Here is a 115,343-nt window from a genome sequence, read left to right as displayed (position 1 = left end):
CGAGCGGATGGGCCTCGCCGAGGAGATGCCTGCCGGTCGCTGGCGCCTGGAGGATGAGCTCGAAGCTACGCTACGCCGCATCGGCGCGCGCGGCGACATCGTCAAGACCATCCATCGCGAGCTGACGGGCAAGGGGCTCGTCCGCAGTGCCGCCGACCATCTTATCCACGATCGATGCGACGGGTCGGCTCAAACCGTGGTCGGACGTGTCGTCGGGCGCGGGCTGGCCGACGAAATCACTGACCGCCATTACCTCGTCGTCGACGGCGTGGACGGCAAAAGCCACTATTTTGATATCGGCAAAGGCGAGGCCACCCAACCGACACCAGAGGGCTGCATAGTGCGGGTCAGGCCGAGGGACACCGGGCCAAGAAAAGTCGACCGCACAATTGCCGGCATCGCCACGGTCAACGACGGGCGCTACAGCATCGATATCCATCTCAAGCATGACCCCTCGGCCACCGAACGCTTTGCCGAAACGCACGTGCGGCGACTGGAGGCGATCCGCCGTGCGACCGGTGGCGTCGAGCGCGAGCCGGACGGCACATGGACAGTCGCGCCCGACCATCTCAACCGCGTCGCGGATTACGAGCGTCAGCGAGCGAGGGCCCAGCCTGTTGTCGTCGACAAGCTCTCATCAATGCCGCTGGAGAGCCAAGTAGGCTTCGACGGCGCCACCTGGATCGACCAGGAGCTGGTATCAGCCCACCCTGAGTCCTTGCGCGACTCTGGCTTCGGTCGCGAAGTACGTCAGATCCAGGCCCGCCGACAGCAGTGGCTGATCGCGCAAGGTCTTGCCCATGATGCGCAGGATCGGGTCATCTATCGCGCCAACATGCTTTCAATGCTGCGCCAACGAGAGCTGAACCGTGTTGCCAGTCAGCTCTCGGACGAACTCGGGCTCTCGTATTCTGAAGCGCAGCATGGCAATCGAATAGACGGAACGCTGCGCTGCTGCGTCGAGCTCGCCGGCGGAAAATACGGTGTCATCGAGAAATCGCGCGAGTTCACGCTGGTGCCTTGGCGGCCGGTGCTTGAGCATCATATCGGCAAGGAGGTGTCTGGCGTGGTGCGCGCCGAGGGGATTTCCTGGACGATCGGACGCCAGAGGAGCGGGCCCGGCGTTTCGTGAACTGGCTATAATTTATTTGTCTGCGTTGAAACACATACTCAGCCCAGACGGAGTTCCTCCGCCTGCTGCTTGCTCGCAGCATTCATTTGGCGGAGAGTCAGTGTTCTGCATTTTGTAGTTCGCTCTGTCAAAAAGCGCTGGGAATATGCATCATGTTCTGCGTTGACACGGAAGGCGCGCCGACAGGTGCTGCGGATCGGCTCCCGATGCGCTGCCAGCTAGAAAGGTGGGCTGACTCGTGACAGCGCAAGGGGCTCTGGCGGCCGCGGTACGGCGACGCGAGTTCTGGCATCGAGGATGAAGCCGCACTTCCCTCATTCTACTCGCAGGACCGGCAGACGCGGCGGTCGCCCGTGCGAGCAACCATGCTGTTGGCCCTGGCGTGAATTGGCAGTCCGTCCCGGGGGACTTTGTAACGGAGAAAACTAGGCGGAAAGAGGCGCGCGGCCCGTCTCCCCAGCAACCCGCCTTGCGGATTCCTCCTCTGCCCGCTTCGCAGACGGGGATACCCTCCGCCCCCTTGCTATTCGTTGCCCGCCGCTATGCAAAGGACAGGCGACCTGAATCCGTGCTCAAGCCGGTCTGGCGGCAGAGAGGGGGGTCTCGGGCGGAACATGGGACCCGTGATGGACATAATTGCCACGCGAATCCTCATGCTCGCCTAACCGGCCGGAACGATTTGCAATCCGGGCAGGCTCAACAAATTAAGGAGTAGCTCGTTCCGTGTCCAAGCCCAGACAAGTTTTGGTTTTCTCACGGGCGCGATACAAAAGGCACAGGCTGGACTTGGCTGCCGGGGGCGGGGCTTGTCGACCGCTCGATTGAAAGTGAGATGCGAGGCGGAGAATCACCCATGTGCAGAGCGGCAAGGCGCTCGCCTATGTCCCTGTCATTCACCGTTAGTCGATGGTTTAGACGAAGATAGTCCGTCCATGTCGGCGTGCGGAATGTCTCGGTCCAAAGCGTCGACTTCTGAAGGTCGCGCTGGAGGGTCCAGTCCCGCGCACCGGCGCGGCTCTGAACGCGCCGCCTTTCGCGCATGCAGCTCAGAAATTCATCGATACTCTCCTCGAGTATCGAGTACTCCACCTTGATCACGATCGGACCGCTCCTGGGCTTCAAAGGGAGGGCCAGTTCTGGTGGCCTGAAGTCGACGGCCGCTTGATCCGATTCCTCCCATAGCCGCACCGGCAATAGCTTTCCCACAGCCGCGACCAGCAACAGTGCCGCTGCAGCACCTTCCAAAGCCCACGTCAGCGAATAGTACTGCGCGACAGCACCCCAGATCCAGCTACCCGCTGCCATGCCGCCGTAGGTCAGGGCGTAATAAATGGACAGGGTGCGACCAACGACCCACCTTGGGCTTGCCAACTGCACACACACGTCGGTTCCGGTCCAGGTGACAACCCAGCCAGCGCCACCGATTGCAAGCGCGATCGCCGCCACAGCCACCGACGATGTGAGGGCCATCAAAAGGCAGCACGTTGCGCAAGCAACGGATGCGAGCGTGATCAATCGGTTCTGGGACGTGATGCGTCTCAAGTAGCTGCTGCCAATGCCGGCGATGAAGGCGCCTGTGCCGAAGCCGGCCAATAGCACGCCGTACACAATTGGCCCTCCCGCCAGTTGGTCGCGAACCAGGAGGGGGAGCAAAGCAAGGATCGAGATGCTTGATAGCCCGAACAGGGTTGCACGCACGATCGCCACTCTGATCTCTGAGGATATCGCCGTGAATCGCATGCCATCATGAATGGCCGTAGTCATCCGCTCGCGCGGAAGAGGCGAAGAGCGAACTTGCCACTGTGAGCGCAAAACAGCGCTCAACGGGACCAGGTCACTTAGCGCAGCGAGGGCGAAAGCCGTAAGGGGGCCCAGCAAAGCTAAGATTACACCGCCCAGCGCCGGTCCTATGCTCCGAACCACGTTGTACCCCACCGACATCAGCGTCACTGCAGCGGGTATGTCGCGCTTTTCCAGGATATCGCCGACCGAGGCGTGCCAGGCTGGATCGTTCAAGGCAAAGCCGCATCCGGCCAAGAAACTCAGTCCCAGGATTAGCCATGGACTAGCAAAGCCCAGTCCCACAGAGAGTGCCAGCGCCGTGGATGCCAGTGCGATCAGGCAGTGTCCGGCAAGCATCACGCCACGGCGGCTGAAGCTGTCTGCAATGGCTCCAGCAAGGATCGACAAGAAGAACGCGGGCAGCGTCGATGCAGCCTGTACGAGCGCAACCATCAGATCGGAGGCTGAAATCGTGGCCATGAGCCAGCTTATAGCCACGCTCTGCACCAGCCAGCCAAGGCTGGATATCTGCGTGGCTGTCCAGATAGAACGAAAGACCGGGTTGTGAAGAGGGATCAGTGTGTTTGCCGCAAAGCGCGGAGGATCTTGACGCCGCATCACTTCTCACCTCCACTGGGTGTCGTTCTTCCGCTCATTTGCTTACAGCGCACTGACTGCGTCACAACGAAGTTCCGAGATCGCGCTCGCAAGGACAATGTGGCATCCACGGTGCTGATGCGCGTTGAGGTACCAACCTGGCCGTTAGCTGATGGGTCCCGCAGCCCGCTTGGTGCGGTCAGTTCTGCCCTGCGACTCTTGGCTTTGGACGGTGCTAGCGCCCCGATGGCCGGCTTGTCAAACTGCCGTAGTGCCAGCACATCCATCCCATCTGCTGACCGCGATCTCCGACGAGGTTGAGCATCAGCAGGTCAACGGCAAATCTGGGTATTTCCGCTTCCGGTCGGGCGCGTGGCCATCGTCCAGAAACCCGAAGACGTTCATCACCCATGCGACCACGCGCCCGAGACGATGCGACACGGCGGTAGCGGTTCACCAGAGGACGTGCGTTCTACTCAGCAGGAACATTGTTCTGCCGATCGTCGGCTGCGCCAGCCGCCACATAAAGCGGCGCCAGAGTCTTGCACCCGTCATTGGACTCCCGCTTTGCAGGTTTCGCCTAGGGCCTGCATCAGGTCATCGATAATGTCCTGAGGATGTTCAAGCCCTACAGAGATTCGCAGCAATCCGCCTGGCGCTTTGGACTTCGCACCTTCAACGGATGCGCGATGCTCTATCAGAGAATGCGTCCCGCCAAGGCTTGTCGCCCGGACAACAATCTTCAGGCGGCCGGCCACGGCCATTGCAGCATCGGCTCCGCCCTCGACGATAAAGGATAGCATCGCTCCGTAATGGCTCATTTGCCGCGTAGCAAGATCGTGTCCCGGATCAGTTTGCAGACCAGGAAAGAGCACTTTTTCGACGCGCGGATGAGACGCCAGGGCCTCGGCCACTTTCTGGGCGCCTTCGCAATGGGCGCGCATGCGGACCGGCAATGTCTGCAGGCCCCGCAACGCCAGCCAACAGTCGAAGGGCGCTGCGACGCTGCCCTTGTGTTTCTGGACCATCCGCAATGGGCGACCGAGGGGTGACGCGTTTGGGACAATGACGACACCGGCCATCAAATCCGAGTGGCCGCCAATGTACTTTGTCGCCGAGTGCATCACTGCGTCTGCCCCGATTTCGAGTGGCAGTTGAAGCACTGGTGTGGCCCACGTATTGTCCACCACCGCCAAGGCGTTTGCCTCGTGCGCGATTGCGCAGATGGCCGCAATGTCGACAACGCGGATCATCGGGTTTGACGGCGTCTCGATCCAGACGAGGCCAGTCCGCTTCGATGTCACCGCGGCGCGCAAAGCGTCCAAATCGCGCATGTCGACTGGGGCAAAGTCGAAGCGAGACCCAATGTCGGTCTCTTCGATCAGCGAACGAATGCCGAAATACATGTCATCCGGCAGAACGATCCGACCCGCCGACGGATGGCTCTCGAAAACTGCAGCGATTGCGGCCATGCCCGAAGCGAAGGCGATGCCGTCTTCCCCTCCCTCAAGCCTCGCCATGGCCGCCTCGAACGCATTGCGTGTAGGATTTCCATCCCTTGTGTATTCGAAGCCGGACGGAAATGACCCGTTGGCACCGCGTTCGAACGTCGTGCTGGTGTGCAGCGGCATGGATACGGCCCCCGTGGACGCGTCGACCCCTCGGCCGCAGTGGATCGCCTTCGTCTCAAAACGCATCGGTTATTTCCTTCCTAACGGGCAGTTGCAATTTCGCCCCGGTCATTATACTGACCGCAATAGGTGAGCCGAGGTCCTAAGTCAATATAATGACCGATGTTACGACAGCGATGGGTTCCGAGCAGGTGCTTGGCAAAGCGATAGCGGTTCGAATCCGAGACTTGAGGCGCGACCAAAACCTGACCCTGGATCGACTGGCTAAACTAAGCGGCCTGTCCAAGGGAACCGTGGTCGCGCTGGAGCAGGGTGGGGCGAACCCCAGTATCGGCATACTGTGTCGGCTGGCGGCGGCGTTTTCGCTCTCGGTGGCCGATTTGTTGAACGAGCACCCTTCCACGGTGTGCCTTCCCATCGAGCGGACAGAGACCAGGAGGCTTTGGACGAGCGCCAAGGGAAGCTCTGCACAACTGCATTCGTCGACCTCGGGACGCACGATGTTCGAATTGTGGAGCTGGGTCATGATGCCGGGCGACGTGTTTTCCGCGGATGCTCATAGTCCGGATACGCGCGAGTTGATCTCGGTCAGTCAGGGTGCCCTGAGCGTTGTGGTAGGTACCCATGTGGTCATTTTAAGCGAAGGCGAGAGTGCGCGGCTTGTCACTGACCAACCGCACTCATACGCGGCGGCATCTGATGTGCCCGCCCATTTCTCGATGGCGGTTCTTGAGCGTGGTGGACACCGAGATCCGGGGCACTCGTCGACGGCAGCGAAGATTCAGGAGCCCGTTCCGTAAGGCTCCGCCGATTACTAGCAACCGCACATTCGCGACAGGAGATAAACCGTTGTACGTTCCGCCTCATTTTGCCGTCCCTGATCAGAACGCCCTGTTCGAGCTTATCGAGAAACACCCGCTTGGTATCCTCGTCACCCAAAGCAAAGGCACACTGGACGCGAACCACCTCCCCTTCGAGCTTGACCGCTCGAAGGGAGACAAGGGCGTTCTCAATTGCCATGTCGCTCGCAAGAACCCAGTCTGGGAGGAAGTCGCCAATGGCGATGAGGTTCTCGTAATCTTCCGTGCGGCCGACGCTTACATCTCGCCGAACTGGTATCCAAGCAAGCACGAACTCCACAAGCAGGTGCCGACGTGGAACTATCTCGTCGTCCACGCCCACGGACGCATCACTGTCCGGGATGATGAGCGATATGTACGCCGTAACGTGGCGAAGCTCACTCATATGCAAGAAGCCTCGCAGCCTGCCCCGTGGAAGATGGGCGACGCGCCGAAGGACTTCATCGACACGATGGTTAAGGCAATCGTCGCCCTGGAGATCGAGATCACCGGCCTGGTTGGAAAATCAAAACTCAGCCAGAACAAAGACTTGCGCGACATTCAGAACCCTGGTGAAATGCTGCGTGCCCAAGGGGCCATTGCGATGGGAGAAGCGATGCTCGCGGCTGCGGCGGCCAAATCCCAATAGCATGGTCTTGTCCCGACAAAGCCGCTGGTGCCGGCCTCCGACGGGTCACCTAGCCCGCCTTGACGCACGGCAATAGCTTTTGACGGCCTGAAGCGACGCTGTGGTCACCGTTGTGATACTTTTCCACGCGCCTGGTCAGGCGGCAGGATTGCTCCGTCGTGGCCGACGGGTTCGTTTCAGTCGCCGGCGCCCCGTTGTATGTCGGCGACCACCCGCTACCGGTCTTGAATGAGGCGCAATCGCACGCATTTCGAAGCCACGTACCTTGGGCGGCAAGCTCGACCATGCACTCGACGCAGCTCCCAAGTGGCGGCGCCGTCAACGATCTCCTTGAACCTGCGGAACTTGCCCGAAAGCACTTCTCTTACGGGAGATGATTGGCTTTGTCGCCGAACCGACTGATGGTGGCGGCGCCGCCGTAGCGATCAGACCCGCCTTGCAGCGCAATGGCTACCCGGGCCCGACCGGGAGATGCGGGCGGGACTGTGAACTGCGGAGACGGAGCGGATCGGCATGGAGCCGTGACCGCTTGCGGTCTGGCTCTGGAACGAGTTAACGAAGCGCGGACTTCCGATCGTGTCAAGCGCCGCCCTCTCGATGATGCCGAACAAATCGGGCCCCGACGAGCGGCGGGCCTTGCCAGATCGGACGGACCGGATGGTTTAAGCAGGTTCGCACCAAGAGCCACGGCACCTGTGTCGTGCGGGTGCTGCTGTCGGCACGCGACCTTCTCGTCAGCCTAGTAGGCAAAATCGAGAACAGATGCCTGGGCTTCTTGAGGCCTTCGGCGTCATATTCGGCAAGAAGATCGATGCCCAGGTGATCCTACACATGCTCAGGATCCAGGCGACGCAGGTCTACCATGATCCGCTGCGAGCCGGCATCAACGACGTGCAGGAACTGTCGAAGACACATGAAGCGATCGCCAGGGCCAAGACCGAGATCCAGCACCGCATCCTGACAACTACCTGCCGCTGTATTTTCCCGAGATCGATCGCTTCCGGGGGAACAGCCGCAGCGATTGGTTCTTTGCCTTCCTCGATGCCTTTTCGACCCCAGCAAGCATCACGGCGCTGACGAAGGAGGAGTTTGTGGCAGCAGCTTGGGATGTCGTCCGCCGCAAGGTCAGCAAGACACAGATTCTGATGGATATTTTCGAGACGGCGCGCCCAGCGATCGGACTGCCACTGCCATTTGATGCGCCTGCCATTCGCATGTTCCGGATGGTCATTGACGAAGCACGCAGCCTGATCCGGCACCGCAATGAGATCGAAGCACAGGCCGACGATCTGCTGCGGCACAGCCAGGATTACCAGCTCCTGCGACAAATCCCGGGCATCGGACCGATCAAGGCATTGACCGTCATTGCCGAAGCCGGCGATCTTCGCCGCTTAGGTCATCATCGCCAGTTTCTAAAGTTCTGCGGGCTGGACCTCTCGACACAGAAGTCCGGTGAGGCCAGACCCGCCTTTCCAACCCAGGCACACGACCCATTCAATAGCATTCCTAAGCATACTGACCAGGGCGACCTCGACCCCCCTAATCACAGCGGTGAGCTCGCAGGCGGGGTCGATGAACACTATTGATTGGCCGAGCTTGAGCGGCATCTCTATCACATTGATAGCCTATTAGGCTGGTCCGGCGTTTTATCGGACCCATGATCCATCCGAGCAGCTTGTGAGGGATGCAGCCGAACCAGGCGCTGCTCCCACAGTCTTCGCAGGTCCTCCAGCAGAGCTTCATGCTCAGCCTTATCCGGCGCAATTATATTGAGGTGATCGCTTAACACGGCTTCGCCCTCAATCCGCATCAGCAGATTAAACAGGTCGTTTGAAATTCGCACACTGTCAATGCTGGAGTGGTTCGGAATAATCTCGCAGACAGTCTCCTGATGATCTCGCGCTGTGTAAGCACGGGTTTGATGGAGGGAGACTGAGGGAGGCAATGAAATCGCAAGCGCAGTCCAATCCTGCAGCGTTGCAGCCCGTTTTTTTACCAAGAAGGGCCCGACCACAAGTCCATCCAGCTCTGTCGTCAAAAATGTGGCAATCGCGTCTGCAACCGTATCCACGATCGGTTCAGCATTGTTGTTAAAGGACGTATTGAGCAGAATTGGAGTGCCTGTCCGCTTCTTGAACGCATTGATGACCTCCCAGTAAGCGGGGTTGGCATCGCGCGATACTGTTTGCAGCCGAGCCGTACCGTCGACGTGCGTAATGGCACCCAACAAGGCGCGCTTTGAGTCACGCACGCGAACGACGAAATTCATGAATGGAAATTCGTGCTTACCGTCCGGGAGGTCGAAAAATTCGCTCGCATCCTCTTCCAGCACAGATGGTGCGAAAGGCCTATAGCCTTCGCGCTTCTTGACCATGGCATTGATCCGGTCCTTGTTTGCAGCGGGCCGAGGGTCGGCAAGAATGCTGCGGTTGCCCAGCGCACGTGGCCCAAACTCCGAACGACCCTGCACCCAGCCGATCACGGCGCCGTTGGTGATCCAGTGGGCTGCACTGCTCGCTACGTCATAAGAGCGTTCAACCTCGAGATGTCCGGACCATGCATTCAGTTCCTGTTCCACGGCGCGGTCGCTCCCGAGATCAGGACCCCAATAGACCTCCTGCAGTCGCTCACGCGGCGCGGGGCGGCCCATCTCGTTAGAGACTATCAGCGCAGCTCCCAATGCGCAGCCAGCGTCGTGAGACGCGGGTTGCACGAAGATGTCTTCGAAAAGCCCTGAATACAGCAGCTTGCCGTTCATCGTGCAGTTGTGGGCTACCCCTCCCGCCAGACACAACCGCTTCATGCCGGTGGCCTCACGGTGGTGCCGGAGAATGTGGAACACGATCCGCTCAAGCGCTTCCTGCAGTGACGCACTCACATCTCGATGCTGCTGGGTGAAAGGCATTCCCTTTCGCCTGATCTCGATGTTGCGGAGCAACGCCGGACCGATGCGGTCGAGGTGAACACGGTAGCCACCGTTGGCGGAGAGCTCGTAGAACTGCTCGAAGAGCTCGCGATAGGGAGCGGGGTCGCCATAGGGCGCGAGTCCCATTACCTTATACTCGTCGAACATGCCGTAGCCGAGACAGCGGATCGTCTCGAGATAAAACAGCCCAAGAGAATTGTCCTCCGGGAAAGCCTCGATTTGCGTAATTTCTGTGCCAGACCCTACCGCCACAAGGCCCGACAGGAAATCACCACAGCCATCAATCGCTAGAATGAGACTTTGTTCGAAGCCCGACATTGCAAAGGCGCTCACGGCGTGCGCCTGATGATGACCTACGAATGAAATACGCGAACTGTCCAACTTAGTGCCGAACTCACGCGCTAACAGGTTCTGCACCAACATTTTAGCATCCAACGGAGTGGAGAGAATGTCCGGTTGGGAAGCGGACATACCTTCAAGCATGGCGTTGGCATAGGGCTCGCTGGCGTAGACCGCGACACGATCAATGTCGCTGAGCTGAACCCCGGCCGTCGAGAGACAGTATTGAATCGAACCACTTGGCAGCTTGTTCGAGTGCTTGATTCGATTGAGGCGTTCCTCTTCTACGGCGGCTATCACCTTTCCGTCTCGGACGAGCACCGCGGCGCCATCGTGCATAAAGGCGTTCGGACGCTCGAATCGGTTTTCATGGACTTGGTCAAGTCCGCCGCTGATTCCTAGGCACAGCATTTCTTTCTCCAAATAGTAACGGGAAGCCAAATTGGCTTACCTCGACTGTTTCCAACTAAATAGGCCGTGTTGTCGCCTGCAGCTGCGACCGCCCGTCAGGCATCAGCGGCATCGAAGAAAGCCTCATAAACGATCAATGAGATGCTTCGACTGTGACGCCTACAGTGCCATCACGCCGAGAGCTTGGCTGGATCATCCAATCCTGAGCGGCTGCTGACATGTATCCGGCGATGTCGTTTTCATCGGCAGAACCAACTTGCGATGCCGCCTGTTCTTGGGAAGGGCGGCCGTCGACGAATAACAGTACCGCCCCCGTGAACTGGCCCGATTTCATTCTCCGAAACGACCATGGTCGCACCGCCCGACTTTGTCGGCCAGTTGCAACTCACTTTCTCGGCACGACCTCCACTGCACGTCAGGGCGCATCGAAGATTTTCTCCTTTGGATTATTCCTAAGGCAGCTTTCGTCACGCGATAGAGCAGCGTGTGATTGGTGCGTGAGGCTCTTTTTTGTCCATGCACGATTCCGGAAGAGTGATGAAATCGATTGTTTTGATCAAAGTCATCCACGCTATGAATAACAGCCGCAGCACATGCGTTTTCAAAGCGCTTCAGGCTTCCCGGATGGCTACTCCGATGTGAAGCGCATGGCATTCCAAGCGCTCTGTCAACCAAACGATGAGTATCGGCGTCGACCCTCATTGCCTTCGTCTTCGCGACTCCGTGACAGCGGCTGGCATTGTGTTTGTAGGGCATCGGGCGAAGATCATGTCGATCGGCCATCTCGCCTGCCTATCGGCAAACCCTTGAACAATGATCCACGCACCAGCGCGATTGTGATCACGAGCGCCTCTGAGCTCGGGAGGTTCGGTTTTCTGAGGGTTCCTGGGTCTCCGAAGCGATGGAGGTAGCTAGCCTTCCTGGTGCTATACGGTTGTGCTCTTCAATGGAGTGGACGCATTTGCGTCTCGAAAGCGGTTCTTCAGTGGAACCGGCGCCAAGGCCCGTCTGTGGTCGTTCAGAACACGGGGTGCCGTCTCCAAACCGGCTATTGGAGCGGGCAGCCGCCGGAATTTGACCCATGGAAATGAGCGCCTGTCAGGAGGCGTTCGAAAACGGCGCGATCTTCATCGCGGCTGTTTCATGGTGTCATTCCTGACATGTTCTTTATAATCGGCAGCTTGCGGATAGTCTTGCCCGTCGCCGCCCGTAGCGCGTTGGCGACGGCCGGGCCGATCGGCGGCACACCTGGCTCACCAACTCCCGTGGGCGGCTCCTCGGACGGCACAATGTGCACCTCGACTCGCGGCATCTGCTCGATCCTGAGCGGTGTATAGGTATCGTAGTTCTCTTGGTCTACGACACCGCCCTTCAGGGTCAGCTCCTCCTGGAGGATCGCGCCTAGCCCGAATCCGATACCGCCCTCCATCTGAGCGCGAATCTGGTCAGGATTTATCGCGGTGCCGCAATCTACCGCGCAGACGACGCGGTCGACCTTGAAACCATTTTCATCGTTGAGGGTGATCTCCACCACATCGGCGACATAGGTCGAGAGGCTTTCATGCAGGGCCACGCCGCGGAAACGGCCTTCCGGCAGAGGCTTGTCCCAGCCTGCCTTCTCAGCAGCCACTTTAAGCACGGCGGCATGCCGTGGATGGTGACCGAGCATTGACAAGCGGAAGTCGACCGGATCACGGTTCGCAGCGGCGGCGAGCTCATCGATCAGGGTTTCCACCGCGTAAGCGGTGTGGGTGGAGCCTACCGAACGCCACCACAGCACCGGGATGTTCACGTCCGTGGTGGTCAGCTCGACCTTCAGGTTCGGGATCGCATAGGGCAGGTTGGTGGCGCCCTCTACGGAGGTTGGATCGATGCCGTTCTTGATCATCGCCGCAGAGGTCGAACCGCCCAAGACCGATTGGCCCACGATGTGGTCATGGAGAGCGACGACATTGCCTTTCTTGTCGAGCCCCGCCTTGACTGCGTGCACATAGGCCGGCCGGTACCGCCCACCCCGCATGTCATTCTCGCGGGTCCACTGCACCTTCACTGGCTTGCCGCGTCCCAGTGCACGCGCTGTGGAAACAGCTTCGATGATGACATCTGCATCCAAGACCGCGCGGCGGCCGAAACTGCCGCCGGTCTTCATCACGTGCAGCCTCACCTTGTCCGGCGTGGTGCCGCCTACCTGAGCGGCAGCCGCCTGATAAAGGTCGGGCATCTGGTGTCCGCCCCAGACGTCGATGGTGCCGTCTTCGTTGATTCGGGCGGCCGCGTTGAGTGGCTCGATCGAAGCATGGACAAGATAGGGGAATTCGTAGTGCCCCTCGATGATTTTCTCAGCACTGGCGAACGCTGCGGGAGTGTTACCGTCGTCGCGCGCGGTGGCCGCGCCCAGATCGTCTGCTGCCTTGTTGTATTCGGCCATGATCTCGGCCGTGCCGCGCTCTTCGGCCTTCTCCTCGTTCCAGGTCACCTCCACGAGGTCGCGGCCCTTCAGCGCCGTCCAGGTGTCCCTGCCAACCACGGCAATGCCTCGCGGCGTCTGGACGACATCGACAATGCCGTCGAGTGCCTTGGCCTTGGTTGCGTCGAAGCTCTCGATCTCGGCGCCGAACTTCGGCGGATGGATCATAACGGCCGTCTGGAGTCCCTCCATCATGAGGTCGATCGTGTAGGTCTGCGCGCCGTTGGTCTTGCCGGCGGAATCGTAGCGCTTGAGGCTGTCCGATCCGATCTGGGCCCACTTGTCGCGCGGCTTTAGCGGCACGTCGTCGGGAACCGGCATTCCCGCTGCGGCTTCAGCCAGGTCACCGTAGCGCGCCTGCATCCCTGAGGCGTGCGACACGACCCCGGAAGCGACTTTGATCTCGCCGGCTGGCACATCCCACCGCTGCGCCGCGGCCGCCACCAGCAAGGCCCGTGCGGCAGCACCCGCCTTGCGGTAGCGTTCCCACGACGAACTCATCGACGTGGAGCCACCAGTTACCTGTGCGGCCCCGCCCCAGGCGAGATTGCCGTAGAGCGCGGTATTGCCATATCCGCCGACCACGTCCACCTGCGCCCAGTCGCCGTCGAGCTCTTCCATAACCAGGGTGGCGATGCCGAAATAGGAGCCTTGTCCCATCTCGAACTGCGAGGAGTAGATGATGATCCGGTTCTCCTTTGTGATCTCGACATAGGTCTGGAAGGGGTTCGCCTGAACCTTTGCAGTAGTCGTTTGTGCGATGTCGGACGCCGCCAGCACTAGCCGGTAGCCCACGGCGAGGCCAGCGGTGGTGACGCCCGCGCCGACGAGGAACCGGCGGCGCGTGGGCCGCACGGAGTTATGCTTCGAGAGAAACTGCGACATGCCTCAAGTCTCCAGCCGGTTGGCGGTCTCGTGGATGGCCGCGCGGATGCGATGATAGGTGGCGCAGCGGCAGAGATTGCCGCTCATCGCCGAATCAATATCATCGTCCGTCGGCTTAGGCGTTTCTGTAAGGAGGGCCACGGCCGACATGATCTGGCCAGACTGGCAATAGCCGCATTGAGGTACGTCGAACTCGGCCCACACGGCCTGGACCGTTTCGCCTATCTTGCCCGACACACCCTCAATGGTGGTGATCGAGGCTCCTTCGATGTCGCCGACTGCGGTCTGGCACGAGCGCGTCGGCATGCCGTTAACGTGAACCGTGCAAGCGCCGCACTGGGCAAGCCCGCAACCGAATTTCGTTCCCGTGAGTCCGATGACGTCACGGACCGCCCAGAGCAGCGGCATCTCTGGATCGACGTCGAGTGTTCGCGCCTCGCCATTGAGGGTAAAAGCGACCATTGCTTGCTCTCCTTGTCCTGAGCTGGCTATCTCGTTGAGCCTCCGCCCGCCTGGCAACCAGCTCTTGTTGCTGAGGCCTAGCGACCACACCCTAGGAACGCGCAGCTCAAGCAACAAGCCGCTAGGTTGGCGAGTTACGAGATCGTGAAGTGGGTCGTGTCGAAAGGCTGGAGGCAACTGAATGTCATTTTTTGGGCGGACAGGCCGCTTTAGGCTGAGTTACACGAGACTGGACATTCGGGTCGTCGCGAACATCGACCGCTGGTCGGCCGCGTCCGGCAGGGCCCTGATTGGCTACACGAAATGAAATGGGACGACTATCGATGGGGGCCTACCTCGACCCGCAACCTCCACGACTGGACCCTCAGGTTTCCGACTATCGTCCCGGGCGGTGGCCGAGCTCGGCGCCTCGGACGCGATAATAGACGGTGAGGCGTTCGTCGTTGACCAGAAGGCTTGTCGCGCATTCCCAGTCTTCAGCGGGTTCTTGGCCGCGGCGGGAGACGTCAGGACCATGCTTGCCGGCTTCGACCTGCTCAAGATCGACGGCGAGGGTCTTCGCGATCGGCCACTCGTCGATCGGCGCAAAGCGCTAGTTAACCTGCTGAGACGCCGCCCAAACGGCATCGTTCTGAGCGACGAGATCAGCGGCGGCAGCGACATTCTCGCGCAAGTCTGCCAGTTCGGCCTCGACGGCATCGTCTCCAAGCTGCGTGTCAGTCCATATCGATCCGGCCGGCGCCAAGAATGGGTGAGACAAAATGCGTGCTGAGTGATGAGTTCATCGTCATCGGCTGCGAACCCGGCAACAGTTACGGCGGTCGGGAAGCGTGCTCTGGCGAATGTCGAGGACGGAAATCTGGTGTTCGCCGGCGGCATTGGCACCGGCTTCAATGCGCGCACCGGGCCGGAAGTAAAGCGCCGGCTCGATGCCATTCCAATGGATAAACCACCGATTCCTAGTTTGAAGGCGAACGGTGCGGCATGGGCGGAGTGCCCTGCGCAGTCTGTACCTCCGCAGTCGATTGTCGAGTTCGAAGGGGGTGTGATTGGCGTCGAGACCGCTCCAGCCATGGCTATCAGCACGCCGAGTGCGTTGTTTTCGATCAGTTCTCGAAATGAGCGGGTAAATACATGCACTTCCTTTCACTTGCCGAACGGGGTTTGCTGTTCACCGGCTGGCATCCGATGGCAAACCTTTCAACGCGGCGGCGATCTGGCGCTTCGCTGCTGGGGGCAGAGGCAGGATGGGACGCGGGGGTTCGGCACTGCAAATGTCGAGCAATTCAGCGAGTGCATAGACGACGCGAAGGCTCGAGAACTCCTTGAAGAGGCTCCAGATCGGGACCAGCGCGGCATTGATCCGTCGCGCTTCGGCCGCATCGCCCTGTTGCGCCGCTGTGACGATCGTCATGCAGACCTCGGGCAGGATGCCCGCGAGGACGCTGTACCATGTGTCGGCGCCGGCGATCATGGCCTCGGCGGCGTTCCAGTCGCCGCTGTAGCCAATCGAGAACCCTTCCGGCAGTGTGCGCCTCTGGGCGGTCAGATGGTTCTTGATCGCATCGCTTTTGTCTGTCGGATTCTTGATGGCGACAATCCCAGCCACCTTTGCCAGGCGGCTGACAAGGGGTGGACTGAAATGGAAATGCGTCGTTCCTGGATTGTCGTAGACGACGATCGGCAGGCCACTTTCGCGCGCCACAGTGGAGAAATGTTCGAACACCTCGTCATCAGTAAGCGGGGTGTAGGAGGCGGCGGCAAGCAAACCCGCAGCTGCTCCAAGGGCCTTGGCGTCTTGCGCGAGCCCCACGGCTTCATCGGTGCGCAGCGCGCCCACACCCACCACGACCGGCATTTGCCCCGCCGTTTGGTCCAAGGTCTCGGAGAGCGCCCGCCGCCGTTGCTCGCGCGACAGATAGATGTATGTGCCGGTGCTGCCGAGAAGACCGATGGAATCGACCTGAGCAATGCCAAGCCGAGCAATCAGCCTGCGCAGGGCAACGCTATCGACGCGGCCGTCACGATTGGTCGGGGTGATGGGGAACGCGGAAAGACCGCTCAGGAATGCCATGGCAAGGCTCCAGATCTATGTGTGAGCGCAGAGGTGGCCGCACGCCAGGTCATTACAAGACGTCCAAAGCCCGCCGCAGATCGGCGATCAGGTCATCAGCGTCTTCAAGCCCCACCGAGAGACGCATGAGATCCTCGCCGACTCCATCGGCCAAATGGGCATCCTTGCGGATCGGCTGCCGAGCACGGGTGAGGCTTGCTGGATGATAGATGAGGCTGTCGGCATCGCCGAGGCTGACGGCGCGAATGATCAGGTTGAGCCGGTCCATCATCCGGCGCGCTCCTTCGTATCCAGCGTGGAGGCCAAAGGCCAACATGCCCGATCCGTTGGACATCTGTTTTCGCGCCGTCACCTGATCAGGGTGCGAGTCGAGGAACGGATAACTCACAAATGCCACCGCCGGGTGCGCTTCCAGCGCCCGAGCCACCGCAAGGGCCGTGGCGCTGTGCCGTTCCATACGCAGCGTCAGCGTCTTGAGACCGCGCAGGATTAGGAAAGCTGACATGGGCGAGAGCGCTGCGCCGGTGATGTAGCGCAGGCCCGTTTCATGCAGCGTACGGAGCGTTTGGGCGTCGCCGAGAAGCGCCCCGCCAAGCGCATCGCCATGACCATTGATGTACTTGGTCAGCGAATGGAGCACGATGTCCGCCCCGTGCTCAAGCGGTCGCTGGAGCGCGGGCGAGGCGAAGGTGCTGTCGACTGCAACCCTTACACCGCGCGCGTGAGCGCGCTCGGCAATTGCCGCTATGTCGAGGATGCGGCTCAGCGGATTCACCGGCGTCTCGAAGAAAACCAGCCGCGTCCGCTCGGTGATCGCAGCATCGAGATTGTGGGGATTTGACAGATCGACCGCGACGACCTTGATGCCGAAGCGGGGGACCGCCTGTTCGACCATGGCAAGCGTGTTCGCATAAAGCGTCTTGTGGACGATGAGTTCATCGCCCTGGGACAGGAGCGACAGGATCAGAGTGCCGAAGGCCGCCATCCCCGAGGCAACAACCAGCCCCGCCTCGGCTCCTTCCAGATTCGCGAGCCGCTGCTCGAGGATCTCGGTCGTGGGATTGTATTCGCGCGCATAGAGCCGTCCACCAAGGGCGGCGGCGGCATCGTTTGCTGCCACGCTTTCGAACCCATAGGTTGACGTCAGGAACACTGGCGGCTGGACGGCATTGGAAAAGCCGGCCGGATCGTAGCCATGATGGATCGCCCGGGTGGCAAATCCGGGGCTGGTGCGGTTGAGCGACCCCGTGGGAGCATCGGTTTCGGATGGATGGGAGCTGGTCATTCGGCCTCTGCGATCTCTCTTGGGGTTCCGAAAGATTGACGGCAACCTGGCCAATGTGAAATATCCAGTTGGCGATGAAAGAGATGGTCCAGTCTTCAAGTGCCGGGTCTGCAGCGCGCTCGCACGCGATGGGTGCACGCCAGATATACGAAGCCCTTCGCGAGCAAATCCTCGGCGGCGTCTACGAAACCGGCAGTCAGTTGCCATCCTCCCGGGCCCTGGCAAATGACCTCGGCGTTTCGCGAACCACGGTGACGGTCGCCTATGAGCAACTGGCTGCGGAGGGTTTCATCGAAGTCCGTCAAGGCGCACGACCTCGCGTTGCGTCTTCGTTGATGGGCCATGGGACGGGGCGCACTCACGCGCAACGGGTCGGCCCGATCCACCTGTCCGCATATGGCGAGCGGCTGCGCGCGACGTCACCCTGGCCAGATTATCTGCCGACTGGGCTGAAGGTCGAGTTCCGCTATGGCGACCTGGCGCCGTCGGATTTCCCTTCATTGGTCTGGAAACGCGCGATGAACGAGGCGATGGGGCAGCGCCCGCTGCGTCTTGCCTATGACGATCCTCGCGGCTCGCGCCGGCTCCGCCAGGCGCTTCAGGGATATCTCTGGCGCGCCCGGACCCTGAGCTGCGACCTCGACCAGATCATCATCGTCAGCGGTTCGCAGCAGGGCCTTGATCTGTGCGCGCGCCTGCTTCTCGATCCCGCCGACCGCTTCATCATCGAGGATCCGTGCTACAGGATGGCGCGTCAGGTCTTTGCCAGTACGGGTGCTTCACCCATCCCGGTCATCGTCGACGAAGACGGGATGAGGACCGAGTTGCTGGCGGGGATCGGAGCACGACTGGCTTATGTGACGCCGTCGCATCAGTTTCCGCTGGGCGGCGTCATGCCGATCGCGCGCCGCCATCAGCTTCTGGAATGGGCGCGGCACAACAACGCCTATGTGATCGAGGACGACTACGACAGCGAATATCGCTACGACATCAATCCGGTCCCTCCGCTGCACAGTCTCGAGGACCACGGGGCTGTCATCTATCTCGGCACGATCTCCAAAACGCTCTCGCCGATGCTGCGCATCGGCTACCTCGTCCTCCCGCCCGAATTGCAGGAGGTCTTCGCAACCGCCAAACAATTCGCAGACCGGCATTCGCCGGTCGCTGAACAGGAAGCGCTGGCATCGTTGATCGAGAGCGGCGGCTACGAAAGCCATGTGCGCCGTGTGCGCAGGCTGAACGGCGAGCGTCGGGAAACGTTGTTGGGTGCCTTGCAGCACAGCTTCGGGGATCGCATCACTGTCCAGGGAGCTGATGCGGGACTGCACGTCGCCGTTTGGTTCAATGACCTGCCACGATCGCGGGAAACGGCCTTGGTCGAATCCGCCCGCGACGCTGGCCTGGGGCTACACTTGATCTCGCCGCTCTACGAACGGCCATCGGACGAAGGCCGCACCGATCGCGTGGGACTTGTCATGGGCTATGCCGCCTTGAGCATTCGGCAGATCGGGAAGGGCGTTGAGGTCCTGCGAGAGGTTGTCAAGCAGGTGCACGACGTGATGCCGGCGCGGAACAACTGAGACGGGGCGACGCCGAAAGCTGGCGCTGAAAACGGTCCGAGGGCCCCCCGTATTTCTTTCCAAACAGCCAACTGGACCGGGAAAATGCCATGCAACTGGCGCTGTTGATCAGGCCAGTTATGCAGCAGGTTTCCACGAGACGAATTTCCGAGAGCGATGATGACCTGGCGAGGAAAGCTGCTTCACGTCCATATCGCGCCTGCCGCCTCCTATGAAATGGAGGAGCTGGCGCAGGCGCAGCTTATTGCCGGCCAAGGCATTGTCGGAGACCGCTACTACCTGGGGACGGGGACCTATTCCGCGCGTCCTGACGTTCGCGAAGTGACGCTGATCGAAGCTGAAGTCTTGGACGCCATCGCGCAGGGCGAACCCAGAATTCCGGGCTTCAAGGCCAAGCTCGCACCCGAAGATCACCGGCGCAATCTGACGACACGAGGCGTTCCGCTTAGCCATCTTGTCGGCAAACGCTTCCGGGTCGGGGAAACGATTCTCAGGGCCGCCCGGATGAATGTGCCGTGCAAGTATATCGAGGAGTTGCTCGGGCTTCCGGGTCTCTACGAGGGGCTTCTGAACCGCTCCGGCCTGAACTGCACAATCGAGGTCGGGGGCGTGATCCGCCCCGGTGATCTGATCTTGCCCATCGACGAGTGAAACGCCATGGCCTCGCCGCGCATCATCATGAAGCTGACCGTGACCGCCGCCCGCAAGGAGCCGGGCGACGTGCTGGTCATCGACCTAAAACACCCACGCAAACCTGTGCTGCCGGCGTTCGAAGCGGGTTCTCACGTCGACGTCCATCTGCCTGAAGGGAAGGTGCGTCAGTATTCACTTTGCGGCGACCCGACCGAGCTTGGCCGCTACACCATCGCGGTGAAGCGCGAGAATGACGGCCGTGGCGGCTCGGCGTGGATCCACGAAACCATTGCCGTCGGCTCCACACTGCCTGTCTCCGCGCCACGCAACCATTTTGCGCTCAAGCCAGGCGAGGGGCCGACTTTGCTGCTGGCAGGGGGAATCGGGATCACCCCGATTCTGGCCATGGCGCGCGCGCTCACCCGGCAGGCCAAGCCCTTCGAGTTGCACTATTTCACCCGCAGCCGGGCGCTCACGCCACTCTTGGCGGCGATCGGGAGCGATCTTCCTGGCGGCAATGTGCGGATCCATTTCGACGACGAGCCTCAGACCCGGCAGAACATCGCCGCGCTGCTGGCGAACCGTTCGGACGACGCGCAGACATACTACTGCGGACCGCCTGGCTTCATGGCGGTTGTGGGGCGCGCGGCTCAACACTGGCCCAAGGGTACTGTTCATTTCGAAACTTTCCAGCCTCCCGAGTTTGATGGCGCGCCACCGGAACCATTCGTCATAGAACTGGCTGAGGGCAGGGTGGTTGAGGTTTCGGCTGAGACCACGGCACTGGCCGCCTTGCGTGCGGCCGGTGTGCCGTTGATGGCCTCGTGCGAGAACGGGGTGTGCGGGACCTGCGAATGCGCAATGCTGGCGGGACAGCCGATCCATCGGGATGCCGTCCTGTCCAAGGAGGCACGCGGCCACCGCTTCATCCCCTGCGTGTCGCGCGCGACAGGTGTGTTGAAACTCGATCTTTGACCATTTGGGCGGGGGTCCTGTGAGACCGGCAGCTGATTTGCGGGAAACTGAATGACGAGGAAACTGGAATATCTGCACGAGATCGAGCGCTGCGTCTCCTGGCTCGCAGCCTGGACGATCCACCACGCCAACCACGTCCGCGAGGGCGATGAGATCAAGGTCGGGGGGCATCAGGCCTCGTCCGCGTCGCTGAGTACCATCATGACCGCGCTCTACGGTTCGGTCCTGCGCCCGCAAGATCGGGTGGCGGTCAAACCCCATGCGGCGCCGATCTTCCATGCACTTCAGTATCTGGCGGGCAACCAGACCCACGAAAAGCTCATGAACTTCCGCGGCTACAAGGGCGCGCAGAGCTACCCTTCGCGGACGAAGGATGTCGACGATGTCGACTTCTCGACCGGGTCGGTGGGTCTCGGCGTTGCTCAGACGCTGTTCTCGTCGCTGGTGCAGGACTACGTCTCGGGTCACGGCTGGATGAAGGAGCGTGCCGAGGGCCGAATGGTCAGCCTGATCGGCGACGCCGAGATGGATGAGGGCAACATCTACGAGGCCCTGATCGAAGGCTGGAAGCACGGGCTCAGGAACTGCTGGTGGGTGGTCGACTACAATCGCCAGTCGCTCGACGCCGTGATCCGGGAGGGCCTCTGGCAGCGTTTCGAGCAGATTTTTCGCAACTTCGGCTGGGACGTGATGGTCCTGCGCCACGGGGCTCTGCAAGAGGCTGCCTTTGCCGAGCCGGGGGGCGAGAAGCTGCTCGAGTGGATAGAGCGCTGTCCGAACCAGCTCTATTCGGCGCTGACCTTCCAAGGGGGTGCTGCCTGGCGCAAGCGGCTGCTCGACGAGATCGGAGACCAAGGGCCGGTCACCACTCTGATCGAACGCCGCTCCGACGACGAGTTGCAGGCGTTGATGACGAACCTTGGCGGGCATGACATGCCGAGCCTCCTCGAAGCCTTCGAGGCGGCGTCCAGGCATGACCGTCCCGTCTGCTTCATCTGTTACACCATCAAGGGCTACGGTCTGCCGCTTGCCGGACACAAGGACAACCACGCGGGGCAGATGACGCCCACGCAGATGGAAGACTACCGCCTGCAAATGGGCGTAAAGCGGGGTGAGGAGTGGGACAAATGGGCGGCCGCCACCTTGCCGGAAGCGGAACTTGACGCCTTCTTCGCAAAGGCGCCGTTCTTCAGTGAGGGGCATAGGAGGCTGTCTGCGCCGTCGGTGCCGGTGCCTGAAACCCTTCCGTCACCGGGGCAGCCCGGCAAGCCGCTCTCGACCCAGATGGGGTTCGGCCAGATCCTGAACGACATCGCACGCGAGCGCAGTCTGCTTGCCGACCGCATTGTCACCACCTCGCCCGATGTGACGGTCTCGACCAATCTCGGTGGCTGGGTCAACCGGCGCGGCCTTTTCGCCCGGGAGACCATGGCGGACACCTTCAAGGCCGAACGCATTCCGTCGACCTTTACCTGGGAATTTGGGCCGAAGGGGCAGCACCTCGAGCTCGGGATCGCCGAGTCGAACCTGATGATCATGCTCGGGGCGCTCGGTCTCTCGCACTCGATCAATGGCGTGCGCCTGCTGCCGATCGGGACAGTCTATGATCCCTTCATCTACCGATCGGCCGACCAGCTAAACTACGCCTGCTATCAGGATGCGCGCTTCATGCTGGTCGCAACGCCCTCGGGCGTGACGCTAGCGCCCGAGGGCGGAGCACACCAGTCGATCGGCACCCCATTGATCGGCATGGCGCAGGATGGGCTTTGCGCCTTCGAACCGGCCTTCGTCGACGAACTGTCCGTGATCATGCGCTTTGCCTTCGATTACATGCAACGTAATGGCGAGGGGGATCCGGATGAGACGACGTGGCTGCGTGATCAGACCGGAGGATCGGTCTATCTTCGCCTGTCAACCCGGCCGCTCGAGCAGCCGCTGCGCGACATGAACCCGGCGCTCGCGCGGGACATCGTCAATGGCGCCTATTGGCTGCGTCCGCCTGGGCCCAACGCGAGTGTCGTCATTGCTTATCAAGGCGTCGTCGCGCCGGAGGCGATTGCCGCGACGGGTCTTCTGGCGGAGGACCGGCGCGATGTCGGGCTGCTCGCGATCACCTCCGCGGACCGGCTTAATGCGGGCTGGCAGGCGGCGGAACGTGCCCGGCAGCGTGGCGCGATCGGCGCCCTGAGTCATATCGAGCGGCTGCTCGCGCCGCTATCGCGTGACTGCGGCATCGTCACCGTGATCGACGGCCACCCGGCGACGCTCGCGTGGCTCGGTGGGGTTAACGGGCATCGCGTGAAGGCGCTCGGGGTCGAGCAGTTCGGCCAGACGGGGACTATTGCGGACCTATACCGTCACCACGGCCTGGACACCAACGCCATCGTACATGCGGCGCAGGCGGTCAGTGCGGGACCGGCTGTTCGCTACCGGAAGGCGCTGCCTTGACCATGAGCTACCGGATGCTCCGTGGCTGGTACGGATCGGCTGTTTCCACGGGCGTTCCGGTTCGCTTCAAAGCGGACAGGGGCCGGGACAATGTGGACGTTCTGATCGCGCTTGAGTAGCTTGTGCGACCCCGAGGGTCACCTGGAATACGCAGGGAGGCGGCTTTTATTTAGCCTTGCGTCCAATTACGAATTCGATTCAATCCAGTCCGGAGCAAAAGCTCCGCGTCCTCCCGATTTTCGGCTTCGACGTAGCACCGCATTTCCGGGGCATTTCCGGATGGTCGCAAATGCAAGACACGCTTATCCGCGAGAGTGATACGAAGTCCGTCAACATCGCTAACCTTGCTTACCACTCCAATCGACCCGACGAAGGCGGCGATGTTAGTTTCCGCTGTACGAAGGTATGTCATGAGGCGAGTGCTGCTTTCGACGGAAAAATTTTCCAAGCGATCCGCCGCCGCCGCCGGCAATTGAAAGGAACTGCCAATCTCCGACAGTGGCTGCCCACTTGTATTAACAAGGGAAAGTGCCGCCAGGATGGGGAGAAAACTGTCGCGTGTAGGTAGCGCTGGCAGTTTAGTTCCGTTCGGGTCAAAGTCCGTGCCGGTCAACAAACCACCGTTTGCTTCGAAACCAACCACGCGCTCGTGACCCGACGCAACCAAATCGAGCATGGCAGCAATAACAAATGGCGATCCAACCTTGGTACGCACGACTTTAAAAGAACCTGCGGTCTCGATACCAGAGTTTGATGTGACCGGCGTGACGACCGCCTTCGCTTGCAGGAAGTTCGCCGTAATCAGGCCTAACAAATCACCGCGAAGGGGGTCTCCGTGGTCGTCAGCTACCAGTGGGCGGTCGCCATCGCCATCTGCCGAGACGACCGCATCAAGCCGATGCTCTTTGGCCCAGAGCTTGAACTGTTGAGCAGTCTCGTCCGAGACCGCTTCAGTGTCGAGAGGAATGAAATCTTCCGAACGTCCCAGGGTTACGACCGTCGCACAGTGATATGAGAGAATGTCAACCAAGAGATCGCGCGCGACTGTGCTGTGCTGATATACGCCCACCGTTAAGCCCTTTAGAGCATTAATCTCCATAAGCTTTCGATTGCGCGCTATGAAAAAGGCCTTGCATTCGGCCTCCCGGTGCTGCCGACGTGCAACAGCACCTTCAAGGACGTATCCGCGCTTCTCCAACTGCAAGGCGATGCGCGTTATCTCCCGCTCATCACCCTTGTCGATCTCACCGTCGGGTCGATAGAATTTTATTCCATTACGGTCGGCCGGAATGTGCGAGCCTGTGATCATCAAACAACCACTCTTACGCGCCTGAGCATACAGTGCCAGGGCAGGGGTGGGGACTGCGCCGCAATCGACTACGATGAAGCCGAGCGCAGACAGTGCCGCCGCACAGACGGCGGCGATGGCCGGACTCGAGGCGCGAAAGTCGCGCCCTATGAGTATCTCGTCGCCAATTCTGGCCAGGCCGGATTCCAGCAGGAATGTCGCGAATGCCGTTGCATACAGGGCAGAGGCGGCTCCTGCCAATTCTGTCGCCAGGCCCCGTAATCCACTTGTTCCGAATTTCATACCAAATCCGACGTTGCTAACCGGGTTTTGAAGGTAACATGCTCAAACTTTGGCTCGTCCGGAATGCCCATCGACAGATCCCTCGGACGAGAACAAGAAGTACATTCGGTTACCGTAGACGCGTTCGGTTCTCGACGGTTACCCTTGTGAGGATTGACGCAGTCGGCGTCGGCGTGGGCAGCGCACCGTGACCTTCACGGCGACGAGGTTGGAGCGGATGGGGTCCGGGTCCGGCAGGGCTCCTCGCGGCTGGCTCACATGAGCGCTATCGCCATCGAGTGATTGTCTCAGTCTACATTAGCTCTGGGTCCCGAAAGCGCGTACAGGCCTGAGACGCAGCAAATCCTCTTATCTATCGCCGTTCGGTGTAGCTCCCGTTCAGAAATGCATGATAGACACTCTCGATGCCTTCCATGAGAGTGATCTTTGCTGCCCATCCCAAAGTGCGCAGCTTGTCGACGCTCATCAGCTTTCGCGGTGTACCGTCAGGTCTAGAGTGATCATGCGCGATCTCCCCGGTAAATCCGACTACACGGCAGATCATTCTAGTCAGCTCTAGGATCGTGATGTCCTGTCCGCAGCCGAGATTGACGTGATCATGGTCAGAGTAGTTCTTCAGAAGGAAGACTAATGCGTCGGCGCAGTCGTCGACGTGCATGAATTCCCGACGTGGTGTGCCCGTGCCCCAGATGGTGATTTGCTTATCACTTATGAGCTTAGCTTCATGCGCTTTCCGGATCAGCGCTGGGATGACGTGGCTTGACTGCAAGTCATAATTGTCGCCTGGCCCGTAGAGATTCGTCGGCATAGCGGAGATGTAGTCGCGGCCATATTGCTGGCGATAGGCTTGAGCCATTTTGATGCCGGTGATCTTGGCGACGGCGTAGCATTCGTTGGTGCGCTCTAGTGGCCCGGTCAAAAGCGCGCTTTCAGGAATGGGCTGTGGTGCCATCTTCGGATAGATGCAAGACGAGCCGAGGAAGAGGACGCGGTCGACATTGTTTTCGTGGGCTGCCGCGAAGATATTGGCCTCGATCATCAGATTGTCGTAAATAAAGTCGACCGGATAGGTGGCGTTCGCGAGAATACCACCTACCTTTGCCGCCGCCATAATGATAGCGTCCGGTTTCATCACTGCCACAAAGTTTTCAACCTCGGTCTGTCGCTTGAGGTCTAGCTCTCCCCGAGGGGCGGCCACAACTTTGCAGTCTTCAGACGCGAGTCGGCGTACAACAGCACTGCCCACCATACCTTTGTGGCCAGCGACCCACACGGTTTTTCCGTTCAGATCATACATTACGCTTCCTTCATGACTACAGATGTCTGCATGACCTTCAGGTCTTCGCGTACCATTTCCGCAGCAAGCTCGCGCACGGATGTCTCATGCACCCAGCCGAGCTTCTCCTTCGCCTTGGTAGCGTCACCCAGGAGAAGATCGACTTCCGTGGGGCGGAAGTAGCGTGGGTCCACTTGGACTAGGCATCTGCCGCTCGCTACATCATAGCCCTTTTCGCCGACACCCTTGCCACGCCATTCGATCTCGACGCCGATATCTTCGAAAGCCCATTCGACGAATTGGCGGACAGGAGTCGTTTTGCCCGTAGCCAGCACGTAATCATCCGGTTGATCCTGCTGTATCATCATCCACATACCTCGCACGTACTCACGCGCATGGCCCCAATCGCGTTGAGCATCGAGATTGCCGAGATAAAGCTTGTCCTGCTTGCCCAGGTAGATAGCAGCGGCAGCGCGGCTGATCTTGCGCGTCACAAAAGTTTCGCCACGAAGGGGGCTTTCGTGATTAAAAAGAATGCCGTTGGAAGCGTGCATACCATAGCCCTCACGATAATTGACGACCATCCAGTAGGCGTAGAGCTTGGCGGCGGCGTAAGGGCTGCGCGGATAAAAGGGCGTCGTTTCGTTCTGCGGTACGGACTGCACGAGGCCGTATAGCTCCGAAGTCGAGGCTTGATAGAAGCGGGTCTTGTCCGTCAGACCGAGGAGGCGAATCGCCTCAAGAAGTCGCAATGTACCGATACCGTCCGCGTTTGCTGTGTACTCAGGTGTTTCGAACGACACCTGCACATGGCTCTGAGCAGCCAAGTTGTAAATTTCGTCTGGCTGAGATTCCTGAACCACGCGGATGAGGTTAGTCGAATCAGTGAGGTCACCGTAATGCAAGATCAGGCGCGGATCGGATTCGTGCGGGTCTTGGTAGAGGTCTTCGATACGACCCGTGTTGAAGGAAGAGGAACGTCGCTTAATCCCATGAACGATGTAGCCTTTTTTGAGAAGAAGACGGGCAAGATAGGCACCATCCTGTCCAGTTATGCCCGTAATAAGAGCAACTTTCCTGCTATCGCCCATTCTATTCCTGCTCTATTAAAGTTTAAAGTTTCGGCTCCGGCTCGCCACGCCGACACAATGTGCGGCCAGCCCCGTGCGCTATGGAGCACTTCGACAGATGCGGCGCGAAGCTCGTCATTGACAGTCCGCCAGCCGAGCACACCTCTTGCTTGGAGTCACAGCAAAATAGAGTTGCGCCGCTAACCGTCGGCTTCGTACATGCGGTCTGAGTGCCGCTCAGCTCACGCCGTGAGCGACATGTACTCCCAGCACCTTGCAGCTGATTTGCTCATCCATCAGCGAGTGAGGACGCCTTTCTTTCTTGCTTCAGCGTCTTCTAATGGGAATTGTTTGGATCAGTGAAATCGATTGTTTGGATAAAGTGCATCCACAGAATGGATGGTCTGACCGAGCAGCGGGGGCGCATCGCCGGCCCGGAGTCGTAGGCGCGAGCTTCCGTTCGGGGCGAGGACAAAGTTCGTGGCCGCGAGCCCTCACCACAGCATCCGGCACAGGTCGTGCAGAACTTTGGGAGCAGACTGCGGATTCTGTCGATCAGCTGGTTCCAGGCGCGTCGAGCTGTCGACCTCATCTCGCCCGGTACGGTTGCTGTATGCAGCCTTGCACCCTTGGCGTATGGCGTCGACGGAACGATTTGCTCTGGCAGGGAGTGTCGCAGCGTTCCCGGGCTGTTTCGGCTCTATTGGCGGGCCCGCGTCAGCCGAGCCCCTTCATCATGGCATCCAACGCATGGATGGCCGGCATCCAATCAATAGATTTTACATATGCCGCGGAGGCCCAGTAGAGAAGGCTGAACCGGAAGCGAGGGCATCGGCTTCAAGCTGTGCGAGCGTCACGGGATTAGTGGGCAGTGCTGAGTGAGCTCTTCTGCCCTATGGCCCGGCCTCTGCCAAGCGCCCGGCGTCAGGGTCTACGTGTCGACTAAGGATTCCAAACCGGATGCAACCTCCTCTCTGAACGAGATTTCCGAAAATGTATCTTAGTGGAGTGGAAAAGCGCCGGTTCGTCGTCTCTCGGAGGCGTACGGGGTTCGGTGATTGTCTGTGGTCGTTGGCGGCCGCTTGGCGCTACGCGCAGCGGTCGGGACGAACTCTAGTCATCGACTGGCGGGGGGCCTGCTACCTCGACCAACCCTTCACAAATGCGTTTCCGGTGTTCTTCCAGCCGATCAATGACATCGCTGGCGTGCCGGCTATTTCCGACGACCGGATCAACGACGTTTCCTTCCCTGGTCCATTCTTCCCGGAGTGGTGGAACAGGCCGGCGATCGAGTGCCTTTACCGGCCAGATGAGCAGATTTTCCAAGAGCGCGATGAGTTGGGCGAGCTCTTTCAGGCCGAACACGATGTCGAAGCGAACACAGTAGTGTGTGACGCTTGTCTGATGTGGCGGTGCGATGAGGATGCAGAGCGGCAGGTGTTCCAGAGTGTCCAGCCTCGGCCAGAAATTCAAGCCCGCATAGATGCCATTTATCAGGAATGTTTTGAGGGGCACAGCATCATCGGGATTCATGTTCGGCACGGTAACGGTGAAGACATCATGGAGCATGCGCCCTACTGGGCCGATCCGGAGCTCGCCGTTCGGCAAGTGTGCGCTGCAATTGACAAGGCTAAGGCGTTACCGCACCCCAGGCCTGTGCGGCTGTTCTTATGCACGGACAGCGCGCGGATACTGGATCTTCTGGCGGCCAGGTTTCCCGATCTGCTCACTGTCCCGAAGCACTTCGGATCCAATCAAGGTGGCCCCTTACACACTGCAGCACTCGGGATTGACGGCGGAATTTCCGCCCTCGTTGAGATGTATCTTCTCGGGCGCTGCGATACCGTAATTCGGTTTCCCCCGACGAGCGCCTTTACACGATATGCACGTCTATTCGCACCACGGGTAATTGAATTCGATCTGAAGGAGCCAAGTCGTTTGACTTTGATAGAAGACAGCCAAGTCTCTGATCTCAGTTAAGACCCGCCACCTGCGCAATTCGGCAGAGGCAACCAACAGGCATCAGTGGAGGCGTCGTACATTACCGATAGCGTCGTCATCTGACGCCGCCTGCAACGCACCAGAACTTCGCTGTTACGCGCGGCCGCAGACAAGCCAGAGCGACGGCGATCGTGACGCTGACGCTCGAAACAACGCGGGCGATCACTCCAGAGACGAGATTGAGGTTGGTTATGAAAGTCATTCCCGTGATCATCAGCGGCGGAGCCGGATCGCGGCTATGGCCCGCCTCAAGGCAATCGCACCCCAAACCTTTCCTCAAAGTAGCGGATGGATATTCTCTCATTCAGCACACTGTGCTGCGCGTCGCTTCGATAGAAGGTGTCGTGGAACTCGTCGCTGTGACATCCGGGGAACACCTCTTCCTGACCAAGGACGAATTTGACGAACTGGATTCCGTGGTCCTGCCACGCACCTTTCTGCTCGAGCCCGAACCTCGGGATACGGCCGCCGCCGTGGCTGCAGCCGCGATCCATGCGAGGGCAACGCAAGGCCCTGACGCGATCCTGTGCGTCTTCCCGGCCGATCACCTGATTGGCAACCTGCCTGCGTTTCTAGACGTCATGGGCCTGGCCATGGAACATGCGAAGCTCGGGCGGATCGCCACATTGGGCATCACCCCAACCAGACCGGACACAGCATTCGGCTACATCGAAGCAGATGGTGAGAACGTCGTCCGTTTCGTTGAAAAACCGGATCTGGATACAGCCAAAGCCTATGTCGCGTCTCAACGCTTCTTCTGGAACGCCGGCATCTTCTGCTTCAGTGCGCAAACCATGCTCGACGAGATGGCTTTGCATTGTCCCGAGGTGCTCCAGGCCGTCGCCGACAGCTACGAGAACGGCCGCGCCAGTCAATGCCAAGGCTTTGCCAAAATCGAACTCGCGCCTGAGCATTTCGGTTCCGCGCCGCGAATCTCGCTCGACCACGCTGTCATGGAGAAGACTAACAGACTTGCCGTGATTCCCTGCGACATGGATTGGAACGACATCGGATCTTGGAACGCAATGGCCGATTTGATCGCCCCCGACGAAAGCGGGAACAGGATACGCGGCGATGTGCACATGGTCGACACGACCGGCACCTATGTGAGCTCCGACAAGCGCGTCATCGGCACGGTGGGCGTAAGCGATCTGGTGATCGTGGATTCCCCGGACGCTTTGCTTGTCACATCCCGCGACCGCGTTCAGGACGTTAAGAAGCTCTTCGAGGGCCTCAAGGCTTCGGGACATGAAGCTCATCTGGTCCATAGCACGGTACACCGGCCCTGGGGTACCTATACGGTTCTGGAGGAAGGCGAGCGCTTCAAGATCAAACGCATCGAGGTGAAGCCCGGTCGCCAGTTGAGCCTGCAGATGCACTATCATCGTTCGGAGCACTGGGTCGTGGTCAGCGGCTCCGCCAAAATCGTCAATGGCGAGCAGGAGTTGTTCCTGGGGACAAACGAATCTACTTACATCCCCTGCGGCCATAAGCATCGGCTCGAAAACCCAGGCAGAATTGACCTGGTTATCATTGAAGTGCAGAGCGGCGATTATCTCGCCGAGGATGATATCGTTCGCTTCGACGACGAATATGGTCGAACGTAGATAACAGTACAAAAAACGTTAACGGCGAGCCGTCGCTCAAGGATCTCTGTCGTGGGTGCTGGGCCTGACATTGGCAAGCAGCGGGCCGAGCGTGTCATAGTATCCGCCCCGCACTGTCATCAGGCACTCGATCGTGGTCGAAAACATCGGTGAGCGCTTGACAGCGCGCCGTCCGCGGTAACGAAAACTTCAGATCTTTCTTAGGCGGACCCATTGCTCAGCTGTTCAACGGCACAGCCGTATCTCAGCCTGTAGGCGGCAACGAAATCCTCATCGCTGCAGATGCAGCGGCCGCTGGAATCTTTGGCTTTCGGATCATGGAGGTAAGAACCAAGGGGGCGCGGTAGATTCACGCGAGTGCTGGTCGTCGGACTATCGGAAAACCCGCACTATGCTTGACCAGGTCTGCGGCAAGCATGATCCCGGCAAGCACTGATTGAAAGGCCATCGCAACCACGGTTCGAACGAGACGACTTCCATCGCTAAGCTGGAACACCAGACCGCCGCAGATAGCCTGCTGATAAAAGGCTGGCCAACAAACGCGGCGAGCGGCTCACCCTCGTCGAGCGACACAGCCGATTCACGATGCTTGTAAAGGTGGCGAGGAGGGACTCGGCCACCGTCGTGGCGGCCCTCGCCCAAACGATCGGCACATTGCCCGAAGAGTTGCGGCGCTCGCTAAGGGGGCCAGGGTAAGGAGATGGCTCGGCACAAGAGCTTCACCGTTGCAACCGATCTACAGGTCTACTTCTGCGATCCGCGAAGTCCCTGGCAGCGCGGCAGCAACGAAAATACCAACGGTCTGCTCAGGCAGTACTTCCCGAGAGACACCAACTCTCCCATGTCTCGCAGGCCCAACTCAACGCCGTCGCCCTGCGGCTCAATCAGCGACCCCCGAAAAACCCTGGACTTCGAAACGCCGGCCTATAGGCTACAGAAGGTGTTGCGATGACCGGTTGAACCCACCGCCCCATTCTGGTCGTTCAGCCATAAGCCGCAGGGCGCCAGAAGCGGACTCTATCAACGGCAAGGAGCCCGCAGAATCTGCGCAACTGTTCCTCTCAGAGACATCTCGGAACTTTCGGTTGATTGCGAAGCAAAATTGACCCCTGGCACCGAAGGTGGCGCATGCTTTCTGGGAGATGGCGAATGCGATACGTAGCGGGTGTCCGCCAGAAGTCGACAACGTATCTCAGAGGATTAGAGGCAAGCACGGTTCGAAGACTACCTGCCCTTCTGAACTCGGTCTTTGCCGGGCGCCTTGGTCCACATGTCATGACTACAACATGTCCATCTTTAGGCGGTTTCGGACCTCGGTCGTGCATGCTAGAGGCTGTGATGATTTGGGGGAATCATGGCGGCACCTGCGCACATCGGCTGGCTAAAGAAGACGGCGACCAATGTTGCCACGACCGAAGGCGTCGAGGTCGAGGTCTGGGATCTGGAACACCAGCCAGACGACGCAGTGCTATCGTCGTGGGCCAAGCATTTCAGGCAGCACTACTGCAAGGACGAAGAGTTACCGGACTTTATCGAGGGCACGGGGCACACGCCAGCCACCTATCTCGCGACAGTGAAGTTTCCAGACCCAGTCCATCCTCCTGGACCGGGTACACGCTCGGGTGACTTCGGCGAAATCCTGCTTGCCGACTTCGCGGAGTACATCTTGGGTTATTGGTGCCCCCGGGAGGGTAGATACGAGAACCGCGACAACCGGAACGTTCCGTCGAACGGCTGCGACGTGGTCGCATTTAAGTTCCATGGCGACGATCCTGTTCACCCGAAGGACGAGCTTCTTCTCATTGAGTCGAAGGCGGGCTTAAAGGCAAAGAAACAGAACCGGTTGCAGAACGCGGTTGAGGATTCCATCAAGGACATCACACGCGAGGCGATGTCCCTGAACGCCATCAAACAACGTCTCCTGCGCACCGACCGGCTGGCGGCCAAACGTGTGCAGCGCTTCCAGAACCAAAACGATCGCCCGTTCAAACGCGTGAACGCCGCCGGAGCCGTGCTCGATCAAGACGTATTCGACAGCGTCGATTTCACGACGACGCTCGCCAAGCATCATCCCAACTTCAAAAACCTGAAGCTTCTCATCATCCGGGGCACGTCGATGATGAACCTGGTACATGCCCTTTACGATCGAGCCGCTAATGAGGCCTAAGAACAACTCGATCCAACTGCTGGCTTCCGTCAGGTCCCGGGCCAAGATGCACGAGTTCAGGGCAGCGGAAGCCGACTACAACGAGTTCACGCGCGCGCCGGACTCGCTGGTGGTGCTAGCGATCGGAATATTGGGCGATTCCGCGGCGGCGCTTGCGGACCGGTTCATCACTTCCGACACAGAGAGCGCCATGCCAAGGTCCTGGGATGAACCGGATGGATCGATCCGGGACATGGTTCACTTCTCCGCCCGGTATTTCGACGCCTTCTTGGAATCAAGGCTGGACGAGGATCTGACCAACGAGTTCTCCCTGCTGTGCGCCACCTCCTACTATCTGTCCGACAGTATCGGCAGTGCGGCGGTCGTGATGAAGAGGACAGAATCTCCAGCCCTCGAGTTGGGGCATGGTCTCGCCTTTCTGGCCTATCGGATTCTGAAAGGGCTTTTCGCGCCGGTCGAGGAGTCGTTCGCGCACCATTTGTTCGCCAATAGAATGTTAGCCGCTCTCCGGGCGTTTTACGCCCTGCAGGGCGGAGCCGAGGAAATTCGTCTCCTCTGCGAGGAACTCAAGGCGCATGCTTATTTGGCCGGGTCGGCCCGGGAGCTGCTCTACGCCGACGTGGTGATAGCGCTTGTCTCCCGCAAACTGGACGGAGCGGCCAGGACGCTTCTGCCCCCGAGTTCGGGCCTTGATTTGGCCGATTGGGCACCGGCCTTGAGGAAAGGATCGTTCCCAACGGAGCTCTGGCCAGCCCAGAGACTGCTTTGCGAACAGGGAATTTTGAGCGGACGTTCCGCGGTGATCCAGATGCCAACGTCGGCCGGCAAAACCCGCGCCACCGAGTTCTTGATCCGCGCCCATTTCCTAGCACAGCGATCGTCCCTGGTCGTCATTGTGGGTCCATTCAGGTCACTGTGCCACGATATCCGTTCGGATCTGGTGCGCTCATTCGCCGGCGAAGATGTCCTGATTAACGAGATCTCGGATTCGTACCTTTTCGACATCGATCTCGCGGGAGCGCGAAGACAGAATTCGGTGTTCGTGGTGACACCCGAAAAGCTCCTTTACATGCTTCGGCGTAAGCCCGAATTCGCCGAAGAGGTCGGATTGGTCGTTTATGATGAAGGACATCAGTTCGACGGACTGACCCGTGGGCCAACATATGAACTTCTGCTAGCGTCCATGCGCATCTCGCTGCCTACGAACGCCCAGGTCGTATTGATCTCTGCCGTCATCGGGAACGCGGCCGAGATTGCCGGTTGGCTCGTCGGCGACGAGACCGCGGTGGTGTCGGGATCGGGATTGCTGCCGACGGCTAGGAACATCGCCTTCGCCAGCTGGCAGTTCGAGCGGGCCTGGTTGCGCTACGTCAGCCCGGCCGATCCGAACGCGGATGAATTCTTCGTGCCCCGCATCGTTGAGTCCAAAGTACTGGCCAAAAAGGGTCGCGAACTGAAGGTGAAACGTTTCCCCGAACGCGGCACCACCAGAAGCAACACCGACATAGGCCTCTTTCTCGGTCAGCATCTCGCCGCAAACGGCAGCGTGGCCATTTTCTGCGGGAAGAAGGAGAGCGTCGGCACGGTCTGCGACCGCGCCGTCGAAATTGCAGGGCGCGGCTTGGAGCTCGATTGGCCGGCGGCTTGCTCCGACGAAAACGAGATCCGCAAGATTGCCGATCTATGCCAAACTCACCTCGGAGATGGTCGAGTATCCAAAGCTGCGAAGCTCGGGATCCTGTCGCACCACGCCAACACGCCGCCGGGCCTGCGGCTGTCGATCGAACATGCTATGAAGGCGGGTCTGGCTCGTATGGTAGTCTGCACCTCCACCTTAGCGCAGGGCGTAAATTTCCCGATCCGCTACTTGGTGGTGACGTCCACCCAGCAGGGCAAAGAAGAGATAGCGGTGCGCGACTTCCACAACCTGATGGGTCGTGCGGGCCGGGCAGGCATGTATACCGAAGGCAACGTGATCTTTTCCGCGCCATCGCTCTACGACGATAAAAAGAAAGACGGCCGATGGCGTTGGTCGAAGACCACCAGGCTGCTGGATGCGGATAATTCGGAACCGTCGGCGAGCAGCATTCTCAAGCTTTTCGTCAGCTTCGAGCAGAAGGTAAAAGGAAAGCCGACCATCACATTGGATCTGCCGACGGAATGGCTCGATCTCACATTCGCTACCAAGCAGACCATCGCGGCGTATACCGCCGCCGCGGTGAGCGAGCGCCCCGGGCTAATAGGGAAGGACTTCAGCAGGTTTCTTTCCGACCGGGCGCGCGCGGTGCAAAGCATAGCATCGTATCTACTGTCCTACGTTGATTTCGAGAGTGACCTTGCCGAGGAGCGTGTGGAGGAACTGGCGCGGAGCACCCTAGCATATCATCTCTCCGACGACGATCTGAGGGTCAAGGTCCTGGCCGTTTTTCAGGCGGCCGCCAAAGCCGTCCAACAAGGGACGGACCTCAGCCTGATCAAACTGGTCCGAAAGTCGCCGCTACCGCCGGCGGACGTCAAGGCTTTGGCGCAATGGATCGACATGCATCTGGACCGGCTCGCGGCAATCGAAACCGAGGAAGAGCTGTTGACCGCGATTATGGAAAAGGCGGCACGGCACGCCCACGCACCGGTCTTGGCGGCGGTACCCGAGGCAATGCGGCCGGATTGCCTTGCCGACTGGATCGCCGGCAGGACCTACTACGAAATCCGAGCGCGGCTGACAGCCGCCCATGTCAAGTTCGGTAACGCGAGAGCGACTTCGGAGCACGTCGTCCACCTGTGCGAAAGCGGTTACGCGTACGACCTGTCGATGGTCGTTGCTGCATTGGCCGATCTCGTTGAGGAGCGATCCGAAGATCTGCATGCGCGGCTGGTGACCGTCCAGAAAAAGATCAAGTACGGTCTGTCCAGTGACGCGGCTATTGCGTTCCAAGAGGCTGGATTCGCCGACAGAGTGGTGGCCCAGGCCCTTGGCGACGCGTTCCCGGTCATCGATGGCTATCGCGACGTGGTCACAGCATGTCGGACGCAGCGAGAATTGGTACTGGCCACTATTGAACCGTTCCCAAGATACTTCGAGGAGGTCGCGCTCGAGCTCTCGTCCGGCTATGACTGAAACAGGCCTGCCAATCTACGGGATTGCGAGGAAAGTACCTCGAACAGCGGCAATGGGGTCGGTGGCCGAATGGCAGCTATCCGCTCGACGCGTATCAAGACCGGACAGTCCGGTCACGGCCCCAAAGCTGCCAGGCGGGAACGCGCCTGACTTCGGCCGTTGAGCCGGCCTTAAGGTTTGTCCCAAAGCCGCCGTTGAAGCTGATATTTTCGCTAGCGGTCGCTCCTGTTCGTCTGAACAAACCAAACCGTTGCCACCAGCGATCGAGGTGTGTCCCGATGAGTGGGACACTAGGTGGTAGCCGCAGTATAATATGCCTCGTCTTTTCCCGGTGGATGGTTTGCCACTGCTAGTGTCGCATTACGGCGCGTTCCCGTAGGATCGGTACATGTCCGCGAAACCTGAAGACGCCGAAATCACGTTGCCGCCGCAAACCGCACCGGCGGACCTTTCGTTCGCGATGCGGGCGTTCGCTGACATAGAGGACGCCAACCGCATCGCCCACAACCTCGCGAGCTACATCCGCTTCATAAGCTCGGTAATCAATTTAGAGCGGCTTGACGGCGTGACTGTCGCTTATGATTACGATGCCGCGCTCGCCGAACTCGACCGAGGCGTCGAAGGCTTACGAACGCTCGCCCGGTCTAACGATGACCAGCTTGTCGGCGTCGCAATGTCGCCGGCCGTCCTGCGCGACGGCAAGGTCAAGGTTCACCTCGTTTTCAGCGGCGCGTACATCGAGAGTATCGGTGCGACCCCCGAACAGGACGACGCGCGAGCTCAGTCGGGTATGCAACAGGCCATCTATCTGATCGCCCACGAATGCGCGCACGTGCAAGTGACGACCGAGAAGGATAAAGCATTTCCCGGCAATATCCTCCAGAAGCAGGTCAGCTCCTACGAGGAGCAGATATTCACCCAGATCAACGAGGCCTGCTGGGACGAATATGCGGCCTGCCGCTTGAGCGCGCCGTTCGGCTCGGGGCACCTGGCTTATTATGAAGAAGGGTTGCGCGGCGTGGCAGGCGTCGCTCGACAGAAGGCCGCTGCCGCGCGCGACGGTTTCTGGAAACATCGTGATCTCAACCGGATCGTCGGAGAACTTGGAGCGCCGATTTCGGAGCCTCTCCGAATGGCGGCCTACACGTTTGGGCATATTGACGGCAGCAATGGCGAGGCGGAGATCAGCGAGGAGACCCGACAGGCGATCGATGAGGCCGGCTACACCGAGGCAATCGAGGAACTGGTCGCTCAGCTCCGGAAACTCTGGAATGAGCGCGGCGAATGGATGTTTCCGAGCGAGTTCGACGTACTCGGCGATGTCGCCCGCGGCCTATTCTACGAGGAAGGACTCCTGATCACCCCGAACGGCGAGGGGGCAAACATTCAGGTGTGGGACCCTGCGATGTACGACGGTCCCGTCGCAGCCTAACGACGGGAGAAATTCCGCTCGCCTCCGGCGAGGGAGAAACTTGTTCCTCGTTTGCTCGTCATGGCTCCATCCTATTTGGAAGTTGGAGCCTCCGGCAAAACCGGCGCGGTCTACTAAGCCCTGCTCGACCGCCTTAACGTGGTGGGCAGCATGTCGTCGATTTCCTTGTCGGAGAACATGAGCTCCTCGTTATCCTTCAAGGAATCCTGTGCCTTCTTGTAGGCCTTCCCGTCCGTGAAGGGTGCCGCCCGATAGATTTCATGAAGGTTGGCCTGCAGCTCGTCGCGCTGCGTCCGAAGGCCGTCAATTGGCACTGCCGAATTGAGCGCGTCGGTTATCAGGCTGAGGTAAGATTCTCGTACATTCCATATGTCGGACGCAGTTTCCCTGTGTCGCTGCGCGAGAGCACCGGGGTCTAGGTCTTTCTGATAGGCGTTATAGATCAGGCTGAGAATGGCAAGAACGACGGTCGCGTATTCCGCATATTGCAAAAGCCCCGTCTCCGCCCTGAATACGGTCGTCACCGCGCCGCCGGCGATGAGCGCGGACAGGATGATGTTGAACCACTTCGCATACCATTGATGGTCGGCAAGCCGCTCCGCCATCTTCTCGTGAATCTTATGGGTGTAGGCGCAACGGCCGTAACACTCGCGCACTTGGCTCTCGATTTGGTACCGCGGGTCAGATTGGGAAGGTTGTGCCAAAGACGGTCCTCCATTTCGCGCGGCGCTGTGCGGCCTTGTCGTCGGTCTGCATGTTGCAGGCTTCGACGGCGATATTGTAATCCGTGAGCGCCTTCAACCAGAACACCCCCGTCTTATAGACGTAGGAACCGCTCCCCGGCATACGCCAGTAAGTTTTCTCTCGGTCGAGGTCGTAGAGATACTTTAGGAAATCCCGCGCCATGTAGTCATGATAGCCGTAGGATTTATCCCGATACTCCCACGTCTCGATGAACTGGTAGGCGAGCGCGTCGATGAGGGCTCCGGTCATCGGAACGCTATTTTGGTCTTTCCACACCCTCATCATGCGGCAGAGGGCTTTGAGGTTGCCATTAACGGCCGTATTGCGGGTCTGGACGGCAGTCATCTCTGCCCGGGGATTGCACTGCCGCCAGGTACCTCCCCCGTTAGAATCGGCAAAAGTCCAGGAACCGTCCGTGTTGTTGAAATAGGGAAGGATTTCGAACGTGATCCCGTCCGTGAAGGAGATGACGACAACCTGGCCGTCGCTGCCGACCTTGCTGGAGCCGTAGGTTTTGAGGAGGGAGTTTTTCACGGCCTGAAGAAGCGCGGACTGACCGTTGCCGTGATACGCGCTGTATTTGACGTATTCCGCATAGGGGAGCTGGAAGCCGATATCTAGGTCGCTGATTCCGCGCGCGGCTGTGTCGCGACCGTAAGAGCCAACATAGAGACTGTGGGCGGAGCTGGAATCGGTGTTCCAGAAGTCTGTATTAAGGCGCGTGGTGATACGCCTGTACCGTTGTCCAATCGAGCTGATCAGGTCGGTGCCGATATTATAGTTATTCCGGAAGTTGTAGAACTCGTCTGATACGCCCATCCCCATCCACCTAGCTGTAGCTTCGTCGGTAGATGGCAATTTTATGCTTTCAGCGCAATAGCGTCGGTGTGCGTTCAACGGGAATATTAAGCGGCCGACATGACCCTATGCTCGCGGGCTGCGGCGAGAGTTGATCTCATTTGCTGCCTTTGGGAAACCCATCACCTGGGACGCCGCCGAATTGTTTGGGTTTATTTCAACGAAAAAGGGCAATGTTTTCCAGCTGAAAACCGGCGAGCCTCGCTGGACGCTCGATCTTGTCCGCCAGTTGGCCCTTCAACACCCGCTTGCCGTCCAATGCCGGAACGAGCGCGGCATCAACATCCGCGATGATCGAGGAGATATTTCGGTGAACTCAGAAATACCGAGCTTCAACTTCGCTTGTGCGTTGGCTTTTAGACCGGCGACGCCGCCGAGGTTTGGTAAGTGATGTCAATTTTTTCATTATTGCTACCGACAATTGCCTGGATCTGTTTTGCCGTTGTGAGCGTCCGGCTTCGAGTTCGGCGAGAACCTCATCCACGTGCTCTGGGGAACTAGCCAAGTGGCCCATGGCGGTGGCGGACATGCGCGCTTCTACAAGCCGCGTCTTATGGTCCTTGAGAACGGTCGCTATCTTCATCAGGCTGAAAAGGTGCTGACGACTGTATCGCGACACCGAGATGGCCCATTTTCCGAACATTCGGTCGGGGATAAGAGCTGCAGCGATGTTCAGTTGATCGCCGAGATCGAAGGTTTCTTCCGTCGTTCTTCGGCCTAGCAGCATGATCTCGGCCTCACACTTTCTTATGGCTCTGAGCTCGGCAGACCCCAGCCCGAGTTCGGAATGGTCGAATGTCGGTACGTTCTTTCGCGGCGCTTTCTTCATCGTTGAACCTTCAGGCTTCGTCGAGCACCTCATGGCTAGCTTGCGGCCACAATCCTCATGCCGCCGGCTAGTTGCCGTGCGCTATGGCTATGGCGCCGCAACGGCGACGTCAAGCCGGCGCATGTAGCTAAGTCATTGTCAACAATATGCATTCTTCAGGTCCATCTGCTTGGACAATGTCAGGCTCTTCAGCAGCCGACTGTTGACACAGGATTCGAATCCTTGAGAGCCCCCGCCGCGTCAGGCTTCATAGGATTGGTCCGCGCGGGGGTGCCGGCGCAATACGCCGACGGATTCTTTGCCAATCGCGCACTTGAAGCCTATGCTCGCTGAATCGGCCGCCCCCTTCGGACGCAGCCGACAGTAAGAGGTACGTGCTCTTGCCCGTCAGGGAGAGAGCCATGCCCAAATCCCTTCTTCGCAACCATGTATTGAAAACCCTCTCCTCAGAGGATTTCGCGCGATTGCAGCCATCAATGCATCACGTCGAACTGGGCATCAAAGCCCAGCTTGAGGTCTCATATCAGCCGATCGAGCGTGTGTATTTTCCAGAGACGGGCATCGCGTCGGTGGTCGCCACGATGACCGGTGGTCGGCAAAGCGAAGCCGGCATCGTCGGCCGCGACGGCATGACAGGGGTTGCCGTCCTGCTCGGCCAGGACAAGTCTCCCAATGAAACCTATATCCAGGTTGCAGGTAATGGCTGGATCCTCCCGGTTGAAGCTCTTCGCTCGGCGATTGCGGCAAGCCAGTCCCTTCGCGAGTCACTGCTTCGCTATGCCCACGCGTTCCTTATCCACTCGTCCCGGACGGCACTGGTCAACGGCCATTCGAAAATCGAGGAGCGGTTGGCCCGCTGGTTGTTGATGGTGCAAGACCGTGTCGAAGGGAATAGGATTTACCTGACGCATGAATTCCCGGCCACCATGCTTGGCGCCCGACGCCCCGGTGTCACCACCGCCCTGCAAATGCTTGAATATCGAGGGCTGGTTCACGCCAGGCGCGGCGAGATCACAATTGTCGACCGCGTTGGAATGAAGCAACTCACCCATGGTGCTTACGGCGAGGAGGAGCAAAGTCATTTCGGTCTGGCATCCGCCTGATTGTCCGGGATCGGACAAACCCTTGAAGGCCACCGAATTCCTGCTGTAAATCGTGTTGGTCAGGATTTCGGGAGGAATTCTCGATGACCAACACTTTCCACACCGTTACGGTTGAAAGGGCCGCCGAAGCCTATGTTCTGTCCAGAAGCAGGTCCAACTTCCTCTCGATCGCACAGGCAATCCGCGCCATCCGAACACTCATGCCAGCATGCAGGGCTACCGACCGCGAGTTGGAGGAGTTGCTGGCAGCGGCATCCATCATTCACGGTGTGCCCGTAGCTTTCGATGCAAAAACAGCCGATGGCGTAGAACCACGGCTCCATTCGTAGGCCACATATGCCCGCGCTCGCGCTGGGGCCTACCTTGTCGGACGTTCGCCAAGCGATTGTCCGGCACTTGATCGGCAATGTCGGCAGGCCGTGCATTTCGATATCCGAGGTTAGCCACGCTGTAAGGGGAACATTTCCGGTTTGCGAACTCACGGATTGGGAACTTGGCGATCTCATTGCGCGAAGCGCGATCGACGCGGGATTTGCGATTGAGTTCGATGCGGCGGATCCCTAGGACGCCTGTCGAGGCTCAATAGCGGAACAGCCACTTTAGCCATGTGGCTCCCAATCACGGACGGTCAGGTTGCAGTCCGATGATGCCCGTCAGCAATGCGCCAAACCGAAGACTCGGCTTATGCCTACTCTCCGCGTCGTAGAGGTGAAAGCCCTCTACCTCTATTAGCACATCGTCCGATTGACTCGCCTGCGCGATATAAGTGGGCGTAAATCTTGTGACCACCGGCTTCGACGAGGAAATCGCTAGGTTGCTGATCTCTACGTTGAGGTCCTGGACTGTCTGCAGGCCTTCCTGAACATCGCCGTGAATCCATCGCTGGTTCTGGTTCACTAGGACACGCAGATCATCAAAGGCTTTCCGTTGCTGCGCGTCGAGCTGACCAAACGTCTTGTCGAGAGAATCGGCGAATTGAGCGACAAGGTCGCTGATTAGGGCCTGGGAAGAGAGGCGCGGGCCGTCTCTCCTCGGCAAGCCGCCGCAGGCGGGTTCCCTCATTCTTTGCTTTGCTTTGCTTTGTGTTGGTCGCCGCCGAATGGGCACTAGTGACCCCTGGGCCTCAACTTGGCAGGGTGTGGTTCTCAATCAGCAGCTAGAATAATTTTGTCTCACCAATATTATCTGTGGAAAGTCTAGTTGTACCATTTCATCTTCGTAGTAGGCGTGATCCCTGTGGAGGTGGGAAGATGGGGGAAATCATGAAAGTTTTCGTTCGGGGCTCGCTAGGAGTTTGCGTTGCTCTTTCGAGTTGCGCCAGCGTTCCGAAGTTGCCAACCGAAGTCGGTCTACTTCGCATCTCAGACATTGTCGACAACATCCGGTGCGACCTGAAAGACGGACGCGACGGGCGGCCCAAGGCAAAGCCTCCAATCGGGCCTGCTACCTTCCTGACCGACTAGGGAAAGTGGAATGCGGCAGTTGAACTGTCGCTGAATGTCGTAGCGACGGGCGGCGGAGACGGCAGTGCCGGAAACGAGGTACCCTACATTCCGCAGACAGGCACGTTTGCATTGGCGACAAACGCCACCGGAACCGCAGACAGGATGGTGGGCTACAAGTTCACCATAGGCTTGGGTCAAAAGGACGATATCAAGTGCGACACACCAACCGTCAACGAAAGGCGCGCGCACGGTTCTCGGCTTACCGGAAACCTGGGAATCGCGAACTGGCTTGCACAGGTCCAGGATTCTTACGCGGATACAAAGACGCCGCCAGATTCAGTTTCGTACGTGATGGGTTTTACGCTGGACGAAGGCGCGTCGGCGAGCGTGAAGATCATCACGATACCATTCGACACAGGGCAGGCCAGCCTGGGCATCGGCTGGAAAACTACGTGGAAGGACGTCAATAAAATCTCTATCGTGTTCGCTCCCAAGCCCGAAGAGAAGCCTAAAGCCGCGCCGGCGCCCGCGCGCGCGACCAAGCTGCCTGAAGGCCAGCACGAGAAGAATCCTCCTGCTCCGCCGCCGGTCGATCCTGCTGCCAAGGAGAAACTGCTAAACGACCTGAACTTGCTTCTGCTCCAGAAAAGCTTGGGTCAATAGGTGGGGCATTCGGGCTGAGGAACTGCAAAATTTACCCTCTAAGCTGCCGGTCCGCCGATTTGGGCACCGACCGGTGTCGGGCCGGCGTCCCACATTGGGCCGCATGGCTCGCAGTATCTGCAATAAGCCAAAGGATGAGAAACCCTCAGGTAGTTCCTATATCGGGATCACGAAGCGGTGCAGTCAGCGAGCAGGGGAAGGCGGCAATTCGTGCTTCTGCGGCGGTATGTTTCAAGGTAAGTAACGCTTGTACCTCAATTCCTTAGGGGGCGGGTTCTCGCGATCACACGCACATTTGCAGAGGAAACGATGGCTAAAGACGATCATCCGAAATTTTCCATCAATATCGATGGCGTACATTTTGAGGCGGCCAGTGAAAGCATGACCGGGGCTGAACTGAAACAGCTTGCCGGAAAAGATCAGCAATATCAGTTGTTCCTTGAGGGGCACGGCCATGACGCCGACCGGCAGATCGGCGACGGCGAGGGAGTCGCGCTGAAGAACGGCATGCACTTCTATACGGTTCCGCCTGCGACGTTTGGCTGATGTCCATCCTCGCCCGTCATTTCGAAGACTTCAATAAAAGATACCCCAATGCGACCCTTGAGGAGCAAGCGGGTGGGACGGCGGTCGTCAGTTTGCCGGCGGTGCGCCTTCCACCGGGGTGGAACAAGGCCGCGGTCGATGTGAAGTTCGTGGTTCCCGGCGGATATCCGCAGGCGGCACCTGACTGTTTTTGGACGGAGCCGGCTCTCGCGCTCGCTCACGGTGGAGCTCCGCAAAATACCGGCCAGCAGGCTACTCCAGGAATACCGTCAGAGTGGCTCTGGTTTTCCTGGCATCCTTCCACGTGGCAACCCAACAGCGATAACCTGCACACCTATTTGAACGTGATCCGGCGGCGACTCGGCGAGGCCAAATGAATCGGCTGGTCTTTGCCGCAGGCGGGTGGTCGGCGCTTCGCGACGACCTTCTTGCGCATTCCCCGATTGAGACAGCGGCTGCGCTGATCGTCGCGGGTGGCCGCTTCGATGGCGGCATGCGACTGGTTGTCCGGGACGTCATCCTCCCCGGCCCGGACGACTATATGACCCGTAGTTCGGTCGAGGCGACTTTGACGCCCGCGTTTCTTGCCAGTGTGCTCAAACGGGGGCGCCAGGACCGTGTCGGCGTTATTCTGGCTCATTCGCATCCGATGCAAGAGGAACTCGCCTTCTCGCGGGTCGACGATGCGTCGCAGAAGATTTTGGCGCCCGTCCAGCATTTTCGATGCCCATCCGGGCCGCATGGTTTCCTCGTCGCCGGGCCGACAGGGTTCCGGGGAAGATTATTTGATGCCGAGGGGGAAACCCTATTTACGATCGACCGCATCCAAGAAGTCGACCGCGATGTCCGCACATACGAAAGGGAATCCGGTATTCGCAATCAGGCGCCCCTGTCGGACGTGTTCGACCGCAATGTTCGGGCCTTCGGCCTTGAGGGTCAACGGATACTCAACGGCCTTACTGTCGCCATCGTCGGCGTCGGCGGCACCGGATCCGTGGTGGTTGAAGAACTCGCGCGGCTGGGTGTTGGCCGCTTCCTCCTGATAGACCCGGAGGAGGTGGAACCGACCAATCTCAACCGTCTGCTCGGAGCCACGCCGGGCGATGTTGGCCAGCCGAAGGTCTTGATAGCGCGCGCTGCCGTGCAACGTGCGCAAGGCGAGATGGCCGTTGAGGCGATCGCAGATACGGTCATAGATGAACCCGTAGCAAGAGCTTTGCTCGATAGCGATTTCGTGATGTGCTGCACAGACTCCCATGGCAGCCGGGCTGTCCTGAACCAAATGGCCTACCAATATCGCCTTCCTATGATCGATGTCGGCGTACGTATCGACGCCCGCGATGAGATCGTCACGGCAATGTCGACTCGCGTGCAGATGCTCGCCGAGCCGCTCGCCTGCCTCAACTGCCATCCTCTTCTCAATCCCGTTTCCGTGCGCCGCGACCTTCTGACTGACGTTCGGTCTGATCCGTATTTTGTCGGCCATTTTGAACCGCAACCGGCCGTAATCTCTCTCAATGCCGCAACGTCTTCGATGGCTGTCTCAATGTTCCTATCGGCGGTCACCGGCTTTCCTGGCTCGGCACGCCACCTAGTCGGACGACCCATCGATGGATCGGTGCGGCCCGTCAGTTCGGTACCGGACCCGAACTGCATCGTTTGTTCCCGGGGCAACGCGCTGGCCAAAGGAGATAGTTGGCCCATGATCTGGCGTCGTCATGAAGGCTGAGGAGCGCACAATGGTCCTGGTCGATGGCGGAACGGTCGACAGGCGGCCCTTTGACAGCCGACAACTCGCGCTCAAGAAGCTACAATCGCCCGCGGATCTTACCGACGGCAGCGCCCGTGCATTAATCGTGCTCGCCGGTGCGTTATCGTCGCAGACGGATCGACAAGATCTTGTTAAGCGCTTGCGTCTTCTCGCCGCTCCTGCCGCAGCGCGGGGCGTTTTCATCGTTGTCGTGGCGAAGTCGGGCGACGAGGCGAGCGCAATGGCTGTCGCGAGGTCAGGTGCAGGTCAGCTGGCGCAGTGGGCCCAGCCTCCCGGAGTCGTGTTGCAGCAACTGGTCGTGCTTGCGGATTCTCATGGGGATCGGATCGCGGAACTCTGTGCTCGCTGCCGTTGCGGGCCGTCGAGCAATGACAGTCTTGCGATCCGCAGCAAGAACGGTGCCCCGCTACTAGAACCATTGTCGCTCGAGCTCGAGTTGCTATTCCGACGTGCTTTTCACGACTACCCGGCGATACACATTTCTAAGGAGAATGGCGGCAAATCCTCAGCGTCCGTGTGGAAGGTCGAAACACAGGGTCTGGAGCAGCACACGCCATTCATCGTCAAATCGGGCGGCGCAGCGGAGATGGAGGAGCATATCAAGACCTACAGGGATGTCGTCGCCGACCGAATTCCCTTTCGAGGATGCGCCCCTTTATGCCTGGAGCGATGCGTGTTGGGGGCCAGTTCACAGTTGGCTGTGTCCCGCTTCGTCGAACACGCTGTGCGCCTAGACCATGTCGTGCCGGAAAGGGACGTCAACGCCGTCGTCCAGGCAATCTATCAAACAGTGTTGGGCCGGTGGCGAGACCGGCCCGAAAAGAAGAAGCTCGATTTGCTTCCGGAGTTCCTGCCCGTGATAAGGCAGGAGCAATACCTGAAGGGCCTCGAACGCACCTACAAAGACCTCAGCCATGCCGGTTACGGAGGCCCTTCGCCGCATGATTTGTTTGACCGCCTCGCCAACTTGCCGGTAGAGGACCACTTGATGTGCCGGGCCCATGACGATCTCAATCTGCGCAACGTGTTCGTATGCGGCCAGGACGCCGAGGCGGTTCTGATCGATTTCACACGAGCGGCCAAGCGCCCGCTTTCGCACGACGTTGCGCGCTTGGAGTTGGGCCTTGGCTTCGATCCCGACCTGCAGGCAACTCAACGGATTCCGACCGATGTGCTCGAAGATTTCTATAGCGGTAACCTGTTCGCTGTCTCGCTCGAACATCTTCTCAAGGGCAAGGCCGCATCCCATCGGCTCAATGCGATCACGGCCTTGCGCTCGACAATCCTCGATGAGGGGCAGGTCCACTCCGTCGACCTGCGACGGGAATATACAATAGCGATCTGCGTAGGGCTGCTTTATTATGCGAAAGCCAAGAACGGGGACGCCAGCACTGCCTACCAGTGCGCCGGCAACCTTCTCGAACGTGTAACAAACCCCTCGCTTTGGTAAGGGTCTGGAGTTCCATTGTTGCTCAGGAAATCGTACGCGGTCCATTTCAAAGGCTCGGTTGAACGCCAGTCTGAGGCCATCAACTTGGTCGAACGGCCGGGCGACGTCGTGCTGGTGGAACGTGGCGTCCCGCGTGCCTTCGTAATGAAGTGCCCTGATGGTTGCGGAGACGTGTTAACAGTCAATCTCGATCGTCGTGCCGGGCCTGCTTGGCGTTTCTACCGGCGCGAAGATGGCTTGACTTTGTTCCCCTCGGTCTGGAGGGACACCGGCTGCGGCGCCCATTTCATCGTCTGGGACGACACTATACACTGGACCAACGACAAATGGTCTCTTCGGCGCAATCCATCCCTTGAAGCCGTCGTGGAAGCTGTCCTGACCAACGAGTTGGTGAGCTTCGTCGACATAGCTGCAGTGCTCGACGAAGTGCCTTGGTCGGTTCTTGATGCGTGCCGGTCGCTTGTGGATGCTGGCAAAGCGATCGAAGAAACCAAGCAGAGGCAGGCAAGCTTCCGGCGGGCACCCGCGACGGCAGGCTGACGGACCATGGCCGACCAAGAGCCGACTGCTGTCGAAGATAAAAAGCCTGTGCAGGTGGCGCCCAAGCGCCGGGAAGCCGCTGAGACCGAGAGCAACGGCCACGCGGAGAGCACTGTATCAGAAGGGTTCATCACGGTCGCCGACCTGGCGCGCGGCCTCTACGACCATGAGGGGCACGAATCCTTGCGAGACCGTGGGCGGCGGCGGTATCACCCGTTTGCCTATGATTTCGACTCCACTCCGTTGAGTCTCGACGATCCGAGCGAGCACTGGGAGGAGAAAGTGAAGGCGCTCCATATCGAGAACCGCAACAAGGCGATTAAGAGGCTCAAGGCTGAGTACGGCGAACGCCGCCATGCGCAAGTGATCCAGGACACTAAGGACCTTGGCGCAAAGGCGTTCTCCATCGTCAGTTATCATAACCTGATGCATGAACAGGCGCGCCGCGCCTTTGTATCAGGGCTCTACTTCCCAGCCTTGGTCGCTGCGTGCGCCCTCGGCGAGCGCATCCTGAACCACCTCATCCTGGACCTTCGGGATTACTACAAAGCGTCGCCGCACTACCGCCGTGTCTATCGCAGCGAGTCTTTCGATGACTGGCGGTTCGCCGTACGCGTGCTGGAAGACTGGGGCGTGCTCTTGCCTGATGTGGGGATAGCTTTCATGGAGCTCGCGACGCTGCGCAACCGCTCGGTCCACTTTAATCCCGCGACCTACTCCACAATGCGGGAGGACGCTCTATCGGCATTGATAACGCTCGGCCGCATCATCCAACTGCAGTTTGGCGGGTTCGGCCGGCAACCATGGTTTATCGAAAACACGCCCGGCGCGCAGTTCATCAAGCGGACATACGAGGACGTTCCCTTCGTAAGGAGTTATATCGTGCCCTTGAGCGGATTTGTCGGCGTAGAGTACGGCATGGACCTCACGGAACAGGGTTGGCGTCATCTCGACTACCATGACTATGGCCCGGGTGATGTCGACGACTCCGAGTATGCGTGTCTCTACCGTGAGCGGGATCACAACAAAGTGGTTACGCGCGAGATGGTGGAGCGCGCTGCACGGGCGCAGACAACGGCCGCGGCCGAGGAAGGGGCGTAAAGCGCTCGTCCCGAAGGCTGCCGCGCCCGAGGTATAATCTCCACAGTGTCGGTTCCGCCGCGATTTGGCGCCTCGGAGTGGAGCCCGAAATCGCTGCGAATGCGCAGCGAAGCGAATTGATATTATTATGGGCAATGACCGTTATCGGGGTTTCGCTATTTACGAGCGGCCGAAAGGGCGTCGGTTCCTTATAGGCAGCTTTCTATCCAATCGCGGCCGAAACCGGACGGACCGCAGTCGGCCTAATACAAGTCATTCGCTCGTGCCTCCGCGATGACATTTCTTGGCGCCCCCAATCTTCTAAGCCTGCAACGTTCACTGCATCGCACGGGCGCGTATATTGGGTATCTTCAATATTCTGAAACGTCACGCCATCCTGCTTCCGTTTAACAAAACTCGGAGGCTGCGCCCATGACACCGACGAAGCTCCTTGTCGGTCAGATAGTCGTTGTGTTCGCCATCGTCATTCTCGGCGTATGGACAGCGACTCAATGGTGCGCCCAAACTTTAGATTATCAGCCGCAACTCGGACCCCCATGGTTTGTCGCAGCCGGATGGCCGATCTACAAGCCGTGGCAACTGTTCGAGTGGTGGTTCCATTTCGACGCATACGCGCCCGAGGTCTTCGACACGGCCGGGATGCTCGCGGCCACCACAGGCTTCATGGGCTGCGCGGCCGCCATCGCTGGCTCCCTCTGGCGTGCGCGGCAGAGGGGGCTGGTCACCACCTATGGTTCCTCACGATGGGCCGCGGTTCGGGAAATCGAGAAGGCAGGCCTGTTTCAGCCGACCGGCGTTTTCCTTGGCAAACTGAAGGATCACTATCTGCGCCATGACGGGCCGGAACACGTCATGGCCTTTGCGCCGACACGTTCGGGCAAGGGCGTCGGATTGGTCGTTCCAACTCTTCTTTCCTGGACCGGCTCGGCCGTCATTCACGACATCAAGGGCGAGAACTGGCAGCTGACCTCCGGCTGGCGGTCGATGTTCTCGTACTCCCTTTTGTTCAACCCGACTGATCCAAGGTCGGCGCGGTACAACCCGCTGCTGGAAGTGCGCAGGGGCTCAGATGAGGTCCGCGACGTTCAGAACATCGCCGACATTCTCGTCGATCCGGAAGGCGCGCTGGAGCGGCGGAATCATTGGGAGAAGACTAGTCATTCACTCTTGGTCGGGGCCATCTTGCACGTGCTCTACGCCGAAGAAGAAAAGACGCTCGCCCGCGTCGCCACTTTCCTGTCGGATCCGCAACGCTCGTTTGCCACGACACTGCTGCGGATGATGACCACCAACCACCTCGGCACGGCGGACAAACCTCGGGTCCATCCCGTCGTGGCCTCGGCGGCTCGCGAGGTGCTTAACAAATCAGAGAACGAGCGCTCAGGCGTTCTCTCGACCGCCATGTCGTTTCTCGGTCTCTATCGTGATCCGACCGTGGCCGCGGCAACATCGGCCTGCGACTGGCGCATTGCCGACCTCATGGATGCGGAACGACCGATGTCGCTCTATCTAGTGGTGCCGCCATCGGATATCTCGCGCACCAAGCCACTGGTGCGACTGGTGCTCAATCAGATCGGCAGGCGACTGACGGAGCGGCTGGAAGGTGACCCGAAGAAGAGCCGCAAGTACCAACTGCTAATGATGCTGGACGAATTTCCGGCTCTTGGCCGCCTCGACTTCTTCGAGACCGCGCTCGCCTTCATGGCGGGTTACGGCATCCGCGCCTATCTGATCGCGCAATCCTTGAACCAGATCTCCAAAGCCTATGGCGAGAACAACGCCATTCTCGACAATTGCCATGTGCGCATTGCCTTTTCCTCCAACGACGAGCGCACGGCCAAACGCATCTCGGATGCGCTCGGTACGGCGACGGAACTCAGGTCCATGCGCAACTACGCCGGCCACCGGCTGGCGCCCTGGCTCTCGCACGTCATGGTCAGTCGCCAGGAGACCGCTCGCCCGCTGCTGACGCCTGGCGAGGTGCTGCAGTTGCCGCAAGCTGACGAATTAATCCTTGTTTCGGGGTTGCCGCCGATCCGCGCCCAGAAGTTGCGTTATTATCAGGATCCGAATTTCACCGAACGGGTGCTGCCGGCGCCGGTGTTGCGCGACGGTCTGTACGCGGACTGTCCTGCGTCGCGCCCCGACGATTGGAGCGGACTAGTCCGCAGTGTTGACCGCCGTCTCGCTGCCGATGACGAAAACGCCGGCGAGGCAATCGAAGAAGAGGGCGGCGTGCAACAGCAGCGTCATCCAGGCCTGCCTGAAGAACACGTCGTCGTCTCTCAGGAGCCTGATCAAGACGACCTCTTCAATCTGGCGGACGATGACGCCGAGGCACTCGCAGACAAGCGCGTCATGGACCGGGTTTCCACCGCAGCCAGCGCCTACGGTATCAACGAGGGAAGGGGCGACGACAAGGACATCATCCCCGGCTTCTAAGCGCTTTCGCAGCTCAGGCGTAGCTCAGCGTAGATAACGCCCATAAGCGATTTTGCGGATCTCGACGATGTTCGTTGCCGCCGCCGGCGCATCAGGCCGGCCAGTCGGAACGAGCCCCATGAAGCCGCATCGCATTCGCCACCAGTTTCTGCTCGAACCCGCGTTAAGCGCGAAGCTGGAAACCCTCAGTAGCAACCCGTCGACCACAAAATCGGCGATCGTCGCGAAAGCGGTCGAGGCCTTCATCGAACGGCGTGGTGAAAACGAGCTCGACCAGCGCTACGGCAAGCGGCTGGACCGTCTTTCCCGCGATCTCGACCATGTCAGGCGCGACGCCGAAATAACTCTGGAGAGCCTGGCGCTCTTAATCCGCTTTTCAATCACGCTTCATGCGCACACGCCAATTCCGGATCGGGCGACACAGGCGATCGCCCAAGAGCGCTTTGACAAATTCGTCGAGCAGGTCGGTCGCCAGATAGCCTCCGGGAAGCGCTCGCTTGGTTACGGCAATGGCAACGGAGGCGAAGGATGAACTCTCATCCCGCAGCGGACCACCGCCGCCGAGCCATGCTGCGCACAGCCATGGGCGCCGCGATCACCGAGGCCCTTGCCGATCCGACCGTCATCGAGGTGATGGTCAACCCCGACGGCGCGCTGAGGCTCGACCGGTTGGGAGAAGGCCGGGTCGATACAGGCGTGCATATGCATCCTGCCGAGGCGGAACGCATCATCCGGCTCGTCGCCTCCCATGTACGCGCCGAGGCGCATGCAGATAGTCCGATTGTCAGTGCCGAATTGCCATCAGGCGAGCGCTTCGAGGGTCTGCTACCGCCGGTCGTGCTGGCGCCATGCTTCGCCATCCGCAAACCGGCGGCAAAACTCTACACGCTGGCCAACTACGTCGCCGATCGCGTCATGCTCCCGCTGCAGGCTGATGCCCTGAGGAAGGCAGTGCGCGAGCGGCGCAACATCCTGGTCGCCGGCGGCACATCGTCGGGCAAAACGACACTTACCAATGCTCTACTGGCAGAAGTCGCCGAATGCGATGAGCGGGTGATCCTGATTGAGGACACCCGCGAGCTGCAATGCGCGGCCAAGGACTGCGTTGCCATGAGGACGAGGCGGGGCTCCATCACACTCGCCGATCTCGTACGCTCGACCTTACGGCTGAGGCCCGACCGCATCATCGTCGGCGAAGTCAGAGGCGCGGAAGCGCTCGATTTGCTGAAGGCATGGAACACCGGACATCCCGGCGGCATTGCCACGGTTCACGCCAATTCGGCACGCTCCGCACTCTATCGTATTGAGCAGCTCGCCCAGGAAGCCGTTGTCACCGTTCCCCGCCGGCTGATCGCCGATGCCGTCGACTTGGTCATCTTTATTGCCGGAAGAGGACCCGCGCGCCGCGTTGACGCGATCGCCGAGGTCACGGGTCTCGACGGCAGCGGCGATTACGCCGTCACCCCGCTCACACTTCCGCAACTCCAGCAGCTCTGAAAGGTCACCTCATGCGCAAGAAGCTTCGCTTTCTTTCGTTCGCCGCCGTCGCGCTTCTTCTCACGGCCCAGGCCCACGCTGCCGGCTCCGGCATGCCGTGGGAACAGCCGCTGCAGCAGATTCTGGAATCGGTGCAGGGGCCGGTCGCCAAGATCCTCGCGGTGATCATCATCATCACCACCGGTCTGACCCTTGCCTTCGGCGACACGGCGGGCGGTTTCCGCCGGCTGATCCAGATCGTCTTCGGCCTGTCGATCGCCTTCGCGGCCTCGAGCTTCTTTCTTTCCTTCTTCTCCTTTGGCGGCGGGGCAGTCGTCTGATGAGCACCGAAGAGCAGCATATCGAAGGCTTCGAGGTTCTGGTCCATCGGGCGCTCACCGAGCCGATCCTGCTCGGCGGCGCGCCGCGGGCGGTGGCGATCCTCAATGGCACGGTGGCCGCGGCCATCGGCCTAGGCCTGCAGCAGTGGATTGCCGGTCTGATCCTCTGGATCGCCGGCCACACGCTCGCGGTCTTTGCCGCACGGCGTGATCCGGATTTTGCCAGCGTGCTTGTCCGTCATCTTCGTCAAAAGGGCTGGCTTGCATGCTGAAGCTTTCCGAATACCGCGGCAAAGCCGACCGGCTTGCCGACCATCTGCCCTGGGCAGCACTCGTCGCGCCCGGCATCGTGCTCAACAAGGATGGCAGCTTCCAACGGACATTGCGGTTTCGTGGCCCCGACCTTGAAAGCGCGACGGAGGCCGAACTCATCGGCATATGCGCGCGGGCAAACAATGCGCTGAGAAGGCTCGGCTCTGGCTGGGCATTATTCTTCGAGGCCGAGCGCATCGAAGCGCTGGGCTATGCGAGCTCGGCCCTTCCCGATGCTGCCTCATGGCTGATCGATGAGGAACGGCGCGCGGCCTTCGAGGGCAAGGTCGCGCATTTCGAGAGCATCTATCATCTGACCTTGGTCTTCATGCCTGGGCCCGATGGCCAAGCGCGCGCGGAAAGTGCTCTCGTCGACTCGCATGACTTGGGAGGGGAAAGAGACTGGCGCCAGGAGCTTGCCCGGTTCCGAGACGAGACTGACCGCGTTCTCGATCTTCTTTCGGGCTTCGTGCCCGAGGTGCGCGCGCTCGACGATGCCGACACCCTGACGTACCTGCACGGCACGATCTCGACACGCCGTCATCCGGTCGCCGTGCCGGAAACGCCAATGTATCTCGACGGCGTCCTGGTTGACGCGCCGCTGACCGGCGGCCTAGAGCCGATGCTGGGCGAGCAGCATCTGCGCACGCTCACAGTTCTCGGCTTTCCGAACGTCACCCGGCCAGGAATCCTTGATGCGCTCAATAACCAGGATTTCGCCTATCGCTGGGTGACGCGCTTCATTCCACTCGACAAGGCGGAAGCCACGAAGACGCTGACTCGGCTCCGGCGGCAGTGGTTTGCCAAGCGCAAATCGATCGCGGCTATTCTGCGCGAGGTGGTGACCAACGAACCGGTGCCTCTCGTCGACAGCGACGCCGACAACAAGGCGCTCGATGCCGATGCAGCACTGCAGGCATTGGGCGGCGATCATGTCGGCTTCGGCTATCTCACCACAACGGTGACGGTGTGGGATCAGAACCGTAAAGCCGCCGCGGAAAAGCTTCGCGCCGTCGAGCGGATCGTCAACGGGCTCGGCTTCACCACCATTCGCGAAAGCATCAATGCCGTCGAAGCGTGGCTTGGTTCATTGCCGGGTCATGTCTACGCCAACGTTCGCCAGCCGCTCGTTCACACGCTTAACCTTGCCCATCTCGTGCCGCTGTCGTCCGTGTGGGCAGGTCCAGCGGAGAACGAGCACCTTGCCGAGGTCACCGGCGATCACGCTCCGCCGCTTCTTTTCGCCGAAACCAGCGGCTCGACGCCGTTTCGGCTTTCGACCCATATCGGCGATGTCGGCCACATGCTGATTGTCGGGCCGACCGGTGCCGGCAAGTCGGTTCTGCTTGCCCTGATCGCTTTGCAGTTCCGGCGCTACGCTGGCGCGCAAATCTATGTCTTCGACAAAGGCAATTCGGCCCGCGCCGCCGCGCTTGCCATGGGCGGCGACCACCATGCGTTGGGTGCGAATGGTGCGCTTGGTTTCCAGCCGCTGCGCCACATCGACGACCCGGCCACACAGAGCTGGGCGGCCGAATGGATCGCCGGCCTCATTGCCCACGAGAATGTCACCGTCACCCCGGAGGTGAAGGAGGCAATCTGGTCGGCGCTCACCAGCCTCGCCACCGCGCCGGCGCAGGAACGCACGCTGACTGGCCTGTCGGTCCTGCTTCAGTCCAATGCGCTCAAATCGGCATTGATGCCCTACACGCTCGACGGACCATTCGGCCGACTGCTCGATGCCGATGACGACCGGCTGGCCATCTCGGATGTGCAGTGTTTCGAAACCCAGGAGCTGATGCACAGCCAAGGCGCTGTGCTGCCTGTGCTCACCTATCTGTTCCATCGTCTTGAGGACCGGTTTGACGGGCGGCCGACGCTGCTCATGCTCGACGAGGCCTGGGTCTATCTCGACAACCCGCTCTTTGCCGCCCGCATCCGCGAATGGCTTAAGGTGCTGCGTAAGAAAAACGTCTCCGTCATCTTCGCGACGCAGTCGCTTGCCGACATCGCCGGCTCTTCTATCGCACCCGCAATCATCGAGAGCTGCCCGCAGCGCATTTTTCTCCCCAATGATCGTGCGGTGGAGCCGCAGGCACGGGCAGCCTATGAGCGCTTCGGTCTTAATGAGCGACAGATCGAATTGGTCGCCCGCGCCACGCCGAAGCGCCACTACTATCTGCAGTCGCGCCGCGGCAATCGCCTCTTCGAGCTCGGGCTAGGCCCGATCGCTCTTGCGCTTTGCGGCGCCTCCGACCCGGCCGCGCAGACCCTGATCGACAATATTCTTTCCGAAGAAGGGCAGGGCAGCTTTGCCGCCCGTTTCTTCAGTGCGCGCGGCCTGGATTGGGCTGCCGAGCTTCTCCAGCAATTTCCTCAACCTAACAAGGAGCAATCGTCATGATCGGACGCCGCCTTTTTACTAGCCTGGTCACCGTTTCCCTGATTGCCAAACCGATGGCTGACTACGTCCAGCCGGCCTATGCGCTCATCGTGTTTGACCCGTCCAACTATACGCAGAATGTGCTGTCGGCAGCACGCGCATTGGAGCAGATCAACAACCAAATCCAGTCGCTTCAGAACCAGGCGACCATGCTGCAGAACATGGCGCGCAACCTTCAGCGCCTGGATTTCTCTTCCGTGGGCCAGCTTACCGGCTCGCTCCAACGGATTGACGGTCTGATGACCCAGGCGAGCGGCCTGAGCTTCGATCTCGACAAGCTGCAGGACCAGTGGCGCCAGCAATATCCGGAAAGCTACGACGCCACCATCAAGGTCAGCGATGTGGCGAGCGCCGCGCGCGAGCGCTGGCAGAGCGCCATGCAGGCGTTCCGCCAGACCATGAGCGCGCAGTCGCAGATCGTCGAGAACGTGCAGGCCGATGGCGACCTGCTTACCGATCTCGTCAATCGCAGTCAGGGCGCGGCAGGTGCCCTCGAGGCAAGCCAGGCTACCAATCAGCTGATCGCGCTTTCGACCAAGCAGCAGATGCAGATCCAGACGCTGCTTGCGACCCAGTTCCGGGCCGAAGCCGAGGATGCGGCGCGCAAAGCGCAGTCTGAGGAAGCCGCTCGCGAGACGACGAAGCGTTTCCTGGGCACCGGCACGGCTTATCCCGGCAACTGAGCGGCAGTTCTTCAAGACAACGAGGAAGGCGGCGACATGAACGACCTCGGAGTCATCGATCGCTTCATGGAGACCTTTACCCGCTACATTGACAGTGGGTTCGGTCTGCTTTCGGGCGACGTCGCCTTTCTCACCACCATTCTGATCGGCATTGACATCACGCTCGCGGGCTTGGTCTGGGCGTTCGGCGGCGAGCCCAACATTCTCGGCCGGCTTGTTCGCAAAGTGCTCTATGTCGGCGCCTTCGCCTTCGTCCTGAACAATTTCAAGAACCTCGCCGACATAATTTGCCGCTCCTTTGCCGGTCTCGGCATCAACGCATCGGCCGGCAACCTGTCCGCCGACAGTCTCCTGCGGCCAGGCCGCATTGCCGCGGCCGGCTTCGAGGGCGCCTGGCCGCTCCTCAATCAAGCGAGCCAGCTAGTAGGCTTCCCCGAGATCTTCGGTAACGCGCTCACCATCTTCGTGCTGCTTCTGGCCTGGTTCCTGGTCCTCATCGCCTTCTTCATTCTTTCCATCCAGCTCTTCATCACCATCCTCGAGTTCAAGCTCACCACGCTGGCCGGCTTCGTCCTGGTGCCCTTCGCGCTCTGGAACCGTTCGGCGTTTCTGGCCGAGCGCGTGCTCGGCAATGTGATTTCGTCGGGCATCAAGGTGATGGTGCTTGCCGTCATCGTCGGCATCGGCTCCACGCTCTTTGGCGAGTTCGCTTCCGCCCTGCAGGGCCAGGAGCCGGACCTGGCGGCGGCCATGTCTCAGGTGCTGGGTGCGCTGGCGCTGCTTGGGCTCGGCATTTTCGGCCCCGGGATTGCCTCGGGTCTCGTTTCCGGCGCGCCGCAGCTTGGCGCCGGCGCGGCACTTGGAACAACGGCGGCCGCAGCTGGATCAACGCTCGTTGCCGGAGGCGCTGCGTTTGCCGGCGCGCGCATGGCAACAGGCGGCGGCCTCGCCGCAGTCCGTGCCGGCGCCGCCATGGGGTCCGCTGCCACCGTCGCCTGGCAAACGGGGCGCGCGACATCGCCCGAGTCCGGGCTGTCCGGGGTAGCTGCTGGGCTGCAGGGGGTTGCGAGTGCCGCTAGCGGCGCCGCGATGCGGGGAATGCGATCCGCAGCAGAACCATTCCGCCGTAGTGCCGACGCCGGTCGCGATGCCGGCTGGATGACCGGCGGCATGCCGACCAGCTCGATGAGCGGAAGCTCTCCAGTTGTAGCTCCCGCGGCCGCGCCTGCCTGGGCAAGGCGTCTGCGTTCCGAACAGACCGCACGCGCCCATCGCAATGCTGCCACGCAGGCGGTGCGCGATGGAGATCGGGGCGGAAGCGGCGCCAATCCCTCCCTCAATGACAAGGAAGACTAGATGCTCTTCAAGCGACCCGTTCAGCGTTATGGAAAGACGCCCGAACCCGTAACACCCTACCAGAAGGCCAGCCAACTCTGGGATGAGCGCATCGGCACGGCGCGCGTCCAGGCCAAGAACTGGCGCTTCATGGCCTTTGGCTGCCTGGCTCTGACGACGGGGCTTTCCGGTGGGCTTCTGTGGCAGTCGATGCAGGGCCGCGTCGTGCCTTATGTCGTCGAGGTCGACCGCTTTGGCGAGGCGCACGCGGTCGGGCCGGCAGTCCAAAACTACCAGCCCGACGATGCCCAGATCGCCTGGCATCTCAGCCGCTTCATCCAGAATGTTCGTTCGGTTTCCACCGATGCGGTTCTGGTGCGGCAGAATTGGCTGTCGGCCTACGACTTTGCCACCGACCGAGCGGCGCTCTTCCTCAACGAATATGCCAAGGCGAACGACCCTTTCGGCCAAATCGGCACGCGCAGCGTGTCAGTACAGGTGACCAGCGTGGTCAGGGCTTCCGACAGCTCGTTCCAGGTCAAATGGACCGAGCAGGTGTTCGAGCGCGGCAGCCTCGCCAGCACGACGCGCTGGATCGGGATCCTCACCATCCTCATCCGCCCGCCTAGGACAACCGAGCAGCTGCGCAAGAACCCGCTCGGCGTCTTCATCAACGCCATCGACTGGTCGCGCGAGCTCGACAGCGCCGCGCCAACCCCCGTTTCCCCTAAGGAGCCCGCCGATGACAAATAGAGCCCCATTGCTTCGTGCTGCCTTGATCCTGTCGGCGTCTGTTGCGGTTCTTTCGGCCTGTGCCTCGAAGCCAGTGCCGCCGCCTCAGATTTCCTATGACCACGAGGACTTCAAACCAGCCGCGATCGAGAAGGCGCCGGAGAAGCCGGTCAAGGTCGTGGAAGTGCCGAAACCGTTACCGTTGCCTGGTCAGTTGATGCCCGCACCCGGCAAGCCCGCCCCAGATAAGCGCTCGCCGGAAGAACAGGTCGCCGATGCCAACAAGGCGGCGACGCAACAACCCACCAAGTTTGGCTATGTCAATGCGGTGCAGGTTTACCCCTTTGCCGACGGCGCGCTCTACCAGCTCTACGCCGCGCCGGAGCGCGTCACCGATATCTCATTGCAGCGGGGCGAGAAGCTGACCTCGGTCTCAGCCGGCGATACGGTCCGTTGGGTGATCGGTGACACCGTTAGTGGCTCAGGCGATGACCAGCGCACTCATGTGCTGGTGAAGCCATTCGCGCCGGGGCTTGCCACCAATCTGGTCATCACGACGGACAGGCGATCCTATCACCTGCAGCTTCAAAGCACTGAGAAAACTGCCATGGCGGCGCTCTCCTGGATTTACAGCGAAGACCAACTCGTGGCGCTTCGGCGGCGCAACGCTCAGGCAGAGGCTGAAATGCCCGCGGCCTCGAACGTAGCACTCGAAAACATCCGCTTCCGCTATTCGATCACCGGCGACACGCCGCCGTGGAGACCGACGCGCGCCTTCGATGATGGCAGCAAGGTCTACATAGAGTTCCCGAAGCGCATTGATCAGGGCGAGGCGCCACCGCTCTTCATCGTCGGTGCTGACGGGGACAACCAGCTCGTCAACTATCGGATGCACGGCAACTACTACATCGTCGAGCGCCTCTTTGCCGCGGCTGAACTCCGTCTCGGCGCCAAGCAGCAGCAGGTGGTGCGCATCACCAGGACCGACGGACGGCAACTGCCGCGGCGGATATCGCTCTTTTCGCGTTTTGGCAGGTGAGGGGAGGCTCATGACCGACACGTCCCGCCCCAATGTTCCGCCCAAACTCGATCCCGAACAGCTGCAGCTGCGGGCCTCACCGCGCCGGGCCGTGCGCTTCAAGCGCGGCATAATCGTCGCGATCGCAGCTGTTGGCTCCGCCACCATCTTTGGCGTCACGATGATGGCGCTGCAGGGGCCGGCACTGCGCCTGAAGCAGCAGGCTGAAGAGCTTTACAGCACCGACCGCAACCCGACCGCCGAGGGACTTGAATCGCTGCCCAAGGACTATTCCGGGAGCAAGCCGAAGGCTCCGGTGCTTGGACCGCCGCTGCCCGGGGATCTCGGCCGTCCTATTCTCGAGCACCAGCGCCAGCTTGGCATCGCACCTGGGCAAGACGTTTCCGCCGAGGCGCAGCGGCTTGCACAACAAGCGATTGAGGCGCGCGAGTCGCAAGTCCTCTTCCGCATCGAAAACCGGCCCCAGCAGACGGAAGCTTTTGGCAATGGGCAGGGCGGACGTTCGCCTTTCGAGACGGCGTCTCCGCAGCCAGATACCGAAGGCCAGCGAGCTTCCGTCGCGCCGGCCGAGGGCGACCAGAACAATCAACAGCGCAAGCTCGATTTCATCGATCAACGGAACACCGGCGGGATCTACAACCCGCATGCACTGCAGACGCCGGCTTCGCCCTATCAGATCATGGCCGGTAGCGTGATCGCTGCAAGCCTGATCACCGGCATCAATTCCGATCTGCCCGGCCTTGTCGTCGCCCAGATCACCGAGAATGTGCACGACAGCGTCACCGGCAGCATCCTGCTCATCCCGCAGGGCTCACGGCTGATCGGCACCTACGACAGCGTTGTAGCCTTTGGGCAAAGGCGCGCTCTGTTGGTGTGGCAACGCATCGTGATGCCGGACGGCTCCTCTACCGAAATCGACAATCTGCCCGTGACCGACGCGGCCGGCTATGCCGGGCTCGAGGACAAGGTGGATTTCCATACTTGGCAGTTGATCAAGGGCGTCGCGGTAGCCACATTGCTGGGGGTTGGTACCGAGTTGAGCTTTGGGGAAAATGAAAGCGACTTGGTCAAGGCAATTCGTGAATCCACCCAGCAGAACGTCAGTCAAGCGGGCCAACGGATCACTGAAAAGAACCTGAACGTCCAACCCACGATCACCGTGCGCCCTGGTTGGCCGTTGCGCGTCATCGTGCACAAGGACCTCGTGTTGCGGCCATACACGGGGTGAACAGGAGGACTTCATGGCTAACCTGAAACTCGGAAAACTTCCGGACCGGACACCTTCGAAGATCACCATCACCGTTGGCGCCGACTTGAGCCAAGCACTCAACGACTATGCCGCACTTTACCGTGAGACCTATGGCGAGTCCGAAACGGTGGCGGAACTGATCCCCTTTATGCTGGTCGGGTTCCTGGAAGGCGACCGGGCGTTTGCCAAGGCCAGAAAGGAAGGTCTGCCGGGCGCCGGCGCGTCGGAGAAACCACGAAGGCAATCATCTTCCACACTGGACAACGGTTAGCGCTTGGTGTCGTTTTGGAGCACGCTAGGTTCTTGATCCTGACCGCGTTGCCGCCGGTCCGTACTCCACCAGTTCGAGTGCCTCCTCCTTTGTGCAGGAATTCGCCTGAGCGAGTTCGAGCGCCTCTTCAAGGAAGCGATGATTGCGCTCCTGTACATCGAGGTGAGCCGGCGTCGGAAAGCACGCGACAATCCATTGCCACACGCGGTGTTGAAACGAGCCTGAAGGCATGTCTAATTCCCAGCGGCTACCTTGAGAAGACACTGAGTCTGAGGGAGATTCAAGTTTCAGGGGAACAACTAAGCCTGCTAGACAATAAGTGCATAAAAGCCGTGGCTTTATCTTGCGGCCGGCCTCGTTCTCTTCGGACAAAAATCGATCTTGTCACGATGCCGCCAGACCGGATGCTGAATGACAGCTTCTCGCCAACAGTAATTGAATAGCGGACCAGACCGCTCCCGGCCCCGACAAGTTGTTGAGTTCTCGACCAGCGGTCATTCTCGATGGTACCGTGGCGAAAGGTCGATCGCACATTGTTGCGTGGCGCAATGATTTTATATAGGTTGGTATATGAAGGTTGCCGATATGTGAGCCTATATAGCGTTAAATTGATATAGTAACGTATATTGACACCCGTCATATATGAGCCTATATCAGGCTAGCTCATACAGAAATCGTATACGCCATGAAGATCAGAACAGCTCGCGACATTGGAATCCTGATCAAGGAGGCCCGCACCCGGCGCGGCCTGTCACAGGCTGCCTTGGCCAAAATGATCACCACGACGCAGACGTGGGTGTCGTGGATCGAGAACGGCAAGCCCAGCGCCGAGATCGGCAACGTGCTGCTGGCGCTGACCACGCTTGGTGTGGAGATGGACTTTCAGATCCCGCCGGCGCCGACGTCGGCTGATCATCATCATAATGCCGATGAACGGCATGTCGACGATGACGACGACGAGATTCCCTACAAGCTCTAGATGACGATGATCATGATGAACCCGATCGACACCCTCGACGTCTATATCGCTGGCAGACCGGTTGGGGGGCTCCACCACCTGCAGGGCGGCAAGCTTTCGTTCTCCTATCACGAGGCATGGATGGAAGGCCCGGTGGCGATCCCGCTCTCCCTGTCCATGCCGACGATCACCAGGACCTACGAGGGCAAGGTCGTCGAGGCATTCCTCTGGGGCCTACTGCCGGATAATGAGCAGACCCTCGCCAGATGGGCGCAGAGGTTCCAGGTCTCCGCCCGAAACCCGTTTGCCCTGCTCAAGAATGTCGGCCGCGACTGCGCCGGCGCCGTCCAGTTCCTTTCGCGTGGCGACCAGATTTCCCGCGGCGAGAACGTGGAGTTGCTCACCGAGGCGCAGATCGGCGACCGCCTGCGCGATCTGCGCAAAGATGGTGCAGCGACCCGGCGAATCGGCGATCCTGGTCAGTTCAGTCTCGCTGGTGCGCAGGCAAAGACGGCGTTCCATTTCGATAAGGGCAGCAATCGCTGGGGGATCCCTCTAGGCGACACGCCCACGACACACATCTTCAAGCCGCCTTTGCCGCACTTGCACGGGCATACCGAGAACGAGCATTTCTGCCTGCAGCTTGCATCCAAGCTCGGCATGGACGCTGCACATAGCCAGGTTCTCGACTTCGCAGGCGAAAAGGCAATCGTTATCGAGCGCTACGACCGCCGCAACAACGAGGGCAAGACCATCCGCATCCATCAGGAGGACATGTGCCAGGCCCTGTCGGTGATGCCGACGCTCAAGTACGAGAACCAGGGTGGGCCAGGTATCACGACGATCTCCAGAAAGGTGCTGTCGGCCTCCCTCGACCCCGTCCAAGACCGTCAGATCTTCATGGCCGCGAACGTTTTCAACTGGATCATCGCCGGCACGGACGCGCATGCAAAGAACTACTCGATGCTGCTCGGAGCCCAGGGCGAGGCCCGCCTAGCTCCGCTCTACGACATCTCCTCCATTCTGCCGCACCTCGGGGGAGAGATCCAATCTGAGATGCGCGACCTTAAACTGGCGATGAAGATCGACAGAGTCTATCCCATCGAGGAGATCATGCCGCGCCACTGGGGGCGCTGTGCGTCCTCAGCAAAGGTTGGCGGCGAGTACACGATGCGGACGATCCGCCATCAGCTCGCAGTGATACCGGACATGTCATCGGAATGCGCGCAAGAGCTTCGCCAGGAGGGGATCATCCATGAGATCGTTGCTCGCCTCGTCGACGCGATCACGACGCGCATCAAGGGCTTGTCCCGGATCTATGGAGAGGAAGGTTGTGGAGGTTAAAGTCGGGCGGGGATAGCAGATCCACGGACTAATGCCGGCGAAACGGACGGACCGCACACTGCCCACGGGATTCTCGCTCTAATAGCGCGCGGCCCCGGGCCGGGTAGATGGCCGGTTTCGGAACCGGCCATCGGCAGCTTGAATGACGGAAATGGGGTCGGCTGCAGAACGGCAGCTTCCCGCCGAACGCGGTCAACTTTCTCTCCGGAAAATCTGACAATGCGGGCCTACGATTTGGCGTCGAGTTGTGGCGTTTTTCGACGGTCAGTATGATTTCCGGCGGTTGGAGATTTGTATCGGCGTTTGATGAACGGCCGCTGTTGGTTTCAAAGTGGATGGTCGCGTTGGTGTGTGGACAGCAGGCTTGCGGCGTTCCTCGATTGAGATCACCCGCAGGTTTTTGCTCTTGAGTTCATCCAGATAATCGGCCCACCACTGCATCATCTCGACGCGCTCGTCCCAGTGCTCTGCCCGGGCGTAGGCGCGCCGAACGTCGTTGTTCTCAATGTGGGCCAGCTGCCGCTCTATCGCGTCCGGATGCCACTTGCCGCATTCGTTCAGCAGAGTTGATGCCGTTGCTCGAAAACCATGCGCGGTAGCTTCTTCCTTGCTGTAACCCATACGACGCAGTGCGGCGTTAAGGGTATTGTCGGAAATCGGACGCGAAGCCGATCGAACACTAGGAAACAGCAGCGATCCATCACCAGAGATTTCTCTCAGTGAAGTCAGGACGCTGATCGCTTGCTTTGATAGGGGTATGCGGTGCGGCCGTCGCATTTTCATGCGTGCTTCAGGGATCGTCCACACCGAGCTTTCAAAATCGAACTCTTCCCATTCAGCGGCGCGAAGCTCGCCTGGGCGGGGAAACAGCAGCGCTATCAGCTTCAGACCGGCTCGCGTTGTAGGCTGTCCGTCAAATGCATGGATCGCCCTCAGCAAACCGCCCAAGGCCTTCGGATCGGTAATCGCGGCGCGAGACGTTACCTTCGGAGTGATGAGTGCGCCTCTGAGGGCGAAGGTCGGATCTGTCTCGGCGCGTGCGGTCGCGATCGCGTATCGAAACACGCTGCCGATGGTGGAGCGCAGTCGCCTGGCCGACTCATATCGACCGCGAACCTCCACGCGACGGAGGGCGGTAAGGATGCTGGCCGGCTCGATCTCCCGAATGCACTTGTCGCCGATTATCGGATAGGCAAAGTCGAGCAGCCATTTGACCTTGCTGATCGTCCGGTCGGCACGTCCCTCCTTCTTCAGCTTGTCAACATATTCGTCCGCGATTGAGCGAAAGGAGTCCTTTGCCGAATCGGCCTTCCGCAAGCTGCGTTCCTTTCCAGGGTCGACGCCAGCTAGCAGGAGCCTTTTAGCATCATCGCGCGCCTCCCGTGCCTCGGCGAGAGAGATAAGGGGATAGCTGCCCAGCGCGAGCAGTTTCTGCTTGCCGTCAAAGCGGTAGGCGAGCCGCCAGAGGCGAGAGCCCGTGGGCTGTACCCATAGCTGCAGCCCGCCCCCGTCAGACAATTTCGCGAGTTTGGAAGCAGGGCGGGCGTTTCGACATTTCACGTCGGATAGGGCCATTCGTCAGGTCTCCCTTGGCTGTTTCGATACCATCAGGATGTCGAATACCAACGGAAATACCATCCCCCCGCCTCGTTGGATCAAATGCGCCCGAAGCGCTCTCTGTCACGCCTAATTGCGCAATGCGACAGCAAAAGATCAATAATTCCAGTCGCTTGCAGAAGCTGCAGCGTAGACGGTTCGGCTAAACGGAGTGTCGGGAGAAGAGGGGATGGTGCCCAGAGGCGGATTCGAACCACCGACACGCGGATTTTCAGTCCGCTGCTCTACCAACTGAGCTATCTGGGCCTGTTCCGGCAAACGAAAACTCGCGGACCGGATTTCATGAAGGCGCCGTGGACGCCCCTTGAAAGCGCGTGGGTTATAGCACGGGAATCCGGCCTGTCCAGCGCCCAGATAGCGAATTCCGGCAGGAAAAGAGATGCCACGCCGCAGGCGCTTTTCCAGGCGGCTTCCTGCGCCAGAATGGCGCGGGGCCCACCCTTTCGGCGTCCCGGCTGACGCCGCCGTGCCGCGCTGGAGCGATCCGCCTTTAGCCGGCGATCAAGCGCGGCAATGCATTCTGCGTCACCGTGGAAGCGCCGCCGGTCGGCGCGGATTACTTGGCGCCAGCCAGGCCCTTGCGAAAATCGGAGGGCGTCATGCCGGCGAGCTTGCGGAACGATTTGTTGAAGGCGCTGAGCGAGCCGAAGCCCGAATCCATGGCGACGCGCAGCACATTGGCGTCCTGGTGCATCAAAAGCGCCTGCGCGTAGCTCAGCCGCAAGAGGTTGACATATTCGTTGAGCGTCATGCCGGTCGATTTCTTGAACAGGCTCATGGCGTATTTGGGATGGATATCAGCCGCCGCAGCTATGTTCATGCAATCGATCTCGTAGAGAAAATTCTCGGCGATGAAATCGCACATACGCCCGACATTGCGTGACGATTGCTGGTCGAAGGGGCTGCCGGCCTCCTGCCCGGCCGTGGTTCCGGGCACCAGCCGGTATGGCTCGAACCGTATCCGTTCCAGCCGCAGCAGCAATTCGCTGACGGCGTGCTCGGTCCTGGCCGCGTCGCCCGAGCGGGCATAGCGGTTCCAGCGGGCGAAATTGTCGTTGTCGGACTGGTCGGTGGAGCTGGTCACCAGTGTCGCGCCGGTCATCAGCCGGTGGCGTATGTCCGCCGGCAGATGCAGCCGGAAGAAATGCACCAGCGGCAGATGCGCGCCGGCATAGACTGCATCATCCGTCAGATCGTCCATCTGGTGCGGCAGTCCGCCCCAGAACAGGCACATCTCGCCGGCCGAAAGCCAGATCTCGTGCTCGTTCATGCGGTAATGCACGCTGCCGCTGACGATGAAATTGACCTCGACCTGGGCATGCCAATGCGGCTTGAGCATCACCAACGGGTGGTTGTGGAACATTTGCAGCGCCAACGGGAAGCCCTCGACGCTGCTGGCACCGGGTTGGTAAAACGGCCGTTCCGTCATCTTACTTTCCGCCAATTCCTTATTCCCTTTGTCGGCGACAAGCCGTCCGCGCTGCATAGTCTAGCCAGGCTCGCAGAGAGAGCAAATGAAATGGGAGGATTTCAATGCGCATCACACTGACCTGCGCCGCGCTGGCGCTTGCCTTGGGCTCAGCCCCGGCCTTCGCGCAATCCGGCGAAATCACGATCTGGAGCTGGAACATCGCTGCTTCATCGCTGAAGGCGACCATTGCCGGCTTCAACAAGCTGCATCCCGACATCAAGGTCACGGTCCAGGATCTCGGCAACCAGCCGACCTATGACAAGTCGATCGCCGGCTGCGCCGCCGGCGGCGTCGGCCTGCCCGACATCGTCACCATCGAGAACGGCGAGGCAGAGAACTACTGGAGCCAGTTCCCCGACTGCTTCGTCGACCTGCATACGCTGGGCTACACCGCCGAGGACCAGGCGAAATTCCCCGATTTCAAACGTACCGAGCTCGAAGTCGGCGACAAGGCCTATTCGATGCCGTGGGATTCCGGTCCGGTCGCGGCCTTCTACCGCCGCGACTTCTACGAGAAGGCCCGCGTCGATCCGGCGTCGATCAAGACCTGGGACGATTTCATCGCCGCCGGCAAGAAGATCCAGGCCGCCAATCCGGGCGTCTCGATGACAAACGCCGATTTCAACGGCGATACCGAATTCTTCCGCATGATCTCCAACGAGCAGGGCTGTTCCTATTTTGCCGAGGATGGCCAGTCCATCACGGTGAACCAGCCCAAATGCGTCGACGCCATGACCAAGCTCAAGGAGATGAAGGACGCCGGCATCATCTCCTCGGCGGACTGGGGCACCAAGATCACCAACAACACGGCGGGCACCGTCGCCACCCAGGTCTATGGCGGCTGGTACGAAGGCACCATTCGCACCGAATCGGCCGGTGAAAACGGCAAGTGGGGCGTGTATTTGATGCCGAGCCTCACCGCCGACGGCCCGCGCGCCGCCAATCTCGGTGGCTCTTCACTGGCCATCACATCGGCCTCGAAGAACAAGGAAGCGGCCTACGAGTACCTGAAATACACGCTCGGGACCAACGAGGGCCAGATAACGATGCTCAGGGAATTCGGCCTCGTACCCTCGCTGGTGTCGGCGCTGAACGATCCCTTCGTCTCGCAAGGCCTGCCCTACTGGGGTGGCCAGGCGGTGTGGAAGGATATTCTCGGCACCTTGCCCAAGGTCGTCCCCAGCCGTGGCACGCAGTTCCAGAGCGATGCCGAGATCATCGTCCGTGCGGTGCAGACCAAGTACCTGGCCGGCGGTTATGCCGATGCCAAGGCAGCGCTCGACGATGCCGCCAGCCAGATCGCCGCGGCGACTGGATTGCCGGTCAAGTCGTAACCTCCCGAGCCGGGTCCGGGACCGACACGTGTGTCGCCCGGACCCGACCATGTCCCGCGAGTTTCTCCTCGCGGGGCGTGCGACGGCTTGCAATCCCGACAGATCGGTTCCCGCTGCCGCGGGAACCGCTTGAAACACCGGCAAGAGAAGGAGGAGCAAGATGCGCAACCGCAACGCCACGGCCTATCGCTTTCTCACGCCCTACCTCCTGATCTTCGCGATCTTCTGGGTGTGGCCGATCATCAGCTCGTTCCTGATTTCGTTCCAGGCGACGCGCACCGTGCCCTGGCGGTTCGCGCCCGGCTTCAACTGGGGCCGGCTGATCGGCGATCCGGCCTTCTTCAACGCGCTGAAGAACACGCTGCTCATCCTCGTCATCCAGGTTCCGGTGATGATCACGCTGGCCATGGTGATGGCGGTGCTTCTGAATTCGCCGCTGCTGAAGGCGAGGGGGCTCTACCGCTTCGCTTTCTTCGCCCCGGTCGTGGTCGGCGAGGTCGCCTATTCGGCGGTGTTCCGGCTGATGTTCAATCTCAATTTTGGCATCATCAACAAATTGCTGAACAGCGTCGGCCTGCCCAGCATCGACTGGTTCTCCAACGTCACGCCGGCAATGGCGCTGATCATGATCGCGGTTACCTGGCGCTGGGCCGGCTACAACGCCATCATCCTTCTGGCCGGCATGCAATCCATTCCCGAAGACGTCTACGAGGCGGCGACGCTGGACCGGGTCAGCAAGCTCAAGCAATTCTTCTTCATCACCTTGCCGCTGTTGAAGCCGGTCATCGTGTTCTGCATGGTGCTGTCGATCATCGGCACCATGCAGCTGTTCACCGAGCCGTTCCTGATCACCGAGCGCGGCGGACCGGGCGGCGGCACCGAGACGCTCGGCCTGCTGCTCTATCGCCAGGGCTTCCGGTCCCTGAATTTCGGCTATGCCTCGGCCGTCGCCTACACCATGGCCGGGCTGGCGATCGCGATCACGCTGGTGCAGCTGTGGCTGACGAGGGAAAAGCAATGAGCTCGCTCTCCGCCGCCAGGCTGAGGCGCAGCATCGCGCTGCATCTCTTCCTCACGCCGCTGGCGCTGATCTGGCTGTTTCCGCTGTGGATGATGGTGGTGTTCTCGACCATGCCCGACAACGGCATTTTCAGCCCCGGCATAGAGTTGCTGCCGCACGGCAACTTCGTGGATAATTTCAACAATCTGCAACGCGACACCAACTTCGTCGGCGCCATCGGCATCTCCGTCTCCGTGGCGGTGACCTACACCTTCCTGTCGGTGCTGCTGACCTCGATGGCGGGCTGGGCACTGGCTCGCTACCAGTTCTTCGGCAAGGGCGTGGTCGTCGCCATCATCCTCGGCACCATCACGCTGCCCTATGCGGTGGTGCTGATCCCGCAATTCATCATGGTGGCGCGCGACTTCAAGCTTGCCAACACCTGGGTGGCGCTGATCGTGCCGCCGCTGTTCAATTCGCTCGGCGTACTGTTCATGCGGCAGAGCTTCTCGATGATGCCGGACGATCTGTTCGACGCGGCGCGCGTCGAAGGCGTGAAGGAATGGCGCATCTTCGTCTTCGTCGCGCTGCCCCTGGCGCGGCCGATGCTGGCGGCACTCGCGATCATCCTGTTTCTCGCCTCCTGGAACAATTATCTGTGGCCGCTGCTGATCAACAGCCAGCCGGGCTCGATGACGGCGCCGGTGGCGCTCGGCACGCTGATCGGTCTCACCAAAGTGTCGTGGGGCGGCATCATGGCCGGTGCCGTGATGCTGACCGTGCCGATGCTCGTCGTCTTCGTGCTTTTGCAGCGTCATTTCATCGCCGGCATAGCCGCCGGCGCGGTCAAATAAAGGAGCAGCATGGCGACCGTCACGCTCAACAACGTCGTCAAGCGCTTCGGTGTCTTCGAAGTCGTCCATGGCGCCAACATAGACGTCAAGCACGGCGAGTTCGTCGTCTTCGTCGGCCCGTCCGGCTGCGGCAAGTCCACGCTGCTCAGGATGATCGCCGGGCTCGAGGACATCAGTGCCGGCGAGATCGCCATCGGCGGCAAGCTGGTCAACGATGTCGAGCCGGCCGACCGCGGCATCGCCATGGTGTTCCAGTCCTACGCGCTCTACCCGCATATGAGCGTCGAACAGAACCTCTCCTTCGGGTTGCGCATGACCGGCAATCCGAAGGCCGACACAGACCGGCGGGTGAAGCGGGCGGCCGAGATCCTGCGCATCAGCGAATTGATGGAGCGGCGCCCGAAAAAGCTCTCCGGCGGCCAGCGCCAGCGCGTCGCGATCGGCCGCGCCATCGTGCGCGAGCCGCAGGTGTTCCTGTTCGACGAGCCGCTCTCCAATCTCGATGCCGAATTGCGCGTCCAGATGCGGGTCGAGATCTCGCGACTGCACAAGGAACTCGGCGCCACCATGATCTACGTCACGCACGACCAGACCGAGGCGATGACGCTGGCCGACCGGATCGTCGTGATGCGCGCCGGCCATATCGAGCAGATCGGCCGCCCGCTCGATCTCTATGACGATCCCGACAATCAGTTCGTGGCCGGTTTTGTCGGCTCGCCGAAGATGAACTTCATCAAGGGCCGCATTGTCGGGCACGATGCGCGCGGCGTCGTGGTCGAGTTGGCGGCTCAGGAGAAGACCCGCATCACGCAACCGCTGACAGGCGCCGCACCCGAAACGGGCAGCAAGGTCATCGTCGGCGTGCGGCCTGAACATTTCGGCGGCCAGGGCGAAGGCGACACCGACCTTGCCGTCGCCATCGACGTGGTCGAGCACCTGGGCGGCACGAGCTTTATCTATGCCCGGACCGCCCATGGCGAAGACGTGGTGATCCAGCGCGACGCGGCAAGGGTTCCCGACACGTCCGAGATCACCGTTTCTATCCGCAAATCCTACCTGTTCGACGAAAATGGGCTGCGGCTGCGCTGACCCTTCCAGCCTTCAAGGAGAATGACAATGACCGCAACCACGCCCATTCGCTGGGGTATTCTCGGCCCGGGCAGCATCGCCCAGGCCTTTGCCGGCGGCGTGGCCGCTTCGCGCACCGGCACGATTGTCGCACTCGGCGCGCGCAATCCCGCCAAGCCGGGCCTCGCCGGAAAGTTTCCCGGCGCCCGCATCCTTGACGGCTACGATGCCTTGCTCGCCGATCCGCAGGTCGATGCCGTCTATATCGCGATACCGCATCCCGGCCACGCGCAATGGGCGATCAAGGCCGCCGAGGCTGGAAAGCATGTGCTGTGCGAAAAGCCGCTCGGGCTGACCGCCTTCGAGGCCGACGCGATGATCCATGCCGCGCGCAAGGCCGGCACCTTTCTCGGCGAGGCCTTCATGTACCGGCTGCACCCGCAGACGCTGAAGCTGGTCGAACTGATCAAGTCGGGTATTATCGGCGATATCAGGATGATCAAATCGAGCTTCGGCTTCGCCATGCCGGGCTTCATGCCGCAGCACCGGCTCTATGCCAACGAGTCCGCCGGCGGCGGCATATTGGACGTCGGCGGCTATCCGGTATCGATGGCCCGGCTGATCGCCGGGGCGGCATCCGGACAGGCTTTCGCGGAGCCTGACAAGGTGGTCGGCGTTGCCCATCTCGGCCAGTCCGGTGTCGATGAATGGGCCTCGGCGCTGCTGCACTTTGCCGGCGGCATCGTCGCCGAGGTGTCCTGCAGCATCTCGCTCAACCAGGACAATGTCTTGCGCATCTTCGGCACCAAGGGCCGCATCGAAGTACCAGACTTCTGGTTCGCCGGCGGCAATCGCGATGTCGGCCTCGGCCAGATCGACGTGATCGGAGCCGACGGCGCGCGCGAGACGATCAGCGTCAACGAACAGCGCCATGTCTATTCGTTCGAGGTCGACGCCGCCGGCGAGGCCATACTCGCCGGGCGCCAGGAATTCGCCTGGCCGGGCATGGCCTGGGCCGACAGCCTCGGCACTTTGCGCGTGCTCGACAGATGGCGCGCCGCCGTTGGTCTGGAATACGAGATCGAAAAGGCAGCGCTGCGCACCGACACCATCTCCGGCCGGCCCTTGCGATCCGGCGGCACCGCGATCGCCAAGCGCGCCATCCCTGGCCTGCCGAAACCGGTTTCGGTTGTGGCGCTCGGTTTCGAGGATTTCCGCACCTTCTCCTCGGGTTCGATCCTGCTCGATGCCTTTTTCGAGGCCGGCGGCAATCTCTTCGATACCGGCTTTGTCTATGGCGGCGGCTACACCGAGACCTTGCTTGGCCAGTGGCTGAAGAACCGTGGCGTGCGCGAGCAATCGGTGGTCATCGCCAAGGGCGCGCATTCGCCGCTCTGCTACCCCGACGTGATCGGCAAGCAACTCGCCCAGTCGCTCGATCGTTTGCAGACCGATCATGTCGACATCTATTTCATGCACCGCGACAATCCGGACGTGCCGGTCGGCGAATTCGTCGACGCCATGGACCGCGAGGTCAAGGCGGGCCGCATCCGTGGCCCGTTCGGCGGCTCGAACTGGACGATGGGGCGCATGGACGAGGCGATTGCCTATGCCGAGCGCACCGGCAAGCAGAAGCCCGGCGCGCTGTCCAACAACTTCTCGCTGGCCGAGATGCTGGAGCCGATCTGGGCTGGTTGCGTCACCTCCTCGACCGACCGATGGAAGGCTTGGCTGGCCGCGCGGCAGATGCCGAATTTCGCCTGGTCAAGCCAGGGCCGCGGCTTCTTCACCGACCGTGCCGGGCGCGACAGGCTCGACAGCGAGGAACTGGTGCGGGTCTGGTACTCGGAGCGCAATTTCGGCCGCCGCGACCGGGCGATCGAGCTCGCCGCAAGGCTGGGCAAGAGTCCGATCCATATAGCACTGGCCTATGTGCTCAATCAGCCGTTCCCATCCGTTCCGCTGATCGGGCCACGCACGCTGGGCGAACTGGACGACAGCCTGCGCGCCCTCGACATCGCGCTTTCCCCGGCCGATCTCGAATGGCTGGATGGCGGCAGCCGTCACGCCGCCTGATGGATGTCACCTGAAGCGCGCAGCGGTTTGGGATAATCACATGCATAAAACAGGGATTTCAAATCGGCGTCAGGCTTCGTCATCCGACGGCCTGGCGCCGTGCCTGGCCGGGATCCTCAAACTGGCGTACATGCCGGTGGTGCGGAACTGGCTGGGCGTGATGCCGTAGCAGCGGCGGAACACCTTCGAAAAATAATTCGCGTCCTCGAAGCCGCACAACATGGCGACTTCCTTGACCGGCAGGAAGTCCACCTTGGTCAAGAGCTTCGCCGCGCGTTGCAGGCGCTGCTGCAGTACGAATTCGGCGGGCGGCAGGCCTTCGCTCTCGGCGAAGCAGCGCGAGAAATGAGCCCGGCTAAGGCCACTGATGTGGACAAGGTCTGCCACCGGCAGCGGCCCGTCGAGATTGGCGTTGATGTGATCGATGACCGGCTGCATGGCGCTTTGTTTCTCGGCGAAGGCGTGCGAGCCGAAAACGTCGTCATAGAGCGCCATCGCGGCCTCGTATGCGACGGCGGATGCGGCACCCGGCGAAGCGGCACCCTTGATGAGACGCAGGCTGCAATCGGCCAGATGGTCGATCGTCGCCGGCTGCAGCCGGAACACCGGGCCCGACGTGCCGAGAATGGATTTGTGGATGCGCAGCGCCTCTTCGCCGTTCATCGAGATCCAGAAATATTCCCAGCGCTCGTCCCTGGCCAGCCAGTAGCGATGGTTGTGCGGCACCAGCACCAGCAATGTGTCGTTCTTCTGCAGGCGGTAGTCGCGGTTTTCGTAGCGCAGCCGGCCAGTGCCGCTGATCGTGTGCTGGAGCACGGTGAACGGCGTCTGGCCGCGCCGGCGCCCGTCCCAGTCGTAGGTTTCATTCTCGCGCACTTCATAGCCCGTGCTTGTCGGCATGGCATGCAGGCGCTGGCGTCCGCGCGGTAGCGAGATCGTGCGCATCGACTGTCCGTTGGCGATCAAATCCCGTAGCACAAAATTACCCCTGAAAGCATAATCCTTCTCTGGTCGCGCTCGCGAATAAGGGCATAATCCCTCCTCGAAGAACGGAAGAACCCGCGGTCGAGGAGCGGGCGGGAGGAGAAAAAGCCGGATTCCGGCTTGAATGGCATGCGCGCCCTGGCGCGTCGTCATATCCTCCCTTGGTTGCTCCTTGCCTAGCATTCGATCGGATCGAGGTGAAGGTGATGAGTTTCAAAATCGCTATTATCGGCGCCGGCAGCGTCGGCTTCACCAAAAAACTGTTCACCGACATACTATGCGTGCCCGAATTCAAGGACATCGAATTCGCGCTGACCGATGTCAGCGAGCACAATCTGCAGATGATCAAGGCGATCCTCGACAGGATCGTCGAGGCAAACAAATTGCCGACCAGGGTGACGGCGACCACGAACCGCCGCAAGGCGCTCGAAGGCGCGCGCTACATCATCAGCTGCGTACGGGTCGGCGGCCTCGAAGCCTATGCCGACGATATCCGCATCCCGCTGAAATATGGCATCGACCAGTGCGTCGGCGACACGATCTGCGCCGGCGGCATTCTCTACGGCCAGCGCAACATTCCGGTGATCCTGGATTTCTGCAAGGACATAGGCGAGGTCGCCGAGACCAACGCCAAATTCCTCAACTACGCCAACCCGATGGCGATGAACACCTGGGCGGCGATCGAATACGGCAAGGTCGACACGGTCGGCCTCTGCCACGGTGTCCAGCACGGTGCCGAGCAGATCGCCGAGGTGCTGGGCGCGAAGTCGACTGGGGAACTAGATTATGTCTGTTCCGGCATCAACCATCAGACCTGGTTCATCGATTTGCGCCTCAACGGCCGCAAGATCGGCAAGGACGAACTTGTCGCCGCCTTCGAGGCGCATCCGGTCTATTCCAGGCAGGAAAAGCTGCGCATCGACGTCTTGAAGCGCTTCGGCGTCTATTCGACCGAAAGCAACGGCCACCTGTCCGAATACCTGCCCTGGTACCGCAAACGCCCCGAGGAGATCACGCGCTGGATCGACATGTCCGACTGGATCCATGGCGAGACGGGCGGCTACCTCCGGTACTCCACGGAAACCCGCAACTGGTTCGAGACGGAATATCCGCAGTTCCTCGAAGCGGCGTCGAAGCCGATCGACGCTTCCAGGCGCTCCAACGAGCATGCCAGCCACATATTGGAGGCGCTGGAGACCAACCGCGTCTATCGCGGCCACTTCAACGTCAAGAACAATGGCGTCATCACCAATCTGCCGCGGGACGCCATCATCGAGTCGCCCGGTTTCGTCGACCGCTTCGGCATCAACATGGTTTCGGGTATTACGCTGCCGGAAGCTTGCGCCGCCACCTGCATCGCCTCGATCAACGTGCAGCGCATGTCGGTGCATGCCGCGATATCGGGCGACATCGACCTGCTCAAGCTTGCGGTGCTGCATGACCCGCTGGTCGGCGCGGTGTCTACGCCTGAGGAGGTCTGGCAGATGGTCGACGAAATGGTGGTCGCCCAGGCCGCCTGGCTGCCGCAATATGCCCACGCGGTTCCGGCCGCCAGGGAGCGGCTGTCGAAGTCGCAGGTCAAGACCCGTGAATGGGCGGGCGCCGCGCGGCGAAGCGTCCGCTCGATCGAGGAGTTGCGGGCGGAAAAGGCAGCACTCAAACAGGCCGGCTGAAACCCGGGCGGCGGCGGGCCCGCGGGAGGCGGTCCGTCGCAATCAGCCGTCCAGGCCGAAGAAAAAGCAGCAAACATCTGAACACCGAGGGAGGAGAAAAAATGACGAATCTACGCAGAATTGGAATTGCCGCCGGTTTGGCGCTGAGCGTCTCCATTCCGGCACTCAACGCGTTCGCTTCCGAACCGACGGTGCCGCCGGAGCCGGCAGCGTTCCCGGCCGAGGGCAAGATCAAATACGTCGCGCGCGACTCCATTGTGGAGTTCAAGGCGCTGCCGGATTATCACGAGCCGGACTGGGTCACCGAGAAATACGTCAAGACCGGCAAGCTGCCGCCGGTGAAGGACAGGCTGCCGAAGGAGCCGATGGTCTTCAAGACCGCCAACATGCCTGACGGCATCGGCACCTATGGCGACACGATGCGCCATGTCATCGGCGGAAGGCCGGAAGGCTGGAACTATGGCGCCGGCCAGACGCAAGGCTGGGGCGGCATCGATATCGGGCTCTCCGAGTGCCTGACACGCACCGCGCCGCTGTTCCAGGTCGAGGCCAAGGATACCGAGCCGCTGCCCAACCTCGCCAAAAGCTGGGACTGGTCGGCGGATGGCCACAAGCTGACCATGCATCTGGTCGAGGGCGCGAAATGGTCCGACGGCGCGCCCTTCAATGCCGACGATGTCATGTTCTACTGGGACGACGAGGTCGTCGACCCGAACGTCTCGCCGCTCAATGGCGCGACCCAGGAAACCTTCGGCGTCGGCACCACGCTCAAGAAGATCGACGACTACACCGTCGAGTGGACCTTCAAGGACGCCTTCCCGAAGCAATATCTCTATGCCATGGCCTACGGCACCTTCTGCCCCGGCCCGTCGCATATACTGAAGCCGCAGCATCCGAAATATTCGAAGAACACCTACGACCAGTTCAAGAACGCCTTCCCGCCGGAATACATGAACATGCCTGTGATGGGCGCCTGGGTGCCGGTCGAATACCGGCCGGACGACATCATCGTCATGCGCCGCAACCCTTACTATTGGAAGGTCGACGAGAAGGGCAACCAGCTGCCCTACCTCAACGAGCTGCAATACAAGCTGTCGACCTGGGCCGACCGCGACGTCCAGGCCGTGGCCGGCTCGGGCGACTTCTCCAACCTCGAGCAGCCGGAAAACTTCGTCGCCTCGCTGAAGCGCGCGGCGGAAGCGAATGCGCCGGCCCGGCTCGCCTTCGGCCCGCGCCTCATCGGCTACAATCTGCGCCTGAACTTTTCCGCCAATGGCTGGGGCAACCCGGACGAGCGCGGCCAGGCGATCCGCGAGTTGAACCGCAACGAGGATTTCCGCAAGGGCGTCACCATGGCGCTTAACCGCAAGGCCCTCGGCGAGTCCCTCGTAAAGGGGCCCTTCACCGCGATCTACCCCGGCGGCTTCTCCTCGGGCACCAGCTTCTATGACCGCAAGTCGACGGTCTACTATCCCTTCGATCTCGAGGGCGCCAAGGCCGAGCTCGCCAAGGCCGGCCTCAAGGATACCGACGGCGACGGCTTCGTGAACTTCCCGGCCGGGACCGCCGGCGGCAAGAACGTCGAGATCGTGATGCTGGTCAACAACGACTACGGCACCGACAAGAGCCTCGCCGAAGGCGTCGTCGGCCAAATGGAAAAGCTTGGCATCAGGGTCGTTCTCAACGGCCTCAACGGCACCCAGCGCGATGCCTCGCAATATTCCGGCCGCTTCGACTGGCTGATCAGGCGCAACGAGCAGGAGCTGACCTCCGTCGTGCAGAACACCGTGCAACTCGCGCCCGTCGGCCCCAAGACCAGCTGGGATCACCGCGCGCCTGAAAGCGGCGTGGTCGACCTGATGCCTTTCGAAAAGGACCTTGTCGACATCGTCAACAAGTTCGTCTCCTCGTCGGACAATGACGAGCGCGCCAGCCTGATGAAGCAATTCCAGAAGATCTCGACCGAACACGTCTACAATATCGGCCTGACGGAATACCCCGGTGCGTTGATCGTCAACAAGCGCTTTTCCAACATTCCGCAGGGCACGCCGATCTTCATGTTCAACTGGGCCGAGGATTCGATCGTCCGCGAACGGGTCTTCGTCGCGGCCGACAAGCAGGCGAAATATGAATTGTTCCCTGAAGAACTTCCCGGCAAGCCTGGAGACAAGGGCCCGATGGACTAAGGTTTACCTCCCCTGACTGAGAGAACTCCGGCCCCGGGGGGGGGGGGGGCGGGGGCACAACACCCCCCAACCCCACCCCCCCCCCCCCTCCCACCCCCGCCCCTTATACAACCCGTACACCCCCCCCCCATCACCACCCCCCGCCCCCCGCGGGGGGGGGCCCCCCACAAAACCAACCTCCGGAAGCCCAGGCGCGACCGGCGAAAATGTGGAAGCGGACCGCCCGATGTTGCGATTCCTGTTCATGCGCATAGCGTCCGCAATTCCGGTCCTCGCCATCCTCAGCATCGTCACCTTTGCCATTATCCAGGCGCCGCCAGGCGACTATGCCGACTACATCCGCTCGCAGCTGATCAACCAGGGCGGAGCTTCCTTCGCCCAAGCCGATGCGCAGGCGCAGGCCTACCGCGTCGAACATGGCCTCGATGAGCCGCTGCCCGTGCAATATCTCAACTGGATCGGCGGCATCGTCACCCGCGGCGATTTCGGCTACAGCCTCTATTACAACAAACCGGTGGCCGATGTGGTCGGCGAGCGCCTGCCGCGGACGCTGCTGCTGGCGCTGGTCTGCCATTTGCTCGCCTCGGTGCTGGGCATCACCTTCGGCATCTGGGCGGCGACCCGGCAATACACCTGGATCGACTCGATCCTGTCGGCAATCTCCTTCCTCGGCATGACGGTGCCGCGCTTCCTGATGGCGCTGATCATCGTCTATCTCCTGGTCTTCCAGTTCAACGTGTCGGAGATCGGCAGCTTCTTCTCGCCGCAATATGGCGGTGCGCCATGGTCGTGGGCGAAGTTCGTCGACCTGGTCAAGCATGTCTGGCCGGTCGTGGCGATCGCCACCTTCGGCGGCCTCGCCTACAATATGCGCGTCATGCGCGGCAATCTGCTCGACACGCTCAATGCGCAATATGTCGAGACGGCGAAGGCCAAGGGGCTGACCGGCGGCGCCGTCGTCATGCGCCACGCCGTGCCCAACGCGCTGCACCCGCTGGTCATGTATCAGGGCGTGGTGCTGCCCTACATGCTGACCGGCGAGATCGAGACGGCGATCATCTTCGCGCTGCCCACCGTCGGTCCGGCGATCGTCGGCTCGATGGCGGTCGGCGACGTCTATGTCACCGCCACTTTCATGATGGTGCTGTCGGCGACACTGATCGTCGGCAACATCGTCGCCGACATGTTGCTGGTCCTGCTCGATCCGCGCGTGCGCCAGTTCGGAGAGAACTGATGCTTGCCCGCGATACATCGCCACCCCCACTGCCGGCCGAAGGACCTGTCGAGAGACCCGCGCGCGGCAACGAGAGCTATACCGCGCTCGTCTGGCGCCGGTTGAAGCGTTCCTGGACCGGCATGGCCGGGTTCTGGCTCGTCGTGCTGCTGATCCTTATGGCCGTGTTCGCCGAGTTCCTGGCGCCGATGGACCCGAAGGTCACGGATGTCGGCTTCGCTCCGCCGCAAGTGCCTGTCTTCCGTGACAAGGACGGCAATTTCGTCGCGCGGCCGAGGGTCTACGCGCTGGCCGATTCGGCGGACCTCGATCCGGTCACCTTCCAGCCCGTCGTCGGCCCCGACTACGACCATCCGAGGCTGCTTGGGTTCTTCGTCCAGGGCGCGCCCTACAAGCTCCTCGGGCTCCTCCCGGCAAACCGGCATTTCTTTGCCTCGACGGACGGCCAGCCCGTGCATTTCCTCGGCACCGACAAGTTCGGCCGCGACGTGCTGTCGCGCGCCATCCATGGCTCGCGTGTCTCGCTGATGATCGCGCTGACGGTCGTCTTCATCATCACCGTCATCGGCACCACCGTCGGCACGGGCTCCGGTTATTTCGGCGGCCGGTTCGATGTCTGGATGCAGCGCTTCGTCGACCTGGTGCTCGCCTTCCCGCAACTGCCGCTCTATCTGGCGCTGACGACGCTGATCCCGGTCACCGCTCCGACCAACGTCTTCCTCGCTTTCGTCATCATCGTCATGTCGGCGTTGGGCTGGGCGCAGATGTCGCGCGAGGTGCGCGGCAAGACGCTGGCGCTGGCGCGGATCGAATATGTCCGCGCCGCCATGGCGGTGGGGGCGACCGACCGGCGCATCATCATGCAGCACATCTTCCCCAATGTGATGAGCCATGTGATCGTCGCGGTAACGCTGGCGATCCCGACCGTGGTGCTGCTGGAATCCTTCCTCGGTTTCCTCGGTTTCGCCGTCAAGCCGCCGCTGATCTCGTGGGGCCTGATGCTGCAGGACACCGCGACCTATTCGGTCATCGGCACCTATCCCTGGATCCTGTCGCCGGTCGGTTTCGTGCTCGTCACCGTCTTCGCCTTCAACGCGCTGGGCGACGGCCTGCGCGACGCCGTAGACCCTTATTGAGGTGGCAGGAATGACCGTTGCGCTCGCCACATCCTTGGCCCCAGCCGTCCGCCACGACCATGGCGCACGCCAGGACCAGCCCGTCATCGACGCTCGCAACATCGAGGTCGCCTTCAAGGTCGAGCACGGCGTCGTCGAAGCGGTCAAGGACATCTCGTTCCAGCTCTATCGCGGCGAGACGATCGCCATCGTCGGCGAATCCGGTTCCGGCAAGTCGGTGACGGCGCGCACCGTCATGGGGCTGCTGTCGCGGCGGGCCACGGTATCGCCGAAATCGAGCATCGAATATGACGGCCAGGACATCCTGAAATTCCCCGAGCGCGACCGGCGCAAGCTGCGCGGCAACCGCATCTCGATGATCTTCCAGGAGCCGATGAGCTCGCTCAACCCGATCTATACGGTCGGCAGCCAGATCGTCGAGGCGATCAGGGTGCACCGCAAGGTCGGTCGGCGGCAAGCCTGGGCACGGGCGCTCGAACTCCTGCAGCATGTCCAGATCCCGGATCCGGTCGCGCGCCTCAAGCAATATCCGCACCAGCTCTCGGGCGGACAGCGCCAGCGGGTGATGATCGCCATGGCGCTGGCCAACAATCCCGACGTGCTGATCGCCGATGAGCCGACCACCGCCCTCGACGTCACCGTCCAGGCCCAGATCCTGAACCTGATCCGCAATCTGCAGAAAGAGCTGCGGATGGCGGTGATCCTGATCACCCACGATCTCACCGTGGTGCGCAAGTTCTCCGATTACGTCTACGTCATGCAGCATGGCGAAATGTGCGAGCACAACGTCACCGAGCGGCTCTTCGCCGACCCGCAGCATCCCTACACAAGGCGGCTGCTTGCCTCCGAGCCGCGCGGCCGGCCGCAACCGCTCCCAGAGGGCTGCGGCACCATTCTGGAGGCGAGCGGCGTGCGCGTCTGCTTCATGCTGCGCCACGGCACCTTCCTGAAGCCGGACTGGCGCGAGCTGGTCGCCGTCGACGACCTCGACTTGACGCTCAGCCGCCACGAAACGCTCGGGCTTGTCGGCGAATCCGGCTCCGGCAAGACCACTTTCGGCCAGGCCCTGCTCCGGCTGACCGACGCCAAACGCGGCGAGATCCGCTTCGAGGGCAAGCCGATCCAGGGCCTGTCGCGGGCCGAGATGCGGCCGCTGCGCTCGCGCATGCAAATCGTCTTCCAGGATCCGTTCTCCTCGCTCAATCCACGCATGACGATCGGGCAGATCATCGAGGAAGGACTGGTCGTCAACAGCATCGGGGCGACGCGGCGCGAGCGGGTCGACCGGGTGCGCGAGGCGCTGACCAGCGCCGGCATGCCGGGCGACATCCTCTCGCGGTTCCCGCACGAATTCTCCGGCGGCCAGCGGCAACGCATCGCGATCGCCCGCGCCATCGCGCTGGAACCCGAATTCATCCTGCTCGACGAGCCGACATCGGCGCTCGACCTCTCCGTCCAGGCGCAGATCATCGATCTCCTGCGCAAGCTGCAGGACGAACGCGGCTTGAGCTATCTGTTCATCTCGCACGACCTCAAGGTGGTGCGCGCGCTGTGCCATCGCGTCATCGTCATGCAGCACGGCAAGATCGTCGAACAGGGACCTGTCGACGAGGTCCTGTCCAATCCCAAGACCGCCTACACCGAACGGCTCGTCAGGGCCGCTTTCGACGTGGCCTGAACACATGCCGGAGGTTAGCGTGACAAGAAATCCCAGGATCACTTTCATTGGCGCCGGCTCGACGGTGTTCATGAAGAACATCGTCGGCGACGTGCTGCAGCGCCCGTCGCTGTCGGGCGCGACGATCGCGCTGATGGACATCAATCCGCAGCGCCTGGAAGAGAGCGCCGTCGTCGTCAACAAGCTGATCGCGACGTTGCGCGCCAAGGCGAAGGTCGAGATCCATTCGGACCAGCGCAAGGCGCTGGCCGGCGCCGACTTCGTCGTCGTCGCCTTCCAGATCGGCGGCTATGAGCCCTGCACGGTCACCGATTTCGAAGTGCCGAAGAAATACGGCCTGCGCCAGACCATCGCCGATACGCTGGGCGTTGGCGGCATCATGCGGGGCCTGCGGACCGTGCCGCATCTGTGGAAGATCTGCGAGGACATGCTCGCCGTCTGCCCGCGGGCGATCATGCTGCAATACGTCAACCCGATGGCGATCAACACCTGGGCGATATCAGAGAAATATCCCGATATCCGGCAGGTCGGGCTCTGTCATTCGGTGCAAGGCACGGCGATGGAACTCGCGCATGATCTCGACCTTCCCTATGACGAGATCCGCTACCGCTCGGCCGGCATCAACCACATGGCGTTCTACCTGAATTTCGAGCATCGCCAGCCGGACGGCTCCTACCGCGACCTCTATCCCGATCTCGTGCGCGCCTATCGCGAAGGCCGCGCTCCCAAGCCCGGCTGGAACCCACGCTGCCCCAACAAGGTGCGCTACGAGATGCTGACGCGGCTTGGCTATTTCGTCACCGAAAGCTCCGAGCATTTCGCCGAATACACGCCCTATTTCATCAAGGAAGGCCGCCCCGACCTGATCGAGAAATACGGCATTCCGCTGGATGAATATCCCAAGCGCTGCATCGAACAGATCGAGCGCTGGAAAGAACAGGCAGAGGCCTATCGCTCGGCCGAGCGCATCGAGGTCGAGCAATCGAAGGAATACGCCTCCTCGATCATGAATTCGGTCTGGACCGGCGAGCCGTCGGTGATCTACGGCAATGTCCGCAACAATGGCTGCATCACTTCGCTGCCTCGCGATTGCGCCGCCGAGGTGCCGTGCCTTGTCGATGCCTCCGGCATCCAGCCGACCTATATCGGCGAGTTGCCGCCGCAATTGACGGCGTTGATCCGCACCAACATCAACGTGCAGGAGTTGACGGTGCGGGCGCTGATGACGGAGAACCGCGAGCACATCTACCACGCGGCGATGATGGACCCGCACACATCAGCCGAGCTCGACCTCGACCAGATCTGGTCGCTGGTCGACGAGCTGCTCGCCGCACATGGCGACTGGCTGCCGGCCTGGGCACGCGTGAACCGCAAGAACGAAGCTGCCTGACCGGGCGGCCCTATTTCGGCTCGTCGGGGTCGGTCTCTTCCTCGTCGTCGCGGGCCTTGATGACATAGGCCCCCTTCAGCCAGCGGTTGAGATCGATGTCCTTGCAGCGCTTCGAGCAGAACGGATAGGTCTCGCGCGCCGACGGCTTGCCGCATTCGGGGCAAGGGCGTTTTGGCCGTAGCGGCGTCACCTTGTCGTCAACACTCATGGCCGCGCGGAGAACCAACTTTGATGGATCTTGAAGCCTTCGCCGGACAGCAGCGCCACCGTCTCATAGAGCGGCAGGCCGACGACGTTGGTGTAGGAACCGACGAGCTTGACGACGAACGAGCCGGCTAAACCCTGGACGGCGTAGCCGCCGGCCTTGCCGCGCCATTCGCCCGAGGCGACGTAGGCGTCGATCTCCTCGCGCGGCAGCCGCTTGAAACGCACCCGCGTCTCGACCAGCCGCTGGCGTAGCTTGCCGCCCGGCGTGATCAGGCAGATGCCGGAATAAACCCGGTGCGAACGGCCGGACAACAGCCCGAGGCAGTTGGCGGCGTCGTCGAGGGTCTCGGCCTTGGGCAGGATCCGCCGCCCGACCGCGACCACCGTATCGGCGGCCAGCACGAAGCCCGGCGCATAGTCGTCCTCGGCCTTCAGCGACGCGAACGCTTTCTCGGCCTTTTCCTTCGACAGCCGCTTGGCCAGCGAGCGCGGATGCTCGGCGCGCAGCGGCGTCTCGTCGACATCGGCCGGCAGCACACGGTCCGGCTCGATGCCGGCCTGCTGCAAGAGTTCGATGCGGCGCGGCGAACCCGAGGCAAGCACCAGCTGCTGCAAAATGCTCATCGCGTTTCGGTCGAGCCTTGATCTTATTTGAAACGGTAGGTGATGCGACCCTTGGTCAGGTCGTATGGCGTCATCTCGACCAGAACCTTATCGCCGGTCAGCACGCGGATGCGGTTCTTGCGCATGCGGCCGGCCGTATGGGCGATGATCTCGTGTTCGTTTTCGAGCTTTACCCGGAACATCGCGTTGGGCAACAATTCCGTCACGACACCCGGAAACTCGAGGACTTCTTCCTTCGGCATTCTATACCTTTGCTTGGATGGCGGTTCCGGCTCCCCGGCCGGAATTTCGGCGGAACCTATATGATAATCGTGCGCTTGTGAACACGCTTACTCCGTCGCGTTTTTTTCTTCCGGAAGCAAAACACGTCGGCCTATGCGCAACTTCAGCCGCTCGCGAACGTCGCGGTAAGCCGCCATGATCTGTTCGCGCGTGCCGCCGGCATCGGTCGGGTCCGGCGTCGGCCAGTATTCGACCTCGACGGCGAGCGAGCGGGTGAGTTCGAGCGCGGCATGATGCGCCTCCGGCGCCAGTGTGACGATGAGGTCGAAATAGTCGTCCTCGAGATCGTGCAGCGTCCTCGGGTGGCGCTCGCCCAGCGACAGGCCTTCCTCGCCAAGCACCGCATCGACGAACGGATCGCGCTCGCCCGGGCGCACGCCGGCCGAGGCGACGAAGACGGTGGCCGGCAGCATCCGGCGCGCCAGCTGCTCGGCGATCGGCGAGCGCACGGCGTTCATGCCGCACAGGAACAGGATCGAGCGGGGCAGGGCGCCGGGTACCAGGACTAGCCCCGCCAGTGCAGCACGCAGACCAGCGTGAACAGCCGTCGCGCCGTGTCGAAGTCGATATCGATCTTACCGGAGAGCCGGTCCATCAGCGTCTGCGAGCCCTCATTGTGCAAGCCGCGGCGGCCCATGTCGATCGCCTCGATATGGCTCGGCGTCGAGGAGCGGATGGCGTCGTAATAGCTTTCGCAGATCATGTAGTAGTCCTTGACGATGCGCCTGAGCGGCGTCAGCGACAGGATGTGGGTGACGACCGCGCTGCCGTCCTCGCGCGCCACGGCAAACACCAGGCGCTGCTCGGCCAGCGAGAGTTTCAGCCGGTAGGGGCCGGCGCCGCTGTCGTTGACGGGTTGAAAGCTGTTCTCCTCGATCAGGTCGAAGATCGCCACCGCGCGTTCATGCTCGACATCGGGGGTCGAACGGCCGATCGATTCATCGAGTTCGATATCGATCAGCTTTGCGCGGGTTTGATCGGAGCCCGTCATGCCGGCCTACATGTTCAGCCGTATGGAGACGGAGCGGCCGTGCGCGTCCAGACCTTCCGCCTTGGCGAGCGTGATCGCCGCCGGCGCCAGCGCGCGCAACTGCTCCGGTCCGAGCTTGAGGATCGAGGTGCGCTTGACGAAGTCGAGCACCGACAGGCCGGACGAGAAGCGCGCCGAGCGGGCTGTCGGCAGCACATGGTTGGAGCCGCCGACATAATCGCCGATGGCTTCCGGCGTATGGCGGCCGAGAAAGACGGCGCCCGCATTGCGCATCCGCGACAGGAAATCCTCGTCGTCGTCGATGGCCAATTCGACATGCTCGGCGGCAATGCGGTCGACCAGCGGCAGCGCTGCTTCGATGGTCGGCACCAGGATGACGGCGCCGAAGTCGCGCCAGCTCGCAGACGCCGTGTCGGCCCTCGGCAGGCTCTTCAACTGGCGTTCGACCGCCGCTTCGACCGCTTTGCCAAAGGCTGGATCATTGGTGATCAGGATCGACTGCGCCGACGCATCGTGCTCGGCCTGGGCCAGCAGGTCGGCGGCGATCCAGTCCGGATCGTTGTTGCCGTCGGCCACGACAAGCACTTCCGACGGGCCCGCGATCATGTCGATGCCGACCGTGCCGAACACCTGCCGCTTGGCCGCCGCGACATAGGCATTGCCGGGGCCGACGATCTTGGCGACAGGCTTTATCGTTTCGGTGCCATGGGCCAGGGCGGCGATCGCCTGGGCACCGCCGACGCGGTAGATTTCGGATACGCCCGCTATGTCGGCCGCCACCAGCACCAACGGATTGATGACGCCGCCCGGCGCCGGCACCATCATGACGATGCGCTCGACACCGGCCACCCTGGCCGGCATGGCGTTCATCAGCACGGAGCTTGGGTAGCTCGCCGTGCCGCCCGGGACATAGAGTCCGACCGCCTCGATCGCCGTCCAGCGCCAGCCGAGCTCGACGCCGGTGCCATCCGTGTAGCGATCGTCCCTCGGCCGCTGCCGATCGTGATACGAGCGGATGCGGTCGCGGGCGAATTCAAGCGCCTCGATCGTCAGCGGATCGGCGGCTTGGTAGGCCCGGGCGATGTCGTCCGTCGATACGGCGATGCCGAGGCTTTTCAGGTCGGCCCGATCGAATTTCAGCGAGTAGTCGATCAGCGCCGCGTCGCCCTCGGCGCGCACGCGCCCGATGATCTCGCGCACCGCGGCGTCGACATCGGCCGACACCTCCCGCTTGGTGGTGAGGAAGGCGGCGAAACGCGGCTCGAAATCGGCATCGGAGTGACGGAGCGTGATGGCCATTTTGACGCTCAAGCCCTGTGTACGGGACGCGACGTGGCTTCCCAGGCGCCGCCTATGTCGGCAAGGCGGGCCTCGATGCATTCGACGTCGAGCATGATGGCGCCGCCGCCCGAAAAGATCAGCTCGACGATGCCGGCCGGCTTGCTGATCTCGATGAAGCTGATCGCCAGCAGCGACAAGACCTCGGCCGGCTTGTCGCGGGCAATGCCGCTGGTCTTGGCGCCCAACACCCGGTCGAAATGCAGCACCGCCTGCCGCCGCTCATTGTGCTGGCGAAAGATGCCGGATTTGGCCTCCCAGACGAAGCGGTTCATTGTCAGCAAGAAACGCTTGGCCGATGGCAGGTATTCGAGATCCGAAACCTTCATCACGGCATCCTGTACATGGGCCGAGACGATGCTCAGATCCTGATCGTCGAGCGCGATAAGCTTGAGGGCATTCATGCGGATTTCGCACCTGGAGGTTGATGACTAGAGCTTTGTTTTTCACGCAATTCCGGACGGAAACCGTTTCACACTTTTCCTGGAATTGCTCTAGACTTCTGTTAGGCGGTCTTTCCGGCCGGTGCAACCGTGACACGGATACTGGCCGGGGCAATTGCCGGAGGCTTGCGCAGCCCTCACCGCCCTGCCGGGCGCTTTTTCCCGTATCGAGACGGGGAGAAGGATGCCCTCGCGAAGTATTCGCCATCGCTGCAGGAATGGCGTCAGCGCCGAAACTGCCCCTTCTCCCGCCACTATACGGGGAGAAGAAATCGACAGTCGCCGCGCCGAAGCGCCTAAGCCGAAATCCGCTCGATCACCGCGCCGCAGTTGGAGAGCTTTTCTTCCAGCCGTTCGAAGCCGCGGTCGAGATGATAGACGCGGTTGACGGTTGTCTCGCCTTCGGCTGCCAGACCTGCGATGACCAGCGAAACGGAAGCGCGAAGATCGGTCGCCATGACCGGCGCGCCCTTCAGCTTCGGCACGCCCTCGACGATCGCCGTCTGGCCGGAAAGCGTGATATGGGCGCCGAGCCGGGCCAATTCCTGCACATGCATGAAACGGTTTTCGAAGATCGTCTCGGTGATGCGCGACTTGCCCTTGGCCATCGTCATCAGGCCCATGAACTGAGCCTGCAAATCGGTCGGGAAGGCCGGGAAAGGCGCCGTCGTCACGTCGACCGGCGAAATGCCGGCGCCGTTGCGCTTCACCCGGATGCCGGAATTTGTCTGCGTGATCTCAGCGCCCGTCTGCGCGATCACGTCGAGCGCAGTCTGCAACAGCTCCGGCCGAGCGCCCTCGAGCACGACGTCGCCGCCGGTCATCGCCACCGCCATGGCATAGGTGCCGGTCTCGATGCGGTCGGGGATGACGCGCACGCGCGCGCCCGACAGCGCTTCGACGCCGTCGATGGTGATGGTCGGCGTGCCGGCGCCGGAAATCCTGGCGCCCATCGCGTTGAGGCATTCGGCGAGGTTGACGATCTCCGGCTCGCAGGCGGCGTTTTCGAGCACCGTTTCGCCCTTGGCCAGCGCAGCCGCCATCATCAGCACGTGGGTGGCGCCGACCGACACTTTCGGAAAGATGTAGCGGTTGCCGACAAGCCGGCCGTTCCTGGTCTTGGCGATGACGTAGCCGGTGTCGACATCGATGTCGGCGCCCAGCGCCTGCAGGCCTTCGAGGAACAGGTCGACCGGGCGGGTGCCGATGGCGCAGCCGCCGGGCAGCGACACCTTGGCTTCGCCCATGCGGGCAAGCAGCGGGCCGATGACCCAGAAGGAAGCGCGCATCTTCGACACCAACTCGTAAGGAGCCGTGGTGTCGACGATGTTGCGGGCGGAGAAATTGATGGTGCGCGAATAGCCTTCATTCTGCTTTTCGCGGCGGCCGTTGACCGAATAATCGACGCCGTGATTGCCCAGGATGCGGATCAGCTGTTCGACATCGGCCAGATGCGGCACGTTTTCCAGCGTCAGCGTGTCGTCGGTCAGGAGCGAGGCGATCATCAGCGGCAGGGCGGCGTTTTTCGCGCCCGAGATCGGAATGCTTCCGGCGAGCTTGTTGCCGCCGACAATTCTGATGCGATCCATGGAAGAACGTCCCTCTCGGCCGAAAAAGGCCGGTTCAATCGTTTGAGTATCGGCCCGTCTAGACCATTGGCCGGCATGGTTCAAGAAATAGGATTTCGCCAAACCCAGGCCAAGAATGGTCGATTCGAGTTAATCTTTCTGCATTTCCTTGCCCGCGCCCAGCCCGTCCGGCCGCTGGTCGGCGTCGCCGGTGCGCCGCGAGCGCGACTGCGCCTTGCGTTTCTGCAGATTGGCGCGCAACTGCTCGGCGAGCCGGCCCTTGCGGTCCGCACCGCCTTTTTTCGCTGGATTTGTCTTGCCGTCCATCGTCCCGTCCCGGCCCGCCGGCCAATCTGCCGTTCACGCATAGCCAACATTGTGGCACCGCCATGTCATCGAAGCCATCCGGCACAGGCTTTCACAGAAGCGTTGCTCTTGGCCTTGCGCTTACCAGTTCGATATGGCAGAAGCCCCGCCATCAGCGGCTGCGGTAGCTCAGTGGTAGAGCACTCCCTTGGTAAGGGAGAGGTCGAGAGTTCAATCCTCTCTCGCAGCACCATTCCAAGGCTTTCCGCAAAAGCTTCTATGCTGCTGTGCACAGCCGCGCAGGGCGCCGGATTGTGGCACAAAATCCGGCACAGCATGACCTGTTGGGGAACTATCCTCCCAGCTTCCGCAGCATTCTGCATGCTCTCTTCCTGCCCTCGCTGCAATTCTGCCGACAGCGCTCTATGTTGCCGTCACGGCATCGGCCCTCAAAGATCGTTGTGGTCGTCGGCGGTTTTGATACGCTCGACCGCTTAGGTGCTAGTGCCGGAGCAACGACAGGTTTCGTCTTCTTAGTGGACGTTTGGGGAGCTTTCGTTTTGGGAGCTTTGGGTTTCTTAAGGTTCGAGATCCGGTCCTTGGCAATCTCGCTAAAGGTGCCCGCCGGGAACGCTGCCAAGTAGGCACGGAACATCTTTATCTCTGAAGTATCCTTGATCGAGCGCCAAAATTCGAGGTCAGCCGCATTGGATTCGATGGGCGGTTTGGAGTTCTGAATTGTCGATTTCTCTTGCTCTGGGTCCGGGCGGAATGCAAATCCTGGCTCAATCAGCGACGAGTTGCTCCAAGGCACCTGCTGCTGTTCGGTCGCCTCCATAACGTCCGCTCGAACCCGCCGCATTAAAATCTCAATATCGATTTGCGACGTTGCGATATGCCTTAAGAGCGCGGCAGCAAAAGGGCTGTGGTCGCCATCTCCGTCGAGCGCGACATTGCCCGGTTGCGTTGCAAAACCAATATACACCCCTCTTCCTGCATCGACTGGCGCAAGACCGAGCCCGAAATTGATGGCGCGGCTCTTTTTTGCGAGCGACAGAGTTTGGGTGAAAGGATTGTTGCGGCAGGCGTCCAGGAGAAGAATTGCCGTGTTGTTTTCAACGGTCATGGCGTCGATGACATCGTCGAGACGCTGTCCTTCAATGGCTAGATCCGACGGGCGTTTTAGGGCCGCGTCCACCGGGATGAGATAGTTTGTGCCATTCGCCTGCAGGCCATGACCGGCATAGTAGAACAGCGACACATCACCCGGCCGCAAGCTACGGCTGAACTGCTCGACAGCCTCGCGCATTGCCTCATGGTTGACATTGAGGCTGAGCGAAACGCCAAAGCCTAGATTTTGCAGCGCCGTAGCAATGGCAGCGGCGTCTTTCTTCCCATTAGGAAGTGAAGGGGCATGCTGATAGTCCGAGTTGCCGATGACGAGCGCAAACCTGCCGGCAGACCGAATTGCCACTGTTTGTCGTGCGGCCAGGTCGTCCGCGATTGTCTGCTGACCATTGGCCTGCCCCCACAGGCTAGCCAGCGCAAGCAACAAAAACGCGCAGAAGATGCGAAGCTTGAACAAGTCCGCTCGCCTTCCTTTCAGCAGCTTGCAGACTAACTTTTTCGCTGCTGCTTGGAAAGAGACGGCATTGACCGTTGGTACGGACCCGAACTATCGCTCCCCTGCAGCGCTGCCCGAGCGTTCGAAGAAGCCAGAAAAGCCAAAGCACAAGCTGGTTGGCCGGAAGTGGTTGGATGCCTTTATGGCAGAGGCGGACAAGGGCAAGCTTCCGCACCCGCCTGCGCTGTGACACCGTTGCCCCTGTAGAACCGTCGGGCCGGGCGCTGCCCTCGTTCAGGACAGCCTACGCGGCGTGCCGACCGATCTGGGCGCTGCCGATGCGTCAATATCGGCATTTGCGCCGGCGGCCCGCTCGTGATCCAAGACGACGAGAAATCTTGAGGCAGTCGTCGTTGCCGTTGGAGCGTTGAATGACCGTGCTGACACGCCGCGGGCTTTTGAAATCGGCCGCGGTTGCCGGCGCGGGCGGGATCGGGCTTTCGGCCATGGGCAGGCTTGGCGGCTGGGCCGCTGCCAAGCCCGAGCCCGTGGTGCTGCAGACGGCCAAAATCCAGGCGAAGCTGATGGATGTCGGCCAGACCAGGGATGTGCTGACCTATGGCAATGCAGGCATGCCGCCGGTGCTCAGGATGAAGAAAGGCGAGCCGTTCGCCGCGCGGCTCGTCAACGCCATCGACGATCCGACGACGATCCACTGGCACGGCGTTCGGGTCCCCAACAAAATGGACGGCGTTCCGTTTCTGGTCCAACCCTATGTCTATACAGGCGATCATTTCGATTACGCCTTCACGCCGCCCGACGCCGGCACCTTCTGGTACCACCCGCATTGCAACACGCTAACCCAGATGGGCCACGGCCTGACCGGGGTGATCGTGGTGGAGAATCCGAGCGATCCGAAATTCGATGCCGAAATGGTCCTCAATCTGCGCGACTGGCGTCTCGGCGATGATGGCCAGTTCATCGACCAGTTCCGGCCCCGCGATGCCGCGAGAACCGGCACCTATGGCACGGTGCGCACCGCCAACTGGCTCGATCAGCCGCAATATGATGCACCGGCCGGCGGGCTGGCGCGGTTGCGCGTCGCCATCACCGATGTCACTCGCATCTATGCCTTTCGTGTCGATGGCGCCGACGCGACAGTCATCGCACTGGACGGCAATCCGGTGCCGCGGCGTTTCTCCCCCGACGCCTTGCTGCTTGGACCGGGCCAGCGCATGGAACTCGCCATTCGCATGCCGGACGAGGAGGGCGCGATCGTCAGCTTGCGGGACGTCAGGGGCACCAAGCCCAAGGTGCTGGCGACCTTGCGTGCGACGGGAGGTTCCCTCAAGCGCGATGTTCGCGATCTTGCTCCCCTGGAGGCCAATCCGGTGGCGGAGGTGGATATCACCAGCGCCCAGCATATCTCGCTGGCGCTGAGCGCCACGGCCGAAAATGTCCCGAGCGACGGCATCTGCGGTTCGCTCGGCTATAGTTTCTGGGCCATCAACAAGGTTCCGTGGCCGGGCGATACGTCGGATCCAACCGCACCGCTGGCCGAACTGAAGCTCGGCAAGAGCTATGTCATCGACATGGAAAACCTGACGCCGCAATCGCATCCGATGCATCTGCACGGCATGAGCTTCAAGGTGCTGTCGTCGTCGACGCGCCAGGTGCAGCCTCTGATCTCCGACACTTATCTCATCGAGCCCAATGAGAAGGTCAGCCTGGGCTTCGTCGCCGACAATCCTGGCGACTGGCTGCTGCACTGCCACATCATAGAGCACCAGAAATCGGGAATGACCAGCTACGTCAGAGTGGTTTGAAGCCGAGCTGTCGTCGAGGCCGTGCAACCGCTCGCGATCGTCACTTGCGCATCATAACGTCAATTGACAACCCTTTGAGCCAATCCAGGACGAGATGCTCGAGGTCGCTGGCGTTGTCATGACAGGTGCACTATATTGTAGTGACAGAGACGCTGAGGATCGGCCAATGAATCTCCAGATCAGGGATCCGCGTGCGCGTGACCTGGCACGACGTCTTGCGGCGAAACGCAAGATTTCCATGACCGAAGCGGTTATCGAAGCGCTTGAATCTGAATTGAAGCGGGAAAGCGGACGCGTTCCCTTGGCGGAGCGGCTAGCTGCTATCGCCGGTGACTTTAAAGCCAAGGCTGGCCAGGGGGGGCGGCCAGTGACCAAGGACGAGATCGACGACATGTGGGGACATCCCTGATGTTCGTCGACACATCCGTCGTTGTCGCAATTCTTTCGGAAGAGGAAGATGCCGGCGAGTGGAGTAACCGCATCGAAGCAGCACCTCACAGGATTACCTCCGCTCTGGTGGTGCTTGAGGCGGCGATGCGGCTTTCCACTATGCTTGCCGTCGAACCTGTGGTTGCGGAAACGGCGATAGAGGCTTTTCTGCGCGAGGCTGAGATCGAAATCGTGCCGATCCACGCAGGCGACGCCAAACTCGCGATCCGGGCGTTTTCAGACTATGGAAAAGGGCGCGGGCATCCCGCCCAGCTCAACCTTGCGGATTGCCTATCCTACGCCTGTGCCAAGAGCCGCGGCTCAATTCTGCTCTACAAAGGCAACGACTTCTCGCATACGGATCTCGCCTAGCGACGTCTACTTTCCCAGCTCGATAGATCGCAGCCGCGCCGCTTCCACGGCCTGGGTGACGAGATTGGTCAGCCGGTCCTCGCCCATCAGTACGGCAAGGGCGGCTGCCGTGGTGCCGTTGGGGCTGGTCACCTGCTGGCGCAGGATGCCGGGCTCTTCGCCGCTTTCGGCGGCGAGCGAGGCAGCGCCGTAGACGGTCTGCATGGCGAGCAGCTTGGCGGTCGCTGCCGGCAGGCCTGCCTTCTCCGCAGCCACGGTCAGTGCTTCGATGAAATGGAAGATATAGGCCGGTCCAGATCCGGACACGGCGGTCACCGCATCCATCAGGCTCTCATCGTCGATGGTGGTCACTTCGCCGCTCGCCGAGAGCAGGTCGGCGACGAAGCGCTTGGTATCGTCGGACACCAGGTGATTGGAAAACACCACCATCATGCCCTTGCCGATGGCGGCAGGCGTGTTGGGCATGCAGCGCACAACAGGCGCGCGGTTGCCGAGGATTTCCTCGAAGGTCGCGGCAGGCGTGCCCGCCGCGATGCTGACGAAAGCCGTGCGGCCGTCGCCGAAGCGCTTGTAGGCGGCGGTGACGTCGCGGATCACCTGCGGCTTCACCGCGATGACGACGAGATCAGGCACGGCATCGGCCGGAATATCGCCGGCATCCGCGGCGGTGCCGCAGCCCAACGCTGCCGCGCGCTGGCGCAGGTCGGCATTGGGCTCTACCACGAAGACCGCCGAAGGCGCGAGTTTGCCGGATTTCAGCCAGCCCGAGAGCATGGCGTAACCCATATTGCCGCAGCCGGCGAGAACAAGCCTGATCGTCATCGAGAGCCTCCGAAAGGTCTTCCCATAGACGCTCGCGCTCCGGTGGGGAAGCCCTGTCAGGGGCGGCCGGAAAATCCCGCACCGCGATCGGGATTGCGCACCGGGATCGGCCGCAGCGACACTTGCCTCAGGCCAAACACGCCGAGCACGAAGAACAGCCAGACCTGATCGCCGCGATGGAAGAAGAAGCTTTCGAGGAAAGCGTTGAGCGCCGCGAACAGCACCACCATCATGAAGAAGTCGCCGAGATAGATATTCTCCTTGCGCAAGGGAATGCGCATGTAGTCGCGCATCGGCGCGATGAGGAAGGTGTGGACCGCCACGCAAAGGGCGGGAATGCCCATCAGCACGGCAATGTCGAGGTAGCCGTCATGGCCATGCACGATGGTCCGGATGTCCCAGGCCCGATCGAAGGGCTGATCCTGGTTGAGCAGCAGCGGCGTGCCCCAGAAGCTTTCATAGCCGTAGCCGGTCCACGGCTTTTTCGCCAGCATGCTGCCCGCGAACTCCCACAGCGTTGCGCGCCCGGTATAGGTGAGATCGGGGAAATAGATCGCCGCCAGATGTTTGACCGGCGGCAGGAAGACGATGCCCAGCGTGCCGACCGCGGTAGCGATAATCGCCAGCGCAAACAGGATCGGCGTGCCGAGCCGCATGCCCATCAGGCTCGGAAACATCACGATCAGGATCGAGAAAGGCACCAGGCCGGCCGTGGTCTTGGAGCCGGTGTGCAGCATGAAGATCATCGCCGCGCCGAAGATCCCGGCACCCCAGAACCGTTGTCCACGCCGGTAGAGATAAAGGCCCGCGAAACTGAAGCAGGCCATGATCGGGCCGGCGATGTTCTTGTGGGTGAACACGCCGCGCCACAGGCCGGCATGTTCGGGTTCCTGTGAATCGGCCGTGTGCATCGCCTCGTGCGGAAAGACGATGAGGCCGAGATAGGAAAGGCCCATCACCACGATTGCCGTGAAGATGATCACCTTGGAAATGGCCTCGGCATCGCGTGGCAGCACCAGGATCGTTGCCATGGTCAGAATCCCGATCATGGTGAAGAAGGCGGCGCGCATGGCCGCGGGCGGATCGGTCGCCAGCACCACGGACAGGAAAAAGAAACCCAGCATCAGCATCCAGGACGGGCTCAGCAGCGAGCGCACGATGCGCGGATCGGCAAAGGCCATCAGCGAGAAGACCGACATGGCGCCGAGCGAGCCGAAGCCAAGCTGGTTGACGATATCGCCGCCGTCGCCGGTGAGTTCCGCGCCGGCCGGCTGGAACGGGCGGAAGGACACCATGATGACGGTGAACAGCAGCGCCGCGATCGCCGTCGCCACGCCTTCGCGCGTGAACGCGGCGCTGAGCGGCGCGCGCTCAGTTTTTCTCAGGCTGGCGGTATTGCTCATTGGCATATCCGAATTCGGCCAGCACGCGACCAAGCGCGACATGGATGGGATAGATGGCGATCGCCGGCGATCCTGTCCGCGCCAGCCGCATCATGCCGCGAAACGGCGAGGCGGCAAGCAGCGCCAGGCTTTTCAGCAGCACTTTGGCGCCGGCGAACGGCGTGCCGGCACGTTTCTTCTTTTCGACCAGCGTCGAAATCACGCCGTTGCGCAGGCTGCGCGCACGGATCCAGCCGGCTTCGACGCGCCGGGCCGGAACGGTTTCATGCACCTGTGCCTCGGCGCACCAGCCGAGCACGAAGCCTCGCTGCGCCGACCGGCTGAGAAAGTCGGAATCGCCGCCGCCCATGAAGTTGAACTTCAGATCGAGGAAGGGTGGCCCCATGGCAACGAGCACGTTGCGCCCGACCAGGAGATTGCCGGACGAATAAAGTGCGGGCACGCGTCCCGTTTCCCGGTAGGGCGGCGCGAAAACAGGATGCCCGGTCCATCTCGCATGGGCCGGATCGGCGAACACGGGCACCTGCGGGCCGCCGACGATATCGGCATCGAGCGCCTCCGCTGCCGCGCACATCCGTTCCAGCCACTGTGGATCGGCGATCTCGTCGTCGTCGATGACCAAGAGATGCCTGAAGTTTGGAAAATGCAGGATCGCCGTCTGCCAGCCGGCATTGTAGGCGCTGCAATTGCCGCGCTCATGCGCGATGATGACCATACCCGGCATCTCGCCGCGCTCGAACAGCGGCAGCGCCGCCTCGGCGCCGGCGCGCAGCTCGGCGTCGTTTTCCATGACGATGACGGCAAAGCGCCTGCCGGTCTCTTGCGCCCGCAATGACGCCAGCGTTTCCAGCACCTGTTCGGGCCGCTTGAAGGTCGGCAAGGTGACGACCGCTTCGACGGCTTCCATGTCAAGCCGCGGAGACCGTCCCGCGATCGATACCAAACCGTCCGACGGCAAAGAGATCATTCGCGTCCAGCCACATGGTGAGTTGCGGTTCTGGTAGCACCACGATGATAACGTTTCGTTAATCACCTTGCACGGAGAAGCCTCCCGGCCGGGGCTTTCGGCCGTTGATTGTCGCCGTTTAATCAAGGGTTCACCGCGCTTTGCTACCGCCTACACCACAGGATAGGTGAGATGCATCTGCTGTTCGCCACATCGATCGTGCCCGATGGCGCTCTCGCCTCGGGCTATGAGATCGCCAATGCCGCGATTATCGCCGCCTTGCGGCGTGCTGGCGCGCGCGTCACGGTCATCGGCTTCACCTGGCCGGGAAAACCCGCCGCCGATCCCGAAAACACCGTGGTTCTGGGTGCCATCGACGTTCGCACGGAAAACGCCTCCGCGCTGCAGAAGCTTGCCTGGGTCGGCAAGGCGATGCTTTCGGGCCTCACATTCGCGTCGGTCAAGCTGCGCACGGTGTCCGACGAAGATGTTCTTGCCGCCATCGAGCGGGCCGGCCCCTTCGACGGTTATGTGCTGAATTCCGTGCAGTTCGCCGGCGCCTTCGAAAAGCTCTTCGCCGACCGGCCCTCGATCTTCGTCGCTCACAATGTCGAGCATCTTTCGGCGCGGGAGAACGCCGCTGCAGCCGGTAGCCTCTTCCAGCGGCTTTTGTTCCGCCGCGAGGCGAGATTGCTTAAGGAAATGGAGCAGCGTCTCTGCCGCCGGGCCCGCTTCATCTTCACGCTGGCCGAGGAAGATCGCGCGGCACTCGATGTCGCCTTGGACGACCGCTCGGCGGTGCTGCCGCTGGTGACGACCGCCAAGACGCCGGCCCGGAAGCCGCGCCGGATCGATTGTGACGCGGCCCTGATCGGCACATGGACCTGGCAGCCGAACCGCACCGGCCTGGACTGGTTCCTCGGCAAGGTGGTGCCGCATCTCGGGCCGGATTTCCGCGTCCGCATCGCGGGCCACATGCCCTCAAGTGTCATCTCGATGCATCCGGGCGTCGAATTCATCGGCCGCGTCCCCGACGCCCAGGCCTTCGTGCGCAGCGCTGCCGTCATACCTTTGATCAGCACGGCCGGCAGCGGCGTCCAGTTGAAGACCATCGAGACTTTCGAACTCGGCCTGCCTTCCGTGGGCACCAGCCGTTCGCTGCGCGGCATTGACCACCGCCCGGCCAATTGCGTCGTCACCGACGATCCCATCGCCTTCGCCAGGGCACTCGAGGCCGCGGCGGCAGACATCCGCGACGTCGACGGCAGCGCGTTCCATCGCCGGCAGGTCGAAGCGCTGGATGCCGCCATCCGGCTCGGCCTCGAAAAGCTGGGGCCGCTCAGGCAGGAGGCGTTTGCATGAACATGCATGCTGCCCGCGCCGCGTTCGGGCTCGACACTTTGAAGACGATCCTCGGCATCTCGGTGCTCGCGATCCACTGGGACGATGCGGTCGCCCTGCTGAACCGCCTGATTGCCGAGCGGCGTTTCACCAAGGTCAGTTTCCTCAACGCTCATAATGCCAACCTCGCCCATACCGACCCGGTCTTCGCCGAGGCGCTGGAAGATTTCCTCATCCTGCCGGATGGCGTCGGCGTCGATCTCGCCGCGCAGTTGCTCTATGGCCAGCCGTTTCCGGACAATCTCAACGGCACCGATTTCGTGCCGGCCTTCCTGCGGGCCTCGACGACGCCGCTGACCGTGGGCCTGCTCGGCGCGACGCGCGTCAACGCGGAGGCGGCGTCCGGCAAACTGGCGGCCATCGCCGCCCAGCACAGTTTCGTGGTCATTCATGACGGCTATTTCTCCGCCGCTCAGGAATCGGAAATCGTCAACCGGATCGCAACGCTGAGGCCAGACGTGCTGCTGGTGGCCATGGGCGTGCCGCGCCAGGAACTGTGGATCGCCAGGCACATCGACGAACATCACTGCACGCTGCCGATCGCCGTCGGTGCGCTGCTCGATTTCTTGAGCGGCTCGGTGCCGCGCGCGCCCCTGTGGATGCGCCGCCTGCGCCTGGAGTGGCTGTTCCGGCTGGCGGTCGAACCGGGCCGGCTCTGGCGACGCTACGTGGTCGGCAATCCTCTGTTCCTGTGGCGGGTCGTCAAACAGAAATTGTCGCGCCGCTCTGCGGGAGATGCCGCATGAACAAGAGGTTTGTTCCAGGCGCTCTTGCCGACCCCAAGCCATTGCCGGGAACACCCACGGCTGCGGTGGTGACGGCAAGCTACGCGCCGGATTTCGAGCGTTGCCGCCTGCTGTGCGAGACAATCGACCGCTATGTTTCAGGCGCGGCACATCATTACATTCTGGTCGAACATCGCGACGTTGCGCTTTTTCGTCGGTTGGAGACCAGCCGGCGCTCGGTCATCGACGAGCGTGAACTGCTGCCGCGCTGGCTGCACGCTCTCGACGATCCGCTCAGCCTGTTCCGGCGCCGCGTCTGGCTCAGCCTGAAGACGCAGCCGCTACGCGGCTGGCATGTGCAACAGCTGCGCCGCATCGCCATATCGGCGCACGCCAGGGAAGATGTGCTGGTGTTCTGCGATTCCGACGTCGCTTTCCTCAAGCCTTTCGACTGCGGCGCCTTCTGGCGCGACGGCAAGGCGCGGCTATTCCGCCGCGAGGGCGTACTCGCCGATGACGGTCACGACGAGCATCTCCTATGGTCGCGCAATGCCGGTTCGGCGCTCGGCATCGACCCGTCCCGGACATCGGTCCACGATTACATTTCGACGCTGATCGCCTGGCGCCGCGACACGGTGCTTGCCATGTGCGGCCAGATCGAAAAAGTCCATGGCCGCGGCTGGGTCGAGGTCGTCGGTCAGGCGCGCAGATTCTCCGAATGCATGATCTACGGCCGCTATGTCGACGATCTGCTGGAAGGTGCCGGCCATTTCCACGCATCGGAGGAATTCTGCCGCATCCACTGGACCGGTGAAGCACTGTCGGACGACGAGTTCCGCCGCTTCGTCGGCGCCATGGCGCCGGAGCAGGTGGCGATCGGCATGCAATCCTTCATCGGCACCGATATCGGCCGCATCCGTCGCCTGATCGGGCTGGATGAAGCATGATCCTCAAAAGTGGGATCCGGTCTTCGGAAAAGATCATGCTCGGGCAAGAAGTCTAGACGGATTTCGCCGGCTTGCGCAGCGCCGAATAGGTCAGCAGCATCGACGCGAGATAGAGCAGCAGGAAGACGACGTTGAGCGACAGCACCAGCTTCGGCGTATCGGCAATGGTGTTCAGCACGTAGGTCAGCAGCAGCGCCTTCAGCGCAGCGAGCAGGCCGAGATTGAGCGCCCGCACCAAAGTCTGGCCACGCGCGAACAGAAGCTCAGCCTGGTATTCGACCAGGTTGCGCAGGCCCGGAACGCAGATCGCCAGCGCCACCAAGGGGGCCGCCTCGGCGACATTCCTGCCGAGCGCGTTGGGAAAGAAATGCAGCACGATGGCGAGCGTCAGCAGCGCCAGCGTCGAGACGGCGAACACGCCGCCCTCGATACCGCTCTTGACCGCCAGCCGCGACAAGAGTTCCGGCGCGCGCATCATGCGCTGCACCAGCATCATCGAAAAGGTGCGAATGGGGATTGCCGTCAGGTCGACCAGCCGCATGATGATGGCATAGATGCCGGCCAGGTGCGGTCCTCCGATGGCCAGCACCAGCAGCTTGTCGAATTCCATCTGCAAGTAGAACAGCACCTCGGCGCCGGCCACGTAGATCGAATCCGCAAGCCGGCGAAGATAAAGTTCGGTGCGCAGCCGCAGCCGCTGGCGCGGATAGAAGAAGCCGAAGGCGAGCAGCAGCGAGGCGGCATTGGCGCCGATATAGAACCAGGACCACACCCAGACGCTGTGCTGTCCCCAGACCATGAACAGCACGGCGCCAAGCGCCCGCAATGCCGTGGCCAGAATCGTCAGCAGCGCGGCGCGGCCGAACCTGCCGAGGCCGTTGTTGACGATCAGCGCCACTTCCACCGGCCGCCACAACAGCGCCTCGGCAAAGACGACGGCCGAAAACACCGATAGCGGCACGGTGCCGGCGAAGAAGATCGCGTAAACGCCGAACGAGCTCGCGGCCAGCAGCGGCAGCGAAGCGACGCCGAGCAGCAGGAACCCGGCGCTGAAGGTGCCGATCAGATTGGGCCGGATGGTCGCGGTGCGATAGAGCGCCGAGATGAAGCCGAAGGCCAGGAGGCGCGACAGCATCACCCCGGCTGCCGACGCGGTGGCGAACATGCCGAAATCGGAGATGGACAGCGTGTTGGCCAGCGCGATGAAATAGGCGAGGGAAAACACCAGGCGCCCGCCGGCGCCGCTGATCGCCGACAGATAGTCGCGGACCAATCCCCGGCGTTCGGCCACGAAGGTGCCGATCCGGGTGAGGGTCCGCCTTTGCGGTATGTCGCTGGCCTCAGTCATGCGTCGGGGAAGGCATAGGCGGGAATGTTTAACGTGCCGTTCTGAGGCGTTCCGCATGGGCTGAATTTATGCAACCAAGGCGGGAAACCTTCCCCTTCCAGCTAGGAAAATTAACGTTTTGTTTTCTATGCTTGTTTAGCGTGACTTAACGAATGGCCGACCGCCGCTGCCAAGCGGCCAAGAGTGAAGCTCCAAGACAATGGTCGACAGGAATGATCGTGAGGATTGGAAGCGCGAGCGCTCGTTGCTGGCGTTGGGCCAGGCCGTGCGCGGTGAGGACGACGCATCGCTGGTCTCGATAGGGGATCGCGCGGACCCGTCATGGCGCGAGGATGCGGCCACGCGCCACCGGTTGGCCCGTTCCCGGCGCGAAGTGCGGACCTCGCCCGCCAGCATGGGAACAGAGCGGTTCCAGCCGGACGAGCACCCGGCGGCGCAAGACGACGTTCGCCGCCCGCAGGAGACCGGTGTCGACGATTTGCCGCCAGCGACGCACACAAGGACCGCCTCCAAAGAGCATTCCGGCAGCGGCCCGCATGATGCGTCCGGATCTCGGTATGCGAGACAGGCGGATGCATCCGCCGGCGATGGTCAGGACGACCAGCAGTGGAAGCCGCTGATCGATCCGATGCAGGTGGTTCGCGGCATCGCCAGATCCAAGGCGCTGATCGTCACGACCACGATACTGGGCGCCGGGCTCGGTATCGCGATCGCTTTGTCCATGCCGAAGAAATATGAAGCCACCGCCGAACTGATCGTCGACCCGCGTGATCTCAAGCTAACCGACCGCGATCTCACCCAGAATGTGGTCGCCTCCGACGCCACGCTCGCCATCGTCGAAAACCAGGTCCGGGTGCTGACCTCGGGCACTGTTTTGAACAAGGTCGTCGACAAGCTCAACCTCGTCAACGACCCGGAGTTCAATGGCCAGGGCAGCGGCGGCCTCGGCGTCATCTCGCTCGTCCGTTCGATCCTGTCGCGCCACGATGGGCCGGGCGGCGTCGACGATGCCCGCCGCCGCGCGCTCGCCGTCGGCAATCTGGCCGAAAGCCTTTCGGTGGAGCGCGGCGGCAAGACCTTCGTCATCACCGTCAGCGCCGTTACGCAGAATGGCGAGAAATCGGCTCTCATCGCCAACACGATGACGGATGTCTTTCTCCAGACCTTTGGCCAGATCCAGTCCGATACCGCCGGCCGTGCGACGGATGAATTGACGGCAAGGCTCGGCGAACTGCGCAAGGGGGTCGAAGCGGCTGAACGCAAGGTCGAGGAATTCAGGGCCTCGCACGACCTCGTCGACGCGCAGGGCCACCTGATCAGCGACGACGAGATGCTGAAGCTCAACGAACAGCTGTCGGTCGCTCGCGCCCGTACGCTGGAGCTTAATGCCAGGGCGGCTTCGGCGCGCGCGGTCGACGTCAACTCGGTTCTGTCCGGCACCTTGCCCGAGGAGATCAACTCCAACACGATGAGCGAATTGCGCTCGCAATACGCGGCGCTCAAGCAGGAATCCGATCGCGCCGCCATCCGGCTCGGCCCGCGCCACCCCGAACTCCAGGCGATCAATGCACAGCTTGCCGGCGCGCGCGACCGCATCGCCGGCGAACTGCGTCGCATCGCATCGTCGCTGCAGGTCGATCTGAAGCGCGCCGTCCAGCTCGAGCAGGATCTGGCCTCGCGCCTGGCGCAGCTCAAGGTCCGCAGCGGCGACGTCAACAGCGATCTGGTATCGATGCGCGAACTGGAGCGTGAAGCCACGGCCAAGCGCTCCGTCTATGAACAGTTCCTGCTGCGCGCCAAGGAGACCGGCGAGCAGAAGGACATCAACACCGCCAACATGAATGTGATTTCCAAGGCCTTCGCGCCGCTCGAGCCGAACGGCCCGTCGCGGGCCGTGGTCGTGCTCGCCGGCCTGCTCCTGGGTCTTGCCTCCGGCATAGGCCTTGGCGCCATGCGTGGCGCCTATGAGAGCTTGCGCGAGACCGCGACTTCGCGATCGCGCCATGGCCGCAAGGCATCGCTCGAGGAACAGTCATTCCGGGCAGCACCTCCGCCTGTGCCGCCAATGCCGGCATCGCCGGTGCCCCCGGCACCGCCGCCGCCTGCACCACCGCCGCCCGCCGCGAAGGCCGAAGCCGCTTCCGTCGAGAGGTCCGGGCGGATCGGCGCTCTCATGGCGAAGCTACGCAAGGCTGTATCCCGCGAGCCGTCCGCCGAGGCGCGTGAAGCCATTTCCAACGAGTTCGCCTCACCTGCTGCGGCCGGAAACACGCGGCCGCCGGACACTTCCATGCTTCCTCGGTATCCGCACCCGGATCCCGCCTTCATGCCCCCGCCGGCTTACCCGCAGCCGCCGTTCCCACCGGGTGCCGATGCCGCATATCCGCGGACGATGTATCCGCCGTCACGGTGGCCGCTCATGCCGCCGCCGCAGGCGATGTATCCGCTTCCTGCTTCGCCGTCCTATCCCCAAGCGCAGCCGATGGGCTACCCGCAGATGCAGCCCTGGCAGACGCGGGCGCCGGCAGGCTCCCCCTACGGCCAGGCATTGGCGCCGTTTGCCGGGCACATGCCGTATCCGCCGCAGCCCGCTCCGCCTCAGCCGCCGGACTATCCAGCCCAGCCATCGGCGGATACTGCTCCACGGGTCGAGGAAGGCGCCGCACAGGCGCCGATCGAGGAAATTCGCGCCAGCCTGCGCGAATTCCGCGAGGCGGTTCGCGAACTCACCGAGAGCCGCGCCCGCCGCCGCTACTTCTGAGCCATACAAAAGTCTTCGGTGCCGAACAAAACCCCGCCGGTTTCGAGTAAACGGCATGAGACGGCGCTTTGACGGGATTGCGTGCTTGAATTTTCGTGAAAATGCCGCGCTTGTGCATGTCGCCAAAAGCATGCATCCGGGCCTGGTTCAAGGCTTGTCCGAAACGGTGTCGAGGGTTGTCCATGGCCGAATTGATTGACGGAAAGAGCGTCGCCGAAGACGTGGTGCGGACGGTCAAGACGCTGACCGCCGAGCTTGTCGCCAAGGGCAAGGCGAAGCCTGGTCTCGCGGTGGTTATCGTCGGCGAGGATCCGGCGAGCCAGGTCTATGTCGCCTCGAAATCCCGCACCGCCAAGGAATGCGGCTTTCATTCGCTCCAGCATACGTTGCCGGCCGAGACATCCCAGGACGCGCTGCTCAAACTCATCGGCGAGCTCAACGCCGACCCTGCCATCAACGGCATACTGGTGCAGCTTCCGCTGCCCGCCCATGTCGACGCCGGCAAGATCATCCAGGCCATCGCGCCGGAGAAGGACGTCGACGGCTTTCATTTCATCAATGTCGGCAAGCTCGGCACCGGCGAACTCGAAACCGCCTTCGTGCCCTGCACGCCCGCCGGCTCGATGCTTCTGATCGAGCGCGTGCGCGGCAAGGACCTGTCCGGCCTCAACGCCGTCGTCGTCGGCCGCTCCAACATCGTCGGCAAGCCGATGGCCAACCTCCTGCTCGCCGCCAACTGCACCGTCACCATCGCGCACAGCCGCACCAAGGATTTGCCGGCACTTGCCCGTACCGCCGACATTCTTGTCGCCGCGGTCGGTCGGCCTGAGATGATCAGGGGTGATTGGGTGAAGCCCGGCGCCACCGTTATCGATGTCGGCATCAACCGCATTCCCGCACCCGAAAAGGGCGAGGGCAAGTCCCGCCTCGTCGGCGATGTCGCCTATGCCGAAGCGGCCAGGCAAGCGGGCGCCATCACGCCGGTGCCCGGCGGTGTTGGGCCGATGACCATTGCCATGCTGATGGCCAATACGTTAGCCTCCGCCTACCTCGCGGCCGGGTTGAAACGGCCCTCCTTCTGAAAGCGCCAGCTTTGCCGAACCCCTCTGTCTCCCAGGAACGGCCGGTCATGAATGATCCCGTTCAAGGCGGCCGGCAATTCGCATTCCTGCTGGTCGACAAGTTCTCCATGTTCTCGCTGGCCGCCGCGATCGACACGTTCCGTTCGGCGAACCGGCTGCTCGGCCGCGATTTCTACGGCTGGACGACAGTGTCGGCCGATGGCGATCCGGTAATGGCTTCCAACGGCCTGCCGCTCAAGATCGACTACAGCGTCGCCGACCTCCCAGCGGTCGATATCCTCTTCGTTTCGGTCGGGCTGACGACGGAATTCCCAGGCAAGAGCAAGGTGCTGGCGGCGCTGCGCAGCTGGGGCCGGCGCGGCAATGCGCTTGGCGCGCTATCGGTCGGATCTTATTTGCTGGCCGAGGCCGGCCAGCTCGAAGGCTATCGTTGCACCATCCATTGGGAAAACCGCGCCGGCTTCGTCGAGCGCTTTCCCGACATCAACTGCACCGGCAATGTCTTCGAGATCGATCGCAAGCGCTACACCTGCGCCGGCGGCACCACCTCGATCGACCTGATGCTGGAGATCGTGCGCGGCGATTTCGGCTCGAACCTCGCCAACGGCGTCGCCAACCAGTTCCAGCACGAACGCATCCGCTCGGCCGGCGACCGCCAGCGCGTCGGGCCGGAACGCGACCTGACCGGCAAGTCCGAGAAACTCAGGCGCATCGTCGAGCTGATGGCCGATCACCTCGACGAGCCGCTGTCGGCGGTGCAACTCGCCAAGTCGGCCGGCCTTTCGGTGCGCCAGGTGGAGCGCCTTTTCCTGCGCCATCTCAACGTCACGCCCGGCCGCTACTACATGCGGCTGCGGCTGGAGCGGGCGCGCGAACTGCTGCGCCAGACCAACATGCCGATTCTCGATGTGGCGATCGCGACCGGCTTCACCTCGCATTCCTATTTTGCCCAGAGCTACCGGCTGCAGTTTGGCCGCCCGCCTTCCGAAGAGCGGCGCACGACCTACTGAGCGACATCCATGTACAGGGCTTCGAACTCAGCTTGGCAAAAAGCCTGACGACGGGCCTGCGATGCCGCCAGTTTGTTGCCGGCATCGCCATAGGAATTTTTTCTTGACATCCTGACCGCAGCTATGGTAGGTATTCATCCACGGTGCAGATGTGCGCCAGTGACCGCTTCTCAACCCAACGCGCCGGCGAACGCTCCCCGTTAACCCGGATTCGTTGCCCTGCATCCATGCGCCTCGGGCTTGTGTCCCGATCCGCGCTCAAATAGTTTCCCCGTGCGGACGAGGGGGCTAACTCAGGAGATTTCGATGGCGGGACTTGCACGGAGCGTCGCTGCGGCGATCCTCCTTTTGTCGATGACGACGTTCGGCTTTGCCGCGAACAAGGTCATCGTCATTCTCGATGCCTCCGGCTCGATGTGGGCGCAGATCGACGGCAAGCCCAAGCTCGAAATCGCCCGCGAATCGCTGAGAACCGTGCTTCAGTCGGTTCCCGCCGACGACGAGATAGGCTTCATGGCCTACGGTCATCGCGAAAAAGGCAGCTGCGAGGATATCCAGTTGATCGTGCCGCCCCAGGCAGGCTCGGCAAGCGCCATCTCGGCCGCTGCCGACAGTCTGAAGTTCCTCGGCAAGACGCCGCTGACATCAGCCGTCAAGCAGGCGGCCGAAGCGCTGAAATACACCGAGGACAAGGCGACCGTCGTCCTCATCACCGATGGGCTTGAAACCTGCGGTGGCGACCCCTGTGCGCTTGGCAAGGAATTGGAGGCGTCCGGCGTCGACTTCACCGCCGATGTCGTCGGCTTCGGCCTGACCGCCGACGAAGGCAAGCAGATCGCCTGCCTCGCCGACAACACCGGCGGCAAATACATCCAGGCCTCCGACGAAAAGGCTTTGCAGGAGGCGCTTGTCGAGACCGTGGCGGCACCGGCGGCCGCTCCCGAACCGGCTCCGGCGCCTGCGCCCGAACCCGCGAAACCGGAATTCAACTTCCAACCGACGGTGGTGATGGCCGAAGGCGGCGAGCCGATCACCGACGGCAATGCCTGGGAGATCTACAAGGCCAAGTCCGACGGCTCGCGCGGGGATTCCGTCACCACCGAATATGGCACCTACAACGGCAATCTCGAGCCCGGCGACTATGTCGTCGTCGCCCGCGACGACGAGGCCAAGGTCGAGCAGAAGGTCAAGATAGAGGCGGGTCAGGTCTACAAGCCGTTGTTCACCTTGAACGCCGGCACGGTGCTCATCCATCCGCGGCCGAGCCAGGGCGCCGAAATCAGCGACGAAGCCCATGTCGATCTCGCCTATCCCGGTGGCAACACCACCCACTACGGCGACACCAAGGTCATCGTCCCGGCGGGCGAACAGAAGATCATGGTCGAGATCGGCGCCGGCACCGTCACCGAGACCGTCCAGCTGGCCGCCGGACAGACCATCGAAAAGGACGTGGTCGTCGGGGTCGGTCACGCCGTCCTCAACGCCTATTACACCGCTGGCGGCGACAAGGCCGACAGCTCGGGCATCGGCTTCCAGATCGTCAAGGCGAAGAAGAAGATCGACGGCTCGCGCGACAGCGTCGAGCACTCCTATGGGCCTGATTGCAAATTCTGGCTGCCGCCGGATGACTATGTTGCGATCACCACACTCGATCTTGCGGTTGTCGAGCAGCCGTTCACCGTCAAGGTCGGCGACAGCCTGGACGTGAAAGTCACGCTCGATGCGGGCGTGCTCGCAATGTCGGCGCCCGGCGCTTATTCGATCGAGGTGCTTTCGTCGAAAAAGGACATTGAGGGCAAGCGCAAATCGCTCGGCTTGAACTACGGCGACAGCTGGCAGCAGACGATCCCGGCCGGCGATTATGTCGTTGTCCGGCACATGTCGGACGAAGGCCATGACAAGGAGATGCCTGTGACGATCAAGGCCGGCGAACGGACCGAGATCACGGTTCAGTAGGCCCCCTCTATCCGCGAGATCGATGGCGAGGAACGGTTCAAGGTGGTCGGCATCGTCGGGGAGAAGCTGTTCACCGGCGTCTTCGTCTGGCGGGGCGAGCTGCCCCGCTTCGCTTCATTTCGGTGAGAAGGAGCAACAAGGGTGAAGAACGAGCATATCTCACTACCTGCTGACCCGGCTGACGCCGAAGATTTCGACGTGGCGGCCGAGGCGATGGACCGGGGCCAGCGCGCCCGCCTGATCCGCAAGACGAGGACCGGGCTTGGCCTATCGCAGTCCGAGTTTGCCAGCCGCTTTCGGGTTCCGGTCGGCACCCTGCGCGATTGGGAACAGGCGCGGGCAACCGCACCGGATTTCGCCATCGCCTATGTACGGGTGATCGGTCGGCATCCGGACATGGTGGCGAAGGCTGTCGCATAGCTTGCGTTGCCGGGAGTTTCGGCTTGCATGTCGTAGTTGTCCATTTTCATTGCAGCGCGAATTCCGCTGCGGCGGTTCCGAACGCGCTGGCGCCGTGGTCGGCGCGGCCCACCAGCTGCCGCAATCCGGCAAAAAGCTCGCGGCCGAAGCCGAATTCATTGCCGATGAGGTCGGCATCCGCTGTTCGCCGCAGCGCGAATTCCGCCGCCGGCACCAGGACTTCGAGCGTTCCCGCATCGGCATCCAGCCGAATGACGTCGCCGTCGTGGATCCTGGCGATCGGCCCGTCCTCGACTGCTTCCGGCGTCACGTGGATCGCCGCCGGCACCTTGCCCGAGGCGCCCGACATGCGCCCGTCGGTGAGCAGCGCCACGCGCTGGCCGCGATCCTGCAGGATGCCGAGCACGGTGGTCAGCTTGTGCAACTCCGGCATGCCGTTGGCCTTTGGGCCCTGGAAGCGGACGACCGCGATGAAATCGCCGGTGAGCGTCCCCGCCTTGAAGGCGTCGTTCAGCCCTTGCTGGCTGTCGAACACCTTGGCCGGCGCCTCGATGATGCGCCGCTCCGGCTTGACGGCGGAAGTCTTGATGACGGCATGGCCGAGATTGCCTGACAGCACCTTCAGGCCGCCTGTCGGCTGGAACGCCTTCTTGAACGGGGCCAGCACCTTTTCGTCGCCGCTGGCGCGCGGTGCGGCTTCACGCACGACGCTGCCGTCGGCACCGAGCTTTGCCTCGACCGCATAGGGCCGCAGGCCTTCGCCCCACACAGTCTGCACATCCTCGTGCAGGACGCCTTCGTCGAGCAGTTCGCGGATCAGGAAGCCGAGCCCGCCGGCGGCGTGGAAATGGTTCACGTCGGCAAGACCGTTCGGATAGACGCGCGCCAGCAGCGGCACGGCTTCCGAGAGGTCCGAAATATCCTGCCAGGTAAGCGCAATGCCGGCCGCCGCCGCCATGGCGATGAGATGGATGGTGTGGTTGGTCGAGCCGCCGGTGGCATGCAGGCCGACGACGCCGTTGACGATCGAACGCTCGTCGATCATCCGGCCGACCGGCGTATAGGCATTGCCGAGTGCGGTGATCGCCAGCGCCCGCTTCGTCGCTTCGCGGGTCAGGGCGTCGCGCAGCGGCGTGCCGGGGTTGACGAAGGAAGCGCCCGGCGTGTGGAGGCCCATGATCTCCATCAGCATCTGGTTGGAGTTGGCGGTGCCGTAGAAGGTGCAGGTGCCCGGGCCGTGATAGGATTTGGACTCGGCCTCCAGCAGTTCGGCGCGTCCCGCCTTGCCTTCGGCATAGAGCTGGCGGATCTTGGCCTTTTCGTCGTTCGGGATGCCCGTGGTCATCGGCCCGGCCGGGATGAACACCGCCGGCAGATGGCCGAAGGTCAGTGCCGCGATCACCAGCCCCGGCACGATCTTGTCGCAGACGCCGAGATAGACGGCGGCGTCGAACATGTTGTGCGACAGCCCGATCGCCGCGGCCATGGCGATGACATCGCGCGAAAACAGCGACAGCTCCATGCCGGGTTGTCCCTGGGTGACGCCATCGCACATCGCCGGCACGCCGCCGGCCACCTGGGCGAGGCCGCCGGCCTCGCGCGCCGCCTCCTTGATCAGGGCAGGGTAGGTCTCGAACGGCTGATGCGCCGACAGCATGTCGTTGTAGGAGGTGATGATGCCGAGGTTCGGCACCTTGTCGGCACCAAGCGCCAGCTTTTCCGAGGGGCTGCAGACCGCAAAACCATGGGCAAGGTTGCCGCAGGACAGCACCGACCGGTTGGCGGTGTGGCTCGATGCAGTAGCGATGCGGCTAAGATAGGCCTCGCGCCCCGCCTTCGAGCGTTGGCGGATGCGGTCGGTGATGGCTTCGATGTCGCGTCTTGCGGTCATGGCGGTCGGTCCTTTCAAGCGAGGTCCCGGAAACATCCTCCCGCCGTTTGCCGAGACCATTGTGAATCTGGAATCAGGGTGCCCAGAAAACCTCTACGGGCTTGCGTGCGGCGTCGAGCACGGCGCGGATCGGCTTTCGCGGTCCGGGCGCAATCGCCCCGTCGAAGGCGCTGCGCTTGTCCTCGCCCTCTATGTGCAGCGCGATCAAACCGGCATCGACAATGCGCGCCAGCGCCAGCGTCAGCCGCGGTTCACCCGCACTCAACGCATGAACCGGCAGCACGATCCTGTCCGAAGACGGATCGAGCAGCTTTGCCAGGTCGTCGGCATCGGGGAAGAACGACGCAGTGTGGCCGTCCAGCCCCATGCCGAGCACGACGACGTCGAGCGGCCAGGGCAATGACCGCAGGGCCGCATCGTCGGATGTGGCCGCATCCTCGATGCCGGCGCCTTCGTGGTAGAGCGGTACGAAGCGCGCTGCCTTGGCTGCGTTCTGCAACAGATTGGCGGCAACCAGCCCGGCATTGGAGCGCGGCGAGGAGGCCGGCACGAAGCGCTCGTCGACCAAGGTCACGATCACTTTGTCCCAGGCGATCGGCGACGCTGAAAGTGCCGCGAGGAATCTCGCCGGCGTCGTGCCGCCGGAAACCGCCAGCAGCGCCGTGCCGCGCTCGGCTATCGCCTTGGCCAGGCGGGCCGAGACTTCCGCGGCCAGCGCGGCGGCCAATTCCGGGCGATCGGAAAAGGCGTTCCATCCATAGCTGGCGCTGTTCAATTGCTCTCGTGCCATGTCCGCCCGTCACGTTCGATCAGTGCTATGGAAGCCGAGGGTCCCCAAGTGCCCGCGGTATAGCCCTGTGCCTCCTGCCGGGCACTCTCCCAGGCGTTCTGGATCGGGTCGATCCATTTCCATGCCGCCTCGACCTCGTCACGGCGCATGAACAGGGTCTGGTTGCCACGGATGACGTCCATGATCAGCCGTTCATAGGCGTCGGGCGCGCGGCCGTCGAAGGACTGCGCGAAACTCATGTCGAGCGAGATCTGGCGCAGCCGCATGCCGCCGGGACCCGGATCCTTGATCATGATGAACTGCTTGACGCCTTCGTCGGGCTGCAGCCGGATGACCAGCTGGTTGGCGAAGATCGGCCCGGCGCTGTCGCCGAAGATCGAATGCGGGATCGGCTTGAATTCGATGACGATTTCCGAAACCCGCGTCGCCAGCCGCTTGCCGGTCCTCAGGTAGAACGGCACGCCCGACCAGCGCCAGTTGCCGATCTCGGCCTTGATGGCGACGAAGGTCTCGGTATTGCTGTCCTTGCCGAGTTCCTCGACATAGCCTTTCACCGGCCCGCCGGCCGAGGCACCGGCGCGGTACTGGCCTCGCACGGTGTGCTTCGGTGCCTCGTTGCCGTTGACGCGCTTCAGCGCCCGCAGCACCTTCAGCTTCTCGTCGCGCACGGCGTCGGCGTCCATCGACGATGGCGCTTCCATGGCGACGAGGCAGAGCAGCTGCAACATATGGTTCTGCACCATGTCGCGCAGCGCACCGGCCTTGTCGTAATAGGTAACGCGGTCTTCCAGGCCGACGGTTTCAGCCACGGTGATCTGCACATGGTCGATATGGGCGGAGTTCCACAGCGGCTCGTAAAGCGCGTTGGCAAAGCGCAGCGCCATCAGGTTCTGCACCGTCTCCTTGCCGAGATAATGGTCGATGCGGAAGATCTGGCTTTCGTGGAAATCGTCGCCGACCAGATCGTTGAGCGTCTGGGCCGAGGCCAGGTCGCGGCCGATCGGCTTCTCCAGCACGATGCGCGAATTCGGCGTGATCAGATTGTGCTCTTTCAGCTTGTGCGAAATATCGCCGAACAGCGCCGGCGCCACCGCCAGGTAGAAGGCGCGGATGCGATCGCTGTCGCCGATCGCCTTCTTGAGCTTGTCGAAGCCGGCGCCGGTCGTCGCATCGGCCGAGACGTAGGACAGCCGCGCCAGGAAGGTCATCAGTTCCTTGGCGTCGATGTCGGCCGCCTTGACGTGGTCGGAGATCGCCTGTTTGGCGAAGGACTGGAATTCCTCATCGCTCATCTTCGAGCGCGACGTGCCGATGATGCGCGTCGGCTCGGAGAATTGATGGTCGCGCTGGCGGTAGTAGAGCGAAGGCAGAAGCTTGCGTTCCGACAGATCGCCGGTGCCACCGAAAATGATGAAATCGAAAGGCTCGACGGGGATGATCTGGCTGGTCATGGTCTGTCCGCTTTGACGCCGGTCGCAAGTACGCGGCTGGATATAATCTAATCGATTTAAATTTTCCAGTGCCATGGTGTCACATCGAGGACCAATCGCTGCATACTGGTTCGGTCCACATGTGCGCTTGACACCGGCGTCCCCCGGAGGCTTGTCGCTAGGCGACGACTCCCGAAAGCGTTCGCAGTTGCAGCATAGAACGTGAATGTGACGAAAGCTAAGGGGGAAATCGGCGCGGCCGTCGCGGCATGCGTCATGACGATGGGGCCTGTTATGCCAGTGGTGGGATGATCTCAATGAGCGGGAAAACCATGCGTCTCGAAAACAAGGTCGCCATTGTCACGGGCGCGGCGTCCGGCTTCGGCGAAGGCATGGCGAAGCGCTTCGCGCAAGAGGGCGCGCGGGTGCTCGTCGCCGACCTCAACGCCAAGGGGGCCGAGCGCGTGGCCAACGAGATCGGCGAAAGCGCGATCTGGACCCAGACCGATGTTTCGCTGCGCTCCGAATTCGACGAGATGGTCCATGCCGCCAAAAGCGCCTTCGGCCGCATCGACATCATGGTCAACAATGCCGGGTTTACCCATCGCAATGGCGACATGCTCGAGGTCGACGAGGAAACTTTCGACCTGATCACCGCCGTCAACATGAAGGCGGTCTATCACGCGGCCCTTGCCGTGGTGCCGGTCATGGAGCGGCAAGGCGGCGGCGTCATCCTCACCACGGCTTCCACCGCCGGTCTCAGGCCACGGCCGGGCCTCACCTGGTACAATGCGTCGAAGGGCTGGGTGATCACCGCCACCAAATCGATGGCGGTGGAACTCGCGCCGAAGAACATCCGCGTCAATTGCCTTTGCCCGGTCGCCGGCGAAACCGGCATGCTGGAGAAGTTCATGGGCGCCGACACGCCTGAAATCCGCGAGAAGTTCCGGGCATCGATCCCGCTCGGGCGGCTATCGACACCGCTCGACATCGCCAACGCGGCACTTTGGCTGGCATCCGACGAAGCCGCTTTCATCACCGGTGTGGCGCTGGAGGTCGACGGCGGACGCTGCATCTGAGGCGCATCGCGATTGCAAGTTTCGGAGCAGGCATCGCGTTGCCACCGGGTTCGACTTGACTCGAAGTTGCCCGGAGCAATTCCGGGAAAAGTGTGAAACGGGTTTGTCCGGAATTGCCTAAAAAATGGTTGGCGCAGTAGGTATCAGGCGCCGGTCTTGATGTAGCTCTTGTAGATCCAGCCAGTCTTGCCGTTGTAGACGACTTGGCACCATTGCTTGCAACTCATCACCTGCACCGAGCTTTTGGCGGGCACCGTGCCGATGACTGCTGCATTCTTCTTCGGACCGGTGCGCATGGTCACGGCCCTGAGAGTCCGGCCCGACCCGGCAGCGGCCACTTTCCGTGGCTTTTCCTTGGCTTGGCTGCCGTCGCCTTCAACCGCCGCGGGCTGCGGAGCCGGCACGTGCGGCTGCGCCTCCGGGATGGCTGCGGCCGGGATGGCGGCGGTTTGTGCGCCATCGGGATTGCTGCCCGTGGCCGGAGTGGGCGCGGCGACCTTCGCAAGTTCGGTGCTGGCATCGGTATGGGCTGCCGGCTGCGTGAATGCCGCCGCTTTGTTCAGGGCCTGTTGAGCCTGTTTCGCCACCTGGTCGGAAGAAGTCGGAGCGGGAGCGGACACGGCCTTCGGCTGTGCGCCCGTCCAACGGGGATCATTGGCCGAGAGTGCCGGAATGTCGGCTTCAGCGACAGCGACGGTTGGTGAAACCTGGTCGGACTTGCGCGCCGCCTGCGGCACGGCTGCCGCGGTCACCGTGGTCCCCGGAGCGGCGATCTTGGTCGTTTTGACCGGGACAGCCGGAACGGTCTGCTCGGTGCTGGCAGCCGCTTGCCTCTCGCTCGCCGGCAATGCCAGCCAGAGCGCCACCGCCGCCACGCCAAGCAGCGCGGCAGTGCCGACCGCGGCAATCACCAGATGGGAATTGGAACGAACTTCCTGCCAAAATGACGGGCGCATGTCATAGCCGAATTGCATGGCAAAGCGCCGACGTTCCGGAGCACCGAAACCGAAGGGCTCTCTCACTCTTGCAACCTCCATAAGCGGGCCGGTGTTCTTACGATCAAATACCGCAAATCGTGCATTCGATCAGCATCGGTCCCAAATCAAAAGCGGGCGAGCCCGCATAAGTCCCCGTATAGAAGCCCATATCGGGCATCTTTTACCCGTGATTGTGGCATCAGTGCGCCATTGCGGGGGATTCTGCGCTATTGCCGGGGATTCCGCAACGCATGGCCTGGGCAAGAAATATTACAGCAATATTACAATGACCGGATCGATCTAAATCCTGTCCCGCAGAGCGAACCAGTTGAGTGCGAGGAAAAGCAGCGGCGCGCGAAAGCGCCGGCCGCCTGGGAACGGCGGAATTTTCAAATCCTCGATCAGCTTGAGCCGGTCGCGGTTGCCGGCAACGGTCTCGGCGTAGAGCTTGCCGAAGAAGTTCGACAGCATGACGCCATGGCCGGAATAGCCGCCGGCCGAGATCACGTTCGGCATCACTTCGCGCACGAACGGTTTTCTCGGCACCGTGATGCCGACATAGCCGCCCCAGCCATGCGTGATCTCGATATCCTTCAACGCCGGGTAGAGTTCCGCGATCTGGCGGCGGATGTGGATGTGGATATCCCTAGGATCGTTGACGCCATATACCTCGCGTCCGCCGAACAGCAGCCGTCCGTCCCTGGATCTGCGGAAATAACGCACCACGAAGCGGGAATCGTCGACCGACTCGCCGCCCGGAAGCACGTTCGAATCCGCTCCAAGCGGCACGGTCGCGCCGATGAACGAACCGATCGGCATGATGTGCGAGGCACTCACCGGCTCGATCGTGCCGCCATAGGCATTGACCGCGACCAGGCATTTCTGCGCCGTGACCGTCCCTTTGGCTGTCGAAACCTTCACCATGCCGCCGCTCGAAACAATGCCGGTCGACGGCGTCCCCTCGAACAATTGTGCGCCGGCCTGTGCCGCCACCCGCGCCGTGCCGATCACCAGTTTCATCGGATGGATGTGGCCGGTGCCGGTGTCGCGCGTGCCGCCGAAATAGGCGGTCGAGCCCAGCCGCTGCGCAGTTTCCGTCGCATCCATGAAAGAAATATGCGGATAGGAAAAACGGCCGGCCATGATCTCGGCATGCGCCTTGTACTCGTCGACATAGCGCGGCTTGTGCGCAACCGAGAGCTGGCCCGGCATGTAGTCGATATCGATCTGGTTGGCGGCGGCGAATTCGAGGAGATGCGCCTTCGCCTCCTCGGCGAGATCGAACAGTGCCTTGGCACGGGAAAATCCGTATTCCGCCTCCAAGTCTTCGACCCAGGCCCGCTGTCCGGTGCCAAGCTGGCCGCCATTGCGCCCAGACGCGCCATCACCGAAGCGATGCGCCTCGATCAACACGACATTGGTTCCCGCCTTGGCAAGATGGGCGGCCGCCGACAGCCCGGTGAACCCGCCTCCAATGATGACGACGTCGCAATTCCGGTCGCCGTCGAGCGCCGGATACTCGGCCCGTGGGCCGGCCGTGTCCTCATACCAGGACCGGCCAGGGGAGATTGGGGATTGGTAGGGCATGATGCTCGACAAGGGAGGGGAGTAGGGCAGTAGGGCAGTAGGGCAGTAGGGCAGTAGGGCAGTAGGGC

The 115,343-nt window shown here is 61.6% G+C and carries 96 protein-coding genes, 2 tRNA genes and 2 pseudogenes (1 of these 100 running past the window's edge); 63 read left to right on the top strand and 37 right to left on the bottom strand.

Going from position 1 to position 115,343, the window contains the following annotated elements:
- On the top strand, window positions 1–1,132 hold the 3' portion of the coding sequence (gene rlxS, locus NKJ26_RS14215; protein WP_352695813.1) for a relaxase/mobilization nuclease RlxS. The gene continues 839 nt to the left of window position 1, outside the view; 1,132 of the gene's 1,971 nt are visible here — the last part of the coding sequence; its start codon lies beyond the left edge, outside the window; the stop codon is at window positions 1,130–1,132.
- 753 nt (window positions 1,133–1,885) lie between these two features.
- Here rlxS and NKJ26_RS14210 read toward each other — a convergent pair.
- Both NKJ26_RS14210 and NKJ26_RS14205 read right to left on the bottom strand, forming a co-directional pair.
- Window positions 1,886–3,532, bottom strand: a complete 1,647-nt coding sequence (locus tag NKJ26_RS14210; RefSeq protein WP_031203413.1) for an MFS transporter — start codon at window positions 3,530–3,532, stop codon at window positions 1,886–1,888.
- A 530-nt stretch (window positions 3,533–4,062) separates the two neighbouring features.
- Window positions 4,063–5,208 (bottom strand): trans-sulfuration enzyme family protein, encoded by a 1,146-nt coding sequence (locus tag NKJ26_RS14205; RefSeq protein WP_352695812.1) that lies wholly within the window; start codon window positions 5,206–5,208, stop codon window positions 4,063–4,065.
- Between the two features lie 89 nt (window positions 5,209–5,297).
- Between NKJ26_RS14205 and NKJ26_RS14200 the strand changes: the two genes are divergently transcribed.
- The 3 genes and pseudogenes from NKJ26_RS14200 to NKJ26_RS14190 form a co-directional block, all read left to right on the top strand.
- Window positions 5,298–5,942, top strand: a complete 645-nt coding sequence (locus NKJ26_RS14200; RefSeq protein ID WP_352695810.1) for a helix-turn-helix domain-containing protein — start codon at window positions 5,298–5,300, stop codon at window positions 5,940–5,942.
- Between the two features lie 49 nt (window positions 5,943–5,991).
- Window positions 5,992–6,630 carry an FMN-binding negative transcriptional regulator gene (locus NKJ26_RS14195; protein ID WP_023783766.1) on the top strand — a complete coding sequence of 213 codons (639 nt, stop codon included), beginning with the start codon at window positions 5,992–5,994 and terminating at the stop codon, window positions 6,628–6,630.
- Window positions 6,631–7,440: 810 nt separating this feature from the next.
- Window positions 7,441–8,093: pseudogene (locus tag NKJ26_RS14190) on the top strand (transposase); the annotation flags it as partial.
- Window positions 8,094–8,242: 149 nt separating this feature from the next.
- Here NKJ26_RS14190 and NKJ26_RS14185 read toward each other — a convergent pair.
- The 3 genes from NKJ26_RS14185 to NKJ26_RS14175 all read right to left on the bottom strand — a co-directional run bounded on the left by NKJ26_RS14185 (window position 8,243) and on the right by NKJ26_RS14175 (window position 14,120).
- Window positions 8,243–10,306 carry a carbamoyltransferase family protein gene (locus NKJ26_RS14185; protein WP_352695866.1) on the bottom strand — a complete coding sequence of 688 codons (2,064 nt, stop codon included), beginning with the start codon at window positions 10,304–10,306 and terminating at the stop codon, window positions 8,243–8,245.
- Between the two features lie 1,141 nt (window positions 10,307–11,447).
- Window positions 11,448–13,658, bottom strand: a complete 2,211-nt coding sequence (locus tag NKJ26_RS14180; RefSeq protein ID WP_352695808.1) for a xanthine dehydrogenase family protein molybdopterin-binding subunit — start codon at window positions 13,656–13,658, stop codon at window positions 11,448–11,450.
- Between the two features lie 3 nt (window positions 13,659–13,661).
- On the bottom strand, window positions 13,662–14,120 hold the full coding sequence (locus tag NKJ26_RS14175; RefSeq protein ID WP_023689394.1) for a (2Fe-2S)-binding protein: 459 nt from the start codon (window positions 14,118–14,120) through the stop codon (window positions 13,662–13,664).
- 391 nt (window positions 14,121–14,511) lie between these two features.
- Between NKJ26_RS14175 and NKJ26_RS14170 the strand changes: the two genes are divergently transcribed.
- Window positions 14,512–14,892, top strand: a complete 381-nt coding sequence (locus NKJ26_RS14170) for an ATP-dependent DNA ligase (RefSeq protein ID WP_023689393.1) — start codon at window positions 14,512–14,514, stop codon at window positions 14,890–14,892.
- A 399-nt stretch (window positions 14,893–15,291) separates the two neighbouring features.
- Here the strand turns inward: NKJ26_RS14170 and NKJ26_RS14165 are convergent, their stop codons facing one another.
- Complete coding sequence (locus tag NKJ26_RS14165; RefSeq protein ID WP_352546074.1) at window positions 15,292–16,194, bottom strand: dihydrodipicolinate synthase family protein; 903 nt, start codon at window positions 16,192–16,194, stop codon at window positions 15,292–15,294.
- A gap of 52 nt (window positions 16,195–16,246) precedes the next feature.
- Window positions 16,247–17,479 (bottom strand): trans-sulfuration enzyme family protein, encoded by a 1,233-nt coding sequence (locus tag NKJ26_RS14160; RefSeq protein WP_352672613.1) that lies wholly within the window; start codon window positions 17,477–17,479, stop codon window positions 16,247–16,249.
- A gap of 74 nt (window positions 17,480–17,553) precedes the next feature.
- Between NKJ26_RS14160 and pdxR the strand changes: the two genes are divergently transcribed.
- From pdxR to NKJ26_RS14140, 4 genes are all read left to right on the top strand, one after another.
- Window positions 17,554–19,059: a MocR-like pyridoxine biosynthesis transcription factor PdxR gene (gene pdxR / locus NKJ26_RS14155; protein WP_352695864.1), complete on the top strand. Its 1,506-nt coding sequence runs from the start codon at window positions 17,554–17,556 to the stop codon at window positions 19,057–19,059.
- A gap of 159 nt (window positions 19,060–19,218) precedes the next feature.
- The gene (locus tag NKJ26_RS14150) at window positions 19,219–19,710 is read left to right on the top strand and encodes an MOSC domain-containing protein (RefSeq protein ID WP_023758446.1); all 492 of its coding nucleotides are present in this window, start codon (window positions 19,219–19,221) and stop codon (window positions 19,708–19,710) included.
- A gap of 6 nt (window positions 19,711–19,716) precedes the next feature.
- Entirely contained in the window at window positions 19,717–20,667 is a 951-nt protein-coding gene (locus NKJ26_RS14145) for a PDR/VanB family oxidoreductase (protein ID WP_352553819.1), read from the top strand.
- Between the two features lie 51 nt (window positions 20,668–20,718).
- Entirely contained in the window at window positions 20,719–23,115 is a 2,397-nt protein-coding gene (locus NKJ26_RS14140) for a transketolase (RefSeq protein ID WP_023766632.1), read from the top strand.
- Between the two features lie 169 nt (window positions 23,116–23,284).
- Here NKJ26_RS14140 and NKJ26_RS14135 read toward each other — a convergent pair whose 3' ends face one another.
- The 3 genes from NKJ26_RS14135 to gmd all read right to left on the bottom strand — a co-directional run bounded on the left by NKJ26_RS14135 (window position 23,285) and on the right by gmd (window position 27,073).
- Window positions 23,285–24,706, bottom strand: coding sequence for a phosphomannomutase (locus tag NKJ26_RS14135; protein ID WP_352695807.1), 1,422 nt, complete (start codon window positions 24,704–24,706; stop codon window positions 23,285–23,287).
- A 352-nt stretch (window positions 24,707–25,058) separates the two neighbouring features.
- Window positions 25,059–26,003, bottom strand: coding sequence for a GDP-L-fucose synthase (gene fcl, locus NKJ26_RS14130; protein WP_352695805.1), 945 nt, complete (start codon window positions 26,001–26,003; stop codon window positions 25,059–25,061).
- On the bottom strand, window positions 26,003–27,073 hold the full coding sequence (gene gmd, locus NKJ26_RS14125; protein ID WP_023692482.1) for a GDP-mannose 4,6-dehydratase: 1,071 nt from the start codon (window positions 27,071–27,073) through the stop codon (window positions 26,003–26,005). The genes fcl and gmd overlap by 1 nt, the downstream gene beginning before the upstream one ends.
- 972 nt (window positions 27,074–28,045) lie before the next feature.
- Between gmd and NKJ26_RS14120 the strand changes: the two genes are divergently transcribed.
- The 6 genes and pseudogenes from NKJ26_RS14120 (at window position 28,046) to NKJ26_RS14095 (ending at window position 37,374) form a co-directional block, all read left to right on the top strand.
- Window positions 28,046–29,032, top strand: a complete 987-nt coding sequence (locus NKJ26_RS14120) for a nodulation protein NodZ (protein ID WP_352695804.1) — start codon at window positions 28,046–28,048, stop codon at window positions 29,030–29,032.
- Window positions 29,033–29,244: 212 nt separating this feature from the next.
- Window positions 29,245–30,660, top strand: a complete 1,416-nt coding sequence (locus tag NKJ26_RS14115) for a mannose-1-phosphate guanylyltransferase/mannose-6-phosphate isomerase (RefSeq protein ID WP_023753786.1) — start codon at window positions 29,245–29,247, stop codon at window positions 30,658–30,660.
- 555 nt (window positions 30,661–31,215) lie between these two features.
- A pseudogene (locus NKJ26_RS14110) lies at window positions 31,216–31,620 on the top strand (IS30 family transposase); the annotation flags it as partial.
- Between the two features lie 394 nt (window positions 31,621–32,014).
- Window positions 32,015–32,827, top strand: a complete 813-nt coding sequence (locus tag NKJ26_RS14105; RefSeq protein ID WP_031245459.1) for a Hachiman antiphage defense system protein HamA — start codon at window positions 32,015–32,017, stop codon at window positions 32,825–32,827.
- Window positions 32,793–35,942, top strand: a complete 3,150-nt coding sequence (locus NKJ26_RS14100; protein WP_352546081.1) for a DEAD/DEAH box helicase — start codon at window positions 32,793–32,795, stop codon at window positions 35,940–35,942. Before NKJ26_RS14105 ends, NKJ26_RS14100 begins: the two co-directional genes overlap by 35 nt.
- A 388-nt stretch (window positions 35,943–36,330) precedes the next feature.
- Window positions 36,331–37,374, top strand: a complete 1,044-nt coding sequence (locus NKJ26_RS14095) for a hypothetical protein (RefSeq protein ID WP_023750588.1) — start codon at window positions 36,331–36,333, stop codon at window positions 37,372–37,374.
- Between the two features lie 113 nt (window positions 37,375–37,487).
- Here the strand turns inward: NKJ26_RS14095 and NKJ26_RS14090 are convergent, their stop codons facing one another.
- The 3 genes from NKJ26_RS14090 to NKJ26_RS14080 form a co-directional block, all read right to left on the bottom strand.
- Entirely contained in the window at window positions 37,488–38,030 is a 543-nt protein-coding gene (locus NKJ26_RS14090) for an SLATT domain-containing protein (RefSeq protein WP_280940649.1), read from the bottom strand.
- A gap of 25 nt (window positions 38,031–38,055) precedes the next feature.
- The gene (locus NKJ26_RS14085) at window positions 38,056–38,937 is read right to left on the bottom strand and encodes an SMODS domain-containing nucleotidyltransferase (protein WP_352609736.1); all 882 of its coding nucleotides are present in this window, start codon (window positions 38,935–38,937) and stop codon (window positions 38,056–38,058) included.
- Window positions 38,938–39,292: 355 nt separating this feature from the next.
- Complete coding sequence (locus NKJ26_RS14080; protein WP_352695801.1) at window positions 39,293–39,805, bottom strand: hypothetical protein; 513 nt, start codon at window positions 39,803–39,805, stop codon at window positions 39,293–39,295.
- 401 nt (window positions 39,806–40,206) lie between these two features.
- Here NKJ26_RS14080 and NKJ26_RS14075 point away from each other — a divergent pair, with 401 nt between their 5' ends.
- The gene (locus tag NKJ26_RS14075) at window positions 40,207–40,908 is read left to right on the top strand and encodes a Crp/Fnr family transcriptional regulator (protein WP_023750592.1); all 702 of its coding nucleotides are present in this window, start codon (window positions 40,207–40,209) and stop codon (window positions 40,906–40,908) included.
- Window positions 40,909–40,991: 83 nt separating this feature from the next.
- Window positions 40,992–41,237: a hypothetical protein gene (locus tag NKJ26_RS14070; protein ID WP_352695799.1), complete on the top strand. Its 246-nt coding sequence runs from the start codon at window positions 40,992–40,994 to the stop codon at window positions 41,235–41,237.
- 289 nt (window positions 41,238–41,526) lie between these two features.
- On the opposite strand, the gene NKJ26_RS14065 is transcribed toward NKJ26_RS14070, so the two are convergent.
- Window positions 41,527–41,970, bottom strand: a complete 444-nt coding sequence (locus NKJ26_RS14065) for a hypothetical protein (RefSeq protein ID WP_352695798.1) — start codon at window positions 41,968–41,970, stop codon at window positions 41,527–41,529.
- 545 nt (window positions 41,971–42,515) lie between these two features.
- Between NKJ26_RS14065 and NKJ26_RS14060 the strand changes: the two genes are divergently transcribed.
- The 21 genes from NKJ26_RS14060 to NKJ26_RS13960 all read left to right on the top strand — a co-directional run bounded on the left by NKJ26_RS14060 (window position 42,516) and on the right by NKJ26_RS13960 (window position 63,049).
- Window positions 42,516–43,016, top strand: coding sequence for a hypothetical protein (locus NKJ26_RS14060; RefSeq protein ID WP_352695796.1), 501 nt, complete (start codon window positions 42,516–42,518; stop codon window positions 43,014–43,016).
- Window positions 43,017–43,325: 309 nt separating this feature from the next.
- Entirely contained in the window at window positions 43,326–43,562 is a 237-nt protein-coding gene (locus NKJ26_RS14055) for a multiubiquitin domain-containing protein (RefSeq protein WP_023750596.1), read from the top strand.
- Window positions 43,562–43,939 (top strand): E2/UBC family protein, encoded by a 378-nt coding sequence (locus NKJ26_RS14050; protein ID WP_031245464.1) that lies wholly within the window; start codon window positions 43,562–43,564, stop codon window positions 43,937–43,939. The genes NKJ26_RS14055 and NKJ26_RS14050 overlap by 1 nt, the downstream gene beginning before the upstream one ends.
- Window positions 43,936–45,291, top strand: coding sequence for a ThiF family adenylyltransferase (locus NKJ26_RS14045; protein WP_352609743.1), 1,356 nt, complete (start codon window positions 43,936–43,938; stop codon window positions 45,289–45,291). The genes NKJ26_RS14050 and NKJ26_RS14045 overlap by 4 nt, the downstream gene beginning before the upstream one ends.
- A gap of 10 nt (window positions 45,292–45,301) precedes the next feature.
- A complete protein-coding gene (locus tag NKJ26_RS14040) occupies window positions 45,302–46,783 on the top strand; it encodes a phosphotransferase (protein ID WP_352695794.1) in 1,482 nt (493 codons plus the stop codon).
- Between the two features lie 18 nt (window positions 46,784–46,801).
- The gene (locus tag NKJ26_RS14035) at window positions 46,802–47,323 is read left to right on the top strand and encodes a ubiquitination-like system serine protease family protein (protein WP_156936517.1); all 522 of its coding nucleotides are present in this window, start codon (window positions 46,802–46,804) and stop codon (window positions 47,321–47,323) included.
- Window positions 47,324–47,329: 6 nt separating this feature from the next.
- The gene (locus NKJ26_RS14030; protein WP_352609749.1) at window positions 47,330–48,424 is read left to right on the top strand and encodes a hypothetical protein; all 1,095 of its coding nucleotides are present in this window, start codon (window positions 47,330–47,332) and stop codon (window positions 48,422–48,424) included.
- 411 nt (window positions 48,425–48,835) lie between these two features.
- Window positions 48,836–50,866, top strand: a complete 2,031-nt coding sequence (locus tag NKJ26_RS14025) for a conjugal transfer protein TraG (protein WP_023750602.1) — start codon at window positions 48,836–48,838, stop codon at window positions 50,864–50,866.
- Between the two features lie 118 nt (window positions 50,867–50,984).
- Window positions 50,985–51,398 (top strand): hypothetical protein, encoded by a 414-nt coding sequence (locus tag NKJ26_RS14020; RefSeq protein ID WP_023750603.1) that lies wholly within the window; start codon window positions 50,985–50,987, stop codon window positions 51,396–51,398.
- Window positions 51,395–52,363: a P-type conjugative transfer ATPase TrbB gene (gene trbB / locus NKJ26_RS14015; protein ID WP_352695792.1), complete on the top strand. Its 969-nt coding sequence runs from the start codon at window positions 51,395–51,397 to the stop codon at window positions 52,361–52,363. The genes NKJ26_RS14020 and trbB overlap by 4 nt, the downstream gene beginning before the upstream one ends.
- An 11-nt stretch (window positions 52,364–52,374) precedes the next feature.
- Window positions 52,375–52,683 (top strand): TrbC/VirB2 family type IV secretion system protein, encoded by a 309-nt coding sequence (locus NKJ26_RS14010; protein WP_023669260.1) that lies wholly within the window; start codon window positions 52,375–52,377, stop codon window positions 52,681–52,683.
- The gene (locus NKJ26_RS14005; RefSeq protein ID WP_023685500.1) at window positions 52,683–52,955 is read left to right on the top strand and encodes a VirB3 family type IV secretion system protein; all 273 of its coding nucleotides are present in this window, start codon (window positions 52,683–52,685) and stop codon (window positions 52,953–52,955) included. The genes NKJ26_RS14010 and NKJ26_RS14005 overlap by 1 nt, the downstream gene beginning before the upstream one ends.
- Complete coding sequence (gene trbE / locus NKJ26_RS14000) at window positions 52,949–55,399, top strand: conjugal transfer protein TrbE (protein ID WP_352695790.1); 2,451 nt, start codon at window positions 52,949–52,951, stop codon at window positions 55,397–55,399. The genes NKJ26_RS14005 and trbE overlap by 7 nt, the downstream gene beginning before the upstream one ends.
- Window positions 55,396–56,121 carry a P-type conjugative transfer protein TrbJ gene (gene trbJ / locus NKJ26_RS13995; RefSeq protein WP_023669263.1) on the top strand — a complete coding sequence of 242 codons (726 nt, stop codon included), beginning with the start codon at window positions 55,396–55,398 and terminating at the stop codon, window positions 56,119–56,121. Before trbE ends, trbJ begins: the two co-directional genes overlap by 4 nt.
- A gap of 36 nt (window positions 56,122–56,157) precedes the next feature.
- The gene (gene trbL, locus NKJ26_RS13990) at window positions 56,158–57,477 is read left to right on the top strand and encodes a P-type conjugative transfer protein TrbL (RefSeq protein ID WP_352695788.1); all 1,320 of its coding nucleotides are present in this window, start codon (window positions 56,158–56,160) and stop codon (window positions 57,475–57,477) included.
- Window positions 57,478–58,209 carry a conjugal transfer protein TrbF gene (gene trbF / locus NKJ26_RS13985; protein WP_352695786.1) on the top strand — a complete coding sequence of 244 codons (732 nt, stop codon included), beginning with the start codon at window positions 57,478–57,480 and terminating at the stop codon, window positions 58,207–58,209.
- Window positions 58,199–59,227 (top strand): P-type conjugative transfer protein TrbG, encoded by a 1,029-nt coding sequence (gene trbG, locus NKJ26_RS13980; protein WP_031245469.1) that lies wholly within the window; start codon window positions 58,199–58,201, stop codon window positions 59,225–59,227. The genes trbF and trbG overlap by 11 nt, the downstream gene beginning before the upstream one ends.
- A 10-nt stretch (window positions 59,228–59,237) precedes the next feature.
- Complete coding sequence (locus tag NKJ26_RS13975) at window positions 59,238–60,455, top strand: TraB/TrbI/VirB10 family type IV secretion system protein (RefSeq protein WP_023729046.1); 1,218 nt, start codon at window positions 59,238–59,240, stop codon at window positions 60,453–60,455.
- 13 nt (window positions 60,456–60,468) lie between these two features.
- A complete protein-coding gene (locus NKJ26_RS13970) occupies window positions 60,469–60,747 on the top strand; it encodes a DUF2274 domain-containing protein (RefSeq protein WP_023689356.1) in 279 nt (92 codons plus the stop codon).
- 685 nt (window positions 60,748–61,432) lie between these two features.
- Window positions 61,433–61,726 (top strand): helix-turn-helix domain-containing protein, encoded by a 294-nt coding sequence (locus NKJ26_RS13965; protein ID WP_023689355.1) that lies wholly within the window; start codon window positions 61,433–61,435, stop codon window positions 61,724–61,726.
- Window positions 61,727–63,049: a type II toxin-antitoxin system HipA family toxin gene (locus NKJ26_RS13960; RefSeq protein ID WP_352695784.1), complete on the top strand. Its 1,323-nt coding sequence runs from the start codon at window positions 61,727–61,729 to the stop codon at window positions 63,047–63,049.
- Window positions 63,050–63,313: 264 nt separating this feature from the next.
- Here the strand turns inward: NKJ26_RS13960 and NKJ26_RS13955 are convergent, their stop codons facing one another.
- From NKJ26_RS13955 to NKJ26_RS13945, 3 genes are all read right to left on the bottom strand, one after another.
- Window positions 63,314–64,624 carry a tyrosine-type recombinase/integrase gene (locus tag NKJ26_RS13955; protein ID WP_352695782.1) on the bottom strand — a complete coding sequence of 437 codons (1,311 nt, stop codon included), beginning with the start codon at window positions 64,622–64,624 and terminating at the stop codon, window positions 63,314–63,316.
- 212 nt (window positions 64,625–64,836) lie between these two features.
- Window positions 64,837–64,912 (bottom strand) — tRNA-Phe (locus NKJ26_RS13950).
- A gap of 310 nt (window positions 64,913–65,222) precedes the next feature.
- Entirely contained in the window at window positions 65,223–66,095 is an 873-nt protein-coding gene (locus tag NKJ26_RS13945) for a helix-turn-helix domain-containing protein (RefSeq protein ID WP_352608000.1), read from the bottom strand.
- A 104-nt stretch (window positions 66,096–66,199) separates the two neighbouring features.
- On the opposite strand from NKJ26_RS13945, the gene NKJ26_RS13940 reads away from it, so the two are divergent.
- The 5 genes from NKJ26_RS13940 to NKJ26_RS13920 all read left to right on the top strand — a co-directional run bounded on the left by NKJ26_RS13940 (window position 66,200) and on the right by NKJ26_RS13920 (window position 72,469).
- Entirely contained in the window at window positions 66,200–67,471 is a 1,272-nt protein-coding gene (locus NKJ26_RS13940; RefSeq protein WP_352695780.1) for an extracellular solute-binding protein, read from the top strand.
- Between the two features lie 160 nt (window positions 67,472–67,631).
- Window positions 67,632–68,492 (top strand): carbohydrate ABC transporter permease, encoded by an 861-nt coding sequence (locus NKJ26_RS13935; protein WP_352608195.1) that lies wholly within the window; start codon window positions 67,632–67,634, stop codon window positions 68,490–68,492.
- On the top strand, window positions 68,489–69,325 hold the full coding sequence (locus NKJ26_RS13930; protein WP_352608193.1) for a carbohydrate ABC transporter permease: 837 nt from the start codon (window positions 68,489–68,491) through the stop codon (window positions 69,323–69,325). Before NKJ26_RS13935 ends, NKJ26_RS13930 begins: the two co-directional genes overlap by 4 nt.
- Window positions 69,326–69,334: 9 nt before the next feature.
- Window positions 69,335–70,414, top strand: a complete 1,080-nt coding sequence (locus tag NKJ26_RS13925) for an ABC transporter ATP-binding protein (RefSeq protein ID WP_352695778.1) — start codon at window positions 69,335–69,337, stop codon at window positions 70,412–70,414.
- A 27-nt stretch (window positions 70,415–70,441) separates the two neighbouring features.
- Entirely contained in the window at window positions 70,442–72,469 is a 2,028-nt protein-coding gene (locus NKJ26_RS13920) for an aldo/keto reductase (protein ID WP_352695777.1), read from the top strand.
- A gap of 69 nt (window positions 72,470–72,538) precedes the next feature.
- Here the strand turns inward: NKJ26_RS13920 and NKJ26_RS13915 are convergent, their stop codons facing one another.
- Window positions 72,539–73,606, bottom strand: coding sequence for an AraC family ligand binding domain-containing protein (locus tag NKJ26_RS13915; RefSeq protein ID WP_502903108.1), 1,068 nt, complete (start codon window positions 73,604–73,606; stop codon window positions 72,539–72,541).
- Between the two features lie 53 nt (window positions 73,607–73,659).
- On the opposite strand from NKJ26_RS13915, the gene NKJ26_RS13910 reads away from it, so the two are divergent.
- The 6 genes from NKJ26_RS13910 to NKJ26_RS13885 all read left to right on the top strand — a co-directional run bounded on the left by NKJ26_RS13910 (window position 73,660) and on the right by NKJ26_RS13885 (window position 82,750).
- The gene (locus NKJ26_RS13910) at window positions 73,660–75,126 is read left to right on the top strand and encodes an alpha-glucosidase/alpha-galactosidase (RefSeq protein ID WP_352695775.1); all 1,467 of its coding nucleotides are present in this window, start codon (window positions 73,660–73,662) and stop codon (window positions 75,124–75,126) included.
- A gap of 101 nt (window positions 75,127–75,227) precedes the next feature.
- Window positions 75,228–77,312, top strand: a complete 2,085-nt coding sequence (locus tag NKJ26_RS13905; protein WP_352695774.1) for an ABC transporter substrate-binding protein — start codon at window positions 75,228–75,230, stop codon at window positions 77,310–77,312.
- Between the two features lie 226 nt (window positions 77,313–77,538).
- On the top strand, window positions 77,539–78,546 hold the full coding sequence (locus tag NKJ26_RS13900) for an ABC transporter permease (protein ID WP_352695772.1): 1,008 nt from the start codon (window positions 77,539–77,541) through the stop codon (window positions 78,544–78,546).
- A complete protein-coding gene (locus NKJ26_RS13895) occupies window positions 78,546–79,682 on the top strand; it encodes an ABC transporter permease (protein ID WP_352695770.1) in 1,137 nt (378 codons plus the stop codon). Before NKJ26_RS13900 ends, NKJ26_RS13895 begins: the two co-directional genes overlap by 1 nt.
- A 10-nt stretch (window positions 79,683–79,692) precedes the next feature.
- Window positions 79,693–81,360: an ABC transporter ATP-binding protein gene (locus tag NKJ26_RS13890; protein ID WP_352695769.1), complete on the top strand. Its 1,668-nt coding sequence runs from the start codon at window positions 79,693–79,695 to the stop codon at window positions 81,358–81,360.
- Window positions 81,361–81,379: 19 nt separating this feature from the next.
- A complete protein-coding gene (locus NKJ26_RS13885) occupies window positions 81,380–82,750 on the top strand; it encodes an alpha-glucosidase/alpha-galactosidase (protein ID WP_352695767.1) in 1,371 nt (456 codons plus the stop codon).
- A gap of 10 nt (window positions 82,751–82,760) precedes the next feature.
- Here NKJ26_RS13885 and yacG read toward each other — a convergent pair whose 3' ends face one another.
- The 9 genes from yacG to NKJ26_RS13840 all read right to left on the bottom strand — a co-directional run bounded on the left by yacG (window position 82,761) and on the right by NKJ26_RS13840 (window position 88,530).
- Window positions 82,761–82,958 (bottom strand): DNA gyrase inhibitor YacG, encoded by a 198-nt coding sequence (gene yacG / locus NKJ26_RS13880; RefSeq protein WP_027027433.1) that lies wholly within the window; start codon window positions 82,956–82,958, stop codon window positions 82,761–82,763.
- Window positions 82,955–83,581, bottom strand: a complete 627-nt coding sequence (locus NKJ26_RS13875; protein ID WP_352608328.1) for a Maf-like protein — start codon at window positions 83,579–83,581, stop codon at window positions 82,955–82,957. Before NKJ26_RS13875 ends, yacG begins: the two co-directional genes overlap by 4 nt.
- A 23-nt stretch (window positions 83,582–83,604) precedes the next feature.
- Window positions 83,605–83,823, bottom strand: a complete 219-nt coding sequence (infA, locus tag NKJ26_RS13870) for a translation initiation factor IF-1 (RefSeq protein ID WP_006200926.1) — start codon at window positions 83,821–83,823, stop codon at window positions 83,605–83,607.
- 87 nt (window positions 83,824–83,910) lie between these two features.
- Window positions 83,911–84,381 (bottom strand): arsenate-mycothiol transferase ArsC, encoded by a 471-nt coding sequence (locus NKJ26_RS13865; RefSeq protein WP_352695860.1) that lies wholly within the window; start codon window positions 84,379–84,381, stop codon window positions 83,911–83,913.
- Window positions 84,369–84,854, bottom strand: a complete 486-nt coding sequence (locus NKJ26_RS13860) for a UPF0262 family protein (RefSeq protein WP_027027430.1) — start codon at window positions 84,852–84,854, stop codon at window positions 84,369–84,371. The genes NKJ26_RS13865 and NKJ26_RS13860 overlap by 13 nt, the downstream gene beginning before the upstream one ends.
- 6 nt (window positions 84,855–84,860) lie before the next feature.
- The gene (gene hisD, locus NKJ26_RS13855; protein WP_352695766.1) at window positions 84,861–86,153 is read right to left on the bottom strand and encodes a histidinol dehydrogenase; all 1,293 of its coding nucleotides are present in this window, start codon (window positions 86,151–86,153) and stop codon (window positions 84,861–84,863) included.
- Between the two features lie 8 nt (window positions 86,154–86,161).
- Window positions 86,162–86,596: a DUF2948 family protein gene (locus NKJ26_RS13850; RefSeq protein ID WP_352695765.1), complete on the bottom strand. Its 435-nt coding sequence runs from the start codon at window positions 86,594–86,596 to the stop codon at window positions 86,162–86,164.
- A gap of 335 nt (window positions 86,597–86,931) precedes the next feature.
- Window positions 86,932–88,224 (bottom strand): UDP-N-acetylglucosamine 1-carboxyvinyltransferase, encoded by a 1,293-nt coding sequence (murA, locus tag NKJ26_RS13845; RefSeq protein ID WP_352695763.1) that lies wholly within the window; start codon window positions 88,222–88,224, stop codon window positions 86,932–86,934.
- A 129-nt stretch (window positions 88,225–88,353) separates the two neighbouring features.
- Window positions 88,354–88,530, bottom strand: coding sequence for a hypothetical protein (locus tag NKJ26_RS13840; protein WP_352695761.1), 177 nt, complete (start codon window positions 88,528–88,530; stop codon window positions 88,354–88,356).
- A 157-nt stretch (window positions 88,531–88,687) separates the two neighbouring features.
- On the opposite strand from NKJ26_RS13840, the gene NKJ26_RS13835 reads away from it, so the two are divergent.
- Window positions 88,688–88,762: transfer RNA gene (locus NKJ26_RS13835), tRNA-Thr, on the top strand.
- Between the two features lie 99 nt (window positions 88,763–88,861).
- Here the strand turns inward: NKJ26_RS13835 and NKJ26_RS13830 are convergent.
- Window positions 88,862–90,094: a caspase family protein gene (locus NKJ26_RS13830; protein WP_352695760.1), complete on the bottom strand. Its 1,233-nt coding sequence runs from the start codon at window positions 90,092–90,094 to the stop codon at window positions 88,862–88,864.
- Here NKJ26_RS13830 and NKJ26_RS13825 point away from each other — a divergent pair.
- The 4 genes from NKJ26_RS13825 to NKJ26_RS13810 all read left to right on the top strand — a co-directional run bounded on the left by NKJ26_RS13825 (window position 90,087) and on the right by NKJ26_RS13810 (window position 92,700).
- A complete protein-coding gene (locus NKJ26_RS13825; protein ID WP_352598328.1) occupies window positions 90,087–90,323 on the top strand; it encodes a hypothetical protein in 237 nt (78 codons plus the stop codon). The two genes, NKJ26_RS13830 and NKJ26_RS13825, sit on opposite strands and share 8 nt — an antisense overlap.
- A gap of 181 nt (window positions 90,324–90,504) precedes the next feature.
- Window positions 90,505–91,899 carry a multicopper oxidase family protein gene (locus NKJ26_RS13820; protein WP_352695758.1) on the top strand — a complete coding sequence of 465 codons (1,395 nt, stop codon included), beginning with the start codon at window positions 90,505–90,507 and terminating at the stop codon, window positions 91,897–91,899.
- A gap of 166 nt (window positions 91,900–92,065) precedes the next feature.
- Window positions 92,066–92,308 (top strand): type II toxin-antitoxin system VapB family antitoxin, encoded by a 243-nt coding sequence (locus NKJ26_RS13815; RefSeq protein ID WP_027027350.1) that lies wholly within the window; start codon window positions 92,066–92,068, stop codon window positions 92,306–92,308.
- Window positions 92,308–92,700, top strand: coding sequence for a type II toxin-antitoxin system VapC family toxin (locus tag NKJ26_RS13810; protein ID WP_352695757.1), 393 nt, complete (start codon window positions 92,308–92,310; stop codon window positions 92,698–92,700). The genes NKJ26_RS13815 and NKJ26_RS13810 overlap by 1 nt, the downstream gene beginning before the upstream one ends.
- 6 nt (window positions 92,701–92,706) lie before the next feature.
- Here NKJ26_RS13810 and proC read toward each other — a convergent pair whose 3' ends face one another.
- Genes proC through NKJ26_RS13795 form a run of 3 tightly spaced genes read right to left on the bottom strand, consistent with a single transcriptional unit; the run spans window position 92,707 to window position 95,892 of the window.
- Entirely contained in the window at window positions 92,707–93,522 is an 816-nt protein-coding gene (gene proC / locus NKJ26_RS13805) for a pyrroline-5-carboxylate reductase (RefSeq protein ID WP_352598325.1), read from the bottom strand.
- 56 nt (window positions 93,523–93,578) lie between these two features.
- Entirely contained in the window at window positions 93,579–94,925 is a 1,347-nt protein-coding gene (locus NKJ26_RS13800; protein WP_352695755.1) for an O-antigen ligase family protein, read from the bottom strand.
- Window positions 94,894–95,892 (bottom strand): glycosyltransferase family 2 protein, encoded by a 999-nt coding sequence (locus NKJ26_RS13795; protein WP_352695753.1) that lies wholly within the window; start codon window positions 95,890–95,892, stop codon window positions 94,894–94,896. The genes NKJ26_RS13800 and NKJ26_RS13795 overlap by 32 nt, the downstream gene beginning before the upstream one ends.
- A 171-nt stretch (window positions 95,893–96,063) precedes the next feature.
- Here NKJ26_RS13795 and NKJ26_RS13790 point away from each other — a divergent pair, with 171 nt between their 5' ends.
- Genes NKJ26_RS13790 through NKJ26_RS13780 form a run of 3 tightly spaced genes read left to right on the top strand, consistent with a single transcriptional unit; the run spans window position 96,064 to window position 98,944 of the window.
- Window positions 96,064–97,233 carry a glycosyltransferase gene (locus tag NKJ26_RS13790; protein ID WP_352695751.1) on the top strand — a complete coding sequence of 390 codons (1,170 nt, stop codon included), beginning with the start codon at window positions 96,064–96,066 and terminating at the stop codon, window positions 97,231–97,233.
- Entirely contained in the window at window positions 97,230–98,018 is a 789-nt protein-coding gene (locus NKJ26_RS13785) for a WecB/TagA/CpsF family glycosyltransferase (protein ID WP_352598321.1), read from the top strand. Before NKJ26_RS13790 ends, NKJ26_RS13785 begins: the two co-directional genes overlap by 4 nt.
- Window positions 98,015–98,944, top strand: coding sequence for a DUF6492 family protein (locus NKJ26_RS13780; RefSeq protein WP_352695749.1), 930 nt, complete (start codon window positions 98,015–98,017; stop codon window positions 98,942–98,944). Before NKJ26_RS13785 ends, NKJ26_RS13780 begins: the two co-directional genes overlap by 4 nt.
- Before the next feature lie 52 nt (window positions 98,945–98,996).
- Here the strand turns inward: NKJ26_RS13780 and NKJ26_RS13775 are convergent, their stop codons facing one another.
- Window positions 98,997–100,292, bottom strand: a complete 1,296-nt coding sequence (locus NKJ26_RS13775) for a lipopolysaccharide biosynthesis protein (RefSeq protein WP_352695747.1) — start codon at window positions 100,290–100,292, stop codon at window positions 98,997–98,999.
- Between the two features lie 199 nt (window positions 100,293–100,491).
- Here NKJ26_RS13775 and NKJ26_RS13770 point away from each other — a divergent pair, with 199 nt between their 5' ends.
- The 5 genes from NKJ26_RS13770 (at window position 100,492) to NKJ26_RS13750 (ending at window position 107,521) form a co-directional block, all read left to right on the top strand.
- Window positions 100,492–103,053, top strand: coding sequence for a GNVR domain-containing protein (locus NKJ26_RS13770; protein WP_352695746.1), 2,562 nt, complete (start codon window positions 100,492–100,494; stop codon window positions 103,051–103,053).
- Window positions 103,054–103,235: 182 nt separating this feature from the next.
- Window positions 103,236–104,135 (top strand): bifunctional methylenetetrahydrofolate dehydrogenase/methenyltetrahydrofolate cyclohydrolase FolD, encoded by a 900-nt coding sequence (gene folD, locus NKJ26_RS13765; RefSeq protein ID WP_352695744.1) that lies wholly within the window; start codon window positions 103,236–103,238, stop codon window positions 104,133–104,135.
- Window positions 104,136–104,182: 47 nt separating this feature from the next.
- Window positions 104,183–105,145 (top strand): GlxA family transcriptional regulator, encoded by a 963-nt coding sequence (locus NKJ26_RS13760; protein WP_027027361.1) that lies wholly within the window; start codon window positions 104,183–104,185, stop codon window positions 105,143–105,145.
- A 306-nt stretch (window positions 105,146–105,451) separates the two neighbouring features.
- Entirely contained in the window at window positions 105,452–107,101 is a 1,650-nt protein-coding gene (locus tag NKJ26_RS13755; protein WP_352695742.1) for a vWA domain-containing protein, read from the top strand.
- Between the two features lie 141 nt (window positions 107,102–107,242).
- Window positions 107,243–107,521, top strand: a complete 279-nt coding sequence (locus tag NKJ26_RS13750) for a helix-turn-helix domain-containing protein (protein ID WP_352598315.1) — start codon at window positions 107,243–107,245, stop codon at window positions 107,519–107,521.
- Between the two features lie 46 nt (window positions 107,522–107,567).
- On the opposite strand, the gene edd is transcribed toward NKJ26_RS13750, so the two are convergent.
- The 3 genes from edd to zwf form a co-directional block, all read right to left on the bottom strand.
- Window positions 107,568–109,412 (bottom strand): phosphogluconate dehydratase, encoded by a 1,845-nt coding sequence (gene edd, locus NKJ26_RS13745; RefSeq protein ID WP_352695740.1) that lies wholly within the window; start codon window positions 109,410–109,412, stop codon window positions 107,568–107,570.
- 73 nt (window positions 109,413–109,485) lie between these two features.
- Window positions 109,486–110,202, bottom strand: coding sequence for a 6-phosphogluconolactonase (gene pgl / locus NKJ26_RS13740; RefSeq protein ID WP_352695738.1), 717 nt, complete (start codon window positions 110,200–110,202; stop codon window positions 109,486–109,488).
- Window positions 110,184–111,653, bottom strand: coding sequence for a glucose-6-phosphate dehydrogenase (gene zwf / locus NKJ26_RS13735; RefSeq protein ID WP_352695737.1), 1,470 nt, complete (start codon window positions 111,651–111,653; stop codon window positions 110,184–110,186). Before zwf ends, pgl begins: the two co-directional genes overlap by 19 nt.
- Before the next feature lie 311 nt (window positions 111,654–111,964).
- On the opposite strand from zwf, the gene NKJ26_RS13730 reads away from it, so the two are divergent.
- A complete protein-coding gene (locus tag NKJ26_RS13730; protein ID WP_352695859.1) occupies window positions 111,965–112,711 on the top strand; it encodes an SDR family oxidoreductase in 747 nt (248 codons plus the stop codon).
- 143 nt (window positions 112,712–112,854) lie between these two features.
- Here the strand turns inward: NKJ26_RS13730 and NKJ26_RS13725 are convergent, their stop codons facing one another.
- Window positions 112,855–113,733, bottom strand: a complete 879-nt coding sequence (locus NKJ26_RS13725) for an SH3 domain-containing protein (protein WP_352695736.1) — start codon at window positions 113,731–113,733, stop codon at window positions 112,855–112,857.
- Window positions 113,734–113,988: 255 nt separating this feature from the next.
- Window positions 113,989–115,275, bottom strand: coding sequence for an NAD(P)/FAD-dependent oxidoreductase (locus tag NKJ26_RS13720; protein ID WP_352695857.1), 1,287 nt, complete (start codon window positions 115,273–115,275; stop codon window positions 113,989–113,991).
- Window positions 115,276–115,343: the final 68 nt, after the last annotated feature.

Source organism: Mesorhizobium sp. M0152, from assembly GCF_040322415.1.
Classification (GTDB): Bacteria; Pseudomonadota; Alphaproteobacteria; order Rhizobiales; family Rhizobiaceae; genus Mesorhizobium.
The sequence above is the reverse complement of the archived record's forward strand: the minus strand, read 5'-3'. Positions and strand labels throughout refer to the sequence as shown.

What these genes read in the sequence shown, in the direction of transcription:
- NKJ26_RS14210 (WP_031203413.1), bottom strand. Translation starts at nt 3,532, where the DNA reads ATGCGGCGTCAAGATCCTCCGCGCTTTGCGGCAAACACACTGATCCCT.
- NKJ26_RS14205 (WP_352695812.1), bottom strand. Translation starts at nt 5,208, where the DNA reads ATGCGTTTTGAGACGAAGGCGATCCACTGCGGCCGAGGGGTCGACGCG.
- NKJ26_RS14200 (WP_352695810.1), top strand. Translation starts at nt 5,298, where the DNA reads ATGACCGATGTTACGACAGCGATGGGTTCCGAGCAGGTGCTTGGCAAA.
- NKJ26_RS14185 (WP_352695866.1), bottom strand. Translation starts at nt 10,306, where the DNA reads ATGCTGTGCCTAGGAATCAGCGGCGGACTTGACCAAGTCCATGAAAAC.
- NKJ26_RS14180 (WP_352695808.1), bottom strand. Translation starts at nt 13,658, where the DNA reads ATGTCGCAGTTTCTCTCGAAGCATAACTCCGTGCGGCCCACGCGCCGC.
- NKJ26_RS14175 (WP_023689394.1), bottom strand. Translation starts at nt 14,120, where the DNA reads ATGGTCGCTTTTACCCTCAATGGCGAGGCGCGAACACTCGACGTCGAT.
- NKJ26_RS14165 (WP_352546074.1), bottom strand. Translation starts at nt 16,194, where the DNA reads ATGGCATTCCTGAGCGGTCTTTCCGCGTTCCCCATCACCCCGACCAAT.
- NKJ26_RS14160 (WP_352672613.1), bottom strand. Translation starts at nt 17,479, where the DNA reads ATGACCAGCTCCCATCCATCCGAAACCGATGCTCCCACGGGGTCGCTC.
- pdxR (WP_352695864.1), top strand. Translation starts at nt 17,554, where the DNA reads ATGAAAGAGATGGTCCAGTCTTCAAGTGCCGGGTCTGCAGCGCGCTCG.
- NKJ26_RS14150 (WP_023758446.1), top strand. Translation starts at nt 19,219, where the DNA reads ATGACCTGGCGAGGAAAGCTGCTTCACGTCCATATCGCGCCTGCCGCC.
- NKJ26_RS14145 (WP_352553819.1), top strand. Translation starts at nt 19,717, where the DNA reads ATGGCCTCGCCGCGCATCATCATGAAGCTGACCGTGACCGCCGCCCGC.
- NKJ26_RS14140 (WP_023766632.1), top strand. Translation starts at nt 20,719, where the DNA reads ATGACGAGGAAACTGGAATATCTGCACGAGATCGAGCGCTGCGTCTCC.
- NKJ26_RS14135 (WP_352695807.1), bottom strand. Translation starts at nt 24,706, where the DNA reads ATGAAATTCGGAACAAGTGGATTACGGGGCCTGGCGACAGAATTGGCA.
- fcl (WP_352695805.1), bottom strand. Translation starts at nt 26,003, where the DNA reads ATGTATGATCTGAACGGAAAAACCGTGTGGGTCGCTGGCCACAAAGGT.
- gmd (WP_023692482.1), bottom strand. Translation starts at nt 27,073, where the DNA reads ATGGGCGATAGCAGGAAAGTTGCTCTTATTACGGGCATAACTGGACAG.
- NKJ26_RS14120 (WP_352695804.1), top strand. Translation starts at nt 28,046, where the DNA reads ATGTATCTTAGTGGAGTGGAAAAGCGCCGGTTCGTCGTCTCTCGGAGG.
- NKJ26_RS14115 (WP_023753786.1), top strand. Translation starts at nt 29,245, where the DNA reads ATGAAAGTCATTCCCGTGATCATCAGCGGCGGAGCCGGATCGCGGCTA.
- NKJ26_RS14105 (WP_031245459.1), top strand. Translation starts at nt 32,015, where the DNA reads ATGGCGGCACCTGCGCACATCGGCTGGCTAAAGAAGACGGCGACCAAT.
- NKJ26_RS14100 (WP_352546081.1), top strand. Translation starts at nt 32,793, where the DNA reads ATGCCCTTTACGATCGAGCCGCTAATGAGGCCTAAGAACAACTCGATC.
- NKJ26_RS14095 (WP_023750588.1), top strand. Translation starts at nt 36,331, where the DNA reads ATGTCCGCGAAACCTGAAGACGCCGAAATCACGTTGCCGCCGCAAACC.
- NKJ26_RS14085 (WP_352609736.1), bottom strand. Translation starts at nt 38,937, where the DNA reads ATGGGCGTATCAGACGAGTTCTACAACTTCCGGAATAACTATAATATC.
- NKJ26_RS14080 (WP_352695801.1), bottom strand. Translation starts at nt 39,805, where the DNA reads ATGAAGAAAGCGCCGCGAAAGAACGTACCGACATTCGACCATTCCGAA.
- NKJ26_RS14075 (WP_023750592.1), top strand. Translation starts at nt 40,207, where the DNA reads ATGCCCAAATCCCTTCTTCGCAACCATGTATTGAAAACCCTCTCCTCA.
- NKJ26_RS14070 (WP_352695799.1), top strand. Translation starts at nt 40,992, where the DNA reads ATGACCAACACTTTCCACACCGTTACGGTTGAAAGGGCCGCCGAAGCC.
- NKJ26_RS14065 (WP_352695798.1), bottom strand. Translation starts at nt 41,970, where the DNA reads ATGAGGGAACCCGCCTGCGGCGGCTTGCCGAGGAGAGACGGCCCGCGC.
- NKJ26_RS14060 (WP_352695796.1), top strand. Translation starts at nt 42,516, where the DNA reads ATGGTGGGCTACAAGTTCACCATAGGCTTGGGTCAAAAGGACGATATC.
- NKJ26_RS14055 (WP_023750596.1), top strand. Translation starts at nt 43,326, where the DNA reads ATGGCTAAAGACGATCATCCGAAATTTTCCATCAATATCGATGGCGTA.
- NKJ26_RS14050 (WP_031245464.1), top strand. Translation starts at nt 43,562, where the DNA reads ATGTCCATCCTCGCCCGTCATTTCGAAGACTTCAATAAAAGATACCCC.
- NKJ26_RS14045 (WP_352609743.1), top strand. Translation starts at nt 43,936, where the DNA reads ATGAATCGGCTGGTCTTTGCCGCAGGCGGGTGGTCGGCGCTTCGCGAC.
- NKJ26_RS14040 (WP_352695794.1), top strand. Translation starts at nt 45,302, where the DNA reads ATGGTCCTGGTCGATGGCGGAACGGTCGACAGGCGGCCCTTTGACAGC.
- NKJ26_RS14030 (WP_352609749.1), top strand. Translation starts at nt 47,330, where the DNA reads ATGGCCGACCAAGAGCCGACTGCTGTCGAAGATAAAAAGCCTGTGCAG.
- NKJ26_RS14025 (WP_023750602.1), top strand. Translation starts at nt 48,836, where the DNA reads ATGACACCGACGAAGCTCCTTGTCGGTCAGATAGTCGTTGTGTTCGCC.
- NKJ26_RS14020 (WP_023750603.1), top strand. Translation starts at nt 50,985, where the DNA reads ATGAAGCCGCATCGCATTCGCCACCAGTTTCTGCTCGAACCCGCGTTA.
- trbB (WP_352695792.1), top strand. Translation starts at nt 51,395, where the DNA reads ATGAACTCTCATCCCGCAGCGGACCACCGCCGCCGAGCCATGCTGCGC.
- NKJ26_RS14010 (WP_023669260.1), top strand. Translation starts at nt 52,375, where the DNA reads ATGCGCAAGAAGCTTCGCTTTCTTTCGTTCGCCGCCGTCGCGCTTCTT.
- NKJ26_RS14005 (WP_023685500.1), top strand. Translation starts at nt 52,683, where the DNA reads ATGAGCACCGAAGAGCAGCATATCGAAGGCTTCGAGGTTCTGGTCCAT.
- trbE (WP_352695790.1), top strand. Translation starts at nt 52,949, where the DNA reads ATGCTGAAGCTTTCCGAATACCGCGGCAAAGCCGACCGGCTTGCCGAC.
- trbJ (WP_023669263.1), top strand. Translation starts at nt 55,396, where the DNA reads ATGATCGGACGCCGCCTTTTTACTAGCCTGGTCACCGTTTCCCTGATT.
- trbL (WP_352695788.1), top strand. Translation starts at nt 56,158, where the DNA reads ATGAACGACCTCGGAGTCATCGATCGCTTCATGGAGACCTTTACCCGC.
- trbF (WP_352695786.1), top strand. Translation starts at nt 57,478, where the DNA reads ATGCTCTTCAAGCGACCCGTTCAGCGTTATGGAAAGACGCCCGAACCC.
- trbG (WP_031245469.1), top strand. Translation starts at nt 58,199, where the DNA reads ATGACAAATAGAGCCCCATTGCTTCGTGCTGCCTTGATCCTGTCGGCG.
- NKJ26_RS13975 (WP_023729046.1), top strand. Translation starts at nt 59,238, where the DNA reads ATGACCGACACGTCCCGCCCCAATGTTCCGCCCAAACTCGATCCCGAA.
- NKJ26_RS13970 (WP_023689356.1), top strand. Translation starts at nt 60,469, where the DNA reads ATGGCTAACCTGAAACTCGGAAAACTTCCGGACCGGACACCTTCGAAG.
- NKJ26_RS13965 (WP_023689355.1), top strand. Translation starts at nt 61,433, where the DNA reads ATGAAGATCAGAACAGCTCGCGACATTGGAATCCTGATCAAGGAGGCC.
- NKJ26_RS13960 (WP_352695784.1), top strand. Translation starts at nt 61,727, where the DNA reads ATGACGATGATCATGATGAACCCGATCGACACCCTCGACGTCTATATC.
- NKJ26_RS13955 (WP_352695782.1), bottom strand. Translation starts at nt 64,624, where the DNA reads ATGGCCCTATCCGACGTGAAATGTCGAAACGCCCGCCCTGCTTCCAAA.
- NKJ26_RS13945 (WP_352608000.1), bottom strand. Translation starts at nt 66,095, where the DNA reads ATGACGGAACGGCCGTTTTACCAACCCGGTGCCAGCAGCGTCGAGGGC.
- NKJ26_RS13940 (WP_352695780.1), top strand. Translation starts at nt 66,200, where the DNA reads ATGCGCATCACACTGACCTGCGCCGCGCTGGCGCTTGCCTTGGGCTCA.
- NKJ26_RS13935 (WP_352608195.1), top strand. Translation starts at nt 67,632, where the DNA reads ATGCGCAACCGCAACGCCACGGCCTATCGCTTTCTCACGCCCTACCTC.
- NKJ26_RS13930 (WP_352608193.1), top strand. Translation starts at nt 68,489, where the DNA reads ATGAGCTCGCTCTCCGCCGCCAGGCTGAGGCGCAGCATCGCGCTGCAT.
- NKJ26_RS13925 (WP_352695778.1), top strand. Translation starts at nt 69,335, where the DNA reads ATGGCGACCGTCACGCTCAACAACGTCGTCAAGCGCTTCGGTGTCTTC.
- NKJ26_RS13920 (WP_352695777.1), top strand. Translation starts at nt 70,442, where the DNA reads ATGACCGCAACCACGCCCATTCGCTGGGGTATTCTCGGCCCGGGCAGC.
- NKJ26_RS13915 (WP_502903108.1), bottom strand. Translation starts at nt 73,606, where the DNA reads ATGACGACGCGCCAGGGCGCGCATGCCATTCAAGCCGGAATCCGGCTT.
- NKJ26_RS13910 (WP_352695775.1), top strand. Translation starts at nt 73,660, where the DNA reads ATGAGTTTCAAAATCGCTATTATCGGCGCCGGCAGCGTCGGCTTCACC.
- NKJ26_RS13905 (WP_352695774.1), top strand. Translation starts at nt 75,228, where the DNA reads ATGACGAATCTACGCAGAATTGGAATTGCCGCCGGTTTGGCGCTGAGC.
- NKJ26_RS13900 (WP_352695772.1), top strand. Translation starts at nt 77,539, where the DNA reads ATGTTGCGATTCCTGTTCATGCGCATAGCGTCCGCAATTCCGGTCCTC.
- NKJ26_RS13895 (WP_352695770.1), top strand. Translation starts at nt 78,546, where the DNA reads ATGCTTGCCCGCGATACATCGCCACCCCCACTGCCGGCCGAAGGACCT.
- NKJ26_RS13890 (WP_352695769.1), top strand. Translation starts at nt 79,693, where the DNA reads ATGACCGTTGCGCTCGCCACATCCTTGGCCCCAGCCGTCCGCCACGAC.
- yacG (WP_027027433.1), bottom strand. Translation starts at nt 82,958, where the DNA reads ATGAGTGTTGACGACAAGGTGACGCCGCTACGGCCAAAACGCCCTTGC.
- NKJ26_RS13875 (WP_352608328.1), bottom strand. Translation starts at nt 83,581, where the DNA reads ATGAGCATTTTGCAGCAGCTGGTGCTTGCCTCGGGTTCGCCGCGCCGC.
- infA (WP_006200926.1), bottom strand. Translation starts at nt 83,823, where the DNA reads ATGCCGAAGGAAGAAGTCCTCGAGTTTCCGGGTGTCGTGACGGAATTG.
- NKJ26_RS13860 (WP_027027430.1), bottom strand. Translation starts at nt 84,854, where the DNA reads ATGACGGGCTCCGATCAAACCCGCGCAAAGCTGATCGATATCGAACTC.
- hisD (WP_352695766.1), bottom strand. Translation starts at nt 86,153, where the DNA reads ATGGCCATCACGCTCCGTCACTCCGATGCCGATTTCGAGCCGCGTTTC.
- NKJ26_RS13850 (WP_352695765.1), bottom strand. Translation starts at nt 86,596, where the DNA reads ATGAATGCCCTCAAGCTTATCGCGCTCGACGATCAGGATCTGAGCATC.
- murA (WP_352695763.1), bottom strand. Translation starts at nt 88,224, where the DNA reads ATGGATCGCATCAGAATTGTCGGCGGCAACAAGCTCGCCGGAAGCATT.
- NKJ26_RS13840 (WP_352695761.1), bottom strand. Translation starts at nt 88,530, where the DNA reads ATGGACGGCAAGACAAATCCAGCGAAAAAAGGCGGTGCGGACCGCAAG.
- NKJ26_RS13820 (WP_352695758.1), top strand. Translation starts at nt 90,505, where the DNA reads ATGACCGTGCTGACACGCCGCGGGCTTTTGAAATCGGCCGCGGTTGCC.
- NKJ26_RS13815 (WP_027027350.1), top strand. Translation starts at nt 92,066, where the DNA reads ATGAATCTCCAGATCAGGGATCCGCGTGCGCGTGACCTGGCACGACGT.
- NKJ26_RS13810 (WP_352695757.1), top strand. Translation starts at nt 92,308, where the DNA reads ATGTTCGTCGACACATCCGTCGTTGTCGCAATTCTTTCGGAAGAGGAA.
- proC (WP_352598325.1), bottom strand. Translation starts at nt 93,522, where the DNA reads ATGACGATCAGGCTTGTTCTCGCCGGCTGCGGCAATATGGGTTACGCC.
- NKJ26_RS13800 (WP_352695755.1), bottom strand. Translation starts at nt 94,925, where the DNA reads ATGAGCAATACCGCCAGCCTGAGAAAAACTGAGCGCGCGCCGCTCAGC.
- NKJ26_RS13795 (WP_352695753.1), bottom strand. Translation starts at nt 95,892, where the DNA reads ATGATCTCTTTGCCGTCGGACGGTTTGGTATCGATCGCGGGACGGTCT.
- NKJ26_RS13790 (WP_352695751.1), top strand. Translation starts at nt 96,064, where the DNA reads ATGCATCTGCTGTTCGCCACATCGATCGTGCCCGATGGCGCTCTCGCC.
- NKJ26_RS13785 (WP_352598321.1), top strand. Translation starts at nt 97,230, where the DNA reads ATGAACATGCATGCTGCCCGCGCCGCGTTCGGGCTCGACACTTTGAAG.
- NKJ26_RS13780 (WP_352695749.1), top strand. Translation starts at nt 98,015, where the DNA reads ATGAACAAGAGGTTTGTTCCAGGCGCTCTTGCCGACCCCAAGCCATTG.
- NKJ26_RS13775 (WP_352695747.1), bottom strand. Translation starts at nt 100,292, where the DNA reads ATGACTGAGGCCAGCGACATACCGCAAAGGCGGACCCTCACCCGGATC.
- NKJ26_RS13770 (WP_352695746.1), top strand. Translation starts at nt 100,492, where the DNA reads ATGGTCGACAGGAATGATCGTGAGGATTGGAAGCGCGAGCGCTCGTTG.
- folD (WP_352695744.1), top strand. Translation starts at nt 103,236, where the DNA reads ATGGCCGAATTGATTGACGGAAAGAGCGTCGCCGAAGACGTGGTGCGG.
- NKJ26_RS13760 (WP_027027361.1), top strand. Translation starts at nt 104,183, where the DNA reads ATGAATGATCCCGTTCAAGGCGGCCGGCAATTCGCATTCCTGCTGGTC.
- NKJ26_RS13755 (WP_352695742.1), top strand. Translation starts at nt 105,452, where the DNA reads ATGGCGGGACTTGCACGGAGCGTCGCTGCGGCGATCCTCCTTTTGTCG.
- edd (WP_352695740.1), bottom strand. Translation starts at nt 109,412, where the DNA reads ATGACCGCAAGACGCGACATCGAAGCCATCACCGACCGCATCCGCCAA.
- pgl (WP_352695738.1), bottom strand. Translation starts at nt 110,202, where the DNA reads ATGGCACGAGAGCAATTGAACAGCGCCAGCTATGGATGGAACGCCTTT.
- zwf (WP_352695737.1), bottom strand. Translation starts at nt 111,653, where the DNA reads ATGACCAGCCAGATCATCCCCGTCGAGCCTTTCGATTTCATCATTTTC.
- NKJ26_RS13730 (WP_352695859.1), top strand. Translation starts at nt 111,965, where the DNA reads ATGCGTCTCGAAAACAAGGTCGCCATTGTCACGGGCGCGGCGTCCGGC.
- NKJ26_RS13720 (WP_352695857.1), bottom strand. Translation starts at nt 115,275, where the DNA reads ATGCCCTACCAATCCCCAATCTCCCCTGGCCGGTCCTGGTATGAGGAC.